The organism is Pectobacterium polaris (assembly GCF_002307355.1).
Classification (GTDB): Bacteria; Pseudomonadota; Gammaproteobacteria; order Enterobacterales; family Enterobacteriaceae; genus Pectobacterium; species Pectobacterium polare.
Genome location: NZ_CP017481.1, coordinates 2,708,523 through 2,823,865, shown reverse-complemented (window position 1 = coordinate 2,823,865; position 115,343 = coordinate 2,708,523). Strand labels below are relative to the sequence as shown.

The 115,343-nt window shown below is 52.5% G+C and carries 91 protein-coding genes and 1 tRNA gene (1 of these 92 only partly in view); 41 read left to right on the top strand and 51 right to left on the bottom strand.

Going from position 1 to position 115,343, the window contains the following annotated elements:
• Positions 1-242 precede the first annotated feature (242 nt).
• Positions 243-1,583, top strand: coding sequence for an anaerobic C4-dicarboxylate transporter (locus BJJ97_RS12655; RefSeq protein ID WP_095994153.1), 1,341 nt, complete (start codon positions 243-245; stop codon positions 1,581-1,583).
• Positions 1,584-1,628: 45 nt separating this feature from the next.
• Here the strand turns inward: BJJ97_RS12655 and cuyB (BJJ97_RS12650) are convergent, their stop codons facing one another.
• From cuyB (BJJ97_RS12650) to BJJ97_RS12640, 3 genes are all read right to left on the bottom strand, one after another.
• On the bottom strand, positions 1,629-2,345 hold the full coding sequence (gene cuyB / locus BJJ97_RS12650) for a cysteate racemase (RefSeq protein WP_095994152.1): 717 nt from the start codon (positions 2,343-2,345) through the stop codon (positions 1,629-1,631).
• Positions 2,342-3,355 carry a D-cysteate sulfo-lyase gene (cuyA, locus tag BJJ97_RS12645; protein ID WP_095994151.1) on the bottom strand — a complete coding sequence of 338 codons (1,014 nt, stop codon included), beginning with the start codon at positions 3,353-3,355 and terminating at the stop codon, positions 2,342-2,344. Before cuyA ends, cuyB (BJJ97_RS12650) begins: the two co-directional genes overlap by 4 nt.
• A 187-nt stretch (positions 3,356-3,542) precedes the next feature.
• The gene (locus tag BJJ97_RS12640; RefSeq protein ID WP_095994150.1) at positions 3,543-4,565 is read right to left on the bottom strand and encodes a malate/lactate/ureidoglycolate dehydrogenase; all 1,023 of its coding nucleotides are present in this window, start codon (positions 4,563-4,565) and stop codon (positions 3,543-3,545) included.
• A gap of 372 nt (positions 4,566-4,937) precedes the next feature.
• On the opposite strand from BJJ97_RS12640, the gene BJJ97_RS12635 reads away from it, so the two are divergent.
• From BJJ97_RS12635 to BJJ97_RS12620, 4 genes are all read left to right on the top strand, one after another.
• A complete protein-coding gene (locus BJJ97_RS12635) occupies positions 4,938-5,960 on the top strand; it encodes an ABC transporter substrate-binding protein (RefSeq protein ID WP_095994149.1) in 1,023 nt (340 codons plus the stop codon).
• A gap of 56 nt (positions 5,961-6,016) precedes the next feature.
• On the top strand, positions 6,017-6,883 hold the full coding sequence (locus tag BJJ97_RS12630; RefSeq protein WP_095994148.1) for an ABC transporter ATP-binding protein: 867 nt from the start codon (positions 6,017-6,019) through the stop codon (positions 6,881-6,883).
• A complete protein-coding gene (locus BJJ97_RS12625) occupies positions 6,843-7,709 on the top strand; it encodes an ABC transporter permease (RefSeq protein ID WP_095994147.1) in 867 nt (288 codons plus the stop codon). The genes BJJ97_RS12630 and BJJ97_RS12625 overlap by 41 nt, the downstream gene beginning before the upstream one ends.
• A 128-nt stretch (positions 7,710-7,837) precedes the next feature.
• Complete coding sequence (locus BJJ97_RS12620) at positions 7,838-8,941, top strand: iron-containing alcohol dehydrogenase family protein (RefSeq protein WP_095994146.1); 1,104 nt, start codon at positions 7,838-7,840, stop codon at positions 8,939-8,941.
• An 81-nt stretch (positions 8,942-9,022) separates the two neighbouring features.
• Here the strand turns inward: BJJ97_RS12620 and gltP are convergent, their stop codons facing one another.
• On the bottom strand, positions 9,023-10,339 hold the full coding sequence (gene gltP / locus BJJ97_RS12615) for a glutamate/aspartate:proton symporter GltP (protein WP_039484304.1): 1,317 nt from the start codon (positions 10,337-10,339) through the stop codon (positions 9,023-9,025).
• A gap of 367 nt (positions 10,340-10,706) precedes the next feature.
• On the opposite strand from gltP, the gene BJJ97_RS22090 reads away from it, so the two are divergent.
• Positions 10,707-10,847 carry a hypothetical protein gene (locus tag BJJ97_RS22090; protein ID WP_157910779.1) on the top strand — a complete coding sequence of 47 codons (141 nt, stop codon included), beginning with the start codon at positions 10,707-10,709 and terminating at the stop codon, positions 10,845-10,847.
• Here the strand turns inward: BJJ97_RS22090 and cbl are convergent.
• Positions 10,835-11,788: an HTH-type transcriptional regulator Cbl gene (gene cbl / locus BJJ97_RS12610; RefSeq protein WP_039512441.1), complete on the bottom strand. Its 954-nt coding sequence runs from the start codon at positions 11,786-11,788 to the stop codon at positions 10,835-10,837. The two genes, BJJ97_RS22090 and cbl, sit on opposite strands and share 13 nt — an antisense overlap.
• Positions 11,789-12,149: 361 nt before the next feature.
• Between cbl and BJJ97_RS12605 the strand changes: the two genes are divergently transcribed.
• Both BJJ97_RS12605 and BJJ97_RS12600 read left to right on the top strand, forming a co-directional pair.
• A complete protein-coding gene (locus BJJ97_RS12605; protein ID WP_095995367.1) occupies positions 12,150-12,983 on the top strand; it encodes an AraC family transcriptional regulator in 834 nt (277 codons plus the stop codon).
• A 389-nt stretch (positions 12,984-13,372) separates the two neighbouring features.
• Positions 13,373-14,368 carry a DMT family transporter gene (locus tag BJJ97_RS12600; RefSeq protein WP_095994145.1) on the top strand — a complete coding sequence of 332 codons (996 nt, stop codon included), beginning with the start codon at positions 13,373-13,375 and terminating at the stop codon, positions 14,366-14,368.
• A gap of 35 nt (positions 14,369-14,403) precedes the next feature.
• Here BJJ97_RS12600 and BJJ97_RS12595 read toward each other — a convergent pair whose 3' ends face one another.
• The 8 genes from BJJ97_RS12595 to BJJ97_RS12560 form a co-directional block, all read right to left on the bottom strand.
• On the bottom strand, positions 14,404-14,901 hold the full coding sequence (locus BJJ97_RS12595; protein WP_095994144.1) for a TlpA family protein disulfide reductase: 498 nt from the start codon (positions 14,899-14,901) through the stop codon (positions 14,404-14,406).
• Complete coding sequence (locus BJJ97_RS12590) at positions 14,888-15,604, bottom strand: ABC transporter ATP-binding protein (RefSeq protein ID WP_095994143.1); 717 nt, start codon at positions 15,602-15,604, stop codon at positions 14,888-14,890. The genes BJJ97_RS12595 and BJJ97_RS12590 overlap by 14 nt, the downstream gene beginning before the upstream one ends.
• A gap of 4 nt (positions 15,605-15,608) precedes the next feature.
• On the bottom strand, positions 15,609-16,748 hold the full coding sequence (locus BJJ97_RS12585; RefSeq protein ID WP_167385197.1) for an ABC transporter permease: 1,140 nt from the start codon (positions 16,746-16,748) through the stop codon (positions 15,609-15,611).
• Complete coding sequence (locus BJJ97_RS12580; protein WP_095994142.1) at positions 16,738-18,027, bottom strand: ABC transporter permease; 1,290 nt, start codon at positions 18,025-18,027, stop codon at positions 16,738-16,740. The genes BJJ97_RS12585 and BJJ97_RS12580 overlap by 11 nt, the downstream gene beginning before the upstream one ends.
• A gap of 2 nt (positions 18,028-18,029) precedes the next feature.
• Entirely contained in the window at positions 18,030-19,427 is a 1,398-nt protein-coding gene (locus BJJ97_RS12575; protein WP_095995365.1) for a Fe-S-containing protein, read from the bottom strand.
• 154 nt (positions 19,428-19,581) lie between these two features.
• The gene (locus tag BJJ97_RS12570) at positions 19,582-20,109 is read right to left on the bottom strand and encodes an iron transporter (RefSeq protein WP_010285198.1); all 528 of its coding nucleotides are present in this window, start codon (positions 20,107-20,109) and stop codon (positions 19,582-19,584) included.
• Between the two features lie 120 nt (positions 20,110-20,229).
• Entirely contained in the window at positions 20,230-22,134 is a 1,905-nt protein-coding gene (locus BJJ97_RS12565) for an FTR1 family iron permease (RefSeq protein WP_095994141.1), read from the bottom strand.
• Positions 22,135-22,615: 481 nt separating this feature from the next.
• Positions 22,616-24,295 carry a methyl-accepting chemotaxis protein gene (locus BJJ97_RS12560; RefSeq protein ID WP_095994140.1) on the bottom strand — a complete coding sequence of 560 codons (1,680 nt, stop codon included), beginning with the start codon at positions 24,293-24,295 and terminating at the stop codon, positions 22,616-22,618.
• Between the two features lie 601 nt (positions 24,296-24,896).
• On the opposite strand from BJJ97_RS12560, the gene fdhF reads away from it, so the two are divergent.
• The 4 genes from fdhF (at position 24,897) to BJJ97_RS12540 (ending at position 32,023) form a co-directional block, all read left to right on the top strand.
• Positions 24,897-27,047, top strand: a complete 2,151-nt coding sequence (gene fdhF / locus BJJ97_RS12555) for a formate dehydrogenase subunit alpha (RefSeq protein WP_095994139.1) — start codon at positions 24,897-24,899, stop codon at positions 27,045-27,047.
• Positions 27,048-27,736: 689 nt separating this feature from the next.
• Entirely contained in the window at positions 27,737-29,050 is a 1,314-nt protein-coding gene (locus BJJ97_RS12550) for a CitMHS family transporter (RefSeq protein ID WP_095994138.1), read from the top strand.
• A 108-nt stretch (positions 29,051-29,158) separates the two neighbouring features.
• Entirely contained in the window at positions 29,159-30,052 is an 894-nt protein-coding gene (locus BJJ97_RS12545; RefSeq protein ID WP_039311991.1) for a GntR family transcriptional regulator, read from the top strand.
• 666 nt (positions 30,053-30,718) lie between these two features.
• The gene (locus BJJ97_RS12540) at positions 30,719-32,023 is read left to right on the top strand and encodes a dicarboxylate/amino acid:cation symporter (RefSeq protein WP_039484279.1); all 1,305 of its coding nucleotides are present in this window, start codon (positions 30,719-30,721) and stop codon (positions 32,021-32,023) included.
• A gap of 105 nt (positions 32,024-32,128) precedes the next feature.
• Here the strand turns inward: BJJ97_RS12540 and hypT are convergent, their stop codons facing one another.
• Positions 32,129-33,028 carry a hypochlorite stress DNA-binding transcriptional regulator HypT gene (gene hypT, locus BJJ97_RS12535; RefSeq protein ID WP_010285882.1) on the bottom strand — a complete coding sequence of 300 codons (900 nt, stop codon included), beginning with the start codon at positions 33,026-33,028 and terminating at the stop codon, positions 32,129-32,131.
• 239 nt (positions 33,029-33,267) lie between these two features.
• Between hypT and cuyB (BJJ97_RS12530) the strand changes: the two genes are divergently transcribed.
• Complete coding sequence (gene cuyB / locus BJJ97_RS12530; RefSeq protein WP_095994137.1) at positions 33,268-33,984, top strand: cysteate racemase; 717 nt, start codon at positions 33,268-33,270, stop codon at positions 33,982-33,984.
• 168 nt (positions 33,985-34,152) lie between these two features.
• Here the strand turns inward: cuyB (BJJ97_RS12530) and BJJ97_RS12525 are convergent, their stop codons facing one another.
• Positions 34,153-35,097, bottom strand: coding sequence for a polysaccharide lyase (locus BJJ97_RS12525; RefSeq protein WP_095994136.1), 945 nt, complete (start codon positions 35,095-35,097; stop codon positions 34,153-34,155).
• 225 nt (positions 35,098-35,322) lie between these two features.
• On the bottom strand, positions 35,323-36,138 hold the full coding sequence (locus BJJ97_RS12520; protein WP_095994135.1) for a MetQ/NlpA family lipoprotein: 816 nt from the start codon (positions 36,136-36,138) through the stop codon (positions 35,323-35,325).
• Positions 36,139-36,399: 261 nt separating this feature from the next.
• Here BJJ97_RS12520 and BJJ97_RS12515 point away from each other — a divergent pair, with 261 nt between their 5' ends.
• The 10 genes from BJJ97_RS12515 (at position 36,400) to BJJ97_RS12470 (ending at position 50,925) form a co-directional block, all read left to right on the top strand.
• On the top strand, positions 36,400-37,029 hold the full coding sequence (locus BJJ97_RS12515) for a response regulator transcription factor (RefSeq protein ID WP_010285873.1): 630 nt from the start codon (positions 36,400-36,402) through the stop codon (positions 37,027-37,029).
• 3 nt (positions 37,030-37,032) lie between these two features.
• Positions 37,033-38,610, top strand: a complete 1,578-nt coding sequence (locus tag BJJ97_RS12510; protein WP_095994134.1) for an MASE1 domain-containing sensor histidine kinase — start codon at positions 37,033-37,035, stop codon at positions 38,608-38,610.
• A gap of 89 nt (positions 38,611-38,699) precedes the next feature.
• A complete protein-coding gene (uhpC, locus tag BJJ97_RS12505; protein ID WP_039487753.1) occupies positions 38,700-40,025 on the top strand; it encodes an MFS transporter family glucose-6-phosphate receptor UhpC in 1,326 nt (441 codons plus the stop codon).
• A 37-nt stretch (positions 40,026-40,062) separates the two neighbouring features.
• Complete coding sequence (locus tag BJJ97_RS12500; protein ID WP_014914786.1) at positions 40,063-41,097, top strand: ABC transporter substrate-binding protein; 1,035 nt, start codon at positions 40,063-40,065, stop codon at positions 41,095-41,097.
• Between the two features lie 206 nt (positions 41,098-41,303).
• On the top strand, positions 41,304-43,382 hold the full coding sequence (locus tag BJJ97_RS12495; RefSeq protein ID WP_095994133.1) for an ABC transporter permease: 2,079 nt from the start codon (positions 41,304-41,306) through the stop codon (positions 43,380-43,382).
• Positions 43,383-43,387: 5 nt separating this feature from the next.
• Positions 43,388-44,446 carry a ferric ABC transporter ATP-binding protein gene (gene fbpC / locus BJJ97_RS12490; RefSeq protein ID WP_010307020.1) on the top strand — a complete coding sequence of 353 codons (1,059 nt, stop codon included), beginning with the start codon at positions 43,388-43,390 and terminating at the stop codon, positions 44,444-44,446.
• A gap of 200 nt (positions 44,447-44,646) precedes the next feature.
• A complete protein-coding gene (locus tag BJJ97_RS12485; RefSeq protein ID WP_095994132.1) occupies positions 44,647-45,723 on the top strand; it encodes a LacI family DNA-binding transcriptional regulator in 1,077 nt (358 codons plus the stop codon).
• A gap of 330 nt (positions 45,724-46,053) precedes the next feature.
• Positions 46,054-49,185 carry a beta-galactosidase gene (locus BJJ97_RS12480; protein WP_095994131.1) on the top strand — a complete coding sequence of 1,044 codons (3,132 nt, stop codon included), beginning with the start codon at positions 46,054-46,056 and terminating at the stop codon, positions 49,183-49,185.
• A 259-nt stretch (positions 49,186-49,444) separates the two neighbouring features.
• Complete coding sequence (locus BJJ97_RS12475; protein ID WP_039473900.1) at positions 49,445-50,707, top strand: MFS transporter; 1,263 nt, start codon at positions 49,445-49,447, stop codon at positions 50,705-50,707.
• A 142-nt stretch (positions 50,708-50,849) separates the two neighbouring features.
• Positions 50,850-50,925: transfer RNA gene (locus BJJ97_RS12470), tRNA-Asn, on the top strand.
• Positions 50,926-51,126: 201 nt separating this feature from the next.
• Here BJJ97_RS12470 and BJJ97_RS12465 read toward each other — a convergent pair.
• From BJJ97_RS12465 to BJJ97_RS12440, 6 genes are all read right to left on the bottom strand, one after another.
• Positions 51,127-52,251 carry an MBL fold metallo-hydrolase gene (locus BJJ97_RS12465; protein WP_095994130.1) on the bottom strand — a complete coding sequence of 375 codons (1,125 nt, stop codon included), beginning with the start codon at positions 52,249-52,251 and terminating at the stop codon, positions 51,127-51,129.
• Positions 52,248-53,282, bottom strand: a complete 1,035-nt coding sequence (locus BJJ97_RS12460; protein WP_095994129.1) for an SMP-30/gluconolactonase/LRE family protein — start codon at positions 53,280-53,282, stop codon at positions 52,248-52,250. The genes BJJ97_RS12465 and BJJ97_RS12460 overlap by 4 nt, the downstream gene beginning before the upstream one ends.
• A 110-nt stretch (positions 53,283-53,392) precedes the next feature.
• Entirely contained in the window at positions 53,393-54,100 is a 708-nt protein-coding gene (locus BJJ97_RS12455) for an SDR family oxidoreductase (protein WP_264372091.1), read from the bottom strand.
• 84 nt (positions 54,101-54,184) lie between these two features.
• Entirely contained in the window at positions 54,185-55,261 is a 1,077-nt protein-coding gene (locus tag BJJ97_RS12450; protein WP_095994127.1) for an alpha/beta hydrolase, read from the bottom strand.
• Positions 55,262-55,299: 38 nt separating this feature from the next.
• Complete coding sequence (locus tag BJJ97_RS12445) at positions 55,300-56,448, bottom strand: iron-containing alcohol dehydrogenase (RefSeq protein WP_095994126.1); 1,149 nt, start codon at positions 56,446-56,448, stop codon at positions 55,300-55,302.
• Positions 56,449-56,642: 194 nt separating this feature from the next.
• Positions 56,643-57,818, bottom strand: coding sequence for an MFS transporter (locus tag BJJ97_RS12440; protein WP_167385223.1), 1,176 nt, complete (start codon positions 57,816-57,818; stop codon positions 56,643-56,645).
• Between the two features lie 448 nt (positions 57,819-58,266).
• Here BJJ97_RS12440 and BJJ97_RS12435 point away from each other — a divergent pair, with 448 nt between their 5' ends.
• Positions 58,267-59,250, top strand: coding sequence for an AraC family transcriptional regulator (locus tag BJJ97_RS12435; RefSeq protein WP_095994124.1), 984 nt, complete (start codon positions 58,267-58,269; stop codon positions 59,248-59,250).
• Positions 59,251-59,572: 322 nt separating this feature from the next.
• Here the strand turns inward: BJJ97_RS12435 and BJJ97_RS12430 are convergent, their stop codons facing one another.
• Positions 59,573-60,730: an iron-containing alcohol dehydrogenase gene (locus tag BJJ97_RS12430; protein WP_095994123.1), complete on the bottom strand. Its 1,158-nt coding sequence runs from the start codon at positions 60,728-60,730 to the stop codon at positions 59,573-59,575.
• Between the two features lie 212 nt (positions 60,731-60,942).
• Between BJJ97_RS12430 and BJJ97_RS12425 the strand changes: the two genes are divergently transcribed.
• Positions 60,943-61,836, top strand: coding sequence for a LysR family transcriptional regulator (locus BJJ97_RS12425; RefSeq protein ID WP_095995364.1), 894 nt, complete (start codon positions 60,943-60,945; stop codon positions 61,834-61,836).
• A 131-nt stretch (positions 61,837-61,967) separates the two neighbouring features.
• Here the strand turns inward: BJJ97_RS12425 and BJJ97_RS12420 are convergent, their stop codons facing one another.
• A complete protein-coding gene (locus BJJ97_RS12420; RefSeq protein ID WP_095994122.1) occupies positions 61,968-62,579 on the bottom strand; it encodes an NAD(P)H-dependent oxidoreductase in 612 nt (203 codons plus the stop codon).
• Positions 62,580-62,612: 33 nt separating this feature from the next.
• The gene (locus BJJ97_RS12415; protein ID WP_095994121.1) at positions 62,613-63,137 is read right to left on the bottom strand and encodes an NAD(P)H-dependent oxidoreductase; all 525 of its coding nucleotides are present in this window, start codon (positions 63,135-63,137) and stop codon (positions 62,613-62,615) included.
• Positions 63,138-63,555: 418 nt separating this feature from the next.
• Here BJJ97_RS12415 and BJJ97_RS12410 point away from each other — a divergent pair, with 418 nt between their 5' ends.
• Complete coding sequence (locus BJJ97_RS12410) at positions 63,556-64,536, top strand: LysR family transcriptional regulator (protein ID WP_095994120.1); 981 nt, start codon at positions 63,556-63,558, stop codon at positions 64,534-64,536.
• Between the two features lie 35 nt (positions 64,537-64,571).
• Here BJJ97_RS12410 and BJJ97_RS12405 read toward each other — a convergent pair whose 3' ends face one another.
• On the bottom strand, positions 64,572-65,474 hold the full coding sequence (locus tag BJJ97_RS12405) for an AraC family transcriptional regulator (RefSeq protein WP_193438366.1): 903 nt from the start codon (positions 65,472-65,474) through the stop codon (positions 64,572-64,574).
• Positions 65,475-65,863: 389 nt separating this feature from the next.
• Between BJJ97_RS12405 and BJJ97_RS12400 the strand changes: the two genes are divergently transcribed.
• Positions 65,864-67,036, top strand: coding sequence for an NAD(P)-dependent alcohol dehydrogenase (locus BJJ97_RS12400; RefSeq protein WP_095994118.1), 1,173 nt, complete (start codon positions 65,864-65,866; stop codon positions 67,034-67,036).
• Between the two features lie 310 nt (positions 67,037-67,346).
• Here BJJ97_RS12400 and BJJ97_RS12395 read toward each other — a convergent pair whose 3' ends face one another.
• From BJJ97_RS12395 to BJJ97_RS12380, 4 genes are all read right to left on the bottom strand, one after another.
• Complete coding sequence (locus tag BJJ97_RS12395) at positions 67,347-68,366, bottom strand: NADP-dependent oxidoreductase (protein ID WP_095994117.1); 1,020 nt, start codon at positions 68,364-68,366, stop codon at positions 67,347-67,349.
• Between the two features lie 7 nt (positions 68,367-68,373).
• Entirely contained in the window at positions 68,374-69,192 is an 819-nt protein-coding gene (locus BJJ97_RS12390) for an oxidoreductase (RefSeq protein WP_095994116.1), read from the bottom strand.
• A gap of 94 nt (positions 69,193-69,286) precedes the next feature.
• Positions 69,287-70,069, bottom strand: a complete 783-nt coding sequence (locus BJJ97_RS12385) for an SDR family NAD(P)-dependent oxidoreductase (RefSeq protein WP_095994115.1) — start codon at positions 70,067-70,069, stop codon at positions 69,287-69,289.
• A gap of 75 nt (positions 70,070-70,144) precedes the next feature.
• Positions 70,145-71,236 carry an alkene reductase gene (locus tag BJJ97_RS12380; RefSeq protein WP_095698977.1) on the bottom strand — a complete coding sequence of 364 codons (1,092 nt, stop codon included), beginning with the start codon at positions 71,234-71,236 and terminating at the stop codon, positions 70,145-70,147.
• 137 nt (positions 71,237-71,373) lie between these two features.
• Here BJJ97_RS12380 and BJJ97_RS12375 point away from each other — a divergent pair, with 137 nt between their 5' ends.
• Complete coding sequence (locus tag BJJ97_RS12375; RefSeq protein WP_095994114.1) at positions 71,374-71,940, top strand: TetR/AcrR family transcriptional regulator; 567 nt, start codon at positions 71,374-71,376, stop codon at positions 71,938-71,940.
• On the opposite strand, the gene BJJ97_RS12370 is transcribed toward BJJ97_RS12375, so the two are convergent.
• Positions 71,899-72,168, bottom strand: a complete 270-nt coding sequence (locus BJJ97_RS12370) for a hypothetical protein (RefSeq protein ID WP_193438333.1) — start codon at positions 72,166-72,168, stop codon at positions 71,899-71,901. The genes BJJ97_RS12375 and BJJ97_RS12370 overlap by 42 nt on opposite strands.
• A 125-nt stretch (positions 72,169-72,293) precedes the next feature.
• Here BJJ97_RS12370 and BJJ97_RS12365 point away from each other — a divergent pair, with 125 nt between their 5' ends.
• Entirely contained in the window at positions 72,294-73,208 is a 915-nt protein-coding gene (locus BJJ97_RS12365) for a LysR family transcriptional regulator (RefSeq protein ID WP_095994113.1), read from the top strand.
• Between the two features lie 207 nt (positions 73,209-73,415).
• Here BJJ97_RS12365 and BJJ97_RS12360 read toward each other — a convergent pair whose 3' ends face one another.
• Positions 73,416-74,006, bottom strand: a complete 591-nt coding sequence (locus BJJ97_RS12360; protein ID WP_095994112.1) for a flavin reductase family protein — start codon at positions 74,004-74,006, stop codon at positions 73,416-73,418.
• Between the two features lie 382 nt (positions 74,007-74,388).
• Here BJJ97_RS12360 and BJJ97_RS12355 point away from each other — a divergent pair, with 382 nt between their 5' ends.
• The 4 genes from BJJ97_RS12355 to BJJ97_RS12340 all read left to right on the top strand — a co-directional run bounded on the left by BJJ97_RS12355 (position 74,389) and on the right by BJJ97_RS12340 (position 77,043).
• Entirely contained in the window at positions 74,389-74,721 is a 333-nt protein-coding gene (locus BJJ97_RS12355; protein ID WP_095994111.1) for a DUF1971 domain-containing protein, read from the top strand.
• A 10-nt stretch (positions 74,722-74,731) separates the two neighbouring features.
• Complete coding sequence (locus BJJ97_RS12350; RefSeq protein ID WP_095994110.1) at positions 74,732-75,070, top strand: DUF1869 domain-containing protein; 339 nt, start codon at positions 74,732-74,734, stop codon at positions 75,068-75,070.
• 606 nt (positions 75,071-75,676) lie between these two features.
• Positions 75,677-76,129 (top strand): hypothetical protein, encoded by a 453-nt coding sequence (locus BJJ97_RS12345; RefSeq protein ID WP_095995363.1) that lies wholly within the window; start codon positions 75,677-75,679, stop codon positions 76,127-76,129.
• A gap of 107 nt (positions 76,130-76,236) precedes the next feature.
• Entirely contained in the window at positions 76,237-77,043 is an 807-nt protein-coding gene (locus BJJ97_RS12340; protein WP_095994109.1) for a hypothetical protein, read from the top strand.
• A 29-nt stretch (positions 77,044-77,072) separates the two neighbouring features.
• Here the strand turns inward: BJJ97_RS12340 and BJJ97_RS12335 are convergent, their stop codons facing one another.
• Complete coding sequence (locus tag BJJ97_RS12335; RefSeq protein ID WP_095994108.1) at positions 77,073-78,119, bottom strand: sensor domain-containing diguanylate cyclase; 1,047 nt, start codon at positions 78,117-78,119, stop codon at positions 77,073-77,075.
• A 452-nt stretch (positions 78,120-78,571) separates the two neighbouring features.
• On the opposite strand from BJJ97_RS12335, the gene BJJ97_RS12330 reads away from it, so the two are divergent.
• The 6 genes from BJJ97_RS12330 to BJJ97_RS12305 all read left to right on the top strand — a co-directional run bounded on the left by BJJ97_RS12330 (position 78,572) and on the right by BJJ97_RS12305 (position 86,497).
• Entirely contained in the window at positions 78,572-80,434 is a 1,863-nt protein-coding gene (locus BJJ97_RS12330; RefSeq protein WP_095994107.1) for a beta-glucoside-specific PTS transporter subunit IIABC, read from the top strand.
• Positions 80,434-81,897 (top strand): glycoside hydrolase family 1 protein, encoded by a 1,464-nt coding sequence (locus BJJ97_RS12325; RefSeq protein WP_039517217.1) that lies wholly within the window; start codon positions 80,434-80,436, stop codon positions 81,895-81,897. Before BJJ97_RS12330 ends, BJJ97_RS12325 begins: the two co-directional genes overlap by 1 nt.
• Positions 81,898-81,990: 93 nt before the next feature.
• Positions 81,991-82,830, top strand: a complete 840-nt coding sequence (locus BJJ97_RS12320) for a PRD domain-containing protein (protein WP_095994106.1) — start codon at positions 81,991-81,993, stop codon at positions 82,828-82,830.
• A gap of 234 nt (positions 82,831-83,064) precedes the next feature.
• Positions 83,065-84,114: a Fe(3+) ABC transporter substrate-binding protein gene (locus BJJ97_RS12315; RefSeq protein ID WP_095994105.1), complete on the top strand. Its 1,050-nt coding sequence runs from the start codon at positions 83,065-83,067 to the stop codon at positions 84,112-84,114.
• Complete coding sequence (locus BJJ97_RS12310) at positions 84,098-85,795, top strand: ABC transporter permease (RefSeq protein ID WP_095994104.1); 1,698 nt, start codon at positions 84,098-84,100, stop codon at positions 85,793-85,795. The genes BJJ97_RS12315 and BJJ97_RS12310 overlap by 17 nt, the downstream gene beginning before the upstream one ends.
• Before the next feature lie 21 nt (positions 85,796-85,816).
• Positions 85,817-86,497 carry an ABC transporter ATP-binding protein gene (locus BJJ97_RS12305; RefSeq protein ID WP_095994103.1) on the top strand — a complete coding sequence of 227 codons (681 nt, stop codon included), beginning with the start codon at positions 85,817-85,819 and terminating at the stop codon, positions 86,495-86,497.
• A gap of 76 nt (positions 86,498-86,573) precedes the next feature.
• Here the strand turns inward: BJJ97_RS12305 and BJJ97_RS12300 are convergent, their stop codons facing one another.
• The 12 genes from BJJ97_RS12300 to BJJ97_RS12245 form a co-directional block, all read right to left on the bottom strand.
• Positions 86,574-86,909: a hypothetical protein gene (locus tag BJJ97_RS12300; protein ID WP_095994102.1), complete on the bottom strand. Its 336-nt coding sequence runs from the start codon at positions 86,907-86,909 to the stop codon at positions 86,574-86,576.
• A 26-nt stretch (positions 86,910-86,935) separates the two neighbouring features.
• A complete protein-coding gene (locus BJJ97_RS12295; RefSeq protein ID WP_157910778.1) occupies positions 86,936-87,643 on the bottom strand; it encodes a zeta toxin family protein in 708 nt (235 codons plus the stop codon).
• 180 nt (positions 87,644-87,823) lie between these two features.
• On the bottom strand, positions 87,824-88,654 hold the full coding sequence (iolB, locus tag BJJ97_RS12290) for a 5-deoxy-glucuronate isomerase (RefSeq protein WP_095994100.1): 831 nt from the start codon (positions 88,652-88,654) through the stop codon (positions 87,824-87,826).
• A gap of 85 nt (positions 88,655-88,739) precedes the next feature.
• Positions 88,740-89,630: a myo-inosose-2 dehydratase gene (iolE, locus tag BJJ97_RS12285; protein WP_095994099.1), complete on the bottom strand. Its 891-nt coding sequence runs from the start codon at positions 89,628-89,630 to the stop codon at positions 88,740-88,742.
• 32 nt (positions 89,631-89,662) lie between these two features.
• Positions 89,663-91,567, bottom strand: a complete 1,905-nt coding sequence (locus BJJ97_RS12280) for a bifunctional 5-dehydro-2-deoxygluconokinase/5-dehydro-2-deoxyphosphogluconate aldolase (protein ID WP_095994098.1) — start codon at positions 91,565-91,567, stop codon at positions 89,663-89,665.
• A 57-nt stretch (positions 91,568-91,624) separates the two neighbouring features.
• Positions 91,625-92,758: a Gfo/Idh/MocA family protein gene (locus BJJ97_RS12275; RefSeq protein ID WP_095994097.1), complete on the bottom strand. Its 1,134-nt coding sequence runs from the start codon at positions 92,756-92,758 to the stop codon at positions 91,625-91,627.
• A 40-nt stretch (positions 92,759-92,798) separates the two neighbouring features.
• Complete coding sequence (locus BJJ97_RS12270) at positions 92,799-93,830, bottom strand: ABC transporter permease (RefSeq protein ID WP_010281439.1); 1,032 nt, start codon at positions 93,828-93,830, stop codon at positions 92,799-92,801.
• Between the two features lie 12 nt (positions 93,831-93,842).
• On the bottom strand, positions 93,843-95,390 hold the full coding sequence (locus BJJ97_RS12265) for a sugar ABC transporter ATP-binding protein (RefSeq protein ID WP_095994096.1): 1,548 nt from the start codon (positions 95,388-95,390) through the stop codon (positions 93,843-93,845).
• Between the two features lie 72 nt (positions 95,391-95,462).
• Positions 95,463-96,401, bottom strand: coding sequence for a substrate-binding domain-containing protein (locus tag BJJ97_RS12260; RefSeq protein WP_039487669.1), 939 nt, complete (start codon positions 96,399-96,401; stop codon positions 95,463-95,465).
• A gap of 77 nt (positions 96,402-96,478) precedes the next feature.
• Positions 96,479-97,465, bottom strand: a complete 987-nt coding sequence (iolG, locus tag BJJ97_RS12255; protein ID WP_014914760.1) for an inositol 2-dehydrogenase — start codon at positions 97,463-97,465, stop codon at positions 96,479-96,481.
• Positions 97,466-98,220: 755 nt separating this feature from the next.
• On the bottom strand, positions 98,221-100,152 hold the full coding sequence (iolD, locus tag BJJ97_RS12250; protein ID WP_095994095.1) for a 3D-(3,5/4)-trihydroxycyclohexane-1,2-dione acylhydrolase (decyclizing): 1,932 nt from the start codon (positions 100,150-100,152) through the stop codon (positions 98,221-98,223).
• 151 nt (positions 100,153-100,303) lie between these two features.
• Complete coding sequence (locus BJJ97_RS12245) at positions 100,304-101,815, bottom strand: CoA-acylating methylmalonate-semialdehyde dehydrogenase (RefSeq protein WP_039468242.1); 1,512 nt, start codon at positions 101,813-101,815, stop codon at positions 100,304-100,306.
• Positions 101,816-102,142: 327 nt separating this feature from the next.
• Here BJJ97_RS12245 and BJJ97_RS12240 point away from each other — a divergent pair, with 327 nt between their 5' ends.
• Together BJJ97_RS12240 and BJJ97_RS12235 are read left to right on the top strand one after the other, a co-directional pair.
• Positions 102,143-103,000: a MurR/RpiR family transcriptional regulator gene (locus tag BJJ97_RS12240; protein ID WP_095994094.1), complete on the top strand. Its 858-nt coding sequence runs from the start codon at positions 102,143-102,145 to the stop codon at positions 102,998-103,000.
• Positions 103,001-103,047: 47 nt separating this feature from the next.
• Positions 103,048-103,338: a putative quinol monooxygenase gene (locus tag BJJ97_RS12235; RefSeq protein WP_095994093.1), complete on the top strand. Its 291-nt coding sequence runs from the start codon at positions 103,048-103,050 to the stop codon at positions 103,336-103,338.
• 140 nt (positions 103,339-103,478) lie between these two features.
• Here BJJ97_RS12235 and BJJ97_RS12230 read toward each other — a convergent pair whose 3' ends face one another.
• From BJJ97_RS12230 to BJJ97_RS12205, 6 genes are all read right to left on the bottom strand, one after another.
• Positions 103,479-104,192 carry a phage tail protein gene (locus BJJ97_RS12230; RefSeq protein ID WP_227003519.1) on the bottom strand — a complete coding sequence of 238 codons (714 nt, stop codon included), beginning with the start codon at positions 104,190-104,192 and terminating at the stop codon, positions 103,479-103,481.
• A 371-nt stretch (positions 104,193-104,563) separates the two neighbouring features.
• A complete protein-coding gene (locus BJJ97_RS12225; protein ID WP_095994092.1) occupies positions 104,564-106,666 on the bottom strand; it encodes an efflux RND transporter periplasmic adaptor subunit in 2,103 nt (700 codons plus the stop codon).
• Positions 106,666-107,985 (bottom strand): efflux RND transporter periplasmic adaptor subunit, encoded by a 1,320-nt coding sequence (locus tag BJJ97_RS12220; protein ID WP_227003518.1) that lies wholly within the window; start codon positions 107,983-107,985, stop codon positions 106,666-106,668. Before BJJ97_RS12220 ends, BJJ97_RS12225 begins: the two co-directional genes overlap by 1 nt.
• Entirely contained in the window at positions 107,982-108,740 is a 759-nt protein-coding gene (locus BJJ97_RS12215) for an efflux RND transporter periplasmic adaptor subunit (RefSeq protein WP_095995360.1), read from the bottom strand. The genes BJJ97_RS12220 and BJJ97_RS12215 overlap by 4 nt, the downstream gene beginning before the upstream one ends.
• Before the next feature lie 210 nt (positions 108,741-108,950).
• Positions 108,951-110,447, bottom strand: a complete 1,497-nt coding sequence (locus tag BJJ97_RS12210; protein WP_095994091.1) for a TolC family protein — start codon at positions 110,445-110,447, stop codon at positions 108,951-108,953.
• Between the two features lie 56 nt (positions 110,448-110,503).
• Positions 110,504-115,343 carry the 3' portion of an Ig-like domain-containing protein gene (locus BJJ97_RS12205; protein ID WP_095994090.1) on the bottom strand. The gene runs 2,873 nt beyond the window's last position, so the window shows 4,840 of its 7,713 coding nt (coding positions 2,874-7,713); its start codon lies beyond the right edge, outside the window; the stop codon is at positions 110,504-110,506.

Sequence of the window (115,343 nt, the reverse complement as noted above, 5' to 3'; positions counted from 1 at the left end):
AGATTTAGATCAAGAAAATAAATAACAACCCGTCCATATAGTACCCGCAGTAAAAACTCACTTATTTTAATTCTAACTAATCAGTTCATCTTATTACCCTAAATAATTCGAGTTGCGTGAAGGCAGCAACTGAGCGAATCCTCAGGAGCTTACTCAGGTAAGTGACTGAGGTGAGTAAAGGCAGCTAACGCACAAGCAGATTGAAGTATGACGGGTATATTGAGCAATGTAATGGGGCTACTATGGACTTCATCATTCAATTAGTCATTGTCTTGATCTGCCTTTTTTACGGGGCAAGAAAAGGCGGGATCGCGCTGGGTTTATTAGGCGGGATTGGACTTGTTATTCTGGTCTTTATTTTTAAACTACAACCGGGTAAACCGCCCGTTGACGTTATGCTGGTCATCATTGCTGTGGTGGCCGCATCGGCAACGCTTCAGGCATCGGGCGGGCTGGATGTAATGCTGCAAATCGCAGAGCGTATGCTGCGGCGTAACCCGAAATACGTGTCGATTATCGCGCCGTTCGTCACCTGTATTCTGACCATCCTCTGTGGTACAGGCCACGTGGTGTATACCATTCTGCCGATTATTTATGATGTCGCCATCAAGAATAATATCCGTCCTGAAAGACCAATGGCCGCTAGTTCGATCGGCGCTCAAATGGGGATTATAGCCAGCCCGGTCTCTGTTGCGGTGGTGTCGCTGGTTGCCATGCTGGCTAATTTCACCTTCCAGGGCAAGCATCTGGGCTTCCTCGATCTGCTGTCGATTACTATTCCCTCTACCCTGCTGGGTATTCTGGCGATTGGGATTTTCAGCTGGTTCCGCGGCAAGGATCTGGACAAAGATGAAGACTTTCAGACATTCATCGCTGACCCAGAAAACAAACAGTATGTGTATGGCGATACTGCCACGCTGCTCGACAGAAAACTGCCGCGCAGTAACTGGGTCGCCATGTGGATCTTTCTGGCAACCATCGCGGCGGTAGCGATTCTGGGTGCCGTTGAAGAACTGCGTCCGGTCTTTGCTGGTAAGCCGCTATCGATGGTGCTGGTCATTCAGATGTTTATGCTGCTGTCTGGTGCCATCATCATTATTGCGACCAAAACCAATCCGTCCTCGATCTCGAAGAATGAGGTATTCCGTTCAGGGATGATTGCCATCGTCGCGGTATACGGTATCGCCTGGATGGCGGAAACCATGTTCGGCGCGCATCTGGAAGAAATCAAAGGCACACTCGGTTCACTGGTGAAAGTCTACCCTTGGGCTTACGCCATTATCCTGCTGATTGTGTCCAAGTTCGTGAACTCGCAGGCGGCGGCGCTGGCGGCGATTGTGCCCGTTGCGCTGGCAATCGGGGTGGATCCCGCGTATATCGTGGCGTCTGCACCAGCCTGTTATGGTTACTACATTCTGCCGACCTACCCAAGCGATCTGGCGGCTATCCAGTTTGACCGCTCCGGCACCACCAAAATCGGTCGTTTCGTTATCAACCACAGCTTCATTCTACCGGGTCTGATCGGTGTGAGCACATCCTGCGTCTTTGGGTGGGTGTTTGCCGCGATGTACGGCTTCCTGTAATTCGGTTCTCTGCACCTAAAGCCGTCCAGCAATGGACGGCTTTTTTTATCTCTGTTGCCAGATGCGAACGCAGGCCTGTGCCAGCGCGCGTGTTGGATCGATACTGATGTCCCGCCAGCGTGACGACACAACCTCCAGCGCCGGAGGGACTTCCGTGCAGGCTAGTACCAGTCGTTCGGCTCCCCTCTCCACCAGTTGCGCCGCTAACTGATCCAGCAAGCGTCCGCCGTGCTGTAATTCTCCCCGTTTTACCGCATAGCACCCCGGTACAAAGAGCGCCGCCATTTCCTGCTCGTTCGGCACCACCGTTTCGGCACCTTGCTGCGCGGCGAAACGCTGCTGATACCATCCGGCATTTAGCGTCCCGTGAGTCGCAATCAGCCCGATTTTACGTGGCGATGCCTTTGCCTCATCTACCTCTGTCAGCGCGTGCAGCGTAGCGTCAGCAATGTGCAGCAGCGGTGCATCGCTTGCCTCAGCCAACGCATCAAACCAGTGGTGTGCCGTATTACACGGCACCACGATATGGCTAACCGATAAGCGATTAAGCTGCCGGATGGCGTGCAGTAGCGTCGGCAGCGGCGATTCACCGGTGCCTGCCAGCGCCTGTTGGCGGTCGGGAATCTGCGGCACGTTCCAGGCAACTACTGGCACATGATCCTGATCGCAACTGGCAGGCGTTTCTTCAATAATCTTATGTAACAGGTCGACCGTCGCCAGCGGCCCCATCCCGCCCAACACGCCAATCAGCGTCGTACTCATTGCGCAGCCGTTTGTTCGAATAGTTGACGATAGCCAAATAGCCCTGCCGAGCCGCCAGTATGGATGAAGACAATATTTTCATCCGCGCGAAAGCGTCCCTGACGAATCAGATCGATCAGCCCCGCCATTCCTTTGCCGGAATAGACCGGATCGAGCAAAATCCCTTCCAACTGAGCCAACAGTCTGAGTGCTTCCAGCGTTCCCTCGGTTGGAATACCGTATCCTTTGCCGACATAATCACTATTCACCTGTACAGCACTACGCGGCAATTCGCCCGGAATTCCCAGCAGTTGCCAGGTGCGCTGTGCTAACGCATAAACATTCTCTTCCTGCTTCGCTTTCGGCGCTCTGACGCTGATACCTAACAGTGGAATCTGGCTGTGTGTTGCCGTCAGTCCGGTCACCAACCCCGCCTGTGTTCCCGTGCTACCCGTCGCATGGACAATATGATCGATGCGCAGACGCTGCTGGCTGGACTGAAATAACAACTCTTCCGCGCAGGCAACATAACCCAGCGCGCCGACCGGACTGGAGCCGCCGCCGGGAATGACATAAGGTTTCAATCCTTCTTTACGCAGTGATTCTGCCAGCGTTTCCATCGCCTGCTGCATATCCGTACCTGCGGGCAGATGATCGATAATTTCACCACCAAGCAGGTTATCCAGCAGCACGTTACCGGAGCGCTGGTAGTCTTCGCCGTAGTCCTCAACGCGTTTTTCCAGCAACACTTTGGTTTTCAGCCCCAGTTTTGCCGCCGCCGCAATGGTTTGTCGCACATGGTTAGACTGCGTCGCACCCTGCGTGATGATGACATCCGCTCCCTGCTGCTGCGCATCAGCAAGCAGGAACTCCAGTTTGCGGGTTTTATTGCCGCCGGTCGCCAGCCCTGTGGCGTCGTCGCGCTTGATGTAAATCGTCGGGCCACCCAGATAGGCAGACAGGTTCGGTAATGCCTCAAGCGGCGTGGGAAAATGCCCCAGAGATAAACGGGGGAATCGAGCAAGGTGCATAATATTCTCCTGGAATACGGGTTACAGATTAAGGTGACGATATACCGCGATACGAAATAGGCAACATCAGCGTGCGTATTTATGGCACGATTTTATGTGCACTATATGTGCACTACATCGGATCTATTTTTCTGTATTGAGATAAATAAAAATCAGTTAAATAAATTAAAAAACAACTACCCCACTATCAGGCCACTTTATTATTTAAATAAGAGAGTTGCCCCCAGCTAACATCATCGACAAAAATGCCGTTCTCCAGTCGTTGGCGATAGGTTTGTTTTTCTTTATCGCCCGGCAGTAATAACGCATCGTCATCACGGGACTGACGCACCCATTCTAATAAAGCAGGAATCTCCTGCTGATAGGTTGCCGCACCGCCTAATTTCTGCGGATCGATTAAAATCGACAGCATGCTGTTAATAATTTGTTTGCCCTCGCCCTTCGCCGTGCGTTCGGTTTTCCCTCCGGTCAGCGCCGCGCCAAGCAGCGAGCAAACCAGCGAAAGCCCCGACCCCTTATGTTCGCCAAACGGCAGTAGCGCCCCCAGAGGTTGTTCCATCAGCCAGCGGGGATCCACCGTCGGATTACCGTCGTTATCGACAATGCAGCCAGGCGCAACCTGTTTGCCCTCATTCCACGCGATACGGGCTTTGTTACCCGCAATCACGCTGGTGGCAAAATCCAGAATGACGGGGTCATCCTGCTCCACCGGAATACCGGCACAGAACGGGTTGGTCCCGAAACGCGCCTGCTGGCCATGCCACGGCAGCACCACTGGTTTGGTATACACATTGGCAAAATGCAGTGACACCAGCCCGACCTCCGCCGCCTGTTCTGCCCACGCACCAATGCGGCCCAGATGGTGGGCATTAGCTAAACTCACCACCGCCAGACCATGTGTTTGTGCACGCACAATGCCTTCCGCCAACGCCTGCTTTGCTACCACCTGACCAAAGCCTTGCTGCCCGTCAAACGAAATCAGTGGACCGAAATCCAGCGTTTTTTCCGCCTGTGCGTGGGGAGAAAGCCCACCTTCCTGAATAGCGTCGATATAGCGCGGCAGCATGCTGACGCCGTGCGAGTCATGCCCTTTCAGGCTGGATTCGACGAGATTATCCGCAACCGTTCCTGCAATGGACGCGTTCACGTCATTATCCGTCAGCCGGTCGCGCAAATAATCACGTAAATAATGATGGCTAAAAACAGGCATATAATTCTCTGTATACCGAAATAGAAATGTAGTGCCCACTATAACGCGCCGGTTTTTATCCATAAGTGAAAAATAAAACTATCCATAGCGAATATTTAGCTAAGGCGGTTATTTGCTTGTTTTCCTGCACTCATTCCGTTTTAAAAGCGTATTTATTCTAACTTATTCCAAAAAACACTTTATCAATAAAGCGACAAGAAAATAGGATTCCTTCTTTAATACATTATTTACGGCACGTTATTTCCTTAAATACGTTAATTTGTTGGGAAATTGTTATTTGTTGAATAAATGTTATTCATTGAAATATTAACGTGTCGTTATTCCCTATTTACCACCTTGATCGATTACCATTAATAATGAGAGAAAACGATAATGAATCACTCACTACCCACGAAAAAATCGACGCGTTTCACACGCCTTGCCGCCATGATTGGCCTGACGTTAGCGGCCTTTGGCGCGAATGCGGAAGGCACCATCAGCATTGCGCAGCAGTTTGGTATTGGTTACCTGATTCTGGATGTGGTGCGCGACCAAAACCTGATAGAGAAGCACGGTAAGCAGCAAGGGCTGGATATCAAGGTAGACTGGCGTACGCTCTCTGGCGCAACGGCGATCAACGAAGCACTGCTGTCCGGTGCCTTAGATGTTGCCTCTGCCGGTGTTCCGCCGATGCTGACCGTATGGGATCGCACTCAGGGCCGTCAGAATGTAAAAGCCATTGCCTCACTCGGTTCCATGCCTAACTATTTACTCAGCAATAACCCAGCGGTGAAAACCATTCGCGACCTGAGCGATAAAGATCGTATCGCTGTACCTGCTGCTGGTGTTGGCTTCCAGTCTCGCACGCTGCAAATCGAAACTGCGAAGCTCTATGGCGTGGAGGATTTCAAACGCTTCGATAAGATTTCCGTCAGCCTACCGCATCCCGATGCCAGCGCGGCACTTATCGCTGGCGGTTCCGAAATTAATACCCACTTCTCCAGCCCACCGTTCCAATATCAGGCGTTGGAACACGCCAATGTGCACAAAATTCTGAGTTCTTATGACGTGCTGGGCGGTCAGGCAACGTTCAACGTGCTTTATACCACGCAGAAATTCCATGATGAGAACCCGAAAACCTACCGCGCCTTCTACGAAGCACTGAAGGAAGCATCGCAGATCGTCAAGGCAGATAAAGCCGCGGCGGCCGACACCTACATTCGGGTAGAGAAATCGAAGCTGGACCCAGAACTGGTGAAACGCATCGTCGCCGATCCCGAGATCGATTTCACGATCACCCCAGAACGTACCTACGTTTATGCTGAAAAGCTGCACCAGCTTGGCGTACTGAAAAACAAAGCCACCTCTTGGAAAGACTATTTCTTCGCTGAAATCCACGACCAGCCGGGCAGCTAAATGCTCAAGGTCACGCCCATTCGACGAGAATCTCGTCGCTATGCAGGAGAACAAGCATGACACACCCTTCTCACGGCACGATTGACCAGCCGCTGTTGCAGGTTGACGGCGTCGGACTGGAATACCGAACGCGGCGCAGTCTAGTACGCGCCACCCATGATGTAAGTTTTGACGTCTTCCCCGCCGAACGCTTTGTGCTGTTAGGGCCTTCCGGCTGCGGCAAATCCAGCTTGCTCAAATCTATCGGCGGTTTTCTGTCGCCGGTAGACGGTGAAATCCGCCTCGACGGTCAGCGCGTCACAAAACCGGGGCCGGATCGCATCATGGTCTTTCAGGAATTTGACCAACTGCCACCGTGGAAAACCGTACTGGAGAATACGCTGTTTCCGCTGGTTGCCAGCCGTCAGGCGACACGAGCTGAAGCAGAGGAACGCGCCCGCTATTTTCTCGATAAGGTCGGGCTGGCGAAATTTGCCGATGCCTATCCGCATACGTTATCCGGTGGGATGAAGCAGCGCGTCGCCATCGCGCGGGCGCTAACTATGCAGCCGAAAGTGCTGCTCATGGATGAGCCTTTCGCCGCGTTGGATGCGCTGACCCGCCGCAAAATGCAGGAAGAATTGCTGGCGCTGTGGGAAGAGGTACGCTTCACGCTGCTGTTTGTCACCCACTCGATTGAGGAAGCGCTGATTGTCGGCAGCCGGATTTTGCTGCTCTCACCGCATCCGGGTCGTGTGCGAGCAGAAATCAACTGCCATCAATTTGCGCTGAGCGATCAAGGCAGCGAAGCCTTTCAAACCACCGCACGACGTATTCACCATCTTCTTTTTCCAACCGATGTCGACGCACCATCACCCGTCACATCCACGCAAGGTAAACCCTATGAGCATTCAGCCCCCCGTGCGGCCAGAGTATCAGCGTGAACTGGCACCACTGAAAGATTTTACGCTCACCAAGCCTTTGCCGCTGACGACGCGTCTGTGGAATCAGACCTGGCTGCGCAAGCTGGTGCTGCTAGCCGGATTGCTTATCCTATGGGAGTTCGCCGCTCGCTGGCAAAACAACGATCTGATGCTGCCCGGCTTTCTGCAAACGTTTCAGGCTTTTCGTGATGACGTCGCCAGTGGTGAATTACCGCATAAGATGGTGATTTCGCTCGGTACGCTGTTGAAAGGTTATGTCATTGGTAGCCTGCTGGCTCTCGCCCTCAGCGCATTGGCGGTTTCCACCCGCTTCGGGCGCGATCTCTTAGGCACATTAACCTCCATGTTCAATCCACTACCCGCGATTGCATTACTGCCGTTGGCACTGCTGTGGTTTGGGCTGGGAGAAAAAAGTCTGGTATTCGTGCTCGTCCACTCCGTGATGTGGCCGATGGCGCTGAACACCTACTCTGGCTTCCTCGGCGTCTCGGAAACGCTGCGTATGGCGGGCCGCAACTACGGCCTGACGGGCTTTCGCTACATCAATGCCATCCTGATTCCTGCGGCGCTACCATCGATTATCTCCGGCCTGAAGATCGGCTGGGCGTTTGCCTGGCGCACCCTGATCGCGGCTGAACTGGTGTTCGGTGCCTCCAGCGGCAACGGCGGTTTGGGCTGGTACATCTTCCAGAACCGTAATGAGCTTTATACTGACCGCGTTTTTGCCGGGCTGGCTTCCGTCATCATTATCGGGCTACTGGTTGAAGGGTTGGTGTTTTCTACCCTCGAAAAGATCACGATAAAACGCTGGGGAATGCAGCGCTAGCTTGGGCGTTACGACCGTTCTGGTTATGCGAAATCTGCCCATTCATAGCCAGAATTGTTCTTTTGCGGCGTTCGGCATCGCTGCTACAACTGATTTATCTTTTCCCACAGAGATGAGAGATCGCAAACATGATTGCAATACAAGCGCCACAAACCTATCTGAATCGTGATGGCGTCATCCGTTCTGTCGGCGAATATGCAGCGCCCTACGCCAACACCGTATTGATTATTACCAGCCCACAGGCATGGAAAACGACGTCGGATGCCGTCGAACACAGCCTCCGTGAATATGGCTTACGGTATCAGGTCGAATTTTTACCGGGTGATTGCACCAAACCCGCAATAGAAGCGCTGACTGCACAGGCGCGCGCATTCGGTGCGGAACTGATTTTAGGCATTGGCGGCGGGCGCGTGCTGGATGTCGCCAAAGCCGTCGGCGACATTCTGGGGCAGATCCCCGTCATTGCCGTGCCCACCATTGCGGCCACCTGCGCCGCCTGGTCACCGATCAGTGTGATTTATAGCGACAGCGGTGCGCATAATGGGCCATTCCCATTAACACGTTTACCGGTGTGGGTACTGGTGGACAGCGAGATCATCACACACAGTCCTTCGCGTTATCTCAAAGCCGGTATCGTGGATGCACTGGCAAAATGGTACGAGTTTCAACCGTATCTGCGTCACGGCGATAGCGGGCTGGCATTGGCACTCAAAGCGCAGGCCGCACGGCTGGCCGTAGAGACATTCAATACGCATGGTGAGCAGGCCATTGCGGATAATGAGAAAGGTCTGGTCACGCCAGCCCTACGCAGCGTGATCGATGCCGTTATCGCATTGGCGGGTCTGGCGAACAGCATGAAAGATGAAGTGCCACGCATCGGCGTCGCCCATGCAATTCACAACAGCATGACGCGCCTGCCAGAGCTGCATGACTGGCTGCACGGCGAGAAAGTGGGTTTTGGGCTGGCCGTGCAGGCGTTTCTGGAACACGATAACGACGCCGACCGCGAAGAGCTGTTTGCCCAGTTACGCCGCTACGGTAGCCCGATCACGCTGAACGCCCTCGGCCTGAGCGAACGCCCACAGCTGGTTGAAAGCATTGCACAGAACGTGAAAATCGCACCGAAAATTGCCGCGCGACTTCCTTTTGCAACAGATGCCGAGAGTATTGAACGGGCACTGTGGCGCACGCAAACATTAGAAACCCGCGTGATAGATAGCCACGCGGCATAGTCAGTATTAGAGCAAGAAAAGAAACGGGCGCCTCGATCACTCGATGCGCCCGTTGCATAGGCTATTTAGAATAGGCTGGGATTATCCCTGCTGGGCAGGCTGCGTGCTTATCCCTTTAAGCTCACGCTCATAGGCCCGCGCTTTCTGCTCATCGAACTGGTTTTCCCACTTGGCAATAACCAGCACCGCCAGCGCATTCCCCACCACGTTCAGCGCGGTACGCGCCATGTCGAGGATACGGTCAACACCCGCAATAAATGCCAGACCTTCCAACGGAATACCGACGCTTCCCAGCGTCGCCAGCAGTACGACAAACGACACGCCCGGAACGCCAGCAATGCCTTTAGACGTCAGCATCAGCGTCAGCACTAGCACGATTTCCTGCCCAATCGACAGTTCGATGCCGTACAGCTGCGCGATGAAGATCGCTGCAATACTCTGGTACAGCGTAGAGCCATCGAGGTTAAAGGAGTAACCGGTCGGCACCACAAAGCTGGTAATCGACTTCGGGGCGCCATAGGCTTCCATTTTTTCGATGATACGCGGCAGCACGGTTTCGGAACTGGCGGTGGAGTACGCGAGGATCAGCTCATCTTTGAGGATACGGATCAAGATGGTGATACGCAGCTTACACAGCCGTGCGACGATACCGAGCACCACCAGCGCGAAGAAGAAAATCGCGGCATAAACCAGCATAACCAGCTTGGCTAACGGCCACAGCGACGCAAAACCGAAGTTGGCCACCGTGACGGAAATCAGCGCAAACACCCCAACAGGCGCGTAACGCATGATCATGTGCGTCACCTTGAACATGGTTTCCGACACGCCGCGGAAGACGTTCAGCAGTGGTTCACGGTGATCTTTCGGCAACGAAGATAGCCCCAGACCAAACAATACCGAGAAGAAGATAATCGGCAGCATTTCACCGTGTGCCATCGCGGCGAAGATATTCGGCGGAATCAGCGACAGCACCGTTCCCACCAAACTGTGCGAACCGCTCTGCACCTGCTCGGTGGTCTTTTGGTACTGCGAGATATCCACGGCGGTCAGCGTCGACATGTCGATGCCGTGACCCGGCTGGAAGACATTCGCCAGCGTGATGCCAAGGATAATCGCTACCGTCGTGATGATTTCAAAATAGAGGATAGTTTTGAAGCCGATGCGCCCGAGCTTCTTTGCATCCCCTACGCCCGCAATCCCAACAATCAACGTGGCAATCACGATCGGGACAACAATCATTTTAATCAGGCGGATAAAGATGTCGCCTGCTGGGCTAAGAATATTGCTGATAAGCCACTGGCGGCTTTCTTGCTGTTCATGCAGCACGGCACCGAGTGCAATACCCAGAACCAACGCGATAAGGATTTGCCAGGCAAGGCTGATTTTTTGTGTTTTCATCGTCATTTTCCGTTTTAAACTCCCCGCCATCACGAACATGGCGCTAGCGCGACTCCGGCGCAATACGAACCGAAAAAATCAACGTGGAGGTGACTGACTAGTGAGAAGGATGTCTGATGGATTACCCCGTCATACTTCAAGCTGCATGTGCGCGATTCAAAATGCACACGTTTTGCCCTGCCACTCGAATTATTTAGGATAAATGTTCTAGTGCGATACCAAAATCATTAACATAATTATTCAATAAAAATGCACAAGTATTTGTATCGCTTAACAAAAATTCAGACATAAGTTATTGTTATGGCGGGAATGCTACTATTGCAGCACGATCAGATCAAGCAGATTATCGGCACGATAAACCATATTTATGCTGAATCGAGCACAGAAAACGGCGGGTATCGCGATACAAAAAATCGCGACAAAATCGAAAGGAAAACACCTGCCCAGTCAGAAAAAACGCTGGCTGGGCATCGGGTTAGGAAACCGCGCTATCAGTCAGATTTGGTAATCAATCACCGCTTCATCGTTATCAGAGAACACCTTGTCTTTAATGTCATCCAGCGACAGTTCTGTATTACACAGCTGAATAAATTTCCAGGCATAGTTACGTTGTAATTGACCCTTTTTTAACCCCAGCCAGACCGTGTTCGCTTCAAACAAATGCTCGGCATTCAACCGTACCAGACCTTTGTCTCGCACCGGATCGAATGACATATCGGCCACAATCCCCACCCCAAGCCCCAGCTCGACATAGGTTTTAATCACATCCGAATCCTGCGCGCTCAGCGTAATATCCGGCGACATGCCCACCGCCTGAAACGCGCGGTCCAGACGCGAACGACCAGTGATCCCCTGACGATAGGTAATCAACGGCTCCGCATTGAGCATTTCCAGCGTAATCACTGGTTCCTGCGTCAGCGGATGGTGCTCCGGCACAATCACCGAATGGTGCCAGCGATAGTAGGAGAACGCCGCCAGCGAGGGATCGTTAATCAACTGTTCACTGGCAATACCGATATCGGCCTCACCGGAATGGAGCATCGTCACGATTTCATCCGGCGTGCCCTGATTCAGCACCAGACGCACCTGCGGATACAGAGAGCGGAAGGCTTTAATCACCGGCGGCAGGCTGTAACGCGCCTGCGTATGCGTGGTCGCGATCACCAACTGGCCGGTGTCGTTATTGGTGAAGACATTCGCCAGCCGCCGAATATTGCTGGCGTCATTCAGAATGCGCTCTGCCACCACCAGCAGCTCTTTTCCCGGTTCGGTCATGCCTAACAGGCGTTTGCCGCGCCGGATGAAGATTTCAATCCCCAACTCTTCTTCCAACTCGCGGATGTGGCGGCTCACGCCGGATTGAGAGGTAAACAGCGTATTCGCCACCTCGGTCAGGTTGTAATTGCACCGTGCTGATTCACGAATAATCTTCAGTTGCTGAAAGTTCACCTTTCACTCCCTTGTCCTTTATTACAGATAGCAATATTGATGCAAGTAATGAGAGCCAGAACAAATAAGCAAATGGAGTTGATTATATTTTTTTATACTAACGGTATGTCTGTCACGCGATCTTATCTAACAAGGAATAGACATAAATAGTAAAATCAAAAAGTTAGATAAACTCATTTTTGTGACATGCACGCCATCAATCAACCATTTTGCTATGATTTATGCCTTTCTGGTCTATTTATCTCAGCGCTTTTATTCTCTGTTTTCGCTATTTCAGTACACGCTAAATAGAACGCACGACTTCAAGCTGACGTGCTATCACTGCTATGATGGCAATCAGAATCAGCGACGAGGTGGCAGCATGCAGGGCGTACCGGAACATTTTACCGATGAACGAGACTATGCCCAGTTCCGGCATTTGCCGACGCTGCCCGGCATTGAGCTTTACCACGCGCACATCTGCCGTTATGCCTTTGAGCCGCACACGCATGAGGCGTTTGGTATCGGCACCATCGACGACGGTGCGGAGCGATTCCGCTATCGTGGCGCCAAGCATATTGCGCCTGTCGATTCGTTAGTGTTGATGAACCCTGATGAACTACATACGGGGGAATCCGCGACGGAAGACGGCTGGCGCTATCGCATGATCTACATTCCACCCGATGTGTTGGAGAACGTCTCCGGCGAGAAAGGCTGGTGGTTTACCGACGTCGTGCGCCACGATCCCGCAACTGCACGCCAGTTGGCGATGACGCTGGCCGCGCTGTGGCAGACGACCGATCCCTTGGCGAGTGAAAGCCTGCTGCTGTCGCTGATTGCGCTTTTCCGGCCTCACGCGCACATTGCCCAGCGCCAGAGGATTGAGCCGCTGCACCGCTTTGATGTGGTGAAAGCCTATCTGCGGGAGAATTTCGCCCACACGATTACCTTAAAAGAGCTGGCGGCGCTGGTTTCCCTGAGTCCGTATCATTTCCTGCGCCAGTTCAAAGCTCAGTTTCACGTCACGCCGCACCAGATGCTGATGGCGATCCGGCTGTATGAGGCCAAACAGATGCTGACACGCGGTATGGCTGCCGCACATATCGCCGTCGCCGTCGGACTGACCGATCAGGCACATCTGACCCGTACCTTCGCCCAACGCTATGGCGTCACGCCCATTCGCTACCAAAAACAGGTGTATCCGGTTCAGCGCTAACGCTTTCAGCACGCATGCTTTCACCGTTACCCCACAGATGATATACCCTAAATAATTCGAGTTGCGTGACAAAACGTTAGCGTTTTGAACAACGCTATGCGTTGACCCTTTAGGGCAAGGCTCATTTATGGGCCTTGTAACGCGGCAACCGCGCGAATCCCCAGGAGCTTACACAAGTAAGTGACTGGGGTGAGTAAGGACAAATTGGCTTAGCCGATTTGAACGCCGCTTGCGGCGGCCCTCTAGGGCGAGGCTCAGAATGAGTCGAGTATTGCCAACGCACAAGCAGCTTGAAGTATGACGGGAATAAACAGCAATATCCTACAATCATTCGACACCGACTCTCCCTAGACTGGCGCGATGCACTCTTGTGAACAAACGGGTTTATCATGCTGATAGGGGTTTTATTTGCGCTTGCCGCCGGATTGATGTGGGGGCTGATTTTCGTTGGGCCGTTGATCGTACCGGACTACTCTGCGGCCTTGCAGTCCACCGGGCGCTATCTGGCTTTTGGGCTGATTGCCTTACCGCTGGCGTGGCTCGATCGCTGTCGTCTGCGCCAGCTGACTCGCAGCGACTGGCTGGAGGCCACGAAACTCACCATCATCGGTAATCTGCTGTACTACTTTCTGCTTGCCAGCGCGATTCAGCGCACGGGCGCGCCGATCTCGACGATGATTATCGGCACTCTGCCCGTGGTGATTTCCGTTACCGCCAATGTGTTGTACAGCAAGCACGATGGCCGCGTGGCCTGGCGTCGGCTGTTGCCTTCGCTGCTGCTGATTGCGGCGGGGTTGGTTTGCGTCAATATTGCGGAACTGAGAGGAACCACCGTCGAATTCGATTTATGGCGTTACGCCAGCGGGATTGCGATGGCGTTTCTCGCCGTGGTTTGCTGGACCTGGTATCCGCTGCGCAATGCCCGCTGGCTGCGCGACCACAAAGGCAATACGCCGACCACCTGGGCTACGGCGCAGGGGCTGGTCACGCTACCGCTGGCAATGTTGGGTTATCTGCTGGTGTGCGGCCATCTGGCGCTAACGGATGGCACCTTTACGCAGCCGTTCGGTCCACGGCCTGAGGTTTTCATCCCGCTGATGCTGGCGATTGGGCTGTTTTGTTCGTGGATCGGTACGCTGTTCTGGAACGAAGCCAGCCAGCGTCTGCCGACGGTGCTGGTAGGGCCGTTGATTGTGTTTGAAACGCTGGCGGGGCTGACCTACGCCTTCATCATCCGGCAATCCTGGCCGCCGCTGTTGACGTTCTGTGGCATCACCTGCCTGATCGTCGGGGTGATCTACGCCATGCGGGTGAAACCGGAACCTGTCGTTGCGAAAAAATCAACGGTGGTAGAAGTCCCGATGCCGGCTTCACGGACAGAGTAAACGCACGCCTGACAGGCTGTGAAAATAGCCGGTCTTTATGTCCGGCTTGCCAGCTTCTGAAACAGTTCGGTCAGCTGTGCTTCATCCCTTGCGCCCTGATGCTGATCGGTCACCTTGCCGTTGGCATCAATAATAAACGAGGTTGGAGTGCCGCTGACCTGGTAGCGCTCTTTGGTAATGCCCAACTGATCGCGCACCACCGGATAGGTCACCTTGTGGTGCGCCAGCATCGAAGTGATATCTACGCCGTCAGGGTCGGTGTTAACCGCAACCACCACGACTTTATCGCCATACTCCTTGCTCAGCTTCTCCAGCGCGCCCATTTCGATCATGCAGCCACCACAGCCCGATGACCAGAAATTCAGGTACACGCTTTTCCCCTGCCAGCGCGACAGATCCACCTGCTGCCCTGCTAGATCGTAGGCCGCCAGCGCCGGTGCCTGCGCCCCGACGCTAACCTGTTCTTCCTTACAGCCGCTTAGCGCCACTACGCCCAGCAGGCACAGTGCAGTAATCCCGTTACGCCATTTCATGATGATTCACCTCTTCACCGAAATACTTGCCGTGTTGCAGGCGGATAATGCGGTCAGCAAACCGACCTAACTCAGGATTGTGCGTCACCATCACAATGGTGCGCCCCTGCCGATGCAGATCTTTCAGCAGATCCAGCACCCGCCGTTCATTCTCTTCATCCAGATTCCCCGTCGGTTCATCGGCGAAAATCACCGGAGGCTCATTCACCAACGCACGGGCGATACACACGCGCTGCTGCTCACCGCCGGAAAGCTGGCTCGGTAAGTGATCGACGCGATGCGCCAGCCCAACCTGTTCCAGCACGCGCTGCGCCGCCGCTTCATCCACCACGCTGTGGTAATGCTGCGCCAGCATCACGTTTTCTAATGCGGTCAGAAACGGAATCAGGTGGAACTGCTGGAATACCAGCCCAATTTTATCGGCCCGGAACTGACGTCGCCCTTCTTCATCCAGCCCAGCGGCATCGACGCCGTCCAGCAGTACCTGCCCTTCACTCACCGTATCCAGACAGGTGAGAATATTCATCAGCGTGGTTTTACCCGAGCCGGACGCGCCCATGATGGCGACAAACTCGCCGCGCGCGATGCGGATATTGATGTCCTCCAGCGCGGTAACCTGACCAAAGCGTTTATAGAGCTGGCGAGTTTCAATCACCGCCTCCGCTGCCTGCGCCCCTTCCTGCGCGTTCACCTCTACAGACATCGAGCTACTCTCCTTTCAAGACTTTGGCTGGTTCGACGTAGATCGCCCGCCGAGTGGGAACTACAGCCGCAACGGCAGCAACCAATAACGATAGCACCAGCGTGAGCGGGAACACTGGTAACCGCAGCGAGATCGTCGCGTTGAAGACGGCCATCCCCAGCACCTGTGCCAGCAGATAGCCCAATAGCGAACCGCATAACACGGCCGCCAGCGCGATGATGCCGGTTTCCGCCAGCATCTGCCGGATGATGTCTCGTCCGCTCGCACCCAGCGCTTTCTGTAGCGCAAATTCGCGGGCGCGTTCGCCGACAATCGCCATCAGCGTCGTGTTCACACACAGGGAAGACAGCACGAGAATCACCGCCGATACTAGCCCCATCAGCCCTTTGATTTTATTCAGCACCTGACCTTCCGACGCCGACACCTTCAGGATCGGGCGGATCTCCAACTGCGGATACTGCTGCTGAAGTTGGGCAGCGAAGCGATCGACCTGCCCCAGATCGTTGCTGACGCTCAGCAGCGCATTACTGATCGCGCCCTCTTTATCCAGCCACTTTTGCGCCAGATCCAGATTCACGATCAGCATGTTGTCCGTCGCATCGCCGGATTCCACGATGCCTTTGATCTGCAACCGCTGCTTCCCGCCGTCCCCCACCAGCGTGATGCTGTCGCCAACTTTGACGTTCAGTCGTTCCGCCAGCTTCACCCCGATCATGGCATTACGGTCATCGAAGCTGACGCCAATCCAGTTACCCGTGACCTGCCAGTACGGTGCCAGCTGTCGCAGCGATTCGAACCACACACCCATCAGCACCACTTTCTCCAGCTCCGTACGCGCCATACCGTATAGATAAGGGCTGGACGCATTGATTAACCCAACCGGTGCGTTATCGATAATTGGCTGAAACGTACTCTGTGGAATCGTATTGCCCCGCGCCGGACCGATATAAAAATTCGCGCCGAAGGTGCGCAGTTCCTGACTCATCTTGGCGTTAATGTCGAAATAGACGGCAGACATCGCCGTCACAATTGCCGCCCCGACCATCAGCGCCGCGAACACCACGCTAACGCGCTGCATACGCAGCCGCAGCGCGCGGAACACCAGCCGCCAGAACATGCTGTTCATCCAGCCATTAGCGCCCATACAGCACCTCCACCGGATACAGTTTGGCGATCCGGCGCGCCGGGAACCACGTTCCGATGATGGCGATCAGCATTGAGATCACCAACACGCAGGGAATCACTATCCACGCGAAGCTCAACGGTACGCCGAACAGCATCAGGCCAATGGCTTTCGCCAGCCCCCAGCCGGCAACGCAGCCCGCGATCCCACCAGCCAACCCGCTCAGCGCCGCTTCGAGATAAAACAGCAGCATGACCTGCCACTGACGCGCCCCTAGCGCTTTCATCAGCCCGATCTCTTTGGCCCGTTCCATAATGGTGCTGGTCATCAGAGAGGCGATCCCCATCGCTGCCGCCACCAGCGCGGCGAAGGTCACCACCGCCAGAAGCAGCTGGATCTTGTCGATCACCACGCCTTCCGACGCGGCGACCTGCCAGATAGGACGCACCACCGAGCCAGAAATGGCTTCTTCCAACTGGTGCGCAATCGAAGAGACATACGCGGTGCAGTACCAGAGGTCGTACTCTTCGGCATTCAGCGCTTCCAGATTTTCCCGCGCTCGGCGCGACAGTTCGTTTTCCGGCACGGTCAGCGCCGATACGCGAATCGCCTGAATTTTACCGGCTAGCCCCAGTAGCGATTGCACCGTTGCCAGCGGCATCACCAGACGGCTTTCTTCATCACCGCCGCTGCTCAGAATGCCGCTCACCTCTACCGTTGCGTCGCCTTTTGCACCGTGCAGCGCAAGTTTATCCCCGACTTTCCAGCCCGTTTGCGCCGCCAGCTGTTTTCCTACCAGCGTTTGCGCCGCCTTTTCCGTCGTCACCAGTTCCTGCGGCCACTGCCCGGCCACCTGCCAGTAAGGGCTAACGGTCATTTGTCCCGTGCGATAGTCTTCTTCATCCGGCACGGCGACAGGCTGAGAAAAGAAGGTGCCCAGCACGGCAACCGGCTGCCCCTTGATCTCGACATCACCACTCAGCAGTGGCGCAAAGCCGACAATGTTATTGCGCCAGAAGATATCTTTGATGTTCGGCAACTCGGCCTCATCGAGAAAATCCTGCCCTTCCAGCGGATTGCTGCGCTCGCCAAACAGCGCGGGTAGTGCCGCTTGCCCTGCTGGTTCAATCAAAATATTCGCGCCGTAAGATTTCAGCTCACGCGCCATTTTGTCGCCGATGTCGATGGACACCGCCAGCAGCGCGGAGATCAGTCCTGCCGCCAAAAACACGGTTAGCACCGCCAGCGATTTACGCCGAATATTTCTGCGCCAGGACTGACGTAACAGTCGCCACAGCATGATTATTCCTCCTCAGCCTGCTCGCCAGCCGCCGCTTTGGCAGTGGCAAATTTCGCGGGACTTTCGCGGAAGCGGTTATAGTTGGCCTCCGACGAGAAGAAGTACGTTTTACCGCCGTAGCGATATTTATGTTCCGCACTCACGTTGGTCAGTTTGGAGCCATCAACCGGGTCGATAACCTCCATCGACACCACCGTCGAGAAGTAGTTAGTACCTGCCGCCAGTGACGCTCGTCCAATCACCAGTTCGTTATCGTCGTTGCTCCACCCTTCAATCGGCACCGGATTACAGCCGCCCGCTTTCCCGATAGAAGGAATGAAAATATGCACGCCGCAGGCGACACAAATAACCTGATTGCCTTCCATCACGTAGCCCTGATCGCCACACAGTAGGCAGGCATCAAACACCACGCCCAGACGCAGGCGATCGGGATAGCGGTTAATGATGAAGAAGCGCACGGCCTTGCCGTCATCAGCAATCCATACGAAGCGATGCAGCTTGCCATCACGCACTTGCTCAATCGGAATATGCACTTTGCCATCGGCCGCCAGTGTCACCGGCTGCGCTTCCGATAGACGAGGCGGCTGCGACGCGACCTTGTCCCAATAGAGCTGGGCCAACACCACCACCAGCAGCGCCGTGACCGTCGCCAGCAGCGTGCGGCGCAGCGTGCGATAGCCTGCCGTGGCTTTACGCTTTTCAATCGCCTCGTGCGTGGCCAGCATCTGGCGATGCGCATGCCGCAGCGGCAAAACCAGCCCAGCAGCCAACGCCGCCATGAACAATGCACTGAGGTAATTTAATAAATACGCGCTGTTGGTGACGTGTGCCACATAGCTCAGGCGCGGCTTGGTGAGCCCCAGCGCCTGTAACTTCATCAACAGCAGTAGCAAGTTGCCGCTTATCGGCAACAGCAGAAGTGCGACCAGCAGCGCCAGCAGTGGCCAGCGCAGTAAACGAATGCGGCGCACGATCATGCCGCACAGCGCAGCACAGAACACCAGCCAGCCAAACGCCAGCAGCACGGCGCTGAAATTCAGCAGCAGATCGGTATTCACTACATGGGTGGTCGTCAGCGCGGTCAGATTGGGATCGTTGCCCCAATGCACCGCCGCGCCCGCCACCAGCAGCACCTGCCACAGATAGCCAATACGCGGGTGGGAAAAACACTGACAGGCAAGAAACAGGATCAAGGCCAGCGCCTGAAGCGCCGTAAAGCCCAGCAGAAACGCCTGTCCGTTAGGAAAATGCACGCCAATAAACGTACCGGCGAACAGCGCCAGCAGCGTGGTCCAACCCAGCGATCTGACTGTCGGCGTGGAACGATGGCTCCAGTTCAGCCCCAGCAATAGCGCTATCGGCAGGAAGGATTGAAGTGTCGTGATAAAGAAATAACTCATATTCTCGTCATACTTCACGTTGCAGGTGCGTTGGTTGAGCGTGATACCGGGTGGCATCAGTACACGAACCGAAAAATCGCCGCCTCTGCGAGCCGCGATAACGACCCACAGAGGCGTGAACATGGCCGCGACAGAACATCGCGGACAGAAGACCTTATTCTAAACCGACGTATTTGAAATCAAAGCTGACATCAAATGGTTTCCACCAGCGGCCTACGCCCGTTTCACCATCGGTGTGACGGTGCATACCGGCTTTTGATGGTGGATCGATGTGGTAAGTTACTTTGTAGTTACCCACGCCCATCATTTTGATGTTCGCGCCGTAGTGCGGGCCATCGCTGGCCACCATCGGCATGAAGGTGCCTTCCTGCTTCGCACCGGTATCGGTGTTAGTCAGGGTGTACGCGATGGTCAGGAACGGCATCCACTCACCGGCACCGAAGCCATTCTTGTTACCTTCAGCGGCGTGAATATCGGCTTCCAGATGGATGTCCGCTTTCGCAGCTGGCAGCCCCATGCCACGCGGTTCCATATCGATAGGTTGCAGATAAACAGCGGCAATTTCCATTTCGTTCATGGAAACCGGCTCACCTGCTGGGTATTCTTTAAACGCCAGCGCGGCAGGCGCAGTGAAAATACCGGCAATAACGGCACCCGCAATCAGACTTTTTTGCATATTCATCAAACCCATCCTCATCTCAGTCGTCCCTCCTCGCTTATTTTGCTAAGCGATTGGGGTTGTTATGGTTATTTGCTGCTCTTATTGCTTTCAGTATTAAATTAACGTCGGATGCCTTCTTTATCAGACGGCAGACGCCCTGCGCCGCATCACCCATAGAGCGATTAACGCCGCGACCACCAGCACACCCTGTGGAATCAGCGTTTCCACATAAGGATAAATCCCCAACCCGCTGATTTCCGGCACGCCGGTCAGCAACGTCGGTTCAAACAGTTTGCCTTCGATCAGCTCCAGCACGCCTTTACCCGCAAACACAAACGCCATCAGGTACATAAAGCAGCCGGTAAACATGAAGAACGGCTTCAGCGGCAGTTTGACGATGGTATAGCGCATCACGAAATAGGCGATCAGCAGGATCACACAGCCGATGGCAAACCCGGCCAAGATAGAAAGGTGCCCCGCCATGTTGCTGGCATCACCGACCAGCGCGTAATAGAACAACACCGTCTCCGCGCCTTCGCGGTACACGGCCAGAAAGCTGGTTAGCCATAGGCCAATCATGGAGCCGCTGCTTAGCGAATGGGACAGCTTACCTTCCAGATAAGCCTTCCAGTGCCGCGCTTCCACTTTGGACAATAGCCAGTAGCTCATGAAGAACAGCATCACGACGGCAATCAGCATCGTAATACCTTCCAGCAGCTCACGGCTGGCACCGGAATTGGTGAACACGAGTTGGAAAATAACGGCGGTAATCACGCTACACAGCAGCGCGACGTAAACCGACTGGCGAATCAGCGGCAGCTTGTCCTGCTGATTGTTTTTCACCAGATAGGCCACGATCGCCGCCACAATCAGCAAGGCTTCCAGCCCTTCGCGCACAATAATCAGCAGGCTGTAGATCAACAGGCTCCAGTGGGTTTCGCCGCCGTCGCCCAGCATGGTCACTGCCTTGGCCAGTTCCTGCTGTAGCGCGTCAGCCTGCCCTTGCAGCTGCTCCGCAGGCTGCTTGGCGTTCATCAGGCTCACCAGACGGGTGAAATAGCCTTCCAGCGTCGATTTGAACGCCGCATCGCGAGAACCAATTTTGTTCTCCATGCCAGTGGCTTCAAACAGATCGAAATAGGTGTCCTGCACCGCCATGATGGCGGGTTTGACCTGACCCTGACGGTACTGCGCGATCGCAGCGGCAATAGCCTGATTAATATCGTCGGCGACTTTCGCCCAATTCGCATCCGGCACGGCACCGCTATCAGCGTTCACGGCAGGTGTTGCCGTCGCCTGCTGGCTGTCGCGCGTTGTCGGCAATCCCGGCAGGACGTCTTCGATATCCTGCAACAGCGTAGTAACCCGATAGGCGACATCCGTCAGTTGATCGGGTTGACTGGCTAGGGTAATCAGTGCGGAGAATTGTTGATTAATGGACGCTGCCTGCTGCGCTGAGCGATTCTGCCTGACCGACATCTCCATTTCAGAGTTTTTAAAGCCCTGATAGTGCGCCTGTTGCACGCTCAGGCTGGCCTTTTTGTAATCGCCAGCCTGATATTCAGTCACAGCCTGCGCGAGTTGGTCATCAATAATTTTGAAACTCTGCTGCCAGTACGGCGCGATCTCAGCATTGTCATAGGCACCGTGCTGCTCCTGTGCGACCAGCTTGTGCCCTTCCGACAGCACCGGCAGAACGGCATCCAGTTCGCCCTTCAGCCAAGAGATTTTCGCCTGTACCTCGGCCTGCGGCTTTCCTTCGCCAATCATGCGGCGAATTTCACCGAAGGTCGCTTCCAACTGATAGCTTTTTTGCGCGGAAATGTTGATACGAATGGGGCCTTCAAGGTTTTCAAACACCTCGAAATAGGCCATCTGAACTTCGGTGCGGGCATCATCCGGCTTTTGCTGCTCATAGAGCTGAGCCGTTTTATCCAGCCGAGTTTCGATATCTTGAATAAATGAGGCGTAATCGGTCGCAGCAACTGCCACTGAACAACTCAACAGCCAACACAACACGAGAAGCGTTTTTTGCCAGATAGACATAAGCGAGTAATGAAGCACAAATGATATTTATTCTTATTATCACTTTGAAGTCGCTATCTGTCTTGATTTACGTCACGAAAATATAAGCAACAACCACTTTAGTATGTAACAAATGATTTCAAATTTGATTTAATGCCAATAAATTCCGCTTTATTTCTATAACCCCAGAAAAGCATGGCTTTTTGATCTAAAAAACGGCAAAAAATCGCCACAAAAATAAAGCAATAATTATGCCAATATTTAAAACAACCTATTCCAAGATCAGAGACATCCGTCTTAAAATAGCATTTCTTTACATTAACACAGTCAGATTTACAGAGAGAAATGCCCTTTTCTCTCTGTAATCCAAGGCATTACACGTGTTGACGTTCAAGCGATAATCCGCGATAAACAGAACCGTGCAGACTCCTTTCCGCCCAGTTCGGCCAGCCTCATGGCAATCTTGCGTTCAACGTCTGCCACGCATTTAACCCACAGTGGATCAGAATTTTTCCCATCCCTCACCGTTACGGCCATGTGCCGACAGTAGCGGCGTGGAGCCCTGCCCAACCGCGCGATGAACGGGGGCAGCGACCGCCTGACGGGAAAAAGACATTGTCGGATCGCAATCTGAATCCAGATCGAACACATCCACCACGGCGGACAGCTCGCTGCTTTGTTCGTCCAGACGCGCAGCCGCTTCTGCCGATTGCATCACCAACGTCGCATTCTGCTGCGTGACGGTGTCCATTTCGTGCACCGCCTGACTAATCTGCGTAATACCACGCGTTTGCTCATCCGTTGCCGCCGCAATTTCACCAATCAGATCGTTCACATGCGAAATGGAGGCGATAATTGCCGTCATCGCCTCACCGGACTGTCGAACCTGCCCTGCACCGGTTTCAACGCGCGAAACCGATTCCGCAATCAGCGCCTCAATCTCTTTCGCCGCCTGCGCACTGCGCTGTGCCAGTGTGCGAACCTCGCCGGCCACCACGGCAAATCCTCTTCCTTGTTCACCTGCCCGCGCCGCTTCAACCGCCGCATTCAGCGCCAGAATATTGGTCTGGAACGCGATGCTGTTAATCACCGAGGTGATATCGGAAATTTGTCGGGAACTGGCGCTAATGCCATCCATCGTCGTCATCACGTTGCTGCTGATATTCCCGCCTTTTTCCGCCATATCCGCCGCATCCTTCGCCAGCTTACGCACCTGATGCACGTGGTCAGTGGTTTGCCGCACCGTGGAGCTAATCTCTTCCATGCTGGCCGCCGTCTGCTGTAGTGCTGCGGCCTGCTGTTCTGTACGGCTGGAAAGATTATCGTTGCCATCCTTAATGCTCGACGTCCCGTTGTTGATTTCCGTCGTGCTCTGCCGGATGACCGTCACCGTATCGCGCAAACTTTTCTGCAATTTCTTAATATCGGGAATCAGTCGGCCCGCACAGTTCTTGCCGAACTCCGCCAGCTCACAGCCTAAACGCCCCGCAGTAAGCTGTGCCAGATGAGATTTGAGTACTGAAATCGGAATAACCAGATAGTTCCTCAAATAGTATTCAGTGAAAATCAACACGATGAGGCCAATCACCATCACGGCAATTAACGAATTACGATTTTGGGTATTGTGTTCATTCACGGTTGGAATCAACGAGGAAGCGGTAATGTTGTCCGAATAGCGTTTGATATCTTCACCAAACGTCAGGCTAATCGGCGGATAAACAGAGCGAAATATCTGTCGGAATCCTTCGTAATCATTGCGTTGTAGCGCCGCATTCATCGGATCAATCGCGGTAGCAATCAGGATGCTCCACGTTTTGTTTACCGCCTCAACCGTGGCTGATTCAACACCAACGTGTTCCGCAGCCTGGAATTTCTCCAGCGAGTCTTTGGTATTTTTTAGCGCAACCTGTGCCATTTCCAACGTCTTTTGGGCGTTTTCTGGCTCGTTACGCTGTAAATAATCCATCGTTCTTTCCATACGAGTTACGGCCCGAAAATATTGATCGGTTCCATAGACCAGATGGGAATACGTTTTTCGCTGAGTCTCACTTTTATCAAGTAAATGGGTGACCTGATAAAGCGAATAAAGACTGAATCCTGATGCCACTCCCCACGCCACTAGCAGGGAAGCGACGATGAACAGCACCATTACTTTTATGCTGGCATTTCTTAGAAATTCCATAATGCACTCCGCGACGTTAACAAATATTTCCCGCCCGCACGCTCTGTCGGAAAAGTATTTACTTTTTACTCATGACGGTGCCGCCCGTTGTCTCGCGCCTTTATCCCACGCGATCTAACAGACGTTCTGGAATTCCCTGATTCATGCCCCATTAGATGGGAAATTACGCTAAAAAAATTAACGAATAGAATGCGTTATCTTCCTTGAGATGCCAATTTCCATTGTTTTAAACAGCCGACAGGCATGGCTACCCCAGCCCAGTCGGTGGCACATATGCCCGTCATCCTTCAAGTTGCGTGTGCGTTGGCTGCGTTCACTCACCCGAATTATTTAGGACATAGAGTTAATATCGTCAAAAACAGTATAGGCATTAACGGATAAAGAGGATGAATCCGCGATAACCTATTTTCCAGACAAATGTCCTATGGAAAAAGGTCGCGGCACTCAACGCGTTAGGACGATTTATCATCGCGCTGAGCATGACCACGATCAGTAAATTAATTTTCTTTATCGGTGATTATCGAAGGTTAGACAACTGCATCAACACCCGCCATAGGAATGCAGTTCTTAACGATCCAAGACTCGGCTTTGGAGAATAATCATGCAGAAAGTGCTTACCGTCTGTCCGTATTGCGGGTCAGGCTGCAAAATTAACCTGCTGGTAGAGAACGGCAAAGTGGTTGGTGCGGAAGGGGCAAACGGCGTCACCAATGAAGGTGAGCTGTGCCTGAAAGGCTATTACGGCTGGGATTTTCTCAACGACACGAAACTTCTGACACCGCGTTTAAAGCAACCGCTGATTCGACGCCAGAAAGGTGCGCCCTTTGAGGCCGTATCTTGGGATGAAGCGATCGGCTTCGCCAGTTCCCGTCTGAAAGCGATTAAAGAGAAGTACGGTGCCGAGTCGATTATGCACACCGGCTCGTCACGCGGTCCCGGTAATGAAACCAATTACGTGATGCAGAAATTTGCCCGGGCGGTCACTGGGAATAATAACGTCGACTGCTGCGCCCGACTCTGCCACGGCCCTTCGGTTGCCGGGCTACAGGTTACGCTGGGCAACGGCGCAATGAGCAACTCTATCTGCGAAATCGAAAAAACCGACTGCATCCTGATTTTTGGCTACAACGCCGCAGACTCACACCCCATCGTGGCACGGCGGATCCTGAAAGCCAAAGCACGCGGGGCAAAAATCATCGTGTGCGATCCGCGCCATATTGAAACCGCCCGCATCGCCGATCTGTGGCTGCCGTTGAAAAATGGCTCCAACATGGCATTGGTCAACGCGTTCGCTAACGTACTGATTAACGAAGGCCACTACGATAAAGCGTACGTCGCCCGCCATACCGAAGGCTTCGAGGAATTCAGCCAGACCGTCGCGAAATACACGCCGGAGTACGTCGCTGACATCACCGGACTGCCGCCGAAATTGATTCGCGACGCGATGCGGATCTATGCCGCCGCACCGTCCGCCACCATTCTATGGGGAATGGGCGTGACGCAGTGGGGTCAAGGCGTTGATGTGGTCAAAGGGCTGTCTGGCTTAGCACTGCTGACTGGGAACCTGGGCCGTCCAAACGTTGGCGTCGGGCCGGTGCGTGGGCAAAACAATGTGCAGGGCGCCTGCGATATGGGTGCGCTGCCCAATATGTTCCCCGGTTATCAAAACGTCACGGATAAAACGGTGCTGGCGAAATTTGCCGATGCCTGGGGCGTGCCTGCACTCTCCGACAAAATTGGCTACTCGCTGACGGATCTCCCGCACAAGATAAAAGAAGGGAAAATTCGCGCCAACTATGTGATGGGCGAAGATCCGCTGCAAACTGAACCGGACCTGTCGATGCTGCGCGATGCGTTCAACGAGCTGGACTTGCTGATCGTGCAGGACATCTTCATGACCAAGACCGCCGCGATTGCCGATGTGATTTTACCCGCCACCTCCTGGGGCGAGCACGAAGGGGTCTATACCGCCGCCGATCGGGGCTTCCAGCGCTTTTATAAAGCCGTGGAACCACAGGGCGATGTCAAACCCGACTGGGAAATCATCAGCCTGATGGCAACGGCGCTCGGCTATCCGATGCACTATAACAACACGCAGGAGATCTGGGACGAGCTGCGAGAACTCTGCCCGCTGTATTACGGCGCGACCTACGAGAAAATGGCGGGGCTGGGCTATGTGCCGTGGCCGTGCCCGACAGAAGACAGCCCCGGCACGCCGTGGTTGTACGCAGGCAACCACTTCGATCGTCCCGGCGGGAAAGGCTTGCTGCTCACGGCCGAATGGCGACCGCCGATGGAGCTGGTGGATGAGGATTACCCGCTGGTCTTATGCACCGTGCGCGAAGTTGGCCATTACTCCTGCCGTTCCATGACGGGCAACTGCACGGCATTACAAACGCTGGCGGATGAACCGGGCTACGTGCAGGTTAGCCCGCACGACGCAGAACGTTTAGGCATCCACGACCAGCAGCTCGCTTGGATCTCGTCACGACGCGGCAAAGTGATCTCTCGCGTTGCCGTCAGCGAGCGCATCAATAAAGGTGCCGTCTATATGACCTACCAGTGGTGGATCGGTGCCTGCAATGAACTGACGCTGGATCATCTCGATCCGGTATCTAAAACACCGGAATACAAACACTGCGCCGTTAAGCTGGGGGCTATTGACGATCAGCAGGCAGCCGAAAATTATGTACAGCAGGAATACAGCCAGTTGAAAGATCGGCTGCGCAGCACCGCAGAAAACGTCAGTTAATCTCTCTTACCTGAGCCGCCGCGAGCCTAAGTCATTAGATAAAAGCCGTGGCGGCTTAGAAAATGCCGAGGGTTTAGACACCGTTTAACTCTCCTCACCGATAATGCCTTTATTCTCTGCCTCATCTTGTAAAATTTCATTAATGAAAATGGATGAATTTCCGTTAATCGATAATAATTTTCTACGCAGCAATTAAATTTTCACACCTCTGTTTATTTTTTAAAATTATGTTGCTATCACCGCCCTTTCCCTCGCCCAATTGTTTTTTATTCCAATTTAGCGCAATTTGCGTTTCATTTTACAATGCTTTAATTTGTTTTTAACAAAAAGAGCCCCCTTGTAGCGGCAGTTATCAAGTCGATTAAAATAATTATTAAACAATCGGTTAGATGAACGCTGATGGGGATAAAAGGAATATTATTATTGCTCGCATAGAGGTCGTTTATGTTACCGATTACCGTTACCTTATCGCTCCCTCATTATCTATCCTTTATTATTCGTCTCGACCCTGGAAGCTAACCCCCGCTTTTAATTCGTATTCTCCTGAACGTCGCTGACGTCGGGAAATAAGCTAATTTCATCCCTTTCGATATGCGGTTATAAAAAACCGCACGGCTTCTTTCACCCTAAATTTGCCGAAAGAAAGGCAGTAAGTTATTCAGAATATAATAAAAAACAGGAGATTCACTGTGCTCACTATTCTCGGTTTCTCTATGGTCATCTGCTTTATGTACCTGATCATGACCAAGCGGATGTCTGCGCTGATCGCGCTGATTCTTGTCCCTACGCTGTTCGCACTGGCCGCAGGTTTCTATCAGGGGCTGGGTGCGATGATGCTGGACGGCATCAAAACGCTGGCACCAACCGGCGTTATGCTGACATTTTCTATTCTCTACTTCGGCATCATGATCGATGCGGGGCTGTTCGATCCGCTGGTGCGCTTCATTCTCCGCCTGGTTAAAGGCGATCCGCTAAAAGTGTTGGTCGGCACCGCCGTATTAACCTTGATGGTCGCGCTGGATGGCGACAGTACGACGACCTATATGATCGCAATTGCCGCCTTCCTGCCGCTCTATCAGAGGTTGGGGATGAACGTGCTCGGGTTGACCTGTCTGGTTAACATCGCCAGCGGCGTGATGAACCTTTCCCCTTGGGGCGGCCCGACGGCGCGTGCCGCCGCCGCATTACGCGTTGATGCACTGGATGTTTTCCTCCCCATGCTCCCAGCGATTATTTTAGCCAGCCTGACGCTGGTCGGCGTGGCCGTGTTCCTGGGTCTACAGGAGCGCAAACGGCTGGGAATCATTGATGTCAGCAACTTCCAGAATGCTTCGATCAATCTGGGCAACGGCAGTGACGAAGAAAGCGACGCCAATCGCCGCCCTAAAATGTTCTGGCCTAACTTTATTCTGACCACCCTACTTCTGGTGTTTCTGGTGATCGGCATTCTGCCTATTCAAGTGCTGTTTATGGTCGGCTTCGCTATCGCCGTCATGCTCAACTATCCCAAGTTGGAGGAGCAAAAAGCGCGGATCGGCTCACACGCCGCTAACGTGCTCGCGGTGACATCGCTTATTTTCGCCGCTGGGATCTTCACCGGGATTTTATCCGGTACGGGCATGGTGGATGCCATGGCGAAGAGCCTGTTGCAGGTGATACCAGAAAGTTTCGGCCCGTATCTTGCGGTGTTCACCGCGCTCATTAGCCTGCCGTTTACTTTCTTGATGTCCAACGATGCGTTCTATTTCGGAATCTTACCCGTTATCGCCCAGACGGCGGTCAACTATGGTATTACCCCAGAGGAGATCGCCCGTGCGTCGATTGTCGGCCAGCCGTTCCACCTTCTCAGCCCGCTAGTGCCATCGCTCTATCTGCTGGTCAGTCTGGCAAAAGTGGACATCGGCGATCACCAACGCTTTGCAATCAAATGGGCGATTTTTGTCAGCCTGTCGCTGCTGGTCGGTGGTATTGTCTTCGGCGCATTTCCGTTCTATCACCAGTAAAACAGGGTTGCTCCGGCTTGGCCGGAGCCTTCTCTACTGGCAGGCAAGCCGTGCTGACAAGAACATAAAGATTCCTCGTAACACCCTAAACGACATAGCAGGATAGCCATGGCTTTAACTCCCCTACAGACAAGGATTGTCAGACAGATTGTCGCCTACATTCGCCGCGAGCAGCTGCCGCCTGGCGCTCATCTGATCGAATCGTCGCTGGCGCAGGTATTGAACGCCTCGCGCACGCCGGTCAAGGTTGCGCTGCTGTATCTGACGGAAAAAGGCATGCTGCATTACCACCGCAATCGGGGGTTTTATCTCGACCGTCATGCCCATGAATTAGGGCATCTGGTCACCGAATTAGCCGCCAGCAGCGAAGAGCCGCTCTACCGGAAGATTGTCGATATGCGCCTCTCCCGTCGGTTGCCGGAGCAGTTTTCAGAAGTGGATTTGATGCGAGAATGTCAGGTATCCCGCTCCGTACTGCGTAACGTCCTAACGCGTATTCAACAGGAAGGTTGGCTGGAATTCCGCACCGGTCAAGGCTGGCGAACCACGCCGATTATCGATTCCGTCACGGCCTATGAGGAAAGTTTTACGTTCCGCCTGCTGGTCGAGCCGCTCAGTCTGCTGTCACCGCAGTTTCGTATCGATCAGCACACGCTCAATGCCTGTCGTAAACAGCAGGAAGACATTCTCAATGGGGGTTACCTGACGCTCACACCGCATGAAATGTTCGATGCCAATACGCACTTTCATGAAACGCTGCTTGCCTGTAGCGGCAACCGCTTCGCCCACCATAGTTTGCAACGAATCAATCAGTTACGGCGTTTGGTGGAATATCGACAAGGGAGTCCAGCCTTCAATCCCAAGCGGTTGGAACAGATTGCAGAGCATCTGGCGATTCTGGATTTCCTGCAACGGGGAGAGATCGAAACAGCGGCAGACTGGATGAAGAAACATCTGGAGAAAGCGTGTCACGATAAAGTCAGCATCGATCTTTTTCGGTGAAATAACCAACAGCGAGGTCTCAAATCATCAGTAACATATGTTTAAAAAATAAAAAACACCATTTTAAACGCCCTAAACGCCCAATTAGTTACAAACAGAAACACATAGAACAATAATTAAACTTCAGATCAACAACGAAAAAATAAAACATAGAGACAAAAAAACAAAGTCACGATTTAAATAATTAAAAAATTAATTTTTTTATAAAAAATCATGTATATAAACTTTTCGTTAATTGTTCTTTTATTTTTACTTAATCTTTAAGTAATTCACCATCTGTTTTATTGATGTATCGCCACATATCATTAGCAACACTACTTCAACACCTTGACTCATCTGATTTTATCTGCAAAAAACCAACTTAAACCATTGTTTAATAATAACTTAATAGAAATATCACGATTTACACGATCTGCGCATCACATCCCTATTTATCATTACAAGCGACATGGACATGCATTTTTCGCATGACAAAGATCACAATTACATAACAATCCGCAGAAAAAAAATGTAAAAAACAAGAATCGTTGTAATATCGGCGGGCAGACACAACACCCCAATAACAGGTTCGGGTGAGGAATTGGTGTATTCAGGGAAAGCACCAACCATCCATCACGCGGCAATAATATTGTGTTGTCTGAATCAATTCATCAACATGAGGTTTATATGCAAAGGCAGAAGTTACTTGTACAGATAGTCTTGGCTATCGTCCTGGGAATATTAATCGGCTGGGCTTGCCATCAATATCTTGACGGCAGTCGAGCAAAAGAAGTTGCATCTTATTTCAACATGGTTACCGATATCTTCCTGCGCCTGATTAAAATGATCATCGCGCCACTGGTCTTCGCTACGCTGGTTTCCGGCTTGGCAAGCATGGGAGGAAACTCTTCTGCCGTTGGTCGTATCGGTATGAAAGCGATGATCTGGTTTGTCAGCGCCTCGTTCATTTCCCTGCTCATCGGTATGGTCTTCGCCAACCTGTTCCAACCTGGCGGAGGCATGAATCTCGAAATCCCCGCACAGCATATTGCAACAGGCCTGAACACCGACAGCTTTACGCTTAAGAGCTTCATCAGCCATATCTTCCCGAAAAGTATCGTCGAAGCGATGGCGAACAATGAGATCCTGCAAATTCTGGTATTCTCTCTGTTCTTCGGCTCCGCGCTTGCCTATGTAAAAGGCAAAAACAAGCACGCGACCACGATCATCTCCCTGATCGAAGAACTGACCAAAGTGATGTTCCGCGTGACCGACTACGTGATGGCGCTGGCCCCTATTGCTGTCTTTGCCGCAATCGCTTCCGCGATTACTACGCAAGGTCTGGGCCTGCTTTACGACTTCGGTAAACTGATCGGTGAGTTCTACCTCGGTCTGGCCGTACTGTGGGGCGTTCTGTTCCTGGTTGGTTACCTGTTCCTGGGCAAAGGCATTGTTAGACTGGCGAAGCTGATTCGTGAACCTACCATGCTGGCTTTCGCCACGGCGAGCAGTGAATCTGCATACCCGAAAACCATGGAAGCGCTGACCAAATTCGGCGTGCCGAAAAAAGTCACCAGCTTTGTGCTGCCGCTCGGTTACTCGTTCAACCTCGACGGTTCTATGATGTACCAGTCCTTTGCGATTCTGTTTATCGCACAGGCTTACAACATCGACCTGAGCGTTACTGAGCAAATCCTGATCCTGCTGACGCTGATGATCACCAGTAAAGGGATGGCAGGCGTAGCGCGTGCTTCTATCGTAGTAGTTGCCGCAACGCTGCCGATGTTCAGCCTGCCGGAAGCCGGTATCCTGCTGATTATCGGTATCGACCAGTTCCTGGATATGGGTCGTACTGCAACTAACGTCATCGGTAACAGTATCTCTACCGCTGTTGTGGCCAGTCTGGAAAAAGACATCCACGATGATGAGGAAGAGGCTACCGACGAAGTCGTCGCCTATAAGGAACCTCAGCAGGCTACGCAAAATAGCTAATGCTGAGTGAGTGAATTCGTTATCTATAGCGGCCTTCGGGCCGCTATTTTTTTATCTCTCGTTGCCAGTCCACGTTTCGTTTCATCATCTGCATGGTCACGACGTTTAGAGTCCAGATGCTGATGACAGCCCTTTCATGTAGCGCCAGAATTTCTCAGAAGCCACGTTCAACCGCGCATCGAGGCGATAGAGATAAACGCCCATGCGGATCACGGCATTTTCCATGCTCAGGATCGTCAGCTCTTTGTTTTTCAGCTCTTCCTGAATGGAATAGTCAGGTAGCCAGGCAATACCATAACCTTTCTTCGTCATACGTTTGAGCAAGTCGCTCATGGAAGAGACGAAATTGACCGTAAACTTATCGCTGTCGACGCTAGATAAGTAGCGGCTGACCTGACGCCCCATGTAGCTCGTCTCGGTATAGTTGAGTAGCGGTACCGATGAGGCGCTAACATCAAACAGCGGCTTCCCTGCACTATCACACGCGCAGACCGGATAAAGCCGGGACTCCAGTATCTTCTCATGCATGAAGGGCTCCCCCATCAGATCCTCATTGTAGAATGAGAAAATGAAGTCACTGCGCCCTTCTTTGAGATTCAGCACCGCTTCATCGACATCGATCGATTCGACATAGAAGATTTTTTCCTGCGGATCCGGCACGTCTTTTAACAGCTCAGGCATGATGAATACCGACAGCGAATGCGCCGCGGCGATGGTGATCTTATTCTTGTAATTGTCTCCACCGTGCAGCTTATTGAGCTGATACTCCAAGTCATCCAGCGTATTGCGGATATAGGCGTGGAACACGCGCCCCTGCTCGGTTAGCTGTAGTGGCAACGCGCTACGGTCGAAAATATCAAAGCCAACCGCCGCTTCCAGCGCCTGAATTCGCCGACTGAATGAGGACTGAGAGATATTCCGCTTCTCGGCCGCCAGCGTAAAACTCCGGTGCTCTTCCAGCACGATAAAATCATACAGCCACTTGGTTTCGATATTATTCAGCATCGTCCCTCACTCAAAACGCTCAGCGCCATGTTTTCGCTCCCTATGCCAACGTTCTATATTTGCCAACGTCCTGCATCGCCAATAAAGAGGCTTCCCACCAAACGCGGTTAAAACCAATAAAAGCATAGGGATGCCAATAGTTATGCAAATCATACATAGCAGATGGGAATTTAGCAATTCACATTGCCCGGCAGTGTGCGATTATCCTTTTAATTTCATAATGCTACAGGGTTAACAGCATGAACAGTCTCGTGGGAATTCTTGGTGGTATGGGGCCGGGTGCGACCGTCGATGCGATGCAAAAACTGATCAAAAACACGCCAGCGTATCGGGATCAAGACCATATTCCGATGATTGCGGTTTCTATTCCTGATATCCCTGACAGAACGAAATGCATTCTCCAGCACAGCGCGTCACCGCTGGATAAAATGCTGCAATATATGAAAATTCTCGAAAACGCGGGCGCTGAATGCATCATTATCCCGTGCAACACCGCGCACTATTGGTTTAATGACTTAAAAAAACAGTGCCGTGCAGAAATGATCAGCATTATTGATGTGACCTGTCAGGCGATTAAAAATGCCAACACCACCCGCGTCGGCCTGTTAGCGACGACGGCGACGGTCAAAGCGAGAATTTATCAGGACAACCTGACTACCGATAATATTGAGTGCTACACGCCGGATGATGCAGACCAACACCAGGTAATGGAAAGCATCTACGCGTATAAATCCGGTGATATCGCCGGCGCCTATAGCATGTTGTCGCCGGTAAAAGATCGCCTGTTGCAGGCTGGCGTTGAGAAAATTATTCTGGGTTGTACCGAGCTTCCCCTGATTCTGGAGCAGGAAATCAGAACATCACCACAACACTATGTCGATGCAACGGAAGAGTTAATTAAGAAAACGGTCGAGTGGTATTTTACTCACAGTCCGAGAAATGATATCGCCGCTTAATTTTTTAACGAAGTTATTATATTTCGTTGAATAAAAAACAATAACTATGCCACTCGACATGAATGAATTTTCCGAGTGGCATAGTGCGATAGACTCAGTATTTAATACATTTCACTTCACAATAAAATACTGCGAACATAGGAACATAATTCACTATACGTTCAACGATTACGATGGGAATTTCAGCGCACTATTTTGCGCGCCGGAATTAGAAACCACCCAGGATTTCGCCGCCGACGTGGTCATCAAACTGTATGAATAGTTAGATGACGCCGTCCATTTAGCCGCGGGAGATTTACTCGCCACCGCAGCTGGTGAACTGCCATTATCCGTAAAGGTTGAACCATTGCCTTTATCGTCAACCATTCCTTTCTTTTCCGCACCGGTACCAAATACGTTACGCTCAGAAAGTACATTGGCATTCTGCGCAACCGTAAAGGCCAGGTTGAATTTATTGACGTAGTTATTGAAGACGTGGAAATAACCATAACGCATCAGGCCTGGTGCACGAACCTGAATATTTTCGTAATAGTTATGGCAGATAGTCAAACGCGGATAGCCATTGTAAGCGCTGTTATTATCATCTGCCGGATGGCCGAAGATGCAACCATATTTATGGTTTGAGAATAAGCAGTTACTGATCGTGATGTAATCCGCCTTTTCACCGATATAAATCAGTTTATCGAGGCTACCGTCGTTATCACTCCACGTATGCCCAGGCCATGAACAGTGGTCCACCCAATATCCCTTACCGTAATTCAAATACAGCTGGATATCGTCATTATCTTTGATGCCAACATCATGTTTAAAAACCAGATTTTGGAAAATGACGTTAGATGAGTTGCTCTCGGCACGCAGGTGGATATTGGTCAGTACATTAGCGCCACCGAAAGAACCGACGATGGTTTTATTGCTGCCAAAGACCACCTTGGTCAGTGCTGATGCTTTCAGCGATTTTTCCACCACCACGACTGCCTTTGTCGAACCACTTACCGCAGACTTAAACTCAGCCAGCGACGTTACCTTTACAACTTTACCGCCCGTTCCTCCGGTAACTTTTGCTGCTTTTGCAAAACCAATAAGCCCAGTAAGATTTGTTGTTGGATAAGCCATAAATATTCCTTTTTACAATGAGTGAATAATAATGTCTTCCAGCGTCTTATTTAATAGAGACTAAATAAGACGCCTCCGACAATTAAAAATTGTATATAAAGGATTTCATTATGCTTATTAATCGAGTTTAATAAAAAAAACAACCTTGCGAATAATTCAATGCCAAATTAATACGCTGCCATCTTTTAGTAAAATGGCAGCACCATGATTATCACATTATTATCATTACCAGCCTTTTACCGCTCCGCCATTAAAAATACGGTTCGCAGCCTGTTCAACTTCATCAGACTGATAGGCCTGAATAAATTTCTTGACGTTTTCCGCCTCTTTATTATTTTCACGAGTCACAATAATATTCACATACGGTGACTCTTTATCCTCAATAAAAATACCGTCTTTCGTTGGCGTTAAGCCCGTTTGCTGAATATAGGTCGTGCTAATAATCGCGACTGTCACTTGCGGATCGTCCAGCAAACGCGGCAACTGTGCCCCTTCCACTTCCATAATACGTAGGTTGTGCGTGTTGGTCGTAATATCCAGCACCGTCGGTAATAAGCCTGTATCAGGCTTCAGCGTAATTAATCCGGTTTTCTCCAGTAATAACAGCGCGCGTCCCAGATTCGTAGGATCGAAAGGAATCGCGATGGTGTCGCCAGCCTTCAGATCGTTGATATTTTTAATCTTCTTCGAATAACCCGCCATCGGGAAAACGAAGGTATTTCCTACCGCCACCAGCTTATAACCGTGTTCGCGGTTTTGCTGTTCCAGAAAAGGACGATGTTGAAACACATTCGCGTCCAGATCGCTTTTATCCGTCGCCTCGTTCGGCAATAGTGAGCCGCTGAACCCCACCAGCTCGACATCCAGACCATATTTCTCTTTTGCCACTTTCTTCGCGACGTCGGCGACGTCCTGTTCCGCACCGTTAATCACACCGACTTTAATGTGGTTGGCAGAATTGCTTGCGCTATCGCATGCCGTCAACGCCATCGACGCCGTGACCATTCCCGCCACCAGCGCTATACGCCATTTCTTCATCATTCTGATTCCCTGATATCGTAACTATATCGTTTTTGTAACTACATTGATTTGTAACTACATGGAGTTAAAGAGAAAAACAGTATGTTTCTCGATTAACCGAGTCAAATAACTCCGCGTTCTATCAATATGCCTTTCATCATTCGGTCAATAAAGAGTGATATATCTGTTAAGCCGATTCCATTTTACTTATCTGCTATTGCTCGCCTCTTGATTCCCCCGCATTATGACGTTTTGATGACCTTGAATTCACACGGCGAAACCATGATTAATGTGGCTTTGGTTGACGATCACATCGTTGTACGGTCTGGCTTTGCACAGCTTCTGACATTAGAAAATGACATTCAGGTTGTTGGACAATATGCTTCGGCGGCGCAGGCGTGGCCCCATCTACTCAAACAGCCGATTGACGTTGCCGTGATTGATATTGCCATGCCGGATGAAAGCGGCCTGTCGCTATTAACCCGCCTGCGTCAGCAGCGCCCCAATTTTCGCGCCATTATTCTGAGTATTTATGACACCACTGCATTTGTACAAAGCGCGCTGGATGCAGGCGCAGGCGGCTATCTCACAAAGCGCTGTGGCCCAGAAGAGTTAGTGCAGGCGGTTCGCGTGGTCAGCAGCGGTGGCCTTTACTTGTGTGCCGATGCACTGCACGCCATTCGCCATCAGCAGCAGCCACCGAAGGAGTTGCTGGCGCTAACGCCGCGCGAGCGGGAAATATTCAGCCTGCTGATCAACGGGATTAGCGTAAAAAGCATCGCTGAACAGCTCGAGCTCAGCCATAAGACCGTTCACGTTCACCGCGCCAATATTCTCAGTAAATTACAGTGTGAATCCACGGTAGAGCTGGTGCATTTTGCGCTGCAACACCAACTGCTGGCAGGGAAGTAAATCATGCGCCGCCTGCACGTCATCGGCATGACGCTGTTTCTGGCTTTTTTTTATAGCCTGATTTGGCTGGCGCTGTGGACCATCAGTTTCTATTTGAGCAACAACGGCCAGCAGGCAGCGCTGCTGTTACCGCAAGGGCTGCGGCTGGCGTTGATGATTTTGCTACCGCGCAAATACTGGCCAACCTTGCTGCTTGCGGAAATCGCCATCCAGAGCTGGCTTATCAGCGAGCAGCTTATCACGCGTTCGCTGCTGCTACTTTCCCCGTTCCTCAGCCTGATTCCGGCCATCATCACGCATAAAATCTGGCATCGCTATACGCTTTATTGGCAACGACTTCTGCTGTTGCTGGCGGCGCTGACGCTCAATACCGTTCTGCACGGCATCGCCATCGGCCCCTGGTTACACTCGCAGCTGACGCAAACGCTGCTGGCGACGTTTACCGGCGGCGTCCTGCTGATTCCGTTCATGTATCTGCTGTACGAATACATCAAACAGCAGCACTTGCAGACATTGCTGGCACAGGAGATCCCCGATCCGCCGCTGCGTACCTCGCTGCTGATTTGGTGCTCGCTGTTTTTTTCTATCGGCGTTTGCCTGCAAATGACGTTCACGCCTGAGATGGAACGCCTGCTGCTGATTTTCGTTTTTCTGCCTAACGTGGTCATGGCGTATAAATTCGGCTGGCAAGGCGGCGTGCTCTCCGCCGTACTCGGCAGCCTGATGATTGCCGTCACGCGTCAGGTGAGCGGTGCCTTCGACGATCTACGCGAGCTGGAACTCTTTCTTTCTACGCAGGCGCTGCTCGGCATTGGGCTGGGTATCGCGATAAGCCGTCAGCAACAGCTGGCACAGCGGCTCCAGCGCTATCGTCATCAGTTGGAGCAGGAGTTGAAAACCCGGCGGCAGCTCATGGAGCGCATCATCCATACCGAAGAGGCCGTGCGCAAAGACATCGCGCGCGAACTGCACGATGACATCGGCCAAAACATCACTGCCATTCAGATTCAGGCCATGCTGGTGAAACACAGCGCACCAGCCGATGCAGCTCAGCATGCCGCCGGACAAATCAGCGAGCTGTCGCGGCGTATCCACCACACCACCCGCCAGCTTCTGCGCCAGCTGCGCCCGCCGGTGCTGGATGAAATGGTGTTGGATAAAGCGCTGCATCATCTGGCGGACGAATTTGCCTTCTCGGCTCGCGGTATCCAGTTTCAGTTGGATTATCAGCTCCCCACGCCTCCACATGATGACGTGGTGGTTTTCACCCTTTATCGACTGGTGCAGGAGCTGCTGAACAACATCAACAAACACGCCAGCGCCACGCAGATTACGGTTCGACTTTCCCAGCAGGATGACCTGATTACGCTCGACGTTATTGATAACGGCGTGGGCATCGCACAAAAAGACAGCTCGCATCCGACAGGCGGCGGTTTCGGTCTGCGGGGCATCGAGGAGCGCGTACAGGCGTTGGGCGGTAACTGGCTGGTAAAAGCTGCCACCATTGGCGACTCTGCCACGCCGCACGGTACGCACATAATTGTTAACCTGCCCACAAAATTTAAACAAAAAGACGATTAGCTAGGAATTATTCCTAGTCATCTAAAACCTTGTCTCATCCTTTTTAATTCACATCCCCCTACTCTTCTCTCAACGCGACGGAGAACCCCATGCAGGCACCCATGTTTCCAGCGGGACAGCTTTCACCCACACAAATCAGCCAGCGTTATCGCTACTGGCGACCACGGTTGCTGATTTCCATGGTCATCGGGTATGCCACGTTTTACCTGACGCGTAAAAGCATCAACTTCGTCATGCCGGTGATGCAGTTGGAATTAGGGTTAAGCAAAGGTGATATCGGTCTGCTGGGGACGCTATTTTATCTCTGTTATGGCGCGTCCAAGTTTATTTCCGGCATCGTGTGCGATCGCAGTCAGGTGCGCTGGTTTATGGGTGTCGGACTAATGATTACCGGCGTGCTGAACATTCTGTTCATGTACTGCCAGTCGCTCACGGGGTTATTGATTGTCTGGGCGCTGAACGGGTTCTTTCAGGGCTGGGGGTGGCCGCCTTGCGCCAGACTGCTGAGCAGTTGGTATTCACGCAACGAGCGCGGTCTCTGGTGGGGATGCTGGAATACCTCGATCAATATCGGCGGTGCGGCGGTTCCTCTGCTGGCGGGCTATCTGGCCTCCGAATGGGGATGGCAGGCGGCGCTGCTGGTGCCGGGCATCATCGGCATAGTGATTGGTCTGTGGCTGTGCTGGCAGCTGTGCGACAAACCGCAACAGCAGGGATTGCCAAGCGTCGGCCAGTGGCGGCGCGATGCGCTGGAGCTTCGTCAGGAGCAACAAAGCCCGCCGATGCCGATGCGCCAGATTCTGCGCGATGCGATTTTGCGTAACCGTACCATCTGGCTGCTCGGGTTTTCCTACATTCTGGTGTACCTGATTCGTATCGCACTGAATGACTGGGGGAACATCTGGCTATCGGAGAGTCACGGTTTCAACCTGCTCAGCGCGAACGCCACGCTGTCGCTGTTTGAACTGGGTGGATTGATGGGGGCGCTGTTTGCCGGTTGGGGTTCGGACCTGCTGTTTCGTGGTCAACGCGCACCGATGATTTTGCTGTTTGCACTAGGGTTGTTTTTAACCATGACCGCGCTGTGGCTAGCACCGATTCACCACTATTCACTGCTCGCGGCCTGTTTCTTCAGTATCGGTTTTTTTGTTTTTGGACCACAGATGTTGATTGGTCTGGCTGCGACGGAATACAGCCATAAGGATGCCGCAGGCACGGTGACAGGTTTTCTGGCGTTGTTTGCCTATCTGGGGGCAGCGCTGGCGGGCTGGCCGCTAGCACAGGTGCTGCAACACTACGGATGGTCGGGATTTTTTACTCTGCTGGCGTTGGCTTCAGCCTGCATCGGACTGTTATTGATGCCGCTGCTGATGGCAGGTGTCAGCCGCCGGGAACGTTTGATGACATCAAAATAGCAATAACAACAGATAGACACCTATAAAGGAAAACATCATGAAACTGAGTACCTTAACTACCCTCATCGCCGCTGGACTGACCGTTGCTGCTGTTACCACCACCACTGCTCGGGCGGAAGGACGCCTGGTCATTTACTGTAGCGCCACCAACGCCTTCTGCGAGGAAGAAGCCAAGGCCTTCGGTGAGAAACATAACGTTAAAACCTCCTTTATCCGCAACGGCTCTGGCAGCACACTGGCTAAAGTTGATGCAGAGAAGAAAAACCCACAGGCTGACGTCTGGTACGGCGGCACGCTGGATCCGCAATCTCAAGCGGGCGAAATGGATCTGTTGGAACCTTATCAGTCTAAAAACCTTGAGCAGATCATGCCGCAGTTCCGCGATCCCGCCAAACGTAAAGGCAACTACTCGTCTGCCGTTTACGTCGGTATCCTAGGCTTCGGCGTCAACACCGACCGCCTGAAAGAGAAAAACCTGCCCGTTCCACAGTGCTGGAAAGATCTGACCAATCCGATCTACAAAGGCGAGATCCAGATTGCCGATCCACAAAGTTCCGGTACGGCCTATACCGCACTGGCGACCTTCTCCCAGCTGTGGGGGCAGGATCAGGCCTTTGATTACCTGAAAAAACTGAATACCAACGTATCGCAGTACACCAAATCCGGTATTGCCCCGGCACGTAACGCCGCACGTGGCGAAACCGCTATCGGCATCGGCTTCCTGCATGACTACTCGCTGGAAAAAGAGAAAGGCGCACCGCTGACGCTGATCTCTCCGTGTGAAGGTACCGGCTATGAAATTGGCGGCGTCAGCATCCTGAAAGGCGCGCGCAATATGGATAACGCCAAGCTGTTCGTTGACTGGGCGCTGTCAAAAGAAGCACAGGAACTCTCCTGGAAGAAAGGCCAGTCCTACCAGATTCTGACCAACACCACCGCAGAAGCCTCTCCGCTGTCGCTGAAGTTGCAGGATCTGAAACTGATCAACTACGACATGGACAAATACGGCGCGGCTGACGTGCGTAAAGAGCTGATTTCCAAGTGGGTTAACGAAGTCAAAATGGGCCAATAATCTCGATTCATTGCCCTTAATTTATTGACCTTTATTGATTAAAAAATAACGGGAACACGGCGGCAAAGCTTGCTCGCATTTCGTTGAACGCCGTGTTCTCAGCATCGCTAATTAACCATTACTCAATATTATTCAACACCTAATACCTGTGACGATTCAATCTCATAAAACAACTTTATAAAACTTGCACGCACCAGGGAACCATCATGTCACACACACTAACTCTTTCACCGACGCCTAAGCGGGATCCCGTTTTCCTGTGGCTGGCGCTGATTGCAGCAACATTTTTGCTGCTACCAGCGTGGAGCCTGGATTACGGCCTGCTGGATGCCTCACGCGATGAACTACTGGCGGCCTACAGCTGGTCGAGCCTCAATATCAGCCTGCTGTGGTTCCTGCTCCCAGTAGGATTGCTGGCACGTCCGCTGCTTACACCCGGTCGGGAACAGCGTGGTCGCCACCGTTTTGATGCGGCTTACGCATTGTTCTGTGCCCTTTTCGTGGTCATCAGTGCCACGGTTGAAGGTCGCGGAATGGGCTATGGCACTATTGCGCTGTTTGTTGCGCTGAGTGCGATTATTACGCTGGCGCTGTCGCGGCTGGATTGGCTGGGTGGCGATCGCTTCGTCATCGGCTCACTCATCAGCATCATCGCGTTGATTGGCGTCTTTATCCTTTACCCCAGCATCGCTATCTTCATCCCGATGTTCACCAACGACAGCGGTGAATTCGCGCCGCTGTCGTTTATGCAGGTTTTGGGTCAGGCGCACATCTTACGGGTGATCTGGAACTCATTCCTGCTGTCGGTTGCCGTCGGTATCGGCTGTACCTTCTTCGGTATGGTGTTGGCGATCTACACCTCGCGCATCGCCCGCCGTTCTGCGATTATCGGCCGCATTTTCTCCATTCTGCCTATCGTTACGCCACCGTTTGTCGTCGGGTTAGGCGTAACGCTGATGATGGGCCGCTCCGGTTACATGACCGAGCTGATGGTGGATTGGTTCGGGCTGACGAACACCAACTGGCTGTACGGTTTTACCGGCATCTGGCTGGCGCAGGTGCTCGCCTTCACGCCAATGTCATTTATGATTCTGGAAGGCGCGATGAAGACCATTCATCCATCGCTGGAAGAAGCGTCATACACCCTGCGTGCTAACCGTTATCAAACCTTTCAGCGGGTTTTCCTGCCCTTGCTGAAACCGGCGCTCGCCAACTCGTTCCTGATCGTGATCGTCCAGTCGCTGGCCGACTTCAGTAACCCACTGGTACTGGGCGGTAACTTCGACGTACTCGCCACACAAATTTACTTCTATATCACCGGTGCACAGCTGGATTACCAGTCAGCCAGTACGCTCGGCGTTGTCCTGCTGGTGTTCTCACTGGCCGTGTTCTGCGTGCAATATCTGTGGATCGGTAAACGCTCCTACGTGACGATTTCTGGTAAATCCTCTCGGGGTGATGTACAGCCGCTACCCGTTTCTCTGGTGTGGATCGTCAGCATCCTGCTCTATGTCTGGATTGCCTTTAACGTCCTGCTGTACGGCAGCATTTTCTACGGCAGCTTTACCGTTAACTGGGGCGTGGATTACACCCTGACGCTGGCAAACTTCAGCAAGCTGTTCGGGCAAGGCTTTAACGACGGCGCCTGGCCTTCCCTGCTGGATACGCTGTTGTTCGCAGGTATCGCAGCACCGATTACGGCACTGTTCGGGCTACTTATCGCCTACATCGTGGTGCGCCAGCAGTTCTACGGCAAGAAGGCTATCGAGTTCACCACCATGCTGTGCTTTGCGGTACCGGGTACGGTTGCTGGTGTGTCTTACATTCTGGCCTTTAACAGCGCGCCGGTTTACTTAACGGGAACGGCGGTGATCGTCATCATGTCGATGGTAATGCGTAACGTGCCGGTTGGTATCCGTGCGGGTATTGCCGGACTGGGACAGTTGGATAAATCGCTCGATGAGGCGTCACTCAGCCTGCGTGCGGGTTCGATGCGCACGGTGTTCTATATTCTGCTCCCGCTGCTGCGTCCGGCCATTTTGTCTGCGCTGATTTACAGCTTCGTGCGCGCCATTACTACCGTCAGCGCCATTATCTTCCTGGTTACACCAGATACTCGCGTCGCCACGTCTTACATTCTTAACCGCGTGGAAGACGGTGAATACGGTATGGCGATTGCCTACGGTTCCATCCTGATTGTGGTCATGCTGGCCATTATTTTCCTGTTCGATTATCTGGTCGGTGAAGCGCGGGTTTCTCGCACCAAAGCCAAGAATAATGCCTAAGCGGAGTGATTACCTTGAATACTGAAAAAAGCTTTGTCGAACTGAAGCACATCACTAAACGCTTCGGCAACAACACCGTCATTGATGATTTGAATCTGGCGATCCCTCAGGGAAAAATGGTCACGCTGCTGGGGCCGTCTGGCTGCGGTAAAACCACGGTACTCCGGGCCGTTGCCGGTCTGGAAAAGCCGACAGAAGGCCAGATTTTCATCGATGGCGAAGACGTCACCGAGCGCTCCATTCAACAGCGCGATATCTGCATGGTGTTCCAGTCTTACGCCCTCTTCCCGCATATGTCGCTGGGAGAAAACATCGGCTACGGGCTGAAAATGCTCGGTCGTCCGAAGGCAGAAATCAATCAGCGTGTAAAAGAAGCGCTGGCGCTGGTCGATCTGGCCGGATTTGAAGATCGCTACGTCGACCAGATTTCTGGTGGACAGCAGCAGCGTGTCGCTCTGGCGCGTGCGCTGATCCTCAAACCTAAAGTGCTGCTGTTCGATGAGCCGCTGAGTAACCTTGATGCCAACCTGCGCCGCAGCATGCGTGAGAAAATCCGTGAGCTTCAGCAGCAGTTCAACATCACCTCGCTGTATGTTACGCACGATCAGAGCGAAGCCTTTGCGGTGTCCGACATGGTTCTCGTGATGAACAAAGGCAAAATCATGCAGTTGGGTGCGCCGCAGGAGCTTTATCGCCAGCCCGCATCCCGCTTCATGGCCAGCTTTATGGGAGATGCCAACATTTTCCCTGCCACCTTCACAGCAGACAGCGTGAATATCTACGGCTACCTCATTCCGCGTCCGCAGGGTTTTGCCGCCGGATTAAGCGAATCCGTTGTCGGTATTCGCCCGGAAGCCATTACGCTCAGCCATCAGGGTGACGAAAGCCAGCGCTGCACCATCACGCAGGTCGCCTACATGGGACCGCAGTACGAAGTGCAGGTGGACTGGCACGGTCAGTCAATGCTGTTGCAGGTTAACGCAACCCAGCTTCAGCCGAATCCGGGCGACAGCTACTATCTGCAAATCCACCCTTACGGCATGTTTGTGTTGTCCGAGCAGTAAACATCGGGTAACCATCCGCCTCAAATCGGGAGCGTTTGCTCCCGGTTTTACTTTTACAAACATCTAAAACGCCTATAAACGTCAGTTTCTCTTCGGCCTGCTTTGATTGCGCCGGAATACATACGCCTGTTACGGATTCCCCGCGCGATTTGTTATGATGATGCTCTTTTACGCATAGAATCACGCACGGAATAGCCGCTATGAAACAGAAACCCATAACCTTAAACGATGTCGCCGAGTACGCAGGGGTTTCCTATCAGACGGTTTCCCGCGTGCTGAACCAAGCGCCTCATGTTTCATCCCGTACTCGCAGTAAAGTGGAACAGGCGATGGCGGCGCTTAACTACACACCAAACCGCGTTGCACAGCAGTTGGCAGGGAAAACCATCACCACGCTGGGGCTGGTCACTACCGATCTTTCACTGCACGCGCCTTCACAAATTGCCGCAGCGATTAAGACCACCGCCGGCCAACTAGGTATTAACATCGTGATGTCCATGCTGAGCAGCTCGGATGTCAACACCTGCAATAACGCCGTTAATGACCTACTTTCTCAGCGGGTCAGCGGCGTTATCGTGAATGTTCCGTTAGCCACGGATGAAGTCGCCCACATTAGCCAGACCTGTGCCGACACGCCTGTCCTGTTTATGGATGCCGATCCGCATACCGACATACTCAACGTCATGTTCGACCCCGATCACGGCGCACGTTTAGCCATCACACATCTGGTACAACTGGGGCATCAACACATCGCCCTGTTGACCGGACCAATGACATCGATCTCCGCTCGCCTGCGTTATGAAGGCTGGCTAGCCGAGCTGGAAAAACAGCAGCTCCCCCCTGCTTCGGTGCTACACGGTGACTGGAGCGCCGCATCCGGTTACCACCAGACGCTGGCCCTGTTGGGAGAATCCCTGCGCGTCTCCGCCATTGTTGTCGCGAACGATCAAATGGCGCTTGGCGTCCTACGTGCGCTGCACGAGTATGGCCTGCGCGTACCAGAGCAGATGTCAGTGATCGGTTTTGACGATACTCAGGACAGCGCGTATTACACCCCACCACTGACAACCATTCGCCAGGATTTCAGGCTATTAGGTAAAGAAGGCGTCACTCGTTTGCTCGAGACGCTGCGCGATTCTACCCAGAGCACATCGCTGCTGTTACCCACCGAACTGATCGTACGCCATAGCACCGCCGTACATTCATCAACCCATGCCTCCCTGCAAGAACTCACCAAAAACCTGTTGGACATTACACGCCAGCTACAAAGGCTGTAACCCTTTATGTTTGTAACCCCTTACATTATTTGTAACCCTTTACACAACAGCACCTTTTTCACCACCCGATGCCAAACCCTAACAAAATAAGATGATAAACAATAAGTTATTTATCATCTCTCGTTAATTTACTGCGTAGTGCTTTCCAAATTCGATGTATCGCTACTCATTTTACAAACGATCTTTGTGATCGCTTCCACTTTATTGTCACATTCCACTTTACTCGCCCTGACGAGTCGATATGTTATGAGAAACAGAAATTGTGAGCGGATAACAATTTAAATATCCAATCACAGAAACAGACTTAAGACGTTCAGGAGCCAAGCCATCATGAGCGATACCGTTTTACCGTATCCAGCACGCCATCGCGCCACACTGCAAGAGATCCTTGCCCGACGTGATTGGGAAAACCCAGCTTGTACTCACTATCAGCGGCTCCCAGCTCACCCACCGTTCAACAGCTGGCGCAGCGTGGCTGCCGCACAGCAAGATGAGCCTTCTCAGCGGCTTCGTCGCCTGAATGGTGAATGGACGTTTAGCTATTTCACCCGCCCGGAAGCCGTACCAGAAAGTTGGTTACAGCAGGATCTGCCTGATTCAGACACCATTCCGGTGCCTGCCAATTGGCAGCTACAGGGCTATGACACCCCGATTTACACCAACGTAAAATACCCAATCCCCGTCAACCCACCCTATGTGCCAGAAGACAATCCTACAGGTTGTTACTCGCTCACTTTTAAAGTCAATCACGACTGGATCAGTAGCGGACAAACCCGGATTATTTTTGATGGCGTTAACTCCGCGTTTTATCTCTGGTGTAACGGCCACTGGGTGGGATATTCGCAGGATAGTCGCCTGCCTGCGGAGTTTGATATCGGTCGTTATCTGACGACCGGTGAGAATCGGCTGGCGGTGATGGTGCTACGCTGGTCTGACGGCAGCTATCTGGAAGATCAGGACATGTGGCGTATGAGCGGTATTTTCCGCGACGTCACACTTATGCACAAACCGACGGTACACCTTAGCGATATCCAGCTCACTACGCCGCTCAGCGCCGATTTCCGCCACGGCACGCTGGATATTCAGGTGAAGGCAACGCTCTCTGAAGCGGAGGCCAAAAACCATCGCGTCCACGCACAGCTTTGGCGTGGTAATAAGCTCATCGGTGGTACGCGGCAGGCGTTCGGCAGCAATATTGTCGATGAACGCGGTGCCTATCATGATAAATCTTTTCTCCGCATTGACGTGCCACAGCCCGACCTGTGGAGCGCCGAACTGCCGCACCTGTATCGCGCTGTCATCTCACTGGAAACGGCGGAAGGCGAACTGATCGAAGCTGAAGCCTATGATGTCGGTTTCAGAAAAGTTGAAATCCGCAGCGGCCTGCTGCTGCTGAACGGTCAACCACTGCTGATTCGCGGGGTTAACCGTCACGAACACCATCCGCAACACGGTCAGGTCATGGATGAAGACACAATGCGGCACGATATTATGCTGATGAAGCAGCATAACTTTAACGCCGTACGCTGCTCACATTATCCCAACCATCCGCTGTGGTATCGGCTGTGCGATCGCTACGGCCTGTATGTTGTGGATGAAGCAAACATTGAGACGCACGGCATGCAGCCGATGAATCGTCTATCAGACGATCCGGTCTGGCTGCCAGCCTACAGCGAACGCGTATCAAGGATGGTGCAGCGCGACCGCAATCATCCCTGCATCATTATCTGGTCATTGGGGAACGAATCCGGCTACGGCGCAAATCATGATGCACTCTACCAGTGGATCAAACGCCACGATCCCACCCGCCCTGTGCATTACGAAGGCGGCGGCGCGAATAGCCGTGCGACCGACATTGTATGCCCAATGTACGCCCGCGTTGATGAGGATCAGCCCTTCCCCAGCGTCCCAAAATGGTCGATCACCAAATGGGTCAGCATGCCAGACGAGCATCGGCCCCTCATCCTCTGCGAGTACGCGCACGCGATGAGCAACAGTCTGGGAGGATTCGCCCGCTACTGGCAGGCATTCCGTCAATATCCTCGGTTACAGGGCGGATTTATCTGGGACTGGGTCGATCAGGCACTGACCCGCCGCGACGAACAAGGCAATACCTACTGGGCGTACGGTGGAGATTTTGGCGACATGCCTAACGATCGCCAGTTCTGTCTGGACGGCCTGCTTTTTCCCGATCGCACCCCGCATCCCAGCCTGTATGAAGCCCAGCGGGCACAGCAGCACATTCAATTCGCCTGGCAGGCTGAATCACCGTGTGAGCTGCGCGTCACCAGCGAATACCTGTTTCGCCATACGGACAATGAGCAGTTGAACTGGTGCATTACGCTGAATGATAAGACGCTCGCAGAAGGTTCGTTACCGCTGACGCTCGCTCCGCAGGCCACCCAGACTCTGACGCTGCTGGAAGCCCTCCCCACTGTCGATTGCGCAGGGGAACTTTGGCTCAATGTTGAAGTTGTACAGCCGAAAACCACCGCCTGGTCAGAAGCCAATCACCGCTGCGCCTGGGATCAGTGGCAACTTCCTGCACCGCTTCATTTTCCCGAGGCACCTTGTTCTGGACAGAAGAATCCCCTCGTTTTGCGATCATCCGATGCGTACTTTGACATCGTTCAGGGCGAACAGCATTGGCGCTTTAACCGCCAGAGCGGCTGGCTGGAACAGTGGTGGACGGCAGATGCGCCAACGCTATTAACTCCCTTGCAGGATCAGTTTGTTCGGGCACCGCTGGATAACGACATCGGTATCAGCGAGGTCGATCGCATCGATCCACGCGCATGGGCCGAACGTTGGAAATCAGCTGGTCTTTATCAACTGCAGACGCAGTGTGTTGCGATTCAGGCTGACCAACTCGCCGATGCCGTACACATTGTCACCGAGCACGTATTCCGCCATGCCGGACAGATCCTGCTGCGGAGTAAAAAGCGCTGGCAGATTGATGCGCATGGCGTGATGACCGTGGATGTCGATGTTGATGTCGCCACCGTGCTGCCGTCACTGGCCAGAGTGGGCTTGAGTTGCCAGTTAGCCGACGTCGCGCCTCAGGTCAGTTGGGTCGGACTTGGGCCTCATGAAAATTACCCAGACCGACAGCTCGCAGCACAGTATGGGCACTGGAATCTGCCGCTGGATGACCTTCACACACCTTACATTTTCCCGACGGAAAACGGGCTGCGCTGTAATACGCGCACGCTGACGTATGGCAAATGGACGATCGCCGGCAACTTCCATTTTGGGTTAAGCCGCTACGGGCTAACGCAATTGATGACGTGTACTCACCATCATTTATTAGAAAAGGAAAAAGGCGTTTGGCTCAATCTGGATGGCTTCCACATGGGAATTGGCGGCGATGACTCCTGGAGCCCTAGCGTTCATCGCGATGATTTACTCACGGCCACGCATTATCACTATCGCGTCGCCATGCAACATCACCAGCCGTATTGATATGAAAAAACAGTATTAAAAAAACAACGAAAGAGAGCGGGTATCTACCCTAAATAATTCGAGTTGCAGGCAGGCGGCAAGAGAAGGCATCACGATGAGCTTACTCAAGTAAGTGATTCGGGTAACTGAGCGTAGCCAACACCCTGCGGCTTGAAGTATGACGGGTATACCGCCTCTTTCCATCCTGATTGTATCCAGCAAGTGTATATCCGCCATCAAAATAAAGGTTGCGGATATTATGCATATCGGAGAAAGCAATATGTACTACCTACATAATAAGAATTTCTGGATATTCGGCCTGTTTTTCTTTTTCTATTTCTTCATCATGGGGGCTTACTTCCCCTTCTTCCCTATTTGGCTTCATGATATTAACCAAATAAGTAAAAGCGACACGGGAATTATCTTCGCCTGCATTTCCTTTTTCGCTCTGCTATTTCAGCCGATATTTGGCTTACTCTCCGATAAATTGGGATTGAGAAAACACCTGCTATGGATTATTACCATTATGCTGGTGTTTTTTGCTCCGTTCTTTATTTATGTTTTCGGCCCATTACTAAAATACAACATCGTTTTAGGTTCTATCGTCGGTGGGATTTACCTGGGGTTCATCAACAACGGCGGTGCACCAGCTATTGAGGCCTATATCGAGAAAGTCAGCCGCCGTAGCCAGTTTGAATTTGGCCGTGCACGTCTGTTCGGCTGTCTCGGCTGGGCGCTCTGTGCGTCTATCGTCGGTATTATGTTTACCATCAATAACCAGTTCGTTTTCTGGCTGGGTTCCGGTTGTGCCGTCATCCTCGCCATCCTGTTGCTGCTGGCGAAACCAGAGGCCTCATCCAGTGCTCTCGTTGCCGATCAGGTGGGTTCCAACCAGAAACCGTTCAACCTGAAAATGGCAGCTGAACTGCTGAAAGAACGCAAAATCTGGTTTCTAACTCTCTATGTCGTCGGCGTTTCTTGCACCTATGATGTGTTCGATCAGCAGTTTGCCAACTTCTTCACCTCGTTTTTCGAGACCCGACAAGAAGGGACGCGAGTATTTGGCTACGTCACCACGCTGGGTGAATTGCTTAATGCCAGCATCATGTTTTTCGCACCGCTGATTGTGAACCGTATCGGTGGTAAAAACGCCCTGCTCATTGCTGGTACAATTATGTCCGTGCGCATTATTGGCTCGGCCTTTGCCAGTTCCGTACTGGAAGTGATTGTGCTGAAAACGCTGCACATGTTTGAAGTGCCGTTCCTGATTGTCGGTTGCTTCAAATACATTACTACGGTCTTTGAAGTCCGCTTTTCCGCGACAATTTATCTGGTGTGCTTCTGCTTCTTTAAACAAGTATCCATCATCTTCATGTCGATCTTTGCTGGCAATATGTATGACAGCATCGGTTTTCATGGCACTTACCTGATTTTAGGCGGCATTGCCCTCTCCTTTACCGCGATATCCCTATTTACGCTGTCAGGAAAAGGGCCGCTGTATGCGTTTTCCGATAAACAGAAAGCGCCGCTAAATACACTCTAGCGATGGCAGGACGCGATAAAATGCCGATATTTGCCAAAAATATCGGCAAATTGAACATTCTCTCACCGAACAGTGCAATTTTGTGGTTTACGCCTTTGACATGCGCGGCACACGCCGTTATTATGCGCCCCGTTCACACGATTCCTCTGTAGTTCAGTCGGTAGAACGGCGGACTGTTAATCCGTATGTCACTGGTTCGAGTCCAGTCAGAGGAGCCAAATTTAGAAAATCCCGCTTAAGGAAACTTAAGCGGGATTTTTGTTTTTATCACTTTATTCAATACCTTCACGTGCAAAAATCTTTCCGGTGTACATTCCGTTTTCCCTCAGTATCGGGAGAATCTGGTGGTCAGATTGAGGGTCACGTTGGTTCGATGACGGAGTGACCCCCAATATCTCTTAACCACTCAAAAATAAGCGCTATCGCACTTGCTCCCACCACCGGGTAAACGTCTGTGCCTGGTCGTCTAAATAAATCGTGCGACCAATTTCTGGTGTCCATAGCGCATATCCACGCCCGGCGCTTGCCGTTGTGATTCGCTTAAATGGGTCATCCCAGTCGTGAGGCGAAATTGAGAAGCGGCCTGCATGGCCTGGTGTAAACGTGCGTGCCCTTAAATCTTCAGCAGCCTGAGCAGCCTCTTCGGGATTCATATGCACATAAGCCCAGCGCGGGTCATACTGCCCTGTATCGACCGTTGCCCAGTCAAAGGGTCCTAGTTGCTGGCCGATTGCGGCGAAATGCGGGCCGTATCCTGAGTCGCCACTAAAGAAGATACGACGTTGCGGCGATAATAGCGCAAAACCAACCCAGAGTGACTGGTCCCGCGTCAGCGTACGGCCGGAAAAATGTCGGGCCGGAACGACGTGGATATCCAGCTCAGGAGATTCCTTGACGATGTCATTCCAGTCAGCTTCCTGAATCTGCTCAGCAGAGTAGCCCCAACGTTTGAAGTGCGCCCCAACGCCAAGGCCAACGACCACTCGTTTGACCTTGTCTCGAAGCGCCAGAACGGTGGGATAGTCCAGATGGTCGTAGTGATCGTGGCTTATCAGCAATACATCAATGTCAGGCATGTCCTGTGCGCTATACAGATTTGTGCCCTCAAATGCCTCGTTGGCCCACGGGATTGGCGCGGCGTTGGCACTGAACACTGGGTCAATCAGGATGCGTTTCCCAGACATTTGTACAAAGTATGACGAATGCCCCAGCCAGACTACCAAATCCCTTTTTGCATCAAGGGCTTTGAGATCTGTTTTCATCGCAGGGAGCGCGCCCGGAGGCCGCGGATTGCCATTGTTGCCGAAACTGTTACTTAACATGATTGAGAACTGTGATTCATCGGTTGTCAGTAACGGCGTTTCGAGTTGGTTTCGGAATTCTCCCTGAAGGTAGTTCCGCGACTGCGTGATGCGTGCCAATTGCTCCTCAGTTGGAAGCTGACCAAACAAGGGATGCTGCAGATAAGCAACCACGGCCAGTACAGACACAAGAGCAATAATCAGCCCCACTTTGATCACAGACCAGATATTGAAAGCTTTCACTGATGAACTACCTCGGGTGTAAGACCTAAGCCAAAAACCTTTGAGTGGAAAATAGCGGCCTGCTGTCCGCCAGGACCATCGCTGGAAACGACATAAAGATCATTGGTACCAGGCCGTATAGCCAGACTGGTTGAATGCAGGTTCTTCCCGTTATCCCTCTCAGGCAACAAAATTTGTCCGATGGGAATGCCGTTACGGTTGAAGACCATAATTCGGCCTTGCCCATAAATCGCCACGTAGACATTGCCATCTGCATCCACGCGCATCGAGTCCGGTGCTGGCCCTGTAAATCGGTAGGGAATGGCAGAGCCGATTGGGGCGATTGTCGTCGGATCGGCCAATTCGACACGATGCAAGAGGTTGCGACCGAATTCGCTGGCCCACAGGGTTTTACCGTCTGGGCTGAGGGCAAGGCTATTCGCCATTGATAAGTTTGGCAAGACGGGTTTGATCGTAGCGAAATCAGGTGTGACGTAGTACACGCCGCCCTTTGGTTCCGTAGAAGAACCCTTGAAGTCTGTGAAGTAGAAACCGCCCTGGCTGTCGAACACCAGATCATTGGGTAAGTATCCAGCGTCGGTATCAATGATGCTCTTCAAGGATGAACCATCAGGACTCAACGCAAAGATAGCGCCTCGCCCAGCATCGAGATCAATAGCGGCAATAAAGAGGCGGCCGTCCTTATGCAGCGCCAGTCCACCCGGTCGTAGTCCCTCTAAAGTGATGATGGTGGACAATTTCCGGTCCGGTGACAAGCGCAGCACACGGCGCCCCGTCACATCGCAGAAAAGCAGGTTACCATTAGCGTCGAAAATCGCTCCTTCCAGAATAAGCCCTTGGTCGGCGACCTTGAACCAAGAGGTTGCTTCAACGGTTTGCAGGACCCGCTCGGCGGGTGGAATGGGTACAGGCCCTCGGGTGAGTCCGTCGTAGGCCAGTTCGGCAGCCTTTGCCCGTAGTGGCTCAGGCAAACTCGCCGCAAAAGCTGAAGCAGCCAGAAAGCAACTCAGACCAATCAGTGTGCTTCTCATATCATATGCCATAAGCGAGAAGGTATCCGTTATCGGGGATAGGGATTGTTGCGACCGATATAGGCAGCCCACCAACACGATTGATGGGCTGCCATTCCATATCAGCGCATTCAATGGGCAGTGAAACCACCGTCCACAGGAAGGCCGACGCCGATCACGAAGCTCGCTGCGGAGCTGCGGAGCCACAGGACTGCGGCGGCGATCTCATCGTCTCGCCCCACTCGCCCAATCGGGTGTTCCTTCAGGATAGCAGCCATCGCCTCTGGTTGTCCGTTGAGCATGTCCTGCACCATCGGTGTGTCGATGGTGCCTGGACATATCGCGTTGATGCGTATGCCAAGAGCCGCATACTCCACTGCCGCGCTCTTGGTCATGCCCAGAACGGCATGCTTGGTACCATGATAGGACGCTCGACCGGGCAGCCCAACCAGACCGCCTAGCGATGAATTGTTAACGATTGCCCCAGTTCCTCGGGAACGCATTACCCGAAGCTCATGCTTCATGCTTGCCCAAACGCCAAACTGGTTGACGGCCACGACCCGCTGGAATGCCTCGGCCGACTCTTCAGCTGCATTACATGGCGGCACCTGGATGCCAGCGTTGTTGAAGGCCATGTCCAACTGCCCATATTCAGCGATGACTCGATCCACAGTCGAAGCGATCTGGGCTTCGTCTGTCACGTCACAAGTCACCCCTAAAGCGCTAGCCCCCTCGGCCACGAGGGCGCTAGCATGCTGAACAGCAAGTTCACCATTGCGATCGGCCAACACTACACACGCGCCGCTTCGTGCGAACGCGCGTGCGGTGGCTAGCCCCATTCCCATCGCTGCGCCAGTGACTAGGGCAACCTGTCCCTTGAAGTTGTAGGTGATATCCATATGCTTCCCCCAAATTTATCGGTTTTACAGATATTTATTGAAGAACGTCGTCATCGCGTCGAAGGGAATCTTGTCCATGCGATCATACAGATCAACGTGGCTGGCACCTTTAACGATCAGGAGTTCTTTCGGCTGCGCTGCGGCTTCATAAGCAGTTTCCGCAAAGTAACGCGAGTGAGCCTTTTCACCGTGGACAAACAGGATAGGACGTGGCGAAATTTCTTTGATGTAAGTCAGGATCGGCATATTCATGAACGACAGCGGCGTGGTGACCGTCCAAGAGTTACCAGAGTTGACAGCCCTCTGGTGATAACCACGTGGCGTCATATAGTAGTCAGCGTAATCAACCAGAAACTGCGCTTCGCCGCCCTTCAAGTGGTTATAGGCCGGTTGGTAAGCGGGTGTTTTGTTTGCCGCATCTTCCCAGCGCTGCCGACTCAATTTCTCCAGCGTCTGCTCCCGTTGTTCTGGCGTCACGCTATCGTTATACCCTTTAGACATGACACGGCTCATGTCATACATGGTACTGGCGACAACGGCTTTGACACGCTTGTCGGCAGCCACGGCATTCAATGCTATGCCGCCCATACCGCAGATGCCAATCACACCGATACGCTCACGATTGACATAGGGTTGCAGCCCGATGAAATCCACCGCCGCCATGAAATCCTCAGTGTTAATATCCGGTGACGCTACGTTACGTGGCTCGCCGCCGCTCTCCCCTGTATAGGAAGCATCGAAGGCCAGCGTAACAAAACCGCGCTCGGCAAGAGTTTGCGCGTACAAGCCTGATGCTTGTTCCTTCACTGCACCGAACGGACCGCCAACCACCAGCGCAGGCAGACTCTGATTCTCACGGTTCTTTGGTAGATACAGGTCGGCGGCAAGGGTGATGCCGTAGCGATTTTTGAAGGTGACCTTCTGGTGATCAACTTTCTTGCTCTGGGGGAAGGTCTTGTCCCAAGTTTGGACCAATTGCAACGGTGTATCTGCGGTAGACGCCTGAGTCTGAGCCGTAGCTGACTGTACGCCGACCATTGATATAGCACTTGCGATGAGTGCAACTTTGAAGAAATTCGTTGGAGAAAATAAACGGGTCATAGCTTTACTCCTTCAGGATTAGGTAAATAGTGCTCGCCTCACAGCGCGCGTTTGAGAATGTCTGTCACTACATGGGGGGGATAGGCATCTGCGATGCCGAACGCCTTCACATTGATTTGCACGTTGGCCACGATGGCGGGTAGATCCGATTCCTGTATGCCTAACTGTCCCAAGCGGATGGGTGTGTCGATCTCGACGAACCAGCGTTCCAATGCAGCAATGCCCTCTTCGGCCGACGGTAAACCGAACACATACTTGGCAAAGCGCTCGAACTGAGATTTATTCTGCTCCTGGTACCACTTCATCCAGGCAGGCATAACAACTGAAAGCCCCGCACCGTGCGGCACGTTGAACAGCGCCGACAATGAATGCTCTATTGCGTGGTTGGGGTAGCCGAACCCCGCACAGCCGGAGAACGTCAGGCCGTTTTGCGCCAGTGTGGCTGCCCAGGCAAACTCCCCACGCGCAGCATCGTCGGCAGGGTTATCCAGCAACGAACGCGTTGTGTCGATCACGGTATTAATCAGCGATTCGACGAGACGTGACTGCAATTTGGGCTGAACCGTTGCGGTAAAATACACCTCGATAAGATGCGAGATGATGTCAGCAGCCGAATAGGCCAGATAGTCGCGTGATACACCGGCCATGAGCGCCGGGCTGAGTATGGATACCTTGGGACGTGTGTGGTCATTACCGATGGATAACTTTTCCTGAGTCTCTTCGTTAGTGACCACGCCATAACCGTTCATTTCGCTGCCCGTCGCTGCGATCGTTAGGATCGCAAACAAGGGGAGTGCCGATGTAAGAGCCCCCTTCCCGACAAACAGATCCCATACATCACCTTCGTATTGTGCGCCCGCAGCGATCGCCTTGGCGCTGTCAAGCACGGAACCACCCCCTACGCTCAGGACGGCGTCTACACCATGTGCTCGGGCGAGTTCGATGCCTTCACGAACTTTCGAAAGAACTGGATTGCTGACGATGCCGCCAAGTTCTACAAATGTGATACCTTGCTCTGCAAGGCTTCGGCTCACGACATCAAACAATCCCTCACGTTTAATACGTTCGCTTCCGTAGCACAGCAGAACGTTGCTAATCCGGTGCTCGGTGAGGTGCTTTCCGATCTCGGCTTCCTTTCCTGATCCGAATTCAATTCGGGTCGGGTTGTAGAAAGAGAATTGCTCCATCTCTAGCTCCTTTTAAGTCAATTTTTCTTGATTACAAAAGGTGTGAAGCAGGGTTATGGCTCGCCGAGAAAAGGCGATGACAACTCACTCCACGACATTTTTGCCTAATACATACCGATATCGGGTACTGCTCTGCCGTTCATGTTGGATCTGATACACATCGGGATGGCCTATTCCGTAATACCGCGCATCATTCACTCGCCCAATGCCAGAGCCTCTCTCGCATGAACGTCTTCTTTGCTAGCAGCTTTAACTGCTGACCGGCCCGCGAGGTAAGAGAGAACGGCAGTCGCAGCAAGCAGAAGTGCACTAACTTCGAACGTCGCCCGGTAGCCGAGCGTGTCAAAAAGGATTCCGCCGACAGTGCCTCCGAGAGCAATCGCGAGTTGGCAAATGGCAACGAAAAGGCCACCACCTGCCTCGACGTCATTCGGAACCGAACGTGCAATCCAGGTGAACCACGCCACCGGCGTCGCCGTCGCGATTAGCCCCCAAATGACCAGAAGTACTGCGGTCGTTAACATGGCATCACCATATTCCACCAGCGCCAGTGCGATGATCGCCATCATGATCGGCACGCTGACCAGTGTTTTGTACAGGCCGCCGTCTTTCAGGAAGGCTCCGATCAGAAACGTACCGATAAGGCCACCGACGCCGATCAGCAGCAGCACGAAAGACACCATCGAGATATCGAGTCGGGTTACCGTTTCAAGGAAAGGTCGCAGGTACGTGAACAGCATAAACTGGCCCATGAAGAAACCCGCGACTGCTAACATCCCCAATGCGATGGGCGGCTTCTTGAGAAGCAGGAGAACATTGCCCGAGCCTGACGATGTGGGACGAGGTGCCAGTCTGGGCATGCTGAGCATGATCCACGCAAGTGCTATCATGGCGACCGGAACCACGGTAAAGAATGCCCATCGCCAGCCGATGAAAGCGCCGAGGTAACTGCCCACTGGCGCTGCAATAACCGTGGCGAGTGCATTGCCACCGTTGACGAATGCAAGGGCTTTTGGCACTTGATGGGTTGGAACAAGACGAATGGATGTGGCAGCGCTAAGTGACCAGAAACCGCCAATTGCCACGCCGATGAGCGCTCGTCCAGCCATGAACATTTCGTAGTTGGCAGCGAACGCAACTATTGTTCCAGAAACGACCATAAGCAGGATCATAGATAACAGTAGGCGCTTGCGTTCCACCTTGGCGGCGATGGGTGTAATCAAAAGCGCGGTGAACAGGGCGAACAGTCCGGATACCGAGATACCCATACCTGCCTGACCCTCGGTGATCAGTAAGTCAGTTGCCAGAGGTGTTAACAGGCTGACAGGCATAAATTCCGAGGCGACTAAAGCGAAGGCGGCCAAAGACATCGCAACTACGGCGCCCCATGCTTTTCGTTCTTCGCCATGAAAATGTTGGCTGCTGCGATCTAATAACACGTAAGTATTTCCTCATTACTCATAACACAGGAGATGCTGGCATGCCGTTGACATACCCGTTTTGTTCATTGATTTGGTACGTTGTCGATGAGCGTTCCAGCGCAGCCTACAAACGGTTCTGGTAACACGACCACTGTTCTGTTTTATCTCGTCCAGACCCAACCGCTATCACAGCTCGGCCTGTTGGCGTGTCTACTAATTCCAAGCGCCAAGGCATGCTCGTTCTTGGTGTGAGGATTGTAGAATCTTTGACCTGCGTTCCATTAGCATATTTCTATGGTTTACATGCCTAATCCTATGAACCTTTGCAGGTCCTATAGGCTTACGCGTCTCAGATAGGCTACAGTGAGAAGTGAAATTCGTAGAGGAGCGAGCCAAGATGATTTCTGCACAATCCCCCAAGAAGCAACGAGATGACTACCTGAGTACGCTGATTAGCGACATCGGTGAGCGCACACCTGGCACAGGCGATTTCGGCACTGCGATTCCGGGTTTGGATCTCTTTCGCCGCAATGCACCCGCTCCACCAGTCAGTTGTATGGTTCCCCCCAGCATCGTTCTGGTTGTGGATGGGGCCAAGAAGATGTGGGTCGGTGGTGAGGGCTACGAATATGATTCATCGCGATTTCTGGTCACATCGCTTGACCTGCCCGCGAACTCAGAAGTCACAGAGGCAAGCAGTGACCGACCGTGTTTAGGGTTAGCATTCAAACTGGATCAGCGAGTTTTGGCTGAGTTGATCGCCCACGGCAATTTGTCGTCTCGAAGGGATAGATCAGTAAGTACCGGCGTAGGTATTGGTACCGTCACGGAGGCGATCTTAGCGCCGTTCAGCCGTCTAGTGGCATTGTTGGATGAACCAGAGGCCATCCCCATTCTTGAGCCAATGATTCAACGTGAGATTCACTACAGGTTGTTGATGAGCGATCAGGCTGCCAGGCTGCGACAAGTTGCAGCCGTCGATGGCCATGGGCACCGAATTGGAAAGGCGATAGATTGGCTCAAGGTGAACTTTGCATTGCCCTTGCGGGTTGAAGAGTTGGCTCACCATTCTCAGATGAGTACGCCATCATTCCATCAGCACTTTCGGCAACTGACGGCGATGAGTCCAATTCAGTATCAAAAATGGTTGCGCCTGAATGAGGCGAAACGACTGATGCTGAACGAACACCGTGACGTTTCAACGGCGGCTTTCGAGGTTGGATATGAAAGTCCATCACAATTCAGTCGCGAATACAGTCGTATGTTTGGCGTTGCTCCAAAGCGGGATATAGCAACACTGCGAGAGAAAGCGAGAGAAAACGTCGGCATAAATGTAACGGCCTATGCCCAAATATCTAAGCCTAATACCGCGACGCTTTAGCCACCCTACGCTTATTTCCGGAAATGTGCTGTTCGAGGTCATACCGTGTTCAACAACGGCCACATCGGGTTGCTCTGGTGATGGCGTGTTATTATTTCATACAAGGCCTACCACGACCTTTTTATCACTTGATATCGACTATAATTCACCCTCAGAAATTGCCATCCTTTATTAAATGGCAATTTCTTTTGGGCTGATTAATTCTTGGTTAAAACTTAAGAAAACTGAAGCTTCGCGTATTAATAACGCTATTTACCCTTCAGTTATTACTTTTCTTTCTCTATGGAAAGAATGATATTGCCATAACGATTGACAATACATCTTAAAGAGCCAGTCTCAGAATTTCCCCAACCTTCTCAGTCGTGATAGCAGAGTGCTCGCCTAAAGCAACATGCCCATGTTCTTCAAGTTTATTAATAACTTCAGGAATAATTTCCTCACCCAGTCCATAGTCAGACAAATGCGTTTTTACTCCCATTTCCTCAAAGAATTTAATGGTCGCCTGAATAGCTTGCTCGGCCATTGTGTCAGTATCAGAAGCCGGTATATCCCAAACTCTGGTGCCATACTGAGCAAGTTTTTCCGCCTTTTCTGAACGGCAATATTGCCAGATAGCAGGCATAACGATAGCTAATGTTTGAGCATGATCGAGACCATACAGCCCAGTAATTTCCTGCCCAATTAAGTGAGTAGCCCAGTCAGCAGGCGTGCCTGTACTGAGCAGGCCGTTAAGTGCCATCGTAGCCGACCACATAATATTTGCTCTGGCATCATAATCTTCTGGGGATACTAATACTTTTGGACCTTCTTCTTTGAGTGTATTCAGCAGCCCCTCCGCAAGACGGTCCTGTACTTTTGCATTCACTGGGTACGTTATGTACTGCTCAAGAATATGAACAAATGCATCAATCACACCATTAGCTGTCTGGTTTTCAGGTAGCGTAAAAGTGAGTTCAGGCTCCAATATAGAGAACTGAGGCATAATATAAGGCGATGCAAAAAAAAGTTTATCTTTTGTCGCAGCCTTTGTGACAACAGAAACATTATTCATTTCTGAACCAGTAGCCGCGAGAGTAAGTACGCAGCCAATCGGCAGGGCTTTTTCCACAACGCTGCCATAACTTTTGACAATATCCCAGGCATCACCTTCATAACAGGCTGCTGCTGCAATAAATTTTGTGCCGTCAATGACTGAACCGCCACCAACAGCTAAAAGGAAGTCAATTTTTTCTTGCTTAACAATATCCACCGCTTTCATAAGCGTTTCATAGTGCGGATTAGCTTCGACACCACCGAACTCGAATACAATTGTATTTTGCAGTGCGTCTTTAACTCGTTTTAAAACGCCATTTCTTTTAACACTCCCTCCTCCATAAACGATCATGACTCGTTTATCTAGCGCAATCTCTTGGGAAAGGCTAGAGATCTGATCTCTACCAAATAGAATTTTGGCGGTATTTTGGTAAACAAAATTTTGCATAACATGGCCTTATCGGGTTTAAAAAATAGATAGAAAATTAATATTTATGGTAAATTACATCTCACTTGAATAACGTTATTTTATCATTGCCTAGCCGGTTTTTTAATTGCCTTTTTTTTTAAAATGTCTTGTGAGGAAAATTCATCAATAAAAAGAGAGTTGATATCATGGGTTTTATTCAACGATATAAAAAATAGCAAGGGGTGATGCCAGTGGATGAACTAAAAGTCTTTTTAAGCGTAGCCAGACAGCGTAGCTTTACTAAAGCAGCCGCTGAATTGGGTGTCACACCTTCAGCTGTCAGCCATGCAATGAAGTCACTAGAGGAACGACTGGGTATCAGACTGCTGGCGAGAACCACCCGCAGCATCTCGACAACAGAGGCGGGGGAAAGATTAAGCAATGAAATAGGCCCCTTGCTTGAGCAAGTGGATGATGCGATAGGTCGGCTAAGCGAACTTAGGGAGAAGCCGACAGGAACGCTCCGTATCACTGCTTCTGATGACGTTATACAGTATCTCGTCAGACCTATTTTACCCGAATTTTTTGCTCGCTACCCTGATATCCAAATTGAGGTTGGAATTGACTACGGTTTCACTGATATTGTGGAACAGCGTTTTGATGCTGGTATTCGTCCCGGAGATTCCCTCAATAGCGATATGATTGCGGCTCGAATAAGCCATGACTGGCGTCAACTCTTAGTTGCCTCACCAGGATATTTTAGCCGATATCCTAAACCCCGAACGCCGCAGGATTTGCTAACCCATAATTGCATTAATGTCCGCTATTCAGATACTAGTGGCCTTTATGCATGGGAGTTTGAAAAAGGCGAGCAAAAGTTCAGTCTCAAAGTCAAAGGCTTGTACACTGTCAACAGTACCATTCATCAATTAGATGCTTCTCTTGATGGCATTGGTATTGCGTATATACCTGAATATGTAGCTGATGATTATATTAAACAAGGAAAACTGATTTCAGTCTTACCTGAATGGTCTCCATACTTTGATGGATTTCATATTTTTTATCCACATCGCAGAAAAGATTCACCAGCATTTATGGCTTTTGTTCAGGTTTTGCGCGATAGATACACTACGGGAGTACGGTAACTTGCCATTTAATAATAATGAACACGTTAGGCATGCATTTTACTGAAAAAAAAGAGGCACGATAGAGCCTCTTGATCACAATGATAATTAATATTATTCGACACAGAAAATAATCTAAAATATAAACGGTGCTATTTCTCAAGCCGCTGTATAAATTCTTTTTGATATTCAGGCAGTCGTGAAGAACTGACAGATTGGAATGTTAACGGCGGTAAATAGACCATTCCAGCATGCAGTGCACTGGCCTTCATTGGTGCAAAAACCTCTGCCAGACTCATGCCAATCCTTCCTGAACTACCATAAGTGCTTTCATCACCTGCGGCAGTCGTTACAATTAACATTTCTTTGCCCTGCCAGAGTCCCGGCCCTACACTTCCCCAAACGTCGTTTAGATACGCTTTCATCATAGGCGTTATGTTGAACCAATGCGTAGGGAAAAGAAAAACAATGCGTTCATTCTGGCGTGTAAGCAGTTTTTCTTTATTGCTATCAATACCACGAGTATCATAGCCATAAATAGTTTCTAAATTTCTAACAGTCACACCTTCAACACTTTCTGCAGCCTGCTGTAATCCTTTTATCATCACAGAGCGTTCTGGGTAAGGATGTGAAACAATCACAAGTGTTTTTATTGCTGAACGATGAACGTTATCTGCAGCAATTGATGCGTTGACAGAAAACAACCCGATGAGAAGTATTTGAAAAGAAATAAACCCGGATAAAATTAACTTCATTTTATTCATAACGAACCCCTTTAAAATAAATAGCCAGACTTATCAGAATTGGAGTCTCGCTGAGAGCTTAGTCTGAAAATCTAATAAGGTCTCTTTATCCGCTTGAGTAACTTCAAAGAATGCAAGAGGTTCGACGTACTTCATCCCCACATACCGTGCACTGGCCTTCATTGGGGTGAGCACGCCATCCATCGTACTGTCAATCAAACCATCATGGGAATACAGATGCTCACTGGCACCGGCAGTGGTTACCACTAGCATTTCTTTACCTTTAAGCGCCTCTCCCCCCGGACCAAATGCCCAGCCATAAGTCCAGACTTCGTTAAGATAAGCTTTAAGATTCGGAGTAAGGTTGAACCAGTGGGTTGGGTACATGAACACGATGCGGTCCGCGTCTTCACTGGCCGCTTGTTCTGCCACAACATCAAACTCACTGATGGTATTACCATAAAGAGATTCGAGATTACGAACGACAATGTCGTTTCGCGCTTCAACAGTTTGTTGAAGCATTTTAATTACCCGTGATTGAGAAGCGTAAGGGTGAGAAACGATAACTAACGTTTTCATGGTGAAAGAACCTCAAATTATTGCATATATCAAAGATGAAAAAATGCCTTTCCATTTCCTTTCATAAGACTCCCATTCCAACAATTGCTATTTCTATCAGGCGCTGACTTTAGTAAGAATAATAATCAAGCCCAGACAAAAGGATTCCCTGTGTGATGTTTTTCCTGAAATGTTAACCACCTACAGAAATAGTTTTTTAGATTCTATCTATGAAATTCACCATAACTTGTTAGAGAAATGGTGTACTTTATGGCTAACTTGAAAAAAGGACGGTATCTCGTATGTGTTGTTGGGACCATTATGCACAACGCTTACCCATTATTTAACAGTACATATGGTTGATGAATTGATAACCTCAAGTTGTCAATCAGCGCATACGTCTTTTACCATCTTAAGCATCATTTCCCGAGGTATAGATATGGAACTTTCACAACGTGTCCGAGCCATACTTTCATTTGTCGAAGCCTCTGATGTCGGGAGCTTTGCATCAGCAGCTCGCTCGTTAGGGATAAGCTCGGCAGCGGTCAGTAAAAATGTGGCGAGTCTTGAGCAGGTTTTGGGTATACGCCTGATGAACAGGACAACCCGTAAACTGAGCCTCACCGATGAGGGAAAACTCTTTCTTAAGCAAGCGCGTATTGCTATTGATGCTCTGGATACTGCGGTTGATGCTGTCGTCGCGAGAAAAATGGAAATTAGTGGGCATGTTCGTATTTCAACCAGTGCAGCATTCGGACGGGAGCAAGTGTTACCCGTGCTTTCAGGGTTACGAGCCCGCTATCCATCTCTGTCCGTGGAGGTCGATTTTGATGACAGAATGGTAGATCTGATCCGTGATGGATATGATCTGGCCATCAGGGGAGGACGCATCGTCGATTCGACACTGATATCTCGCCCAGTCTGTCAATTAGGTATGATTCTCGTCGCCTCTCCTGAGTATCTTAAAAACTATGGAGCCCCTCAGTCCCCCCAAGAGCTAAGCAAACATCACTTGATAGCTCGTCGCTTTTTAGGTGGAAAGGTCTCGCCATGGGGATTTCGCTCAGAAGATGGCAGCCTGACAACCATGGAACCCGACAATGCTGTTATTACTATTTCCGCACCGGAAGCTCAAGTTCAAGCAGCCTGTCTGGGACTCGGCATTGCTCAGGTTGGGGTTCATCACGCGCTTCGCTATCTAAAAGAAGGGTCGTTGAAAATAGTGCTTATGGGCAAACACGATCCAGGGAATTACGAGATGGTTATTCAGTACCCACACAGAGCGCTTATAGCACCTCGTGTACACGCAACGGTAGATTATTTATTAACTGCTTTCCGTGAAGATCCGTCTCTCAATTATCCCTTTGACCAACTTAAGATTTACTGCGAAAACGTCAAAAAAGATAATCTTTCGGAATGAAAATTCATTTCCCTATTAAATGTTTATTATTTCGTTTAAGAAAGCTGACCACTAAACTGTCGTCGCAGCCCTTCGATATCTCGTTTTGGCGGCGTTCCGAAAAGCGCGGTATATTCACGGCTGAATTGTGACGGACTCTCATAGCCTACCTGAAAGGCTGCACTTGCCGCATTCATCCCCTCACTAAACATCAGGCGTCTGGCCTCGCTGAGGCGTAACCATTTCTGGTATTGTAATGGGCTCATCGCTGTCAGTTGGCGAAAATGTTGATATAAACTGGACGTACTCATTTGTAAATGCGCAGCAAGCTCTTCAATACGCAGCGTCTTACTGTAGTTTAATTTCAACCAATCAATCGCCCGGGCAACTCGGTGCCCTTGGCTACCGACACAGGCTATCTGCCACAGTCGTGCCCCTTGATCGCTACGCAGTAGGCGATAGTGAATTTCTCGTACAATCAACGGTGCCAACACAGGAATTGAGTCGGGATCGTCTAACAGGTCAATCAGACGTTTGAAAGGCTCCAATAACGCGGGTGTCACCGCTCCCAAGCCAATGCCGACATCATAATCACTGGAGCGCTCGGCGGGCAGATGAACGTCACCTTGAGCCATTAATTCGGCCATAAGGCGTAAATCAAGTTTGAACGACAACCCTAGACAGGGTTTTTCTGGGTTTGCCTCCAACACCTGAGAATAAGCAGGAATATCAAGCGATGTGATGAGGAAGCGAGAGGCGTTGTAAGCATAACTTTCGCCTGCTACCAGCATTTGCTTTTCCCCCTGTACAGCCAGAACAATACTTGTCTCAACAAGGCAGAGAGTGGGTGGCACAGGTGCATTACGGCGAAAAAGGATTAGATTGTTAATACTGCACAGGCAATCTTTATTGCCTTCTACTCGACGCGCTATGCTGTTTGCCATCGATACACGCATCATCTCGAATGTATCTACTTTGCTATAGTCTTGCCAATCGTTTTCCAGCATGGCTATTCCCCACGTTGATAATCACACGCAGTATATCCATTTGCTCGCACAGGACTATAGATGAAAATACATTCTGGAGAATCAGGCAAGAAATTTGGTGATTTTGTATATCGATAGATTATCTCGGCAGATAAGATAATTTTGCTGCTCTGGCTTACTGTACAGATTGCGAATAGTGCTAACAGATATAACAGTAATTCGTTCTCAGTATGGAAAAAGAAAATTACTGACTCGCCAAAGCAATGCCAGTTCACCTATACGATTCATGAGAATTATTGCTGTTATCCGACTGCCATCATCATTTCGAGATGAATATCCCCCCTTCTGTAGGAGTAACGAGTATGAGCGAAAATAAAGACCTAAGCCGCCGAGATTTTGTCATTCGTTCTGGTGCCGTGATTGGTGCAGGCCTGCTGATGGGGAGTCCGATAGGAGCTCTTGCCGCAAACAGCAAAGATCTGAATATCAAATCTCGTGGTTATGCTGCTTTTGATACCTCAGGGAAACTTGCACCCTGGTCGTTCGAACGCCGTCCAGTCGGTGATAACGATATTCTGATAGAAACGAAATACGCCAGTATCTGTCATTCCGACATCCACCAGATGAAAGGCCACTGGGGAGTACAGAAATACCCTCAAGTTTCCGGACACGAAATCGTCGGTGTGGTCGCCGCAGTCGGAAAAAACGTCACACGCTTTAAAGTCGGCGATCGTGCAGGGGTTGGCTGCATGGTTAACAGTACGCTGCCTCGTAATGAACTGGCAACACTGGAAAACGTTGAACAGTATAACCCTGCGACCATTTTCACCTACGGTTTCCCGGAAAAAGACTCACCGACAGGTATCTCTCAAGGGGGATATTCGACGAATATCGTTGTGCGCGACCATTTTGTCGTACATATTCCAGACAATATTAGTTTTGAAGAAGCTGCGCCGTTGTTGTGTGCAGGTATTACTACCTACTCCCCATTGATGAAAGCGAACATCGGCAAAGGTATGAAGGTAGGCGTGGCAGGTATCGGCGGCCTGGGACACATGGCGATAAAACTTGCCGTTGCCAAAGGCGCTGAAGTTTACGCTTTCACGACTTCAGCATCAAAGACCCAAGATATTTTGTCCTTTGGCGCGAAAGAAGTGATCGTAGTGGATGACCTTAGCAAAATGAAGCCGTATCAGGGAACGCTGGATTATATGATTTCCACTATCCCTTATCAGTATGATGTCGCCGCCTATGCTTCGGTAGTGAAACCTTACGGCACGTTTACCCAGGTTGGTATGCCTGAAGGTTTTCAACTAACACTGAGTGCACTTGGGCTTGCAGCCTCCAGAGTGAATTTTAATGCCTCAATGATCGGCGGTATGAAAGAAACACAGGAAGTCGTTGACTACTGTGCCAATAATAAAATTTTACCGAAAATTCAGATTATCAAGGCAGAGCAAATTAATGAGGCGTGGGATAATGTATTCAATAAGAAAGCTCGTTATCGCTATGTGATAGATACAGCAACAATATAATTTTACATGTTCTCCTTCCGCTTAAATTATCTCTAAAATATCTATCTTCACCCGGTCAAAAGACCGGGTCCTATAAATGCTATAAATGCTATAAATGCCATGCTGGCGTTAATATATTCGTTTCGATGGCGTGTTATCTGTAGAGAAAGGGAAACGTAAGCGGGATTTTTTTATCCATTTATTCAATTCCTTCACGTGCAAACGTCTTTCCGGTACACATTCCGTTTTCCCCCACATCGGGAGAATGTGGTGGTCAGATTTGGGGTCACGTTGGTTCGAGCATGATGACGTCGTTGTTAACGGAAAGACGTTACCCCTGCATCTTGATGACAACTTTTCCCTTTGCATGCCCTTGGGCAAGATAGGTAAGTGCATCTTTTGTTTCAGCAAAAGAAAATACCTTGTCAATCACTGGCTTGATTTGTTCCGTTTCAAGGAGTTTGCCAATTTGGGTCAGTTGAGCACCATCAGGTCGAACGAAATGAAATGTGTAGGCCGTGCCCCGCTTTTTCGAAAGGCGCATAATCTTTAGGCTCATCAACCAGAAAACGAAAGTCAGAAAAAAGTTTACTCGCCGAGCCCGTGCGAACGCGGCATCTAACGGCCCGATGAGAGAAACAATGATGCCTCCAGGCTTAAGCGTGTTGATAGATTTTTCAATCGCATCACCTCTGAGAGTGCCAAGTACAATATCGTAGCCGCTCAGCACGTTTTCGAAGTCTTGCTTTTTATAGTCAACTACTTCATCTGCGCCAAGATGACTTACCCATTCAACATTGCCTGTACTCGTGGTCGTTCCCACCGTTGCCCCAAGGTGCTTCGCCAGTTGGATTGCAAAGGTACCAATGCCCCCCGAACCTGCTGGGATCAAAACCTTCTGACCAGGCTGGAGTTTAGCGCGCTCGATCAGTGCCTGCCAGGATGTGAGGCTCACCATCGGGAGCGAAGCCGCCTGCACAAAATCCAGATTTTCTGGTTTCATGGCCGCAGCGTTCTCAGGCACCACGGCAAATTCGGCGAGAGAGCCCGTTCCCCTATCGAAAATGCTGGCAAAAATTTCATCGCCTGGCGCGAAACGAGTCACACTGCTCCCTACCGCGATGACGACACCAGACAGGTCACTGCCCAATGTTGCAGGGAGCGTAAAATGCAGAACGGGCTTAAATATTCCGGTAGGGATCATATTGTCGATAGGGTTTAGCCCCACAGCGTAAACGTTAACCAAGATTTCATCAGCGTTGAGCGAAGGATAATCTACGTCATCGAATCCCAATTCAGGATGCTTACCATAACGTTTAAACGTGAAGGCTTTCATCGTCTTATTATTCATTTTTTATTTATCCTGTCGTATCAAGCTGAAGACTATTACGCACCACTTTGTCGAGGAATTTTGCGGGCGCAAATCTAAGCAAAAAATTCAACTGACCAGCCAATTTCCCCGCCGTGTAGCGCAACTTAGGCTGTGAACTCTGAGCCGCTTTAACGACGACGTCCGCCACCCTCTCGGGGCTTTCCGCCTCAGCCATCGCTTTACCAACAACTTTCGTCAACTTAGCCCGAATACTTTCATACTCATCAAGCTTCGCGTCTGGTTCTATATTATTGACTTCAAATTGGGTTTTTATGTACGCAGGTTCGATCACAGACACTCTTATGCCTTGAGTCCGTAGTTCATGATCCAGCGATCCCGAATACCCTTTGACCGCATGTTTACTGGCTGCATAAAGTGCCACATACGGCAACGGAATCGTTCCCAATATCGAACCGATGTTGATGATGCGACCGCTGCCCTGACGGCGCATGTGGGGAACGACCGCTCGAGTCAACCGGACTATACCGAGGAAATTCGTGTCGAAAAGGCTCTTAGCCTGTTCGATCGAACTTTCTTCTGCTGCCGCCGGCGCAATACCAAAGCCTGCATTATTCACCAAAATATCGATCCGGCCTTCCCGCCGCAGCAGCTCATCAATAACGGCCTGTACGGACGCGTCATCGGTGACATCAAGTGCCAATAAAGGAAAGGAATGTTTACCGGCCTGAGAGCCGCGTCGACTCGTGCCATAGACCGTATACCCCGCGGCTAATAGTTTGTTAGCCGATGCCTCGCCAATTCCTGATGAGGCCCCCGTCACAAGCGCTACACGTTTATTTGTCATGCTGAAATAAGACCTTCATAAGTGGTTTGGGGCATACTCCTCTGCAGAACAGCCAAAGACTGCGATTCGCGTCCTGCAGAGTGCGGCTCATTGGCTAAAGGGCTTTATATCGCTCTGCAGTTTCATCTTGTTTGATGTCTGAAAGCAAAACCTGACGCGAAGCATCGAGGGTGTCCCAGCGTGCAGCATTATGTAAAGGTGGAATAGTGACAAGCTCCCGACGATCAAAGCCAACCAGTGCGGCATCCACTAACTCGCCCACTTCCATGAATTTTGGAGAATTACTGATGTCGATACCTGCACGGTCCCAGATTTCCGTATAAGTACCGGCAGGAAGTACCGCCTGGACATAAATACCTTTGGGCGATAGCTCAAGACTCATTCCCTGAGATAAGAAAAGAACAAAGGCTTTCGTTGCGCCGTAAACCGTCATTGCAAATTCTGGGGCGAGCCCGACGATGGAACTGATGTTGACGATCGAACCTTCACCCGCTTGCACAAATCGTGGTGCCACGGCACTGGCCAGTCTGGTCAGGGCGGTGACGTTAAGCGCGATAAGGCGTTCTATCGAATCAGGCGTCTGCTCTGTAAAACTGCCAGACTGTGCGATACCCGCGTTATTAATAAGAATGCCAATCTGCGCATCTTCACGCAGGCGAGCTTCGACCACGGCTAAATCACTCGGTTGCGTGAGGTCAGCAGGCAAAACATCGACAGAAATGCCATTTTCCTGTCGCAGACGATTGGCAAGTGTCTCTAACTTTGCTTTGTCGCGGGCGACCAGCACAAGATCGTGGCCTCGGCGGGCGAACCGTTCAGCGTAAACCGCGCCAATACCCGTTGATGCGCCTGTAATGAGAACTGAAGCTTTAGTCATAAGTTGATCTTCTTTATTAATGTGTAAACAGAATCCGCAATGTGCGATACAGGTAGAACCGTGGCACCAGCCGCTTTACTTGCTGGTCTCGGTAAGCGACGGGTAATCGGTATATCCCGCTGCGCCACCGCCATAAAGTGTTTCAGGATTGAGTGAGGCCAGAGGCGCGCCCGTCTTCAGTCTTTCGACCAGATCCGGGTTGGAGATGAACGGACGACCGAACGCGAACAGATCGGTTTTGCCTTCAGAGAGGTGAGTTGAAGCCAGCGTCAGGTCATAGCCGTTATTACCAATGTAGGTATTTTTAAAGCGTCGACGCAGAGAATCGTAATCAAACGGTGATGCATCACGCGGGCCGCCCGTAGCGCCTTCAACGACGTGGAGATACACGATGCCTAATGCATTGAGTTGATCAGCGACATAGTCATATTGTGGCTGCGGATCGCTGCAAGAAATCGCATTAGCAGGGGAAACCGGTGAAATGCGCACACCCGTGCGATCGGCACCAATCTCCTCTTTAACGGCGGCGGTGACTTCTAACAGCAGGCGCGCACGATTCTCGACAGAACCGCCGTACTCATCTGTACGCTGATTGGCACCGTCTTTAAGGAACTGTTCCAGCAGGTAACCATTCGCACCGTGAATCTCAACACCATCAAATCCAGCGGCAATCGCGTTGGCTGCTGCCTTCCTGAAATCGTCGATAATGCTTTTTATTTCTCCCAGTTCGAGCGCACGTGGCTCAGAGACGTCCGAGAATCCATTGTTCACAAACGTTTTAGTCTCGGCACGAATGGCTGAAGGGGCAACTGGCGCTGCGCCACCTGGTTGTAAGTCGACATGGGATATACGCCCTACGTGCCATAGCTGTACGAAGATATGCCCGCCTTTGGCATGAACCGCGTCAGTCACTTTACGCCATCCTTCAATTTGCGCTGGCGTGTAGATCCCCGGGGTATCTTGATAGCCCTGCGCTTGTGCGGAGATCTGCGTAGCTTCAGTAATCAACAGACCGGCAGTGGCACGCTGCGCGTAATACGTTGCTGCCAGTTCGCTAGGTACCAGACCTTTTCCGGCACGATTGCGTGTTAACGGTGCCATCACAATGTGGTTGGTGAGTGTTAATGGCCCAAGATTATAGGGTTGGAATAATTGTCGGTTCGTCATGCTTGTTCCCTTGATAGTGATTGGTGAAACGCTAAACATAATGATGATGATCGTAATCTAAAAAGTCAAACGGTTTGATTACGATCATCATCAATGTATACTTGTGACATAACTTTTTAAGAGAGGACCCTAAAGCGATGAAAGTTTCGAAAGAGCAGGTTCGCGAAAATCGAATGCGTATCGTTGAGACGGCCTCGGTGCTGTTTCGTGAGCGGGGGTATGACGGAGTGGGTATAGCGGAACTCATGTCAGCCGCAGGTTTAACGCACGGCGGATTTTACAAACACTTTAGCTCCAAGGCAGATTTGATGTCGGAAGCGATGAGCTGCGGTTTTTCGCATTCGATAGAAAATACCGTGGGTGTCGATATGGCGGGTTTTGTAGAGCAATATCTCTCCCGCAAGCATCGTGATTCGATGGGAACTGGCTGTGTGATGTCAGCGCTTGGTGTGGATTCAGCACGCCAGTCAGCATCCATTAAGGAAAGTTTCGCGGCTGGAATTGAGAATCAACTGGCAACATTAGAAAGCGAGAATGGGTCGGGAGACGACGTGCGCGCCGAAAGAATTAGCACCCTTGCTCACCTTGTCGGCGCTCTGATGTTATCGCGTGCCTGCCCAGATGATTCCGCCCTCGCCGATGAGATTCTAGCGGTTTGCCGCTCACGTATTCTCAGTCAGGAAGCACTCTTTCCCGGCAAGTGATTCACCCTTCAGTGCAGTGAAGAAGTCATTCACATCAGCGGAAAAGCGAGAAATACGATTGCCAAACGTCACCTTGCCAGCTTTCCAGTAGGAAAGTGACACGCCATCGTTAGTCTGAAATGAACCAATCTCCAGACCTTCCACATCTGAGAGCTTAGTCGGCAGCCCCTGAATCGCATGAGGAAAGTCAAAATCTCGTCCAAAGTGTTGCAGTGCGGTTTTACGCATAATGCTTGCCCCTTCTGGCTTTTAATAGCCTGTTGCCTGAAAACAGATACTTTTTACTGAGCCAATTCTTTAGTATGTAGAGCAGAAAATGAAAGTAGATCTTCCATATCTGAGAGGATGCAATATTGGATCTGAATGCGCTTAACATGTTCGTCATGGCTGCCCGGAGCGGCAGCCTGACTGCTGCTGCACGAGAGAACAACATCCCACTGCCGACACTGAGTCGCAGGATTCAAGATCTGGAAAAAGAGCTCAAGGTGCTGCTGCTTGAACGAACAGCGAAAGGCTGCAAGGTAACGGAAGCCGGGAAAAGATTACTTAACCACGCAAGCTCTGCGATGGATATCCTTAACGACGCGGAACAATCTGTAGTGTCAGGTCATCCCCACATCACCGGACGCCTGCGACTGACGCTTCCCCAGTCTATGGGGCCCTGGTGGGAAATCATCAGGCAGTTTCAGCAGACATACCCACGCATTGCGGTAAACGTGTATTCCACCGAGAGAAGAGTGGATCTGATATCAGACGGGGTCGATGTTGCCTTACGGGTAGGTAGCATCGCCGATGATTCCGTTGTTGCACGGCATTTAATGGATTTTCGCCATATTCTTGTTGCCAGCCCGGGATTACTAAAGGCGTCACCGCCCCTGCGTGAACCAGCTGACCTGATGAGGTTCCCGTGTGCAGCCTGGGGATCCGTAATTGATGCTCGCCCGGTGTGGATGCTGGGCAATCACGCTTATGACGTCTCCGCCGTATTGACGGTTAATGATTATCTTCACTTACGAGCAGGTGCTCTTGCCGGGGATTTCATCACCGAATTACCGGCGTTTTTCGCTGCTGAATATATTAAAAGAGGAGAGCTAACTGAGCTGCTTCCAGAGTACCCGTTGCCCTATTCGTCTTTGCATCTGGTATACAAAAAGCAGCAGCACATCTCTTCAACGGCCAGAGCCTATATCGATTTTTGTACAGCACACATCGCTGAATTATCAGAACAATGTCGCGTTCCGTCTGACGCTTATTTTAGGGAAGAATGAGTCATATATTGTGTTGCCTGACTCAAAATCCTGCCCATTCAGAAACAAAAATCCGGCATGTTATAAACGTCCCAAAACGCTAAAAAATTACGCTTCACCGAGAAGAAGCGTTAACCATGTAACACCTCGGTTTTTAGAGCATTAACGATTAAAAAATGAGAGAACGCCACCATCAGTAAACACTGCGGCAGCATTCTCTCGATAAGATCAATGCCCGTATTTAAAATTAAAACCTAATGCGTCACCCGTGGTGTCGTATTCGCGGAAGTTGTAGATCAGAGGCTTCCATTTTGACGAATCAACAACGTCATTTGCTCCTAATAGCTCGCTCTCCACCCAGACATTCACAATATCCAGTTCGACAAGAATAAAACGCCCTTTGTCCGTCGTGCTGACGGTTTTACATTCCGCCTGGATAGGACATTCAATCACCCGAGGCGGCGTAATATCGGTAGAGGCTTCAGTGTGAAGGCCGACTTTGGAAAATTTGTCGTGGCAGACCTCAACGCCCCATTTAATCTGGCCTTCAGATAGCGTATCGCTCCCGGTCAACTTACCCAGTTCTTCAACTTTCTCCCACAGTTTGTAATCAGGAATATTGATGACAACATCAGATCCAGATAATAAATTACTGTAGGTCTTACTTCCTTTCGTGACACCGATAATAATTTTATCACCGAGAGAAATTGACGACGATATAGAAGCAACATTGACTTCTCCGTTGCTATTATCCGTCGTCGTAACAAGGAAAACAGGGAAACCATAATAAAACGAGCTGAGTTTTACGTTCTTTTTCATTTGAGTTAAAACCTCACCATAGAGTAGCGTTATATTTTCTCATTTCTACTCTTTTGATTTACCTTTAACAATAACCCTAATTGAGTAACGAGAAGGGTAATTTATTAAACTCAACATCCCTAATAAGTAGACCATCAAAAAATAACTTAATGTAACTATTCCTTGATGTTAGTTTTCCCTCCCTTCCATAAGCGCAGAAAAATAATCGATATGAGAAACGTCGAACCTTGATAATACAGCCTTTCCGCGACGTGTTGCGGTATTGTAAAAAATTAATTAGCAGAAAATAATTCACAAACATTAAAAGAGGTATATGATATGCACTATATGGTTTTTTCCTTCCCGCCCTGCAATGTGGCTGGGTAAAGCATGAGGTTTAAACATGGAACGAATTATTATACCCGCGAATTATGTTCATACCCGTACCACGCCTTTCTGGACAAAAGAAACTGCCCCAGCGTCTATTTGGAAGCGCCATTTGGATGCAGGGACGCGTCAAGGCGTCTACCCGCGCTTGTGCGTGATGCAAGGGACGATTCGTTATTATGGCTACGCCGATGAGACAAGTCCTGATCCCGTCGAAACGTTGACGATCGAAGCCGGGCAATTTGGCGTATTCCCCCCAGAGAAATGGCACAGAATCGAAGCGTTATCTGATGATACGCTATTTAACGTAGACTTTTATGTCGATCCGAAAATTTTGATAGAAGGTTGAGGTAAACATAATGACAAGTGAAAATAAAGGCTATTCTTTAACATTATTGAACCACGAAAATAATGAGAAAGCAGAAAAAACTTATCTTAAACCGATGGCTTTTTATGTGCCAGATTTCGCCGCAGGTGCAGTCGTGGAATTACTCAACGAACTGCCTTCAGCCAGTGAAAATAACAAAGGTTTTTTGCTAACAGTCACGAATAATAATAACGGCGTGTCCGTTGATAAAGAGCTCGCTACGGTCGAAGAGTTAAAAGACAAGACAATTTCAGCTGAAGCAGTAAAAGAACTGGTTAATATCGTACGTGGCTACGATGCGGATGAAGACACTAACGTCTGCGGCTGGTAAAACGATATAGATTAGTCATGTTCCCGTTGCATATACGCTGGGTTTCATGAAAATCGAATGGTTCATATATACCTTTAGTACCCCTACTTATTAAAAAATAGGCGCTGGATGTCTTTTGACTTAACAAGCGCCCCTGTACCCTACTCTTCGATTATTCAAAATAGCCATTCATGCCACAATACAGGCTTACCAACAGCAATCATCGATCTATCCACACTGTTTATCCGCATCGTTCGCTAATCCGAAAAGAATAGCCAGATTATAATTACCTGACTACCTAACTCAGTAAGAAAATCCCGTCTATAGCGGTTCGTATAACACAATCATCTTACTCTGGAGAAGCAGGACATGTAAATTAATAATTGCAATAAATATTATTAGCATGAATAAATTAAGAATGGAAAGAAAATATACTTTTAAGGCCTATAAAGCGTTATTAAAATAACCATAAATACTTAAACGTTTTTTATATAATGCCGATTTATTATCAAATCACGCGGTCTGCCTGCGTTTACGGCTACAGCACACAGCGTCGTATTCCGCGTAGTAGGATAGAAAGAATAAAAAGACTGTGGTCACAGATGAAAATACATGGAGTTTTTTCAAATGAAATCAAGCAATATTCTGTTGTCTTCACTGTTCATGACAGCCCTTTTTGCATCAGCTGCTGCTAATGCAGGCCCGAAATTCAATGTCACCTTTAAGAATCTTGGCGCATCCTCCGCCCCTGCCGCTGTTTTTTCTCCGACGACAACAGCTGAAGTTTTCTCGCAGGCAAATGCTTCACCGACGCCAAAAGAAAGCGTCAAGTCTGGGGATTCAGATAGATATACGATCTCCAATCCAATCAATGACGTTGGTTCAATGCATGTTCGCTACAAAGTTGGAGCCAAAGTTTGCCAGTTTGATATGACATATACTGTGAAGTATGTAATCGGAAATAAAATCCCCCAATGGACCAAGAGCACCACGCCAAGCAACGGCGCACGCTGCGACCTGAGGGTGACTTATGCCAACGTCAATACTCACGACTCAGATGTAGAAATTACCATGAGATAACACCCGTACTGAAAAATAGCAGAGCAACCGCTCAGGCGTTTTTTATGAATAGGGATAAGCGACATTAATCGTTACTTATCCCTGAATCACAACGAGTGAGAGAACGAATGATTAACTTCAATAGCCTTTCAAAAAGTACGGTGGCAGATGCACAGTCCACCAATGACAGCCGCTCGATAAAAAAGCAGGAAAACGTATCCGAAAGCACACAGTCTGCATCTACAGCGTCTGATGGTTATTCAAATAAAAAAAATAGCGGTATTACAACGCTGGCAAAACAGCTCAGTGATGCTGCCGTCAGGGCCGAAGCCAGAGACGCCAAAAGCGACCGCAGTACACTAGCAGCCAGAGCCAGAAGCGTGGATGATGAACTGGTCGGCATGGGCTATGTCAGTAGTAAGAAAGCGCACGATGCGGAAGTCCCCAATAGCGATGACCCCGAGCGATTAGCCAGAGCGAAACAAGCTACAGCATACGCCAATGGTCAAGGAAGTAACCCCTTCAAAGACCTGTCTCGTGAACAGCTGGCGCTGATTACCTATGACGACAGCGGAACCTTTACAGTGAATGAGCGACGTGCAGCCTGGAGCGAGGCTTATGACCAGGAGCAAGTGTGGCGTACAATGGCCATGGCACAAAGCAAACTGGAGTGGAATCGCGGCGAATTTAAACAAACCGAATTTTTCAAAATGGTGTTAGATCACCATGAGAATCTGCCATTAATCGAACAAGCACAGGCACCAGAAGGCTATGTACCACGTCTGAAGTACCTGATAGAAATGGACTTCAACTTTATGACTGGGGAATCAGGCAAAGGCGCCGATCCGTTCGGCCGTCTGTTTGAACTCCTTTCCCCCACCAAACTTCACTTAGAAGATGGCAAACTCACTCAGGATGCAACCAAAGATGCCTGATGAGCAGATAATTACCCCCGCACAGGAATTTACGGTTGTGCTGTGATGACGTCAAAAGCGCGAGTTTGATCTTTTTTTCGCATAACTTTATTGGCGTACATTGCGGCATCGGCTCGACGGATCACAGCACCAGGCTCCTCGACGGAAGGATCTGCCGTGACAATCCCGATGCTTGCGCCTAAATATTCGATGCTGACCGTACCGAGTGAATAATTCCCCTGTAACAAAGGCGTAATGTCGTCTCTGAAGGAAGAAATCACGCGTTCATTCTCTCCCGGCGCAACGTTGACCATACGGGCAAAGACAAATTCATCACCACCAAGACGCCCGACAACATCCCCCGGATTCCCCCACGCCAGCAAGCGTCGACCGACCTCTTGCAAGAAGATATCACCGGCTTCGTGGCCGAACTGGTCGTTAATTCTCTTAAAGCCATCGAGGTCAATGAATACAATGAGCGCCTGCTGATGGTCATTCTTTGCCTGAGAAAACATCGCGTCGAGCGAGTAAAACACGCCCCGGCGATTAAGCAGTCCGGTCAGTGAATCGGTGTAAGAGTATTCATGTAATGCGGCATTGGCGGCCGTCAATTGCTGCACCAACCACTCTTTCTGCACCTGCTGAGCAATAAGCTGCGCGAATAGACTCAGGATCTGTTCACCTTTGGTTGTCAGCGGCTTATGGTCAGAACTCGCAGCACAGAGCGTACCGTATAATTGCCCGTTGTCCATACACACTGGCGTACTGGCATAAGTCGTAATACCTAACGCTTGTGCCGCCTCAGAATCCCCCCAGCATTCGGCCACGTTAGGCGTGTAACTTTGCCCTTCGTCCAGCGCACGCTTGCACAACGTGTCATGCCACGGAACCGAGGCCCCTTCAGGGATGTTGAGCGTTTTCGTGTTGTGAGCAAACAGGATATTTTGGAAACCCGCTTCGGTGTCAACCTGCGTCAGGTACGTCGATTCCAGATCGGTGACCAGCTCCAGCATGACCAATAACTGGCGAACCAACCCCTCGAAGGTATCCTCTGAACGTAACGCGCTCGAAAGGTGAGAAAGCAAATCATCAGTCATAACAATAAATTCCAGAGATGAATATTATAAATAAAAACAATCAATTAACGTGGCATTTGACGTATTTAAAACCGCCATCTGTGCAAACTACTTCTACCTACTATGACCTCTTCATGTTACAGAAATCATACGTGCTTTTCGCCTCTCACTTACCCATTTGCACTTGGCGAGTTTATCTCGTTCTGTTTTCTATAATCGGTTAAAAAGCGCCATGTTTTATGCAACATGCCTGAGATTCATCGGCGCCGTCAGGCTAATCCCTCCATTCTGCTATTGCCATCACACTTACCCATTAAGGCTGCACGATCTGTTTGACTTTCCCGCGTGCGAGGACTTACAACAGCAGCACAGGCGTGTAACTAGTTTTCTAGGCAAGACCTGAAGCTCTCCCACTCAACATCATGGGAAGTGCTTCAGGTCTTTTTTCGTTTCTGGACCAGGGGAATCGTCGTATGAGCCACACAGCAGCAGATAATAACGCGACAGCTTATGCCACTACCGCTGAAAAAATCATCACGTTAGTCGGTGGAATTGACAACATTGAGCATATTGAACACTGTTCTACACGGCTACGGCTCAGTCTTTATGACAACAGCCAAGTAAACCAGAACGAGCTGGAAAAGGTACCGGGCGTGCTGGGCGTTCGAGTTAACGTACAGTGTCAGGTGATTATCGGCGGCGAAGTGATGCAGGTATACGAAGCAGTGCAGAACCTTGCAGCAGGCCGGAAGGAAACAGGCCGCGCCGCGCCAGCAAAAAACCGCACAGCTTTTGTTATCGATTTTATCATCAGCGTTTTTCAGCCGCTGGTGCCTGCGATTGCTGGCGGCGGCGTGCTCAAATCGCTGTTACTGCTGCTGGACCTGCTCGGCTGGCTCACTAAAGACAGCTCAACGTATAAAGTGCTGGATAACATCGGTTCCGCCCCACTCTATTTTCTGCCGATTCTGGTGGGTATCACCACCGCGATGAAGTTGAAAGTGAATGTGCTGGTTGCCGTTTCCGCCGTCTCTGTGATGGTGCTGCCGGCCATGTCTAAGCAACTGGCGGAAGGCGCGGAATTTCTCTCCCTCGACTTGAAAAACGTCGCTTACGCGTCGCAGGTTTTCCCGGCGATACTGTGCGTCATTTTCTATGCGCAAACCGAAAAGCTCTTCAACCGCTACTCGCCGAGCGCGCTGCGTATTTTCCTATCACCGATGCTGTCGCTGTTGGTTACCGTTCCCGTCACGCTGCTGGTGCTTGGCCCGCTCGGTTATGAACTCGGTGCGGGTCTGGCTAGCGTGATCCTCTGGCTGTACAGCAAGCTGGGCTTTGTGGCGACGGGGTTGCTCGCCGCTGCGCTGCCCTTCATGGTGGCCTCAGGGATGCATAAGCCGATGCTGCCCTATGCCGTTTCCTCCTTGAGCCAGTTTGGTAAGGAAATGCTCTATCTGCCTGCGTCGCTCGCGCACAACATTGCCGAATCGGGTGCCTGCATGGCGATTGCGCTCAAGAGCAAAGACAAAACGCTAAAATCGACGGCGATTTCAGCCGGTATTTCCGCCCTGTTCGGCATCACCGAACCCGCGCTATACGGGATTACGCTGCTGAATAAAAAGGCGCTCTACAGCGTGATCGCGGGTAGCCTGGTCGGCGGTGCGTTTATCGGTTGGATGGCGATTGAAGCCTTTGCGCTGGTTGGCCCCGGTCTGGCTAGCATCTCCATGTTTATCTCACCGGAAAATAGCTGGAATATCGTCTACGCCATCGCCGGTGCCGCGCTCTCTTTTGTCATCGCCTTTCTCTCCGCCCTGTTCCTCTGGCGGGAAGAGAAGCCCGTCGTCGCCGTAGAAGAAACTCATCACGCGATGACCGAATGCCAGTTCGCCAGCCCGATTGAAGGAAAAGTGATTGCGCTGGACAACGTGAATGATGAGATCTTCTCCAAACGTATTATGGGTGACGGCATCGCCATCATCCCCGAGAAAGGCGTGCTCTACGCGCCGGCGAGCGGCACCATTGAGAACGTGTTTGAAACCGGCCACGCCGTCAGCATGCTCACCGACAGCGGTGCCGAACTGATTTTTCATATCGGTATCGATACCATCAAACTCAATGGTCAGGGCTTTCAGCCGAAAGTCACGGCCGGCCAACAGGTTAATACCGGCGATGTCCTCGTTGAATTTGACCTCGATAGCCTCATCGCGGCGGGTTACGATCCCGTCGTCATGATGGTTATCACCAACAGCGAGCGCTTTCGCGTGATACCGGAAGCCACTGACGTCGTCATCCATCCCCACACCATCATCATGACCTTAAAGGAGTCTGTGTAATGGATAAAAACATCGCATTCCCGGAACACTTTTTATGGGGCGGCGCGATTGCCGCGAATCAGGCCGAAGGCGCATGGAATGAAGACGGCAAGGGGCCGTCGGTCGCGGACGCCATTACCTGGAAGCCGAATCTCGACTTGAAGAATTACCATGCCCACATGGCGCTGACAGATGAAAACATCGCCGACGCGCTCAACGGAAAAAATGACGCGTTCTATCCCAAGCGGCGCGGCATCGATTTTTACCACCGCTACCAAGGCGATCTGGCGCTGTTTGCCGAAATGGGCTTCAAGGTGCTGCGCGTCTCTATCGCCTGGTCGCGCATCTTTCCAACCGGAGAAGACAGCGCGCCGAATGAGGCCGGTTTACAATTTTACGACGATCTGTTCCGCGAGATGCGCAAGCACGGCATCGAACCGCTGGTGACGCTTTCACACTACGAAATGCCGCTGGCGCTGAGTGAGAAATACAATGGCTGGGTGCACCGCAACGTGCTGGATGCCTTCGTACGCTTCAGCAATGTCTGCTTCGATCGCTATAAAGATCTGGTGCGCTACTGGCTGACCTTTAACGAGATCGACAGTATCCATCGCCACCCGTTTACCACCGCGGGTATTCGTGAAGAAAAAAGCGCACCGGGGCAGGCCAAACAGGATATTTATCAGGGGCTGCATCACCAGTTTGTTGCCTCGGCTATCGTCACCCGCGACTGCCATGAAAAAATCCCAGGCAGCCAGGTCGGTTGTATGCTGACCAAGCTGACGACCTATCCGCACTCTTGCCGCCCGGAAGATGTCGAAGCCGCGCTGAAAAAGAATCTCGAAAACTACTTTTATGCCGATGTGCAGGTGTTCGGTGAATATCCGCCGCTCATCAAGCGCGACCTTGAACGACGCGGCATTCACATCACCATGCAGCCCGACGATCTGGCTATTCTCAAGCAGCACACCGTTGATTTTGTGTCGTTCAGCTATTACATGTCGCTCACCGAGTCCACGCAGCCGGACGCCGAAAGAATTCCGGGCAATACCGTTCTGGGCGTGAAAAATCCGTACCTGCCGGCCTCAGACTGGGGATGGCAGATCGACCCAGTTGGGCTGAAAATTTCCCTGCTGGAGCTTTACGATCGCTACCAGAAGCCGCTGTTTATTGTAGAAAATGGGCTGGGTGCGAAAGACGTTGTCGAAAACGGCAAAATCCACGATCCTTACCGCGTTGACTACTTCCGTTCACATTTCGAGCAAATGCGTGAAGCGATTGGTGAAGGCGTTGAACTGATGGGGTTCACCAGTTGGGGCGCGATTGACATCATCAGCGCGGGAACATCACAAATGTCCAAACGCTATGGCTTTATCTATGTCGATCAGGATGATGAGGGCAACGGTTCTCTGGCGCGGCTGAGGAAGGATTCGTTCTACTGGTATCAGAAGGTCATCGCGACCAACGGTGCCGATCTCACCTGACAGACAGCGCTGCCGCAGGCTACGTGAGCAATGACAGGAAAGACGGTGATTGGAAAAACGTAATGAGAAAACCAGCATGATTGGAAGAAAAACGTGATTAAAGTGAAAAAAGCGTTAAATAACAGCATGCTGTTAGTCGACCATGAACAGCAGGAGATGATCCTGTTGGGTAAAGGCATCGGATTTGGTGCCAAACCCGGTTCATTGATTGATGTGACGCACGTTGAGCAGGTTTTCATTCCGCTGGAAAACCTGAAATCACGGCATTTTCTTTCATTGCCCGACACCATTCCTGCGGCTTTTTTTGACATCACGCATGAGATCGTCACGCTGGCGCAAAGTCAGTACGCCGAAAAACTTAATTCGGTGCTGTTCTTTACGCTGGCGGAACATCTCTATTTTGCGGTTGAACGTAGCAAAACGGGCAACCACTTCATCAATAAACTCAGTTGGGAAGTAAAACGCTATTACCAAAAAGAGTACGCCCTCGGCGTGCAGGCAAAAGATCGCGTGTCGGCGCGCTTTAACGTTACGCTGCCCGATGACGAAGCCATCAATATCGCATTCCACCTCATCAATGCCGCCGGCAGCGCCGAAATTGCCGATGCCCACCAGCAGGTTCAACTGGTGAATCGTCTGGCGGAGATTGTCCGCTACAAATTAAACAAGAATATTGATGTCAACGCCGTCGATTATCTCCGTTTTATCACCCATCTACGCTATTTCTCCGAACGGGTCATTGCCCGCAAAATCGCACCTGGACGCACAGACGATTTCTATCAGGAACTGCTGAAACACTATCCTGACGCGATGGCGATTTCCTGGGCCATCAGGGATTACGTGCAGGAAAAATACCAAATGGCCTTGCCGAAAGAAGAGCTTACCTGGCTGACCATGCATATCAGCAGGCTGGCCGAAAGCCAGACGCCATAGCGCTCACCTCACGCAACATAATCAATCACTGCTATGTTTATCAACGTGCTGAAAAATAACGCAGCCGCTTTCTCCCGATGAGCCCATATGTTGACCCTCATCACGATCGCGGACCGCGCAGCTTAATGAGATTGAAAACAAGAGTGATTATCATATATAGTTTTTGTCACCTGCAGAAAATATCTCCTTATTTTATTAATTTAGCCCCACATTCACTCTGGAGAAGATAATAACATGTCAAAAACACTGTCTGTTCTGCGCAAAAAAGCGCGCCTGCTGACGCTAGCCTCATCGCTAATGGTTGCCTATGCACTGCCCGCTGCTGCCGCAGATGACTCTCTGACGCTCTATACCACGCGTGAGCCCGGCCTGATTCAGCCGCTGCTGGATGCGTTCACCAAAGAGACGTCGGTTAAAGTCAATACCGTGTTCATCAAGGACGGCATGCTGGAGCGAGTGAAGGCAGAAGGCCAAAACTCACCGGCTGACCTGCTGATGACCGTTGATGCCGGTAACCTGATCGATCTGGTAGAAGCCGGTGTCACACAGCCAATTCAGTCCAGTGCATTAACCGAGGCTATCCCGGCGGCGCTGCGTGACAAAGATAACCAATGGTTTGGTCTGTCGATGCGCTCTCGCGTGCTCTATGCAGAAAAATCACTGCCGCTGACCGGCATCACTTACGAAGATCTGGCCGATCCGAAATGGAAAGGCAAAGTGTGTATCCGTGCGGGTCAACACCCTTACAATACCGCACTGGTTGCTGCGATGATTGCCCACCACGGTGAAGCCAAAACCGAAACCTGGCTGCGCGGTGTGAAAGACAACCTGGCGCGTAAAGCGACTGGCGGTGACCGTGACGTGGCGCGCGACATCCTCGGCGGCATCTGCGATGTAGGTCTGGCGAACTCGTATTATGTCGGCCATATGAAGAACGCCAAAGAAGGCACCGATGCCCGTAAATGGGGCGATGCCATCAAAGTCGTTCAACCTACATTTGAAAACGGCGGCACACACGTCAATATCAGCGGTGCAGCCGTTGCACGTCATGCTCCGCATAAAGATCAGGCCGTGAAATTGATGGAGTATCTGGTCTCCGCGCCGGCTCAGCAGATCTACGCACAGGCAAACTACGAATATCCGGTTCGCAAAGGCGTCACGCTGGACTCCACCATTAGCAGCACGATTGGTGAAGTTAATGTGGATAGCACTCCGCTGACCGACATCGTTAAATTCCGTAAACAGGCCAGTCAGTTGGTAGATAAAGTTGGATTCGATCAATAAGACCGGTTCGTCAACCATGCGCGGCGCCTTCGGGCGGCCGCGCCTCTTTTTTTCTCCGCTTCGCATCGCTGCCGTCATCATTGCACTCGGCGTACTGGCTCCGCTGGTTTCCCTGCTTTGGCTAGCAGCTGGCGCGGGTGTTGGCCATTGGGATCACCTGATGCGCTACGTGCTGCCCGATGCCGCACTCAACACGCTCATTCTGCTCGTCGGCGTCGGCGCACTCGTCATGGTGATTGGTGCTGGCTGCGCCTGGCTGGTGACCGCGTTTGATTTCCCCGGCAGACAGTTCGTTAGCTGGGCGCTGCTGCTACCGCTGGCGATGCCAACCTACATTGTCGCTTTTGCCTGGCTCGATCTGCTGCATCCTATAGGGCCGATTCAGGAAGCGATCCGCAGTGTGCTGGGCTACGACAGTCCGCGTCAGTTCCGCCTGCCGGATCTGCGCTCCATGACGGGCGCGATTCTGCTGCTCGGGCTGGTGCTCTATCCGTACGTTTATCTGACTATGCGCGCGATGTTTATCAGCCAGCCGGCACATTTGCTGGAAGCCGCTCGCACGCTGGGTTTGAGCGCAACGGGCACCTTCCTGCACGTCGCCTTGCCAATGGCGCGCCCTGCGTTAGCCGTCGGCACCAGTCTGGCCTTGCTGGAAACGTTGAATGACATTGGTGCCTCCGAATTTCTTGGGGTCAATACGCTGACCGTGACGGTTTACACCACCTGGGTCACCCGCTCGGATTTACCCGCCGCCGCGCAAATTGCCTGCACGATGCTGACGGTGGTCATCCTGTTGTTGACGCTGGAATATTATGGCCGGAAAAACCAGCGCTACGGTACCAGCCGGCAGATGCGCGGCATCATGCCCGCACCGCTGAAAGGTGTACGCGCCTGGTTGGCGACCTGTGCGACCGCGTTGCCTATCCTGCTCGGCTTCATCGCCCCTGCCCTCTTTTTGGCATGGGAAAGCGCCAAGCGATTGGGCGATAGCGTGACGATCTCCGCTGGCCTGATACAGTCGTTGCAGAACTCGCTTCTGCTGGCCGTTGGCGTCACGCTGGTCGTCACATTCGTTAGCCTGATTATTGCGTGGTATGCCCGTCATTCAGCTATCAATGATCGCTCACCAGAACGCCGCCGCACCCTACTGAGAATTGCCTCGCTGGGCTATGCCGTTCCCGGTACGGTACTGGCGATTGGCATGCTGACGCCCGGCATGGCGACGGATAATTTCCTCGCCGACTTGATAGGCTATAAGGGATTGCCGCTGCTTTCCGCCGGTATCCTGCTAGTGGTCTGCTGCGCTATTCGCTTTATGGCGATTGGGATTGGTGCACTTGATGCCGGGCTGACGCGCATCCCCCCGGTGATGGAACAGGCATCGCGTCTGCTGGGCGAAAGTGAATTCGTCACCTTTTTCCGCGTGCACCTTCCCCTGCTGCGTCCGGCGCTGGTGACCAGTGCGCTGCTGGTGTTTGCCGATGCGATGAAAGAGCTCCCCGCCACGCTGCTGCTGCGGCCGGTTAATTTCGAAACGCTGGCGACCGTTTTGTATGCCGAAGCCGCCAGAGGCACCTACGAAGAAGGCGCGATTGCCGCACTGCTGATCGTGCTGGCGGGTACGCTGCCCGTTGTGCTGCTGGCCCGCAGTCAGCTAAAAACGTCGGTTGAGAAAGAATGAAAATCATGAGGAAGAGTCAAGGTGTCTGAGGCTACACTCGTTCTGAATAATGTCCACGTCGCCTACGGGCACAAACACAATGTGCATCACGTGCTGAACGGTTTTTCTATGGAAGTTGCCGCGGGCGAACTGGCCTGTCTGCTGGGCGCATCAGGATGCGGTAAAACCACGGCTTTACGCGCGATTGCGGGTTTTGAGCACCTGACTCAGGGAACGATTCACGTCGGCGGACGCTGTGTGGCTGGCCCGAATGTGCATCTGCCGCCGGAACAGCGCAACGTCGGGATGGTATTTCAGGACTACGCATTGTTTCCCCATCTGACCGCCGAGCAGAATATTGCCTTTGGCCTGAGAAAACAGCCGAAGGATCTTCAGCAGTCGCGCGTCCGCACCATGCTTGAGTTGGTCGATCTTATCTCGCTGGCACAGCGCTATCCGCATGAAATGTCCGGCGGACAACAGCAGCGTATTGCACTCGCGCGGGCGCTGGCCCCGCAACCTGCCGTGCTGCTGCTCGACGAACCCCTATCCAGCCTCGACCCCGACAGCCGCAAACGACTGGGACAGGAAGTACGCGACATCCTGCGCGACGCTGGACAAACCGCGCTCTTAGTCACACACAGCGAACAAGAAGCCGAACTGATGGCCAGCCACATTGGCTATTTGAAAGCAGGCACGTTGGAATGGCGGGAACGACGCTAGAAGTAGGGTAATCTAGAAATAGAATGGTAATGCGGTTCGATGAATTGAAATCGGCTTCTGATGTGAAGCCGATTTATCACTTACTTTTGAATCTGGAAGAAAATACCGGTTTATTCCGTCGACGCCTTGTTTCACTATCCCTGTGCATTCCTGAATTTTCTACCAAAACAATATGTTCCACTAAGGCAGTCTCATCAGTTTTAGCTGCAACGGCACGTTTTTTTCTCAGCGAATCGGTGGTGAGATCCGTTTTCTCTGCACTAGCGGAAAGTAATACAGGGAGCATATCATCCATAGAACGTTCGAAGGCAGCCATGTCAGCATCTGCGGCATCAGGGGAAATGTCTTCACCATAGAGATCGGCAAGAGAAAACGCATTTCTCTCCCGTATGGCTTCGGATTTTGATGACATAATCGCTCCTTAAGTCTGGATATTTATTATACAGCGATGACATTAAGGTGGGCAAGTTTAGTATAGGGACAGCGATGCGAGTTCAAAAACTCCGTCTCTGTTTTAATATTTCTGATACGAGTAACGTTAAATTTATTGGGCTGCGTAAAGTCTTTTTCACGGTAATACACCGTCACCTGTACCCTTCCTATAAATCGTTCATCCTTCAACACCTTCTTAATCGTCGAGCGACACGTCATGAAGTTATTCTTTAGTACACTCAACGGTACCTTGCGCTTTCGCTGTCTGGCATACGCCCAAGCGAGTGCAGGATCCAAATAGACATAATCAATAGCCGTTAAATAACCACGACCTAAAGCCAGAGAGAGATTGAACTCAGCGATCTTAAAACTCGCAAAATTTGAATCCATGATGATGTCTAAGCCTTCGGCTGTCGCTTTCATGTAGACATATTCAACAAGATTCGACGCTGCACGCTGAAAGAGTGGCGCATTGGTTTCTTCGTAGTAAGGCAATAGCCGGCGAAACTCATCAGCATCTATCACCAGAATATTAGAAAAAACGCGGAGCCTTTGGTTAATCAACTCAGACTTGCCAGCACCGGGAGAACCTGCCGTAAAAAATACTGCTGGGGTCACCGATTTCATCAGGCCAGCAGTTATCGCGTTATAAACAATATCCTTTATCGCCTCAGCAACAGCCTCCGCTAACGCAGAGATTTTTATGTCATCCATGAATCCCTTACCGCCATTCCTTATGATGCTTGCGAGGCAATATAACGAGTAGCCCAATAGAGACGGTAGGTTTAAATGAGAAAATGCACTGACCAAACGTAAAACTGGCATACGCCCCGCAAAACAGAGAGGTGCTATGCCAGATACGTTCACTATCGCCTTACGGCAATACGATTATTGCTATCCCTGCCTATGCTTATCCGCATACTCGGGGCTGTTGATCCACTGATGATCGGCTTCCCAGGTGAAACGCCACTGGCGCGTCGGGCCGGCCATTACATTCAGATAGTAGCTGTCATAGCCTGCAATGGTGGCAACCGGATGGTAGCCGCGCGGCACCTGCACCACGTCCCTATCGTACACCGCCATACATTCATCTAATGACCGGTCATCGGTATAGACGCGTTGCAGGCAGAATCCCTGTTCTGGGTTCAAACGATGGTAGTAGGTTTCTTCCAGATAGGTTTCCTGCGGCGGATTATCGACATCGTGCTTGTGGCTGGGATAGGAACTGGTGCAGCCTTCATCGGTGTAGACTTCGACCACCAGCAGGCTGTCGGCCGCTTTGTCCTCCGGCAAAATATTATGTACATAGCGCTGGTTATTGCCGACGCCACGCTGCTCGGCGTCGATATCCTGAGGGGCGATCAGCCGGGTCGGATGCGTGCCGAACCCCGGAGCGGCGCAAACTGCCAGTTCCAGCGCCGTGTGCGCCGTCACCGTAATCGTCTCGCCAGTCGTGACATAAACCGCATAGGGTTTTCTGCGCTCAAACGGGCTCATTCTGTCACCAATCTGCTCGAAGCGCTCACCCGGCGTGACCACCGTTGCCTTGCCGCTGACCAGCACCAGACAGCGTTCGCTATCGCTGGCGGGCAGAGATAGCACTTGTTCCGGTGCCAGTTGATAGACCTCGAACCCCACGTATCGCCAGCCCGCCGTTTCCGGTGTGATGTGCTGCGTACGCCCGTGTTCGTCAGGGGTACGATGGCGTGATAACAGTCGGGACATCTTTTGCCTCCTTATCTCCCCCTACCTCAAGCTGCCTGCACGTTGGTCGGCTGGCAGCTTGAATATGCGGGGGTATCACCACGAATCAGATCAATTCCGCCTGCTGGGCGAAACGCTGCAAGTTATTGTAGCCCAGTGTCGCGTACGTCAGCGGATGCGCGACGGCCGGATCCTGTTCCGCTTCGACCACCAGCCATCCACTGTAATTATGGGCTTTCAGGATGCTGAACACCGCTGGATAATCGACGCAACCATCGCCCGGTACGGTAAAGACGCCGCTCAGCACCGCGTCCAGAAAACTGGTCTTACGGTTTTTCACGTCTTTCAGCACGTCAGGGCGAATGTCTTTACAGTGAACGTGATTGATGCGGTTAATCCAGCTCGTCGCCACTGCAACCGGATCGGCACCCGCGAACGTCAAGTGTCCGGTATCCAGCAGCAGCCCCACTTCCGGCCCGGTATGTTCCATCAGATTATCCACGTCCTGCGCGCTTTCAATCACCGTGCCCATATGGTGATGATAGGCAATCTGCACGCCCTGACTTTGCGTGTAACGCGCAAACTCGGTCAGTTTTTTGCCGTATTCCGACCAGCGCTCTTCGGGGAAACGCGGACGCAGATGGACCGGTTTCTGTTGGTCGCCGTGAATCGCGCCCGTGACTTCGGCAAACACCAGCACCGTCGCGCCGAGGTCGCGCAGCAACGCCAGATGCCCCTGCACCGCGTCAATCTCTTCTTCTACTGAACGAGTGAGCAGTTCGCCGGAATACCAGCCGGAGACTAAGCGCAGATCGTGCGCTTGCAGGATCGGCCCCAGCACGCTGGCCTGACGCGGGAATTTATTACCTAATTCAAAACCGGCGAAACCCGCCTGTCGCCCTTCGCTCAGACAGGTTTCCAGCGGGGTGTCCGCGCCCAGAGAAGGCAGATCGTCATTGGTCCAGGTGAGTGGATTAATACCAAGTTGAACGCTCATGTTATGTCCCTTATTCAAACACATAGAATGGGTTAACCGCGCTGACGCCAGACGGCGATCAGTTGCAGGTAGTTATGTTTAACTTGCTCAATCAATTCGGCGTCATCGATCTCGTTACGCAGCCACTTTTGTGCTGGCTGGGCAAACAGGGTGCGACCGACAGCAAAGCCTTTCACAATCGGGAAGCCTACGGCGGCGCTGAAACCCTGCTGCAACGTTTCCAGCGGCGCATCCAGCCCCAGAATCACCACGCCCCGACAGTAAGGATCGCGCTGCGCCAGCAGCGGCGTAAGCTGTGCCCAACCTTCGGAGGACAGCGGCGGCAGTTTCCACCAGTCTGGCCGCACGCCAAGGTTGTAGAAGCGTTGAATCGCGCGCAGATAAAGCGTATCGCTATGCGGCATCCCCGCAGGCAGAATAACTTCAAGCAGCAGTTCATGGCCGGACTGGCGACAGGCCTGATAGACCTCCATCACCTTCATTTCCTGCTCGCGCCGCAGCGCGTGGGCATCTTCCGGGTGGAAGAACACCAGACATTTCACTACGTGCTCTAGCGGCCAGCTCACCAACTGTGAGCCAATATTGCCGCGCTCCATCATTAACGGGCGCGATCCCGGCAGCTCAATCGGCCGGCCAATCCACCAGCCTTTTCCGGTGATGTCATTCAGCGCATCCTGTCCGAACGTGCCATCGCACAGCAGACCCGCTTTGCCGTCAAGCCCTGCCTGCTGCGCCGCGTCATAGCTGGCACGCAGAATCAGCTTTTTCAGTGCCGGAATACGGCTGATTTCTGTGCCGCAGTTCAGCGCCATGTCTTCCAACTGGCTGCGGTGATCGAACGCGATCACACACAGCTCATGCCACTGTTTACGACGTGTCGTAACACGATGCAGATGGTTAAGTTCTTCGTCCAAATCGGGACGCGGGACGCTTGCCGCGCGGGCTAAATAGTTATCCAGTTCGATCTTACTTGGCATAGCTGGCGCGCAGCCGTGGCGTGACACCACCAGTGCGCCGCAGGCATTGGCGTACGCACAGGCTTTTTCCCAGCCTTCTCCGTTGAGGTAGCCGCGCAGCAGACCGGACATAAACGCATCGCCTGCCCCCAGCACGTTCAGTACATCCACGCGCACGCCTTTGATCGTGATGCCTTTATCCAGATGGTCAGGAATCGCATCGCTAAACACCGAGCAGCCCAGCGCCCCGCGTTTGCACACCAGTTCCGCCTGCGTGTGCTGCCGCACCGTGCGTAGCGCTTGCAAGGTATCCGTACTGCCGCCCGCAATGTGGAACTCCTCCTCAGTGCCGACAATCACATCGAACAGCGACAGCACCTGCTGTAACTGCTCCGTGACCGCCTGCGCTTCAACAAAACGGGTTTCGCCATCGCCCAGCGATGTCAGCCCCCAGAGCACAGGACGGTAGTCGATATCCAACGCCGTCTTCACCCCGTTGCGCCGCGCGTATTGCAGCGCCGTCAGCACCGCTTCGCGCGTGTTAGGGTGAGAGAGATGCGTGCCGGTAATCGCCAGACAGCGTGACGACGCGATGTAATCCTCGGTGAAATCCTCCGGCGAAATCGCCATATCGGCGCAGTTGTCGCGGTAGAAAATCAGCGGAAAGGTATCGCGATCTTTGATGCCCAACAGCACCAGCGCCGTCAGACGTTCCTTATCGGTAATCAAATGGCTGGTATCGCAGCCGACCTGATTCAACTCTTCACGCAGGAAGCGCCCCATATGCTCGTCGCCCACCCGCGCCAGCATAGAAGAACGTAACCCCTGTCGCGCCGTGCCGTAAGCCACGTTGCCCGACGACCCGCCCAGATACTTGGCAAAGCTGCCCATATCTTCCAGACGCGCGCCGATTTGCTGCCCGTACAGATCGACAGCAACGCGCCCCATGCAAATCACATCAAACGTCTTTTCCTTATTCATAGCGGCCAATCCTGTAAAAAATCCTGCAAAAAAGAAGAAATCACGTCAGCTGGCGTATTAGCTCACCTCGTCCACGTTCACCCAGCGCGCCGTTTCGTGTGACTGCACAATCGCATCCAGAACTCGCGAGACTTTCCAGCCCTCTTCGAAATCCGGCCACATCGGGACGTCAGCCGCAATACCGTCGATCAGATCGCGCACCTCTACCGTTTTCTGATCGTTAAAGCCAATACCGTGTCCGGCGCTGGCGCAAAAAGCTGCATAGTCAGGATGCTGCGGCCCGGTCAGCAGCGTTTTAAATCCCTGTCGATTCGCCGGTTCGTCATGTCGATAGAGCTTCAGCTCTGCCATGCGTTCCTGCGTGAAACTCAGCGTGCCTTTCGTGCCGGTCACGACATAGGTCAGACCCATTTTGCGGCCGCAGGCGATGCGCGACGTTTCAATCACGCCGCGTGCACCGCTGGCAAACCGCACCATCGCATGCGCCTGATCTTCATTCTCCACCTGCACGAATTCGCTGCTGCCCGGTGCTGTCGGACGCTGCGCAATCACCGTTTGCAGGTCACCGCAGACGCTGGCGATATCGCCCACCAGATACTGCGCCATGTTGACGATATGCGCCGCAAGATCCCCCAGCGCGCCCAGCCCAGCTGTTTCTTTGAAACAGTGCCAGTCGGCCGGTTTGTTCGGATCGGCCAGATAATCTTCGTTATGCGTGCCGTAAAAATGCACCACGTCGCCAATCTCGCCGCTGGCGATAATCTCTTTGGCCAGCTGTGAGGTCGGGTTCTTCATGTAGTTGAAGCCCACCAGCGTTTTCACGCCGGCCTGCTGCGCGGCATCAACCATTTCTCGGGCATCACGCGCGTTCAGCGCCAGCGGTTTTTCCGAGTAAACGTGCTTACCGTGCTGGATGGCCGCCATCGCCATCGTCTTATGCAGAAAGTTCGGCGCACAGATATCCACCACGTCAATGTCTGGGTCCGCCACCAGCGTACGCCAGTCCCCTGTTGAGCGCAGGAAGCCAAACTCCTGCGCCTTTCGGGCTGCCAGCTCCGGCGACACTTCTGCCAGCATCGCCTTCACCAGATTGCCTTTCAGCGGGAAGACCGTCGGCGCCTGCGCGTAGGCGATGGCATGCGCACGACCGATATAGCCGGTGCCGATTAACCCAATGCGTACATCCTTCATATCCACCTCGGTGCGAAAAGAGAGTCGGTACGGGTGCGGCTTAGATAGCGCCGCGACGGCTCTTGGCGTAGGTGTCGAACGCCACGGCCAGCACGATAATTAACCCGGTGATAATCTGCTGGTAGTAGGCCGATACATTCATCAATACCAGTCCGTTAATCAGGATCCCCATGATGATCGAGCCGATAATCGTGCCGCTGATCCGGCCGTAGCCGCCCATCAGCGAGGTGCCACCAATGACCACCGAGGCGATGACGCGCAGCTCGAAGGTGATCCCCGCAACCGCTTCTGCGCTACCGAGACGGGCGCTGAGAATGAAGCCCGCCAGTCCTGCCAGACAGCCAATCACGACGTAGACGCTGACCAATACACGCTGCACGTTCACCCCAGCCAGCCGCGCGGCTTCGGTGTTGCCGCCAATGGCGTACACGAAGCGACCCCAGCGGGTTTTATGCAGCGCCAGATAACCCAGCAAGGCGACCAGTGCGAAGATCCAGATCGGCACCGAAATACCCAGGATCTCGCCTCGTCCCCACCAGCGATAGCCGGGGTCAAAGCCGGCTATCGGCGCACCGTCGTTCATTACCAGCGTTAACCCGCGCCAGATCGTCATCCCGCCCAGCGTGACGATGAACGGCGGCAGACGCAGTTTGGTGACCCCCAACCCATGCAGGAAGCCAATGAAGGTGCCCATCGCCAGACAGACGCCCAACGCGACCAGCCAGCTTAAGCCGTACCAGGCATCTGGATCGACGGTGGTGAAGTTGTCGCCTTTAATAACCGAGGCGGCGGTGATGGCGCACACCGCCAGAATTGAGCCGACGGACAGGTCGATCCCGGCGGTCAGAATGACGAACGTCATCCCCACGGCCATAATGCCGTAGATGGAAACTTCGGTCAGGATGTTGGTGATGTTGCGCTCGGACAGAAAATTGCTGTTCTGCGACTGAAAGAAGATCAGCAGCAGAATCATGAAAATAAACACGCCAAAGCGTTCAAAAAAGGCAATCGGATCAAAACGTCCACGCGGATTGGACGGCGTAATACTCTTAGAAAGCGGCTGCTGGGACATGCGTCACCTCCGTTATGCTGCGTGTAATGCGTCGTGGCAAATGGCCATCATCGTCATCAGTTTTTCTTCTGTGGCGTCATCGCCATGAATTTCCCCGCTAATCCGCCCTTCGCTGAGCGTGATAATGCGGTCGGAAATCGCCATGATTTCCGGCAGGTCGGAGGAAATCACAATCACGGCGACGCCCCGTTTCGCCATATCGAACAGCACCTGATGCACCTCGGACTTGGTGCCGACATCGATGCCGCGCGTGGGCTCATCCACAATCAATACCTTTGGGTTTAGCGCCATACAGCGGGCAAGAATCACCTTTTGCTGGTTACCACCCGACAGTTTGCGCACCTCCTGATCGCTGTTCACCATCTTGATGTGCAGCGCCTGACGGTAGGCCTCAATCAGGTCGTCCTCCTTACGGGTGTCGACAAACCAGCGCCAGCGCATCAGCGACGAGAGGTTGGAAAGCGAGATGTTTTCCCTGATCGACAACCCCAGCACCGCGCCCTCTTTCTTGCGGTCTTCCGGCACCAGCGCAATGCCTTGCGACAGCGCATGCAGCGGCGTAGAAGGATGATAGGGAGCGTCATCCAGCACAAATTCACCGGTAGAGAACGCGTCGGCACCAAACAGGCAGCGTGCGATTTCCGTACGTCCTGCGCCCACCAGCCCGGCAATACCGAGCACTTCGCCCGCATGCACCTGGAAGTTGATGTCCTTCAGCGCGATGCCGTGCGCATCCAGCGGTGGTTTTTCTCGGCTTAAGCCCTTCACTGCCAGCCGTACTGGCTTATCCTGATGATGCGTTTCCGAAGGCGGGCGGCGCTTAAACACCACGTCACGGCCGACCATCAGGCGAATAATCTCCTGCACATTCGTGCTGGCGACGTCGCCAGAACCGGTGTAGCGGCCATCCTGAAATACGGTAAACCGATCGCACAGTTGGAAAACTTCGTGCAGTCGGTGCGTGACATACACCACGCTCACGCCACGCCCTTTCAGCTCTCGCACCACACGGTGCAGGCTGTCGACTTCACTGTCGCTCAGCGCCGCCGACGGTTCGTCCATCACAATCAGTTTGGCATTCAGCGTCAGCGCTCTGGCAATCTCCACCATCTGCTGCTGCGCCACGCTCAAACGCGCGACCTGTGTCGTCGGCGCAATGTTCAATTTCAGATAATCCAGTACCGCTTTCGCCTCGCGATTCACCGCCAGCGCGTCCACGAATACACCGCGGCTCTGCGGCTCGCGTCCCAGGAACATGTTCTCCGCCACGCTCATATTGGGCAGCAGATTAAACTCCTGATAAATGGTGATAATCCCCCGCTTTTGGCGCTCAACGGGCGATTCGAGCGGTAACAGCGTCTCGCCACCAAACCAGATGTCGCCGCTGGTCTGCGGCTGCGCCCCTGCCAGCGCCTTCAGCAACGTCGATTTGCCCGCGCCGTTTTCTCCCAATAGCGCATGAATCTCTCCCGGCTGTACGGTCAACTGCGCGTTGCTCAGCGCCCAGACGCCGGAGAAGCTCTTTGCCAGATTGGTAATGTTCAGTAGGGGTTCCGTCATGTTTACCTTCCTCCCGCAAGGCCGCGCGGACGCGGCCTGCTGAATACCTTTATTGATTACGTAGAAAACGACTTATTTACCCGCTTCGCCAATACGTTCAGCATCGTTCAGGTTATCTTTGGTAATCATGGTCGGTTGGTAGTCTGCCCCGGTGATAGGCGCTTTACTGCGGATGTTATTGGTCAACTGCGTCAACGCAGTGGTCACCGCGTAGCCTGGACGTTGATCGGCAGTCACGGCCAGCCAACCGTCGCGTACGCGAGCCAGCGCTTCCGGCACAGCGTCAAAGCCGGTCACCATCACGTCGCCGGGTTTCAGGCCTTGCCCTTGTAACGCTTCAATTGCACCCAGCGCCATGTCGTCGTTTGCAGAGAGGATCACCTGCGGGCGTTTAGGCAGCGAAGGAAAAACGCTTTCCACGATGCGCATCCCTTCGGAACGCATCCAGTTACCCGTCTGGTCCGCGACGATGTGGTATTTGCTGCCACCCGCTTTCAGGCTGTCGCGAATCCCCTGCGTACGCTCGATGTTAGAAGACGAACCCGGTTGACCAGTCAACAGAATGATCGCTGCGCCATCTGGGAATTTGGTTTTGACATAGTCAGCAATCGCCTGACCGCCTTTATAGTTATTGGCACCAAAGTGCGGCACCGCTTTTTCCGTTTTTACCGAACGATCCAGCGTCACCACGGGCAGCTTGGCATCCTGAATGTCGGTAACCGCGCTGGACACGGCGTTGACGTCATTCGGCGATACAACAAAGCCCTGAGCCCCACGCGTAATGGCATTTTCCAAGTCGGCGGCCTGCTTTGGTGAGCTACCCTGCCCATCCAGCACCTGCAAATTCACGCCCAGTTCTTTGGCGGCTTTAACGGCGGTGCGCTGCATATGTACTTCAAACGGCATAGCGAGATTCGGCGTACTGAAAACGATTTGTTCATTTTGGGCCTGAGCAAAACCAGACAGACCCAGTGCGATAGCGATTGCGGAAACGCTGATGATCTTTTTCATATGTCTTTTCTCTGCTTCTGTTATGAGTATGGGTGTAGGGTTGAAAGCAGGTAAAACGTGTGCCGATGCCGATAGGGTTACACGGCGACCTCCTTGCCTTGAGCCAGTGATTCAAAGGCTTTATCCGCCAGATTCAGCGCACGCTCACCGTCCAGCCCGGAGCATTCCGGCTGCGTGCGGCCATTCAGCACATCGACAAAGTGCTGCCACTCTGCCGCGTAGGCGGCGTGATAGCGTTGCAGGAAGAAGTATTCGGGTTTTGCCGCCAGACAACCGTCGTCAGTCCACTGCTCGACCACGTTTTCGCGGATGTTGCCCGCGCTGAGCACGCCCTTCGCACCATGCAATTCGAGGCGCTGATCGTAGCCGTAGCCAGAGCGGCGGCTGTTGACGATGGTTGCCATCGCGCCAGAGGCGAATTTCAGCACGATAAATGCGGTATCGATGTCGCCCGCTTCACCAATCGCCGGATCGACCAGATTGCTGCCTTGCGCAAAGACCGACACCGGCTCTTCGCCCATAATGAAGCGCGCCATGTCGAAATCATGAATCGTCATGTCGCGGAACATACCACCGGAAACACGGACGTATTCAGCAGGCGGCGGTGACGGATCGCGGGAGATAATCAGGAGAGATTCCGGCTTGCCGATGCGGCCTTCACCAGCCAGCGTTTTGACGCGGCGGAATTGCGGGTCGTAACGGCGGTTGAAGCCCACAAACAACGGCACGTTCTGCTGTTTGACGACGGTCAGGCAATCGCGAACGCGAGCAATATCCAGATGCACGGGTTTTTCACAGAAAATGGCTTTGCCATGCTTAGCAGCCAGCTCAATCAGGTCGGCGTGCGTGTCGGTCGCGGAGGCAATCAGGACGGCGTGTACCGCCGGATCGTTCATGACCTCATCCACGGTTTGCACTTTGGTGTGGTAACGTTCGGCCAGCGCCGTGGCATTGGTTGGGTTGGGATCGACCACCGCGTACAGGTTAGTTTCTTTGTGTGCCGCGATGTTCACTGCATGGACCTGACCGATGCGGCCCGCGCCCAGTAAAGCGATGTTAAACATAGGTGCTCCCTTGCTGCCTGAGTGGCGTTTAATGCCAGACTGAAAAAGTGACGGATACCGGCTAGTCGCATTCTCCCCAGCCCCATCATCACCTGCTCTTTACCGCGAATCCTAATAGGTAAAATAAAACATTTATTTCAGTTTTGTATAAATTGAAAATTATGTTTTTGCGTGCCAGTTAACATTTTCATGACATCTTCGCTGTTTTCTGCAACCCCAATCACACATCGAATGAGTACGTTTATGGCGGTATACCGGAATGTCAGAGGATCGGTCAGATGCTGGTGAACAGCGGGAGGGAAAATGAAACCGTGGTTTGAAAATGAAATGAATATTTCAGTTAGATTCGGGAGTATAGGGGAAGGATTAGGCAGCACGACAGATCGCAAACTTCATCTGCACAGGCTGTCTCTTCGTCAAATTTTATTCAGATTCAGCGACCGTTTCGTGCGCTACAATACTGCCATTCCATGCCACCTCGTAGCACGCGCCCGACACAGGGCGTCTCAGTCGCCGTCGCCCTGTGAACCCTGGCTTTTGGCTAAATTATGTCGCTACGCGATGCCTTCGTCGGTATCAGGCTTAACGGACCGCTTGCGACACGTTCCATACGTGGCGCAAGCTTTCGCCGCGTCCATGCGGCTCATCCTAAGCCTGCTATCTCCTCAGCATAATTTTTTACGCCAGATAACGCCCAACCCCACTAGCGACCCTACATCATTGTGACTAAGAAACAGTGACGCAGGGGAGATCACCTAATACTGGCGTGCGCGGGAAAGCGCCGCTTTCACACTATTAGCCGCAGATTCAATCTCTGGGTTGTCGGCAACCTGCGCCGTGCCGGTGCGCCACCAGGATTCGTAGCCGTGCGTCATGGTCTTCGGCAACACCTTGATGTCGAGCAGCACGGGGCCCGAATGCTGGCGTGATTCCGTCAGCGCCTGCCTGAGCGAGGCTTCATCATGTACCCGCCACGCTTTGCAGCCGTAGCTTTCCGCATTCTTGGCGAAGTCCACCGGAATAAGCGCACCGCGCAGTTGCCCCGATTCCGCATCGCGGTAGCGGTTTTCCGTACAGAAACTGCCCATTCCCTGACTCATTTGCAGGTTGTTGATACAGCCAAAGCCCGCGTTATCGAACAGCAGCACGGTGATTTTGATGCCCTCTTGCACCGCCGTTTGCAGTTCGGTATGCAGCATCAAATACGAACCGTCACCGACCATCGCGTAGACGGGCTGTTGTGGTGCCGCAAGGCGCGCACCAATCGCCGCCGCAATTTCGTATCCCATGCACGAATAGCCGTATTCCAAATGATAGCTGTCCGGCGTTTTTACCTGCCACACACGCTGTAGATCGCCTGGCAACGAGCCCGCCGCGCCCACCACAATCGCGTTGTCTTCCAGCTCTTCATTCAGTATGCCCAGCACGCGCGTTTGCGTCAGATGGGTATTCAACATCTGGCGATATTCATCCAGCTTGTCTTCCAGACCATCCACCACTTCCGGCACCAGTTCACCTTTATCCTGCACGGTAAACAGCCGCTGTAGCTCGCGTTCCCATTCTGCACGAGCCTGTTCGACGGCCTGCTGCCAGCCGCTGCGATACGATGCTGTCGCCAGCCGTTCAGACAGCGCTTCCAGCCCGACACGCGCATCGGCGATCAGGGGCAGCGCATCCAGTTTTAACGCATCGAATTCGGCAACGTTGAGCAGTAAAAATTCGACATTCGGGTTCTGAAACAGCGATTTGGAGCCGGTGGTAAAGTCGGTTAAACGCGTCCCAACGCCGATAATCAGATCCGCCTCGTGCGCCAGCCGATTCGCTGCCAATCCGCCCGTCACTCCAATACCGCCACAGTTCAGCGGATGTGAGGACACAATCGCGCCTTTGCCCGCCTGCGTTTCGCCAAACGGAATCGCAAACTGCTCAGCAAACTGCGCCAGCGCCTCATGCGCGCCGGAATAACGTACACCGCCGCCGCAAATCAGCATCGGACGACGCTTTTTCGCAATCAGCGCCGCTGCCTGATCCAGCCGTGCTGCATCCGGTGGACGGCGTTCGAGGTGATGGACGCGCTTGCGGAAAAACGATGCCGGATAGTCCCAGACTTCCGCCTGCACATCCTGCGGCAAACACAGCGTTACCGCGCCGGTATCCGCCGGATCGGTCAGCACGCGCATGGCATTAATCAGCGCGCTCATCAGCTGTTCAGGGCGATTAATGCGATCCCAGTAGCGGGAAACGGGTTTGAAGCAGTCATTGGTGCTGATCGACAGATCGTGATATTGCTCGACCTGCTGCAGCACAGGATCCGGCTGGCGGCAGGCGAAGAGATCGCCGGGCAACAGCAGCACCGGAATGCGGTTGGCGGTGGCAGTCGCGGCGGCAGTCACCATATTTGCCGCCCCCGGTCCCACCGATGAGGTCACCGCATAGATTTTCCGCCGCTTGTGCTGTTTAGCGAACCCAACGGCGATCTGTGCCATTCCCTGTTCGTTGCACCCCTGATGCACGGTGAGACGATTCGCCTCCTGTTCCAGTGCCTGGCCGATGCCCAGCACATTGCCGTGACCAAAAATGGTCATGACGCCCTGCACAAAGGGGGATTCTTCACCGTCTACGCTGAGGTATTGCTGGTTGAGAAACCTGACCAGCGCCTGCGCCATGGTGATGCGACACGTATCCATTGATCTACTCCTTAAATAAGGATCTGATTTCTATAATGAACTATGTATATTCAGCGAGCATTTCGTGCGCGAAAATTTAGCCATTCTTATGCTGCGTCGTAGCACGCGCCCTACTCAGGGCGCGCCATTCATCACCCGTGCGGTCAAGTCCTCACTCCAGTGTGGGCATGACGAAGCTGCTGGTGTGGTGTTCCAGACGGACGCTGGCGGGCCAGCGGCTGGTGACGGTTTTCATGCGGGTGTAGAAGCGTACGCCGTCGTTGCCGTGGACGTTGAGCGGCCCAAAAATGGAACGCTTCCAACCGCCAAAGCTGTGGAATGCCATCGGCACCGGAATCGGTACGTTCACGCCGACCATGCCTGCCTGCACCTCTTCGCAGAACTGACGCGCCGTTTCACCATCACGGGTAAAAATAGCGGTACCGTTGCCGTATTCATGATTGTTAATCAGCGTCACCGCCGTCTGATAATCCGGCACGCGCACCACGGACAGCACCGGACCAAAAATCTCTTCCTGATAGATCTTCATCTCCGGCGTGACGTTATCGAACAGCGTCGGCCCGATAAAGTAGCCTTGCGGGTGCCCCTGAACAGACAGCGTTCGGCCATCAATGCGCAGCGTCGCGCCCTGATCGACGCCACTTTGAATATAGTCGGCAATCTTCGCCCGGTGCGGTGCACTGATCACGGGCCCCATTTCATTTTCCTGCCCGTCCACCAGCCCTGGTCCGACGCGCATCGCTTTGATCTGTGCGCTCAGGCGCTGATGCAGCGCTTCTGCCGTGTCATCGCCAACGGCGACCACCACCGACAGCGCCATGCAGCGCTCGCCCGCTGCGCCAAACGCCGCGCCCATAATCGCGCTGGCAGCCATGTCCATGTCAGCATCCGGCATCAGGATACAATGGTTTTTCGCCCCGCCCAGCGCCTGACAGCGTTTGCCGTGCGCCGACGCCGTCTGATAAATGTATTCCGCCACTGGCGTCGATCCTACAAAGCTCACCGCCTGTACGCGCGGATCGGTCAGCAGGATGTCCACAGCTTCTTTGTCACCCTGAACGACGTTAAATACGCCATCCGGCAGGCCTGCTTCTTTCAGCAGCTGCGCCAGCAGCAGCGAGAGCGACGGATCTTTCTCCGACGGCTTAAGCACAAAGGTATTACCGGTCGCCAGCGCAATCGGGAACATCCACATCGGCACCATCGCCGGGAAGTTGAACGGTGTAATCCCGACACACACGCCGAGCGGCTGCATGAGTGAATGGCTATCCACACCGGTACCGACATTCGCTGAGTGTTCGCCTTTTTGCAGATGGGGAATACCACAGGCAAATTCAACGACTTCCAGACCGCGCGTCACCTCCCCCACGGCATCGGAATAGACCTTGCCGTGCTCCTGTGAAATCAGCCGGGCCAGCGTATCCATGCGTTCTTCCAGCAGTGCTTTGAAGCGAAACAACACGCGCGCACGGCGGAGCGGAGAGTGTTTTGACCACGCAGGGAATGCCGCCGCCGCGCTGGCAATAGCCTGCTCGACTTCCGCCTTATCAGACATCACAACCTGGCGAATCTGCTCGCCCGTCGCAGGGTTATACACCGCGGCGTAGCGTTGGCTGTTGCTGGAGGCAATCGCCCCCTGAATGAAGTTAGATACGGTTTCCATGTTTACACCTTTGTGGGTTTTGAGGAGACAAACGGCTGACATCGGATTACAGTATATGAAATGAATATTCCATTTAACGTAAAAATAAAATAAATATTGATTATTGTGATCCGCTGCGAATTTTTATGTAAACTTGAAGACAGCTGTCCATAAAGACAGGCGAGCAGCCTCTGAAAATAGCGTTATCGATAAAAGGTGTGCTGCCAGAAATGTCGTACAGATAAAACAACCGTATCCAGAAATGAATTTTCTGTTCCGTTTCAGGCGCCAGTCATGAAATCGCCCTAATGGGATAGGTTCTTATACGTCTTTGGGAGATAACCCGATATGCCCATGGCAACCAGCCTGAGAGAATTACAGGAACAGATCCGCGAGCGTTATGATTCGCTCAGCAAGCGGTTACAGCAGGTGGCGCACTATGTGCTGGATAATACCAACAGTATCGCTTTCGATACCGTCGCGGTGATCGCCGAACGCGCGGACGTCCCTCCCTCAACCCTGATTCGCTTCGCCAACGCCTTTGATTTCAGCGGTTTCAACGAAATGAAACAGCTGTTCCGTATGAATTTGGTGGAAGAAACCGCCAGCTATACCGACCGGGCGCGGCTGTTTCGGGCGATGGAGGCGGAGGCGGTGCCAGAAACACCGCTGGATATTCTGCATGAGTTTGCCCGCTCAAACGCGCAGGCGATGCAGCAGCTAGCGGCACGTACTCCGCAAGAGGATCTGCAAAAAGCCGTCGATCTGCTGGCTCAGGCGGAAACGATTTATATCGTCGGGCTGCGGCGCTCGTTCAGCGTCGCCACTTACCTGACCTATGCGCTTAGCCATCTGGAAAGCAGCCCCATTCTGGTCAACGGGTTGGGAGGCATGTTTCGTGAACAGCTCAGCCGTGTCAGCTCACGCGATGTGGTAGTTTCCATCAGCTTCTCGCCCTATTCACAGGAAACTGTGATGGTCAGCGAGATGGCCGCGAAAGCCGGAGCACGGCAAATCGTGATTACCGACAGTCAGATCAGCCCGCTGGCGACGCTCAGCGACGTTTGCTTTGTCGTGAAGGAAGCGCAGGTTGATGCGTTCCGTTCACAGTCCGCCACGCTATGTCTGGTGCAGTCGCTGATGGTATCGCTGGCCTACCGGCAGGGAAACGGCGCAGATCAGAGTGAAAAACAGCAGCGCGGCTAGCCGGAACCGTTTAATCAGCAGGACTCACAGAGAGGAAGAGCCGTTTTATGCTTAAAGTGATCGCACAGGATTTTATTAAGCCGGAATACATTGAGGCAGTCATGCCGCTGTACCGCGAATTAGTGGAGAAAACCCGACAGGAGCCGCTGTGCATCTCCTATGAGCTGTTTATCAATCAGAAAGATCCGGGGCATTTCACCTTTATAGAAACCTGGCCGGATAGAGCCGCGCTGGATATTCACTGTCAGACTGAGCACTTCCAGCGACTGGTTCCGATGATCAATAGCCACCAGCGCGCCGAGTGCACCTTCCTGCTGATGGATCCGTTCGACAGCTAACAGGTGCATTTGAGGTTAGCTCGACAACATTGAACACCGCTGAATAAAACATCAGGCCCCGCTCTACATGATGTCAGAGCGGGGCCTGATGTTTTGCTTAATCACTTTTTCTGACTACTGACTCACCAATCACACTGCCATTATGGGCGAGGCGGATAGTAACCGTTCGCCACGATACAGGCTCGCAACGCCGTTTGCGGCGGGATGATGCTCACAGGCTGCGAACCGCCGTTGTTGCCCACCGCAACCGTCCCACCGCCACCTGAACCACCGCCGCTCACGCCCGCTAACGGCACCTGCGTGCTGGCGGCGCCCTCTGCCGCATAAATGAGCGCCCCTGGCTTATCAGGCATCGCTAGTTGGTTAGCTGCCGCAGTAGGTGTCGCTGATGTGCCCTTATTCGTCGTCGCATTAACGACCACCGGCCCACCCGACCCCGCCGTTGGCGTGAACGTAGCCAAATGGCTATGCACCGGCATCTGGGCGACCGTCAGCGTCGCCGTTTCTGCCCCACGCAAACTGGAGGCTTGAGGCAATCCCTGAGGAACATTCTGCAGCCCTGGTCCTTGCCCTTGTCCTACCGGGCTTCTTCCCCGCAAGTCGGGTATCCCAAAGGTAGTGCTACCATCGCCACCGTATTGTATGCCCACCACACTGAAGAGCGCCTGATAATCACGAACCTGCAGAGTTTGTCCATTCGCTTCCAGGAAGCCATTAGGACAATAGGTTGCGGCCGTAAAACACACTGAGCCAGTGAAGTCTTCTGTTGAACAGGCTTGAGCCACCTGAGAAATGGAGAACAGCGAAAGCCCCGTTGCTGCCATGCATAAATACGTTTTCAGACTTTTTTTCATGTGAATCTTCCTTATCCCATCCCATTGATAATCGCGACAGGGTTTCCCCTCTCACCTAAAAAAGCAGCGGTAATAACATTGCCGTTAAGCTATTTCGGTAACGTTAATCATTAATTAGTCTGATTATTTATGTATAGATGTAAATTTCATTTCGTCAATGCGCACAGAAAGAAATAAAAACCACAGAAAAAAAAAGGAATTAAAGTAATAAATAAAAAACAAAACACACAAAATGATCGCGATAATTATTTCATTAGCATGAATATCAGTAGCGATTTTAAAATAAAACTCTCATGGGATTATTTTAAGAAGAATACCGTGATGGTGGCGGAATGCTATCCGCCTTATGACCGAGGGAATACGCTATTTATCTAGAAGCCGCTTTCTCTCACACCTAAAGCCGCAACCTGCCGCCATACCCCGGTGAACAGCGACTCCGCTTCGCCGTTTATCACCACCAGCCCACGCAGTGGCTGTGCGGGTAACGTCAAATCGGCGGCAACATCAAGGTTCACGCCATACCAGCCTTGTACCGGGCGCAGCTGTTTTTGCTCATCCCGCCTGACCGCTATCGGCCCACCGTGTTCGGAGGCCAGCATGCTATGCTCAATGAAGGCAATGCCTGTCGGATCAATGTCTTTTAATATCACAGGCACCGCAGCACGTGCCGGGTCATCCGCAATGAACTGACCAGACATCCCCACGGTAATACGATTAAGCTTGTCTTCACGTAGATAGCCACGCAGGCGGCCTCCTTCGCTGTCCACAATGCGCAGCAGCGGCAGATCGGCATCCAGCCACCGTCCCGGCGTTAAATCAACGGCGATGTCCCTCACCACACCGGACTGCGGTGCACGGATCTGCAACCGTTCCTGCTGTGCTTTCAGGCCACGGTATTGTGCCAGCGCTGCCGCCAGTTCCTGTTCCAGAATCAGCGAATCGCCCACCGTGTCACGATTCGCCGCCTGACGACGCATTTGTAATTGCAGGATGCCAATACGCTGACGAATAATCGCCAGCCGGAAATCGAGATCGCCGGAGGTCAGCGTCAACAGCACATCGCCCACCTCAACCCGCTGCCCATCCTTCACCTGTAGCTGTTTCACCTGTGCCGCAACGGGGGAATACAGCGTATTGACGCGAGACGCTTCCAGCACCGCCGGTATTTCTACCTGACTGCGCCAGGGGAAAAACAGCACCATGAGCAGTAGCAATAAACACAGCGCGGTACGCCAGACGGCGCGAAACTGCGAGCGTTTACGCTGATGCCACCACTGTGCGCACTCTTGCACAATAGGCAGAACAATGAACCAGCCAACCTCAACCAGCATCAGGAAGATGCCCAGAACTTTGAAAAAATAGTGATAGACCGCCAGCGCAATACCGAAGAACAGGAAGAAACGCCACACCCAAGAGGCATATCCCCACAGCAGCAGCCTTTTCACCATCGGAGGCGACCAGCGCTCCGGCGGCACGTCACCATAGCCAAACAGTTTTTCTCGCAGGTGCCAGCGGCACAGAGCATAGGCGCGCCCTTGCAAATTATCGATACGCCAGGCGTCGCTCAGCATAAAGTAGCCATCAAAGCGCATCAGCGGGTTAACGTTGATGATCAGCGTGGTAATCCAGGTGGCGCTGGAAAGAAGGAATGCCGCCGAATGCAGCGGCCCTTCAGGCAACAGCGACCAGGCCAGCAGCGCCAGCGTCGCCAAGAGCAGCTCCGCCAGAATTCCCCCCGCGCCAATCAGCACACGCGCACGATGATCGCCGACCCGCCAGGCATCGCTGACATCGGTATACAGCATCGGAAACATCACGATGAATGCCACGCCCATACTCTGAACCCGGCAGCCCGCTTTTTTCGCCATGTAGGCGTGACCCAGCTCATGAATAAATTTTGCGAAAATCAGGGCGCAGCCAAATGCCATCATCCCTTCAAGGCTGAAGAGATGCGGAAACGAACTGCGATAGCGCGGCCAGTCTCGGCTGACCAGAAATATGCCCAGCAGTAAAACCAGCGGAAAAACCACGCGCAGCAGCGTGACGCCATAACGCTGTAGCCACGGCCACGTTTTATTCAGAAAAGGATCGGGACGCCACAGCGGAATGCGGAAAAATAGATACTGATGCAGCACCTGTTTGATCAGGCTACGGCGGCGGCTGGCCGCTTTAGCCTCGTAGCTGCTTCGTTGTTCTTTATCGCTGCCCGCGATCAAATCGTGTGCCCGTAAAAAGCGCAGGAACTGCTCCAGGTCGTCATTCCCAAGCGGTATGCCGGGCTCTTTATTCACCGCGGCCATCACCTGCTCCGACTCACACAGAGTCCAGTGACGCAGCAGACGGATTGCCGTGTTGTTCAGTTTAAAATAGCGGCCAGAAATCGTATCCGCTAACGTCCACTGCGGGGAACCATCTCGCGCAGGCGCTGCCGGGGAAAGGTGTAAATCGTCACGTAGCGGAGGTAAAACAGCCATCAGAATCCAACCGTTTTGCGCAACGCCGCGACAGGACGGCGGAACAGATAGACACCCATCGGCACATATTCACCATAAATCTTCGCCGTGCCACGTAAGCCGATCCGCGGTGCGTCGGCGATAAAACGGGCATCGAGTCGATAAGCCAACGTGCTGCGATCGGTTAGCGCCGCTTCATAGGCGATACGTTGCAGCGTGGCTTCATGACGTTTCAGCGGATCGCTGTCAAGGAAGAGCGCAACATCAGCTTGAACCGGAAACTGGATCGCATCGCCCACATCCAGTTCAATCTTCAGTTCTGCCTGCTGCGGACTGGCCAGCTCCATCAAGCGCTCACCCGTTCTGACGGGCTTCCCGCGCAATCGGTCACCGTCAGCAAACACGGCAATACCATCGCGCTCCGCCCTCACCTCACTGCGCGACAGCAGATCGTTGGCATACATCAGCTCGGCACGTTTTTGCTCGACCTGTGCCGACAGCAAATCGAGTTTCGATTTGGAATCTGCATCCTGAAAAGCGCGCTGCGACCCCGAACGCCACTCGGCTTCGGCTACACCCAGCGCCCGCTCTGCCACATCGGCCTGAGCTTTCAGCGTGGTGTTATCAAACCGTACCAGCACCTCATCTTTCTTCACGACCTGATTCGGCTTCACCGTGATTTCAGCGATCACACCGTCCAGCGGTGCCGTCACAATCCGCCCATCCAGCGGCACAACTTCGGCCGGTGCCAGTACCGACTGACGAACCGGTATCAGCAGCGCCCCAATGAGTACCGCAACGGCAATCAATACCTTGGCTTTCGGAATCCCAGGTCGCCACGCTTTGCGCGGCTCCAGCGCCAACCAGGCATGCGCATAGGCATCAGACAGCTGTTCCATCAGCGTCTGATCGGTTTCCTGCCACGGTAAATCTCGCGCATACCACAATCCGCCAATCAGCTGTTCCTGCCGATCTTTTAACGGTACCCAGAGCGCTTCTTGTGCAGACAGCGTTTGCCAGTCATTCTGCGTTTGCGTATCAAACCAGTCGGCTCGCACCGTTGTAACGTGCTCAGCGGCTTTTTGGGTAACCAGTTGCTTGCCTGCGCGTTCGATAAACGCGACAAACGGCGCATGCGGATCGGGAACGGAAACCCCGGTGACGGCACGTACACGCCCATTGATCACCAGCGCGACGTGACGAAAACCGAACAGCCTCTGGCTGTCATTCACCATCGAGTAGGCAAGCGTCTCGCTATTTTTGGCGCTACGCGCCAGGCGCTCCAGATGAATAAACTCGGCAAATGCCCGCTCAAGCGTGAAGGAATGCGATTCGCTCACGGCTGCCCCGTAAAGCGTGCGCTGCCGCTCATTCCGGCGAGCAAGCTGTTATCGGGTTTGAGCACTCGACCAATCAGCGTCAAGGTCTGGCTGCTTTCATCAATGCGCGCGCCGATGCGCAGCACTTCCGCCTGTAGCGGCACGCCGGTTTCATCGGGAATGAAGGTAAATGTCTGCTTCGGTTTAAGTGAGGCGAGCCAGCGGGACGGCACCAGAACGTTGATCTCCAGATGGCGGTTATCCACGATTTCCAGCAGTGGCATCCCCTGACCCACATATTCTGAAACCTGAATTTTACGCGACACAACCTGACCAGAGAACGGGGCAACAACGCGGCAGCGGTTAGTCTGGATCTGATAAACCTGACTTTCCGCCGTGGCCTGCGCCAGACGCGCTTCCGCCACCGCGACCGCATTGCGGCCGACAGATTTCATCTCTGCCAGCTGTCTGTTCTGACTCAGTTCCTGCTGTGCCGCTCTCATAGCGGCCTGCGAGGCAGCAAACTGTGCCTGATAAGCCGAGCAGTCAAAACGCACCAGCAAATCACCCTTCTGGAACGCTTCACCGTCGCGAAACGGCATCTCAACCACTTTCGCATTCAGCTCACCGGATAGCGTCGCCTGATCCACCGCCCTTAGAACCCCTCTGGCCTCTCTCGCCGAGGTTTCTGTCGCACGACTGTTTGCAGAAACATTATTTGTAGAAGGATTGCTTACCGGGGCAAGCTGTAGCTCATCCTCTATCTTTTCTGCCATAGCGGAATAAGGCACACCGGAGAGTAACGCGATTAGCACGAGAGAAAGCGTCGTTTTCTTTGGCAGAATGTTATGCTGCGTCCTGCGATGAAACATCATGTTCAGCGGTATCGTTTTCCGAAATAGGGTTTTCTTATTCAACGTCGTCATCCAACACGCAGTGTGTTATGAGGCGGTCTGAAGAGGAATATCCAGACCGCACACCGTTCCTTACAGCGAAAGGTTACCGGTCGCCCAGCGCTTCTCCGTTTGATCGAGCGCTTTCCCTACCGACGGGATGTCATTCAAGGTCTGCGTTGCTGGCAGAGGATCCAAGCCCGCGGTAACAAAGATCTGGCCATACGCATTACGTAATTCAGCATAGGCCAAATCATTGCGCAAAGAAGTATTCACCGCGTTCAACTCGCCCTGAATCAGCTGTAATTCACCGATATTGCCAGCCTTGTAGCGGTTATTCAGCTGTTCAAGAATATCCACATCCAGTTTCTGCAACTCTTTACCGGTGCGGTATTGGCGCTGTGCTTCATTGAAATTGGCGCGGGCCACATAAAGCTGTGCCAGTACCGCCATCGACATCGCCTGACGGCGCATTTCGGAGACGGTTTCGCCCGCCTTTGCCACATCGATAGCAGCTGGACCAGAGAACAGATTGAACAGGTTCCAGGTCACTTTCACCCCCGCATCCGCCCAATGTTGGTTAACCAGGAACGAGTTACTGTCGTAGTTGCCCCCGACCGACATTTCAATCCCCGGCAGCATACGAAGCAGCGATTTACGCGTTTCTGCCGCGCTGATACGTACCTGATAGTCCTGTTCGCGCAGTTCAGGGCGGCTCACTAACGCGGCCTGCTCCAGATCGCTAAAGGCCACTTTCAGCTCTGGCTCGACGAGTTCATTCTCCTTCGGCAACACCAGTTTGTAATCTGTGCCCAGCGGCAAATTCATCAGCGTTGCCAGCTCGGTTTTTGCCAGAGAGAGCGCACGACGCTGCTCTTCCAACTGGCGCGTCGCATCCAGCAGCGCACGCTGGTAGCTGTAGGCTTCAATAATGTCACCGACTTTTTGCGCCGACATTTTCTGGCTGTTCTCACGCGCCATGTTAACGCGCTCGATTAAGGCATCAATACGATGCAGTAAACGTTCAGCCGCCACCGCACGCCAGTATGCCGACTGCACATCCTGCACGATCGTGTGCGTCACTTTGCGGCGGCGCTCTTCGGCGATCCAGCGTTTATCCGACTGTTGATGCGCCGTAACATAGCTGACGCCAAAGTCGAGGATATTCCACACCATATTCAGATCCGCGACGCGGCGGGTTTGATCCTGCGAGGTCGATGGCTCCAGTGAGGTGACGCCCCTTTCTATACTACGGCTACTGGAAGCGCTCACGTTACTGCGCGTCACATAGCCCGCATTCGCTGCTATTCTTGGCAACATATCAAAACGCGCCAGATCTACCTGCTCCTGCGCCAGCGCCTGTTCCATCACTTTTAAACGCGCTTCGAGGTTATATTTCAGCGCCCTTGCCATCGCATCATGTAACGTAATGGGTGCTGTCACGGGCTCTTGATTACTGAACATCACGCGCAGATCGGTATCCGCACGTCGGGTACTTTCTGCTTTATCGATCGGCTGAGTTGATACCGCACATCCACTGACTAACAGCGCCAGCAGCGTGACGCTGAAAATTTTCGGGCATCTTTGCATAGTCGATTCCTTACCCCTGTTTTTTATTGTATTCATCACACCCTGCCACCGCCGTTTCAGGCTGGTTTGCTCATGTTTTGCAATGCGCCTTCGAGAGAGGCGATTTGCAGACGTTCATAGTCATCCAATGCTTTTAGCTGCTGGCTAAATACGGGCGCGCCAAAGACGGAAACAGGCGACATGACGGATGTCGAATTGCCATCCGACACGGACTGCCAACTGCCGCCGCTGAACACCTCAAGCGCGGTATTACCGGGAATGATATTGTTCGCAAACATCCCCGCCAGAGTGGACTTCCCACCCATTGACTGGTTGAAATCAGAGACGTTGCTGCGTGGTATACCGGGTTCGTAACGGTTTACGCCATTGTTGGCAAAGGCCACGGCCACAGCAGAACCCCCAGCAACACCACTGCCTTGTGCCGCTGCGCTAAACACGCTGGCGGTTCCCGGCGTAGAGCCTTCCGCCGTACCGGCATTAAAGAGTGAAGACGGTGCTCCCAACAGGCCATCGCCACTGGTCGACGCCGCCGCAACTGTCAACAGCGAAAGTTGGCTTTGGACCGCAGCGTTATTACCGACGATCGCCACCGCTGGCCTACTCGTATTTGTTTTGAATTCGGGATCGCCATCCGGTTGCGTAGAAGGCAGGACGCGTAAAACAAATGTGGTGTTCACACTCGCGTCCGCTGCATCCGTCGCGGTAACCAGAATTGACAGATCGCCGCTATTCGCGCGCCCCGGCGATCCGCTAAAGGTGCCGGTTGCAGGATCGAAACTCACCCAGGCTGGCAGCGCAGAACCATCCGCCCGCGTTGCACTGAGGCGCAGCGTATCGCCCACATCAATATCAGAGAAGGTATTAGCAGGAACTTGGAAGCTAAACGCCCCATCGCCATTCACCGTTTGGTTGCTAATACCTGTGGTGGTTGGCGCATCGTTAACGTTATTCACGACAACCGTAAAATCGCTGGACACCGAGACGCTGTTTTTATCGGTTGCGGTAATACGAATCGCTAACGATCCCACATCAGCGTTTTGCGGCGTACCTGAGAAGGTCTGCGTCTGAGGATTGAACACCAGCCAGGACGGCAGAGCCGAGCCATCGGACAACGAAGCACGGTAAGTCAGACTGTCGCCCGCATCGTTATCAACAAACGCGTTAGCGGGCAGCGTGAAGGTAAACGCACTCCCTTGGCTAGCGGACTGATTGCCAATACCGTTGGCAACCGGTGCAGTATTGCTATGAACGTCGCCGCTGATCCCCTGACCGTTCAGGTCATTGCCAGCCAGATCCGTCACCCCACCGTGATTGCCGGTAAAGACCAACTGAACTGCACCCGCCCCTGTCACATTGGTTAAATCAATTCGATAGGTTGTCGGACTCAGTGCTGTCACCGCACCAATTGTCGCCGTGGTGCCGTTAGCGTTAAGCAGAGAGAAGTCACGAACATCTAATCCCGTCACCGCTTCTGAAAAGACCAGCGTGTAGCTCAGTGCCTGCGAACCTGACGTTTCCGTCAGTGTCAGGCTGACCGGCACAGGGCGAGCGGTATCGATGCTAAAACTATCGGAAGTGATGCTGCCCACGCCCGCGTTGCCCGCCGCGTCGGTGACACCGCTGTAGTTCAAGCCGATTGCCGTGCCCGCATTGGTCACGTTAGCATTCGGCGTAAAGGTCGCTTTCCACGTCACTCCGCCGTCGCTGCTGGTCACGTTACTCAGCGTGCCGTCTGCCACGGTCAAATCGGCGTTGCTAAATCCGCTCACCGCTTCGGAGAAGGTGATGGTGACTTCAGCACTTTCGCCCGCTTTAAGGGCATTGTCGCTCACCGCTATCGTCGCTGTCGGCAATGCCGTATCGATGCTGATATTCCCGGAGGTCTCGCTGCCCACACCCGCGTTACCCGCCGCGTCGGTGACGCCGCTGTAGTTCAGGCCGATTGCCATGCCCGCATTGGTCACGTTAGCATTCGGGGTAAAGGTCGCCGTCCACGTCACGCCGCCGTCGGTGCTGGTCACGTTACTCAGCGTACCGTCCGCCACTGACAGGTTGGCGTTGCTGAAACCACTGACTGCCTCCGAGAAGGTGATGGTGACCTCAGTAGTTTCACCCGCTTTCAGGGCGTTGTCGCTCACCGCTATCGTCGCAGTCGGCAGCGCCGTATCGATGCTGATATTCCCGGAGGTCTCGCTGCCCACGCCCGCGTTACCCGCCGCGTCAGTGACGCCGGTGTAGGTCAGGCCAATCGCCGTGCCCACATTGGTCACGTTGGCGTTCGGCGTGAAGGTCGCTGTCCAGGTCATGCCGCCGTCGCTGCTGGTCACGTTACTTAGCATGCCGTCTGTCACCGACAGGTTGGCATTGCTAAAGCCGCTTACCGCTTCGGAGAAGGTGATGGTGACGACGGCACTTTCACCCGCTTTCAGGGCGTTATCGCTGACGGCTATTGTCGCCGTCGGCAATGCCGTATCGATACTGATATTACCGGACGTCTCTGTACCCACGCCCGCGTTGCCCGCCGCGTCGGTGACACCGCTGTAGTTCAAGCCGATTGCCATGCCCGCATTGGTCACGTTGGTGTTCGGCGTGAAGGTCACTGTCCACGTTACGCCGCCGTCGCTGCTGGTCACGTTACTTAGCGTGCCGTCTGCCACGGTCAGATTGGCGTTGCTAAAACCGCTCACCGCTTCCGAGAAGGTGATGGTAACTTGTGCACTTTCACCCGCCTTCAGGGCGCTGTCGCTCACCGCTATCGTCGCTGTCGGCAGCGCCGTATCGATGCTGATATTCCCGGAGGTCTCGCTGCCCACCCCCGTGTTACCCGCTGCATCGGTGACGCCGGTGTAGGTCAGGCCAATCGCCGTGCCCGCATTGGTTACGTTCGCGTTCGGAGTCAGGGTCGCTGTCCACGTCACGCCGCCGTCGCTGCTGGTTACATTGCTCAGCGTGCCGTCGGTCACCGACAGGTTGGCATTGCTGAAACCACTGACCGCTTCGGAGAAGGTGATGGTGACTTCAGCACTTTCACCCGCTTTCAGGGCGCTGTCGCTCACCGCTATCGTCGCTGTCGGCAGCGCCGTATCGATGCTGATATTCCCGGAGGTCTCGCTGCCCACGCCCGCGTTGCCCGCCGCATCGGTGACACCGGTGTAGGTCAGGCCAATCGCCGTGCCCGCATTGGTCACGTTGGTGTCCGGGGTCAGGGTCGCTGTCCACGTTACGCCGCCGTCGCTGCTGGTCACATTACTCAGCGTACCATCGATCACCGACAGGTTGGCGTTGCTGAAACCACTGACCGCTTCGGAGAAGGTGATGGTGACTTCAGTAGTTTCACCCGCTTTCAGGGCGTTATCGCTCACCGCTATCGTCGCCGTCGGCAGCGCCGTATCGATGCTGATATTCCCGGACGTCTCGCTGCCCACACCTGCGTTACCCGCCGCATCGGTGATGCCGCTGTAGGTCAGGCCAATCGCCGTACCCGCATTGGTCACGTTGGTATTCGGGGTCAGGGTCGCTGTCCACGTCACGCCGCCATCGGTGCTGGTCACGTTACTTAGCGTGCCGTCCGCCACCGACAGGTTGGCATTGCTGAAGCCCGTCACAGCCTCCGAGAAGGTGATGGTGACTTCAGTAGTTTCACCCGCTTTCAGCGCGTTGTCGCTTACCGTAATCGCCGCCGTCGGTAACACGCCATCAACGACAATGGCTTTCTGTGCCGCCAGTGAATTAAGGCTATTGAGCCCTGGCAGAGTCAGCACCGCCGTGCGGTTGACGTTATCCTGAATCGTCGCACCATTGAGCGACAGCGCAGACGTGCTGGCGTAGTTCAGATCGGCGCTCAGATCGCCACTTTGCACGATATATTCGAAGGTCAGCGTGTTAGATCCAGAACCTGCCACATACGTCGCCACGCGATCGATCGCGCCCGTTTCGAGTAATAGGGTTGGCACACCACCAGTGGTATCTACAACAACATTGGAATCAAACGCTACCGTAACCTGAATGGCCTGTCCTATTTTATAGGCTCCATCGGCACTACTCGCACTGACGCTGGTAATCGTGGGGTTATTCGGATTCACCGTAATCGCGATGGTATCGGTGTCCGTTTGTGCTCCACCGGAGCCTGAGCTGCCTAAATCATTACTGACAATTTGGATCGACGCGCTGCCGTTATAGCCGCTGGTTGGGGTAAACGTCAGGCCATTTAACGCATGGTTAATATTGGTCAGGCTGCCCTGGAAGGTCATCGTGCTGTCGTCTGCGCCCGATCCCACGCTGAAAATCAGCCCAGAGAATGGCGACAAGGTCAGTAATCCATTCGACGCAGTTAGCGTCACCTCCATGGTGTTACCACCGATGTCGACGTCACTGACGGAAATCAGGTTGCCGTTAGCAGTATTAAATACCAGCGAGCCATCCTGCTGTACCGCCTGTGCCACAGGTACGCCGTTGACTGGCGCATCGTTAACCGCATCAATGCTCAGTGTCACGGTGCTCGACGCAGTTTTGGCACCGCCACTCCCCGTGTTACCGCCGTCATCAATGCCGACCGTCAGCGTCACATTTCCTGTTGCGTTGCTGGCCGGGTTGAATAGCACATTACCGTCTGCGATATAGGCATTGATATTGGTGATTGAGCCCGTCAACGTCAGGCTACTCGTGCCACTACCCACAACGGTAACGCCAGAATTGCTTGCATTAAGCACGCCGCTGCCTACGGATAACGTCACCGTAACGTCATTACTATTAGCATCGACATCCGCGAAACTGATGCCGGTAATGGCCTTAGCCAGATCTTCCGTTACCGTGATCGAAGTGGGCGCGCTGATAGTCGGTGAGTCGTTCACCGCCACTATAGTTACCGTGGCAGCAATCGACAGCGTTGTGGTTTCT

Bases quoted from the DNA above. Each gene is read 5' to 3' on its own strand.
- BJJ97_RS12655 (WP_095994153.1), top strand. From the start codon at position 243: ATGGACTTCATCATTCAATTAGTCATTGTCTTGATCTGCCTTTTTTAC.
- cuyB (WP_095994152.1), bottom strand. From the start codon at position 2,345: ATGAGTACGACGCTGATTGGCGTGTTGGGCGGGATGGGGCCGCTGGCG.
- cuyA (WP_095994151.1), bottom strand. From the start codon at position 3,355: ATGCACCTTGCTCGATTCCCCCGTTTATCTCTGGGGCATTTTCCCACG.
- BJJ97_RS12640 (WP_095994150.1), bottom strand. From the start codon at position 4,565: ATGCCTGTTTTTAGCCATCATTATTTACGTGATTATTTGCGCGACCGG.
- BJJ97_RS12635 (WP_095994149.1), top strand. From the start codon at position 4,938: ATGAATCACTCACTACCCACGAAAAAATCGACGCGTTTCACACGCCTT.
- BJJ97_RS12630 (WP_095994148.1), top strand. From the start codon at position 6,017: ATGACACACCCTTCTCACGGCACGATTGACCAGCCGCTGTTGCAGGTT.
- BJJ97_RS12625 (WP_095994147.1), top strand. From the start codon at position 6,843: ATGAGCATTCAGCCCCCCGTGCGGCCAGAGTATCAGCGTGAACTGGCA.
- BJJ97_RS12620 (WP_095994146.1), top strand. From the start codon at position 7,838: ATGATTGCAATACAAGCGCCACAAACCTATCTGAATCGTGATGGCGTC.
- gltP (WP_039484304.1), bottom strand. From the start codon at position 10,339: ATGAAAACACAAAAAATCAGCCTTGCCTGGCAAATCCTTATCGCGTTG.
- BJJ97_RS22090 (WP_157910779.1), top strand. From the start codon at position 10,707: ATGCTGAATCGAGCACAGAAAACGGCGGGTATCGCGATACAAAAAATC.
- BJJ97_RS12605 (WP_095995367.1), top strand. From the start codon at position 12,150: ATGCAGGGCGTACCGGAACATTTTACCGATGAACGAGACTATGCCCAG.
- BJJ97_RS12600 (WP_095994145.1), top strand. From the start codon at position 13,373: ATGCTGATAGGGGTTTTATTTGCGCTTGCCGCCGGATTGATGTGGGGG.
- BJJ97_RS12595 (WP_095994144.1), bottom strand. From the start codon at position 14,901: ATGAAATGGCGTAACGGGATTACTGCACTGTGCCTGCTGGGCGTAGTG.
- BJJ97_RS12590 (WP_095994143.1), bottom strand. From the start codon at position 15,604: ATGTCTGTAGAGGTGAACGCGCAGGAAGGGGCGCAGGCAGCGGAGGCG.
- BJJ97_RS12585 (WP_167385197.1), bottom strand. From the start codon at position 16,748: ATGGGCGCTAATGGCTGGATGAACAGCATGTTCTGGCGGCTGGTGTTC.
- BJJ97_RS12580 (WP_095994142.1), bottom strand. From the start codon at position 18,027: ATGCTGTGGCGACTGTTACGTCAGTCCTGGCGCAGAAATATTCGGCGT.
- BJJ97_RS12575 (WP_095995365.1), bottom strand. From the start codon at position 19,427: ATGAGTTATTTCTTTATCACGACACTTCAATCCTTCCTGCCGATAGCG.
- BJJ97_RS12570 (WP_010285198.1), bottom strand. From the start codon at position 20,109: ATGAATATGCAAAAAAGTCTGATTGCGGGTGCCGTTATTGCCGGTATT.
- BJJ97_RS12565 (WP_095994141.1), bottom strand. From the start codon at position 22,134: ATGTCTATCTGGCAAAAAACGCTTCTCGTGTTGTGTTGGCTGTTGAGT.
- BJJ97_RS12560 (WP_095994140.1), bottom strand. From the start codon at position 24,295: ATGGAATTTCTAAGAAATGCCAGCATAAAAGTAATGGTGCTGTTCATC.
- fdhF (WP_095994139.1), top strand. From the start codon at position 24,897: ATGCAGAAAGTGCTTACCGTCTGTCCGTATTGCGGGTCAGGCTGCAAA.
- BJJ97_RS12545 (WP_039311991.1), top strand. From the start codon at position 29,159: ATGGCTTTAACTCCCCTACAGACAAGGATTGTCAGACAGATTGTCGCC.
- BJJ97_RS12540 (WP_039484279.1), top strand. From the start codon at position 30,719: ATGCAAAGGCAGAAGTTACTTGTACAGATAGTCTTGGCTATCGTCCTG.
- hypT (WP_010285882.1), bottom strand. From the start codon at position 33,028: ATGCTGAATAATATCGAAACCAAGTGGCTGTATGATTTTATCGTGCTG.
- cuyB (WP_095994137.1), top strand. From the start codon at position 33,268: ATGAACAGTCTCGTGGGAATTCTTGGTGGTATGGGGCCGGGTGCGACC.
- BJJ97_RS12525 (WP_095994136.1), bottom strand. From the start codon at position 35,097: ATGGCTTATCCAACAACAAATCTTACTGGGCTTATTGGTTTTGCAAAA.
- BJJ97_RS12520 (WP_095994135.1), bottom strand. From the start codon at position 36,138: ATGATGAAGAAATGGCGTATAGCGCTGGTGGCGGGAATGGTCACGGCG.
- BJJ97_RS12515 (WP_010285873.1), top strand. From the start codon at position 36,400: ATGATTAATGTGGCTTTGGTTGACGATCACATCGTTGTACGGTCTGGC.
- BJJ97_RS12510 (WP_095994134.1), top strand. From the start codon at position 37,033: ATGCGCCGCCTGCACGTCATCGGCATGACGCTGTTTCTGGCTTTTTTT.
- uhpC (WP_039487753.1), top strand. From the start codon at position 38,700: ATGCAGGCACCCATGTTTCCAGCGGGACAGCTTTCACCCACACAAATC.
- BJJ97_RS12500 (WP_014914786.1), top strand. From the start codon at position 40,063: ATGAAACTGAGTACCTTAACTACCCTCATCGCCGCTGGACTGACCGTT.
- BJJ97_RS12495 (WP_095994133.1), top strand. From the start codon at position 41,304: ATGTCACACACACTAACTCTTTCACCGACGCCTAAGCGGGATCCCGTT.
- BJJ97_RS12485 (WP_095994132.1), top strand. From the start codon at position 44,647: ATGAAACAGAAACCCATAACCTTAAACGATGTCGCCGAGTACGCAGGG.
- BJJ97_RS12480 (WP_095994131.1), top strand. From the start codon at position 46,054: ATGAGCGATACCGTTTTACCGTATCCAGCACGCCATCGCGCCACACTG.
- BJJ97_RS12475 (WP_039473900.1), top strand. From the start codon at position 49,445: ATGTACTACCTACATAATAAGAATTTCTGGATATTCGGCCTGTTTTTC.
- BJJ97_RS12460 (WP_095994129.1), bottom strand. From the start codon at position 53,282: ATGAGAAGCACACTGATTGGTCTGAGTTGCTTTCTGGCTGCTTCAGCT.
- BJJ97_RS12455 (WP_264372091.1), bottom strand. From the start codon at position 54,100: ATGGGGCTAGCCACCGCACGCGCGTTCGCACGAAGCGGCGCGTGTGTA.
- BJJ97_RS12450 (WP_095994127.1), bottom strand. From the start codon at position 55,261: ATGACCCGTTTATTTTCTCCAACGAATTTCTTCAAAGTTGCACTCATC.
- BJJ97_RS12445 (WP_095994126.1), bottom strand. From the start codon at position 56,448: ATGGAGCAATTCTCTTTCTACAACCCGACCCGAATTGAATTCGGATCA.
- BJJ97_RS12440 (WP_167385223.1), bottom strand. From the start codon at position 57,818: ATGTCTTTGGCCGCCTTCGCTTTAGTCGCCTCGGAATTTATGCCTGTC.
- BJJ97_RS12435 (WP_095994124.1), top strand. From the start codon at position 58,267: ATGATTTCTGCACAATCCCCCAAGAAGCAACGAGATGACTACCTGAGT.
- BJJ97_RS12430 (WP_095994123.1), bottom strand. From the start codon at position 60,730: ATGCAAAATTTTGTTTACCAAAATACCGCCAAAATTCTATTTGGTAGA.
- BJJ97_RS12420 (WP_095994122.1), bottom strand. From the start codon at position 62,579: ATGAATAAAATGAAGTTAATTTTATCCGGGTTTATTTCTTTTCAAATA.
- BJJ97_RS12415 (WP_095994121.1), bottom strand. From the start codon at position 63,137: ATGAAAACGTTAGTTATCGTTTCTCACCCTTACGCTTCTCAATCACGG.
- BJJ97_RS12410 (WP_095994120.1), top strand. From the start codon at position 63,556: ATGGAACTTTCACAACGTGTCCGAGCCATACTTTCATTTGTCGAAGCC.
- BJJ97_RS12405 (WP_193438366.1), bottom strand. From the start codon at position 65,474: ATGATGCGTGTATCGATGGCAAACAGCATAGCGCGTCGAGTAGAAGGC.
- BJJ97_RS12400 (WP_095994118.1), top strand. From the start codon at position 65,864: ATGAGCGAAAATAAAGACCTAAGCCGCCGAGATTTTGTCATTCGTTCT.
- BJJ97_RS12395 (WP_095994117.1), bottom strand. From the start codon at position 68,366: ATGAATAATAAGACGATGAAAGCCTTCACGTTTAAACGTTATGGTAAG.
- BJJ97_RS12390 (WP_095994116.1), bottom strand. From the start codon at position 69,192: ATGACAAATAAACGTGTAGCGCTTGTGACGGGGGCCTCATCAGGAATT.
- BJJ97_RS12385 (WP_095994115.1), bottom strand. From the start codon at position 70,069: ATGACTAAAGCTTCAGTTCTCATTACAGGCGCATCAACGGGTATTGGC.
- BJJ97_RS12380 (WP_095698977.1), bottom strand. From the start codon at position 71,236: ATGACGAACCGACAATTATTCCAACCCTATAATCTTGGGCCATTAACA.
- BJJ97_RS12375 (WP_095994114.1), top strand. From the start codon at position 71,374: ATGAAAGTTTCGAAAGAGCAGGTTCGCGAAAATCGAATGCGTATCGTT.
- BJJ97_RS12370 (WP_193438333.1), bottom strand. From the start codon at position 72,168: ATGCGTAAAACCGCACTGCAACACTTTGGACGAGATTTTGACTTTCCT.
- BJJ97_RS12360 (WP_095994112.1), bottom strand. From the start codon at position 74,006: ATGAAAAAGAACGTAAAACTCAGCTCGTTTTATTATGGTTTCCCTGTT.
- BJJ97_RS12355 (WP_095994111.1), top strand. From the start codon at position 74,389: ATGGAACGAATTATTATACCCGCGAATTATGTTCATACCCGTACCACG.
- BJJ97_RS12350 (WP_095994110.1), top strand. From the start codon at position 74,732: ATGACAAGTGAAAATAAAGGCTATTCTTTAACATTATTGAACCACGAA.
- BJJ97_RS12345 (WP_095995363.1), top strand. From the start codon at position 75,677: ATGAAATCAAGCAATATTCTGTTGTCTTCACTGTTCATGACAGCCCTT.
- BJJ97_RS12340 (WP_095994109.1), top strand. From the start codon at position 76,237: ATGATTAACTTCAATAGCCTTTCAAAAAGTACGGTGGCAGATGCACAG.
- BJJ97_RS12335 (WP_095994108.1), bottom strand. From the start codon at position 78,119: ATGACTGATGATTTGCTTTCTCACCTTTCGAGCGCGTTACGTTCAGAG.
- BJJ97_RS12330 (WP_095994107.1), top strand. From the start codon at position 78,572: ATGAGCCACACAGCAGCAGATAATAACGCGACAGCTTATGCCACTACC.
- BJJ97_RS12325 (WP_039517217.1), top strand. From the start codon at position 80,434: ATGGATAAAAACATCGCATTCCCGGAACACTTTTTATGGGGCGGCGCG.
- BJJ97_RS12315 (WP_095994105.1), top strand. From the start codon at position 83,065: ATGTCAAAAACACTGTCTGTTCTGCGCAAAAAAGCGCGCCTGCTGACG.
- BJJ97_RS12300 (WP_095994102.1), bottom strand. From the start codon at position 86,909: ATGTCATCAAAATCCGAAGCCATACGGGAGAGAAATGCGTTTTCTCTT.
- BJJ97_RS12295 (WP_157910778.1), bottom strand. From the start codon at position 87,643: ATGGATGACATAAAAATCTCTGCGTTAGCGGAGGCTGTTGCTGAGGCG.
- iolB (WP_095994100.1), bottom strand. From the start codon at position 88,654: ATGTCCCGACTGTTATCACGCCATCGTACCCCTGACGAACACGGGCGT.
- iolE (WP_095994099.1), bottom strand. From the start codon at position 89,630: ATGAGCGTTCAACTTGGTATTAATCCACTCACCTGGACCAATGACGAT.
- BJJ97_RS12280 (WP_095994098.1), bottom strand. From the start codon at position 91,567: ATGAATAAGGAAAAGACGTTTGATGTGATTTGCATGGGGCGCGTTGCT.
- BJJ97_RS12275 (WP_095994097.1), bottom strand. From the start codon at position 92,758: ATGAAGGATGTACGCATTGGGTTAATCGGCACCGGCTATATCGGTCGT.
- BJJ97_RS12270 (WP_010281439.1), bottom strand. From the start codon at position 93,830: ATGTCCCAGCAGCCGCTTTCTAAGAGTATTACGCCGTCCAATCCGCGT.
- BJJ97_RS12265 (WP_095994096.1), bottom strand. From the start codon at position 95,390: ATGACGGAACCCCTACTGAACATTACCAATCTGGCAAAGAGCTTCTCC.
- BJJ97_RS12260 (WP_039487669.1), bottom strand. From the start codon at position 96,401: ATGAAAAAGATCATCAGCGTTTCCGCAATCGCTATCGCACTGGGTCTG.
- iolG (WP_014914760.1), bottom strand. From the start codon at position 97,465: ATGTTTAACATCGCTTTACTGGGCGCGGGCCGCATCGGTCAGGTCCAT.
- iolD (WP_095994095.1), bottom strand. From the start codon at position 100,152: ATGGATACGTGTCGCATCACCATGGCGCAGGCGCTGGTCAGGTTTCTC.
- BJJ97_RS12245 (WP_039468242.1), bottom strand. From the start codon at position 101,815: ATGGAAACCGTATCTAACTTCATTCAGGGGGCGATTGCCTCCAGCAAC.
- BJJ97_RS12240 (WP_095994094.1), top strand. From the start codon at position 102,143: ATGCCCATGGCAACCAGCCTGAGAGAATTACAGGAACAGATCCGCGAG.
- BJJ97_RS12235 (WP_095994093.1), top strand. From the start codon at position 103,048: ATGCTTAAAGTGATCGCACAGGATTTTATTAAGCCGGAATACATTGAG.
- BJJ97_RS12230 (WP_227003519.1), bottom strand. From the start codon at position 104,192: ATGAAAAAAAGTCTGAAAACGTATTTATGCATGGCAGCAACGGGGCTT.
- BJJ97_RS12225 (WP_095994092.1), bottom strand. From the start codon at position 106,666: ATGGCTGTTTTACCTCCGCTACGTGACGATTTACACCTTTCCCCGGCA.
- BJJ97_RS12215 (WP_095995360.1), bottom strand. From the start codon at position 108,740: ATGGCAGAAAAGATAGAGGATGAGCTACAGCTTGCCCCGGTAAGCAAT.
- BJJ97_RS12210 (WP_095994091.1), bottom strand. From the start codon at position 110,447: ATGCAAAGATGCCCGAAAATTTTCAGCGTCACGCTGCTGGCGCTGTTA.